General features: G+C 50.5%; 103 protein-coding genes, 5 tRNA genes and 1 pseudogene (2 of these 109 cut by a window edge). 21 read left to right on the forward strand and 88 right to left on the reverse strand.

What is annotated here, in order from left to right:
- On the reverse strand, nucleotides 1–234 hold the 5' end (the start) of the coding sequence (gene eno / locus DUE52_RS12530; protein WP_114406359.1) for a phosphopyruvate hydratase. The gene continues 1,044 nt to the left of window position 1, outside the view; only the first 234 of its 1,278 coding nucleotides appear in the window; its start codon is at nucleotides 232–234; its stop codon lies off the left edge, out of view.
- Nucleotides 235–503: 269 nt separating this feature from the next.
- Here eno and DUE52_RS12535 point away from each other — a divergent pair, with 269 nt between their 5' ends.
- Complete coding sequence (locus DUE52_RS12535) at nucleotides 504–3,407, forward strand: ATP-binding protein (protein ID WP_165840928.1); 2,904 nt, start codon at nucleotides 504–506, stop codon at nucleotides 3,405–3,407.
- Between the two features lie 139 nt (nucleotides 3,408–3,546).
- Nucleotides 3,547–3,747: a hypothetical protein gene (locus DUE52_RS12540; protein ID WP_114406361.1), complete on the forward strand. Its 201-nt coding sequence runs from the start codon at nucleotides 3,547–3,549 to the stop codon at nucleotides 3,745–3,747.
- Here DUE52_RS12540 and DUE52_RS12545 read toward each other — a convergent pair.
- The 34 genes from DUE52_RS12545 to DUE52_RS12710 all read right to left on the reverse strand — a co-directional run bounded on the left by DUE52_RS12545 (nucleotide 3,744) and on the right by DUE52_RS12710 (nucleotide 25,862).
- Nucleotides 3,744–4,940: an acetyltransferase domain-containing protein gene (locus tag DUE52_RS12545; RefSeq protein WP_114406362.1), complete on the reverse strand. Its 1,197-nt coding sequence runs from the start codon at nucleotides 4,938–4,940 to the stop codon at nucleotides 3,744–3,746. The genes DUE52_RS12540 and DUE52_RS12545 overlap by 4 nt on opposite strands.
- Nucleotides 4,941–5,046: 106 nt before the next feature.
- Nucleotides 5,047–6,162 (reverse strand): glutamine-hydrolyzing carbamoyl-phosphate synthase small subunit, encoded by a 1,116-nt coding sequence (gene carA / locus DUE52_RS12550; RefSeq protein ID WP_114406363.1) that lies wholly within the window; start codon nucleotides 6,160–6,162, stop codon nucleotides 5,047–5,049.
- 94 nt (nucleotides 6,163–6,256) lie between these two features.
- Nucleotides 6,257–7,024, reverse strand: coding sequence for a 50S ribosomal protein L17 (rplQ, locus tag DUE52_RS12555; protein ID WP_114406364.1), 768 nt, complete (start codon nucleotides 7,022–7,024; stop codon nucleotides 6,257–6,259).
- Nucleotides 7,025–7,028: 4 nt separating this feature from the next.
- Nucleotides 7,029–8,018: a DNA-directed RNA polymerase subunit alpha gene (locus DUE52_RS12560; protein ID WP_114406365.1), complete on the reverse strand. Its 990-nt coding sequence runs from the start codon at nucleotides 8,016–8,018 to the stop codon at nucleotides 7,029–7,031.
- A 135-nt stretch (nucleotides 8,019–8,153) separates the two neighbouring features.
- Complete coding sequence (gene rpsD, locus DUE52_RS12565) at nucleotides 8,154–8,759, reverse strand: 30S ribosomal protein S4 (protein WP_114406366.1); 606 nt, start codon at nucleotides 8,757–8,759, stop codon at nucleotides 8,154–8,156.
- A gap of 115 nt (nucleotides 8,760–8,874) precedes the next feature.
- Entirely contained in the window at nucleotides 8,875–9,270 is a 396-nt protein-coding gene (gene rpsK, locus DUE52_RS12570) for a 30S ribosomal protein S11 (RefSeq protein ID WP_114406367.1), read from the reverse strand.
- An 87-nt stretch (nucleotides 9,271–9,357) separates the two neighbouring features.
- On the reverse strand, nucleotides 9,358–9,735 hold the full coding sequence (gene rpsM, locus DUE52_RS12575) for a 30S ribosomal protein S13 (RefSeq protein ID WP_114406368.1): 378 nt from the start codon (nucleotides 9,733–9,735) through the stop codon (nucleotides 9,358–9,360).
- Between the two features lie 9 nt (nucleotides 9,736–9,744).
- Nucleotides 9,745–9,861, reverse strand: a complete 117-nt coding sequence (gene rpmJ / locus DUE52_RS12580; RefSeq protein WP_091512700.1) for a 50S ribosomal protein L36 — start codon at nucleotides 9,859–9,861, stop codon at nucleotides 9,745–9,747.
- A 103-nt stretch (nucleotides 9,862–9,964) separates the two neighbouring features.
- Complete coding sequence (gene infA, locus DUE52_RS12585; RefSeq protein WP_114406369.1) at nucleotides 9,965–10,183, reverse strand: translation initiation factor IF-1; 219 nt, start codon at nucleotides 10,181–10,183, stop codon at nucleotides 9,965–9,967.
- A 3-nt stretch (nucleotides 10,184–10,186) separates the two neighbouring features.
- Nucleotides 10,187–10,999: a type I methionyl aminopeptidase gene (gene map / locus DUE52_RS12590; protein WP_114406370.1), complete on the reverse strand. Its 813-nt coding sequence runs from the start codon at nucleotides 10,997–10,999 to the stop codon at nucleotides 10,187–10,189.
- 4 nt (nucleotides 11,000–11,003) lie between these two features.
- Nucleotides 11,004–12,317: a preprotein translocase subunit SecY gene (gene secY, locus DUE52_RS12595; protein ID WP_114406371.1), complete on the reverse strand. Its 1,314-nt coding sequence runs from the start codon at nucleotides 12,315–12,317 to the stop codon at nucleotides 11,004–11,006.
- An 85-nt stretch (nucleotides 12,318–12,402) separates the two neighbouring features.
- Nucleotides 12,403–12,849, reverse strand: coding sequence for a 50S ribosomal protein L15 (gene rplO, locus DUE52_RS12600; protein ID WP_114406372.1), 447 nt, complete (start codon nucleotides 12,847–12,849; stop codon nucleotides 12,403–12,405).
- Between the two features lie 4 nt (nucleotides 12,850–12,853).
- A complete protein-coding gene (gene rpmD / locus DUE52_RS12605; protein ID WP_114406373.1) occupies nucleotides 12,854–13,033 on the reverse strand; it encodes a 50S ribosomal protein L30 in 180 nt (59 codons plus the stop codon).
- A 23-nt stretch (nucleotides 13,034–13,056) separates the two neighbouring features.
- Nucleotides 13,057–13,572 carry a 30S ribosomal protein S5 gene (rpsE, locus tag DUE52_RS12610; protein ID WP_114406374.1) on the reverse strand — a complete coding sequence of 172 codons (516 nt, stop codon included), beginning with the start codon at nucleotides 13,570–13,572 and terminating at the stop codon, nucleotides 13,057–13,059.
- An 8-nt stretch (nucleotides 13,573–13,580) separates the two neighbouring features.
- The gene (gene rplR, locus DUE52_RS12615) at nucleotides 13,581–13,937 is read right to left on the reverse strand and encodes a 50S ribosomal protein L18 (protein WP_114406375.1); all 357 of its coding nucleotides are present in this window, start codon (nucleotides 13,935–13,937) and stop codon (nucleotides 13,581–13,583) included.
- A 31-nt stretch (nucleotides 13,938–13,968) separates the two neighbouring features.
- Complete coding sequence (gene rplF, locus DUE52_RS12620; protein ID WP_114406376.1) at nucleotides 13,969–14,526, reverse strand: 50S ribosomal protein L6; 558 nt, start codon at nucleotides 14,524–14,526, stop codon at nucleotides 13,969–13,971.
- Nucleotides 14,527–14,535: 9 nt separating this feature from the next.
- Entirely contained in the window at nucleotides 14,536–14,934 is a 399-nt protein-coding gene (gene rpsH / locus DUE52_RS12625; RefSeq protein ID WP_114406377.1) for a 30S ribosomal protein S8, read from the reverse strand.
- A gap of 104 nt (nucleotides 14,935–15,038) precedes the next feature.
- Nucleotides 15,039–15,308: a 30S ribosomal protein S14 gene (gene rpsN / locus DUE52_RS12630; protein ID WP_114406378.1), complete on the reverse strand. Its 270-nt coding sequence runs from the start codon at nucleotides 15,306–15,308 to the stop codon at nucleotides 15,039–15,041.
- 20 nt (nucleotides 15,309–15,328) lie between these two features.
- Complete coding sequence (rplE, locus tag DUE52_RS12635; protein ID WP_114406379.1) at nucleotides 15,329–15,883, reverse strand: 50S ribosomal protein L5; 555 nt, start codon at nucleotides 15,881–15,883, stop codon at nucleotides 15,329–15,331.
- 38 nt (nucleotides 15,884–15,921) lie between these two features.
- A complete protein-coding gene (rplX, locus tag DUE52_RS12640) occupies nucleotides 15,922–16,260 on the reverse strand; it encodes a 50S ribosomal protein L24 (RefSeq protein ID WP_114406380.1) in 339 nt (112 codons plus the stop codon).
- A gap of 3 nt (nucleotides 16,261–16,263) precedes the next feature.
- The gene (rplN, locus tag DUE52_RS12645) at nucleotides 16,264–16,632 is read right to left on the reverse strand and encodes a 50S ribosomal protein L14 (RefSeq protein WP_114406381.1); all 369 of its coding nucleotides are present in this window, start codon (nucleotides 16,630–16,632) and stop codon (nucleotides 16,264–16,266) included.
- A gap of 2 nt (nucleotides 16,633–16,634) precedes the next feature.
- Nucleotides 16,635–16,898: a 30S ribosomal protein S17 gene (rpsQ, locus tag DUE52_RS12650; protein ID WP_038119974.1), complete on the reverse strand. Its 264-nt coding sequence runs from the start codon at nucleotides 16,896–16,898 to the stop codon at nucleotides 16,635–16,637.
- Between the two features lie 17 nt (nucleotides 16,899–16,915).
- Nucleotides 16,916–17,110, reverse strand: coding sequence for a 50S ribosomal protein L29 (gene rpmC, locus DUE52_RS12655; RefSeq protein WP_114406382.1), 195 nt, complete (start codon nucleotides 17,108–17,110; stop codon nucleotides 16,916–16,918).
- Nucleotides 17,111–17,116: 6 nt separating this feature from the next.
- A complete protein-coding gene (gene rplP / locus DUE52_RS12660) occupies nucleotides 17,117–17,545 on the reverse strand; it encodes a 50S ribosomal protein L16 (protein WP_114406383.1) in 429 nt (142 codons plus the stop codon).
- Nucleotides 17,546–17,594: 49 nt separating this feature from the next.
- Nucleotides 17,595–18,530, reverse strand: a complete 936-nt coding sequence (gene rpsC / locus DUE52_RS12665) for a 30S ribosomal protein S3 (RefSeq protein WP_114406384.1) — start codon at nucleotides 18,528–18,530, stop codon at nucleotides 17,595–17,597.
- A gap of 12 nt (nucleotides 18,531–18,542) precedes the next feature.
- Nucleotides 18,543–18,932: a 50S ribosomal protein L22 gene (gene rplV, locus DUE52_RS12670; RefSeq protein ID WP_114406385.1), complete on the reverse strand. Its 390-nt coding sequence runs from the start codon at nucleotides 18,930–18,932 to the stop codon at nucleotides 18,543–18,545.
- Nucleotides 18,933–19,006: 74 nt separating this feature from the next.
- Complete coding sequence (gene rpsS, locus DUE52_RS12675; protein ID WP_114406386.1) at nucleotides 19,007–19,285, reverse strand: 30S ribosomal protein S19; 279 nt, start codon at nucleotides 19,283–19,285, stop codon at nucleotides 19,007–19,009.
- 7 nt (nucleotides 19,286–19,292) lie between these two features.
- On the reverse strand, nucleotides 19,293–20,117 hold the full coding sequence (rplB, locus tag DUE52_RS12680; RefSeq protein WP_114406387.1) for a 50S ribosomal protein L2: 825 nt from the start codon (nucleotides 20,115–20,117) through the stop codon (nucleotides 19,293–19,295).
- A gap of 42 nt (nucleotides 20,118–20,159) precedes the next feature.
- Nucleotides 20,160–20,453 (reverse strand): 50S ribosomal protein L23, encoded by a 294-nt coding sequence (rplW, locus tag DUE52_RS12685; RefSeq protein ID WP_114406388.1) that lies wholly within the window; start codon nucleotides 20,451–20,453, stop codon nucleotides 20,160–20,162.
- A gap of 6 nt (nucleotides 20,454–20,459) precedes the next feature.
- Nucleotides 20,460–21,086 carry a 50S ribosomal protein L4 gene (gene rplD / locus DUE52_RS12690; RefSeq protein WP_114406389.1) on the reverse strand — a complete coding sequence of 209 codons (627 nt, stop codon included), beginning with the start codon at nucleotides 21,084–21,086 and terminating at the stop codon, nucleotides 20,460–20,462.
- 3 nt (nucleotides 21,087–21,089) lie between these two features.
- On the reverse strand, nucleotides 21,090–21,710 hold the full coding sequence (gene rplC, locus DUE52_RS12695) for a 50S ribosomal protein L3 (protein ID WP_114406390.1): 621 nt from the start codon (nucleotides 21,708–21,710) through the stop codon (nucleotides 21,090–21,092).
- 338 nt (nucleotides 21,711–22,048) lie between these two features.
- Nucleotides 22,049–22,354 (reverse strand): 30S ribosomal protein S10, encoded by a 306-nt coding sequence (rpsJ, locus tag DUE52_RS12700; protein ID WP_114406391.1) that lies wholly within the window; start codon nucleotides 22,352–22,354, stop codon nucleotides 22,049–22,051.
- Nucleotides 22,355–22,503: 149 nt separating this feature from the next.
- Entirely contained in the window at nucleotides 22,504–24,606 is a 2,103-nt protein-coding gene (fusA, locus tag DUE52_RS12705) for an elongation factor G (RefSeq protein ID WP_114406392.1), read from the reverse strand.
- Nucleotides 24,607–24,803: 197 nt separating this feature from the next.
- Nucleotides 24,804–25,862 (reverse strand): helix-turn-helix transcriptional regulator, encoded by a 1,059-nt coding sequence (locus DUE52_RS12710; RefSeq protein WP_114406393.1) that lies wholly within the window; start codon nucleotides 25,860–25,862, stop codon nucleotides 24,804–24,806.
- A gap of 632 nt (nucleotides 25,863–26,494) precedes the next feature.
- On the opposite strand from DUE52_RS12710, the gene DUE52_RS12720 reads away from it, so the two are divergent.
- Both DUE52_RS12720 and DUE52_RS12725 read left to right on the forward strand, forming a co-directional pair.
- Complete coding sequence (locus tag DUE52_RS12720; RefSeq protein WP_114406395.1) at nucleotides 26,495–27,604, forward strand: slipin family protein; 1,110 nt, start codon at nucleotides 26,495–26,497, stop codon at nucleotides 27,602–27,604.
- Nucleotides 27,605–27,679: 75 nt separating this feature from the next.
- Nucleotides 27,680–29,206, forward strand: coding sequence for an RtcB family protein (locus tag DUE52_RS12725; protein WP_114406396.1), 1,527 nt, complete (start codon nucleotides 27,680–27,682; stop codon nucleotides 29,204–29,206).
- Nucleotides 29,207–29,218: 12 nt separating this feature from the next.
- On the opposite strand, the gene tamL is transcribed toward DUE52_RS12725, so the two are convergent.
- From tamL to DUE52_RS32955, 3 genes are all read right to left on the reverse strand, one after another.
- The gene (gene tamL / locus DUE52_RS12730) at nucleotides 29,219–31,534 is read right to left on the reverse strand and encodes a translocation and assembly module lipoprotein TamL (protein WP_114406397.1); all 2,316 of its coding nucleotides are present in this window, start codon (nucleotides 31,532–31,534) and stop codon (nucleotides 29,219–29,221) included.
- Nucleotides 31,531–36,540 (reverse strand): translocation/assembly module TamB domain-containing protein, encoded by a 5,010-nt coding sequence (locus DUE52_RS12735; protein WP_229312153.1) that lies wholly within the window; start codon nucleotides 36,538–36,540, stop codon nucleotides 31,531–31,533. The genes tamL and DUE52_RS12735 overlap by 4 nt, the downstream gene beginning before the upstream one ends.
- Nucleotides 36,541–36,753: 213 nt before the next feature.
- On the reverse strand, nucleotides 36,754–36,879 hold the full coding sequence (locus tag DUE52_RS32955) for a hypothetical protein (protein WP_262510988.1): 126 nt from the start codon (nucleotides 36,877–36,879) through the stop codon (nucleotides 36,754–36,756).
- A gap of 275 nt (nucleotides 36,880–37,154) precedes the next feature.
- Here DUE52_RS32955 and DUE52_RS12740 point away from each other — a divergent pair, with 275 nt between their 5' ends.
- The 11 genes and pseudogenes from DUE52_RS12740 to DUE52_RS32415 all read left to right on the forward strand — a co-directional run bounded on the left by DUE52_RS12740 (nucleotide 37,155) and on the right by DUE52_RS32415 (nucleotide 53,374).
- The gene (locus DUE52_RS12740; protein WP_229312154.1) at nucleotides 37,155–37,763 is read left to right on the forward strand and encodes an RNA polymerase sigma factor; all 609 of its coding nucleotides are present in this window, start codon (nucleotides 37,155–37,157) and stop codon (nucleotides 37,761–37,763) included.
- Between the two features lie 493 nt (nucleotides 37,764–38,256).
- Entirely contained in the window at nucleotides 38,257–39,366 is a 1,110-nt protein-coding gene (locus tag DUE52_RS12745) for a FecR family protein (protein ID WP_114406399.1), read from the forward strand.
- Between the two features lie 220 nt (nucleotides 39,367–39,586).
- Entirely contained in the window at nucleotides 39,587–43,036 is a 3,450-nt protein-coding gene (locus tag DUE52_RS12750; protein ID WP_114406400.1) for a TonB-dependent receptor, read from the forward strand.
- 42 nt (nucleotides 43,037–43,078) lie between these two features.
- Nucleotides 43,079–43,792, forward strand: a pseudogene (locus tag DUE52_RS33070) (RagB/SusD family nutrient uptake outer membrane protein); the annotation flags it as partial.
- A gap of 531 nt (nucleotides 43,793–44,323) precedes the next feature.
- Nucleotides 44,324–44,812, forward strand: coding sequence for a RagB/SusD family nutrient uptake outer membrane protein (locus DUE52_RS33210; RefSeq protein ID WP_510186371.1), 489 nt, complete (start codon nucleotides 44,324–44,326; stop codon nucleotides 44,810–44,812).
- An 82-nt stretch (nucleotides 44,813–44,894) separates the two neighbouring features.
- Nucleotides 44,895–45,881 carry a hypothetical protein gene (locus DUE52_RS12760; protein ID WP_114406401.1) on the forward strand — a complete coding sequence of 329 codons (987 nt, stop codon included), beginning with the start codon at nucleotides 44,895–44,897 and terminating at the stop codon, nucleotides 45,879–45,881.
- A gap of 24 nt (nucleotides 45,882–45,905) precedes the next feature.
- Complete coding sequence (locus DUE52_RS12765; protein ID WP_114406402.1) at nucleotides 45,906–48,125, forward strand: outer membrane protein assembly factor BamB family protein; 2,220 nt, start codon at nucleotides 45,906–45,908, stop codon at nucleotides 48,123–48,125.
- Between the two features lie 302 nt (nucleotides 48,126–48,427).
- Nucleotides 48,428–49,798 (forward strand): enolase C-terminal domain-like protein, encoded by a 1,371-nt coding sequence (locus tag DUE52_RS12770; RefSeq protein ID WP_225309490.1) that lies wholly within the window; start codon nucleotides 48,428–48,430, stop codon nucleotides 49,796–49,798.
- Nucleotides 49,799–50,066: 268 nt separating this feature from the next.
- Complete coding sequence (locus DUE52_RS12775) at nucleotides 50,067–51,299, forward strand: purple acid phosphatase family protein (RefSeq protein WP_114406403.1); 1,233 nt, start codon at nucleotides 50,067–50,069, stop codon at nucleotides 51,297–51,299.
- Nucleotides 51,300–51,311: 12 nt separating this feature from the next.
- The gene (locus DUE52_RS12780) at nucleotides 51,312–53,216 is read left to right on the forward strand and encodes an SGNH/GDSL hydrolase family protein (protein ID WP_179954870.1); all 1,905 of its coding nucleotides are present in this window, start codon (nucleotides 51,312–51,314) and stop codon (nucleotides 53,214–53,216) included.
- Between the two features lie 8 nt (nucleotides 53,217–53,224).
- Entirely contained in the window at nucleotides 53,225–53,374 is a 150-nt protein-coding gene (locus tag DUE52_RS32415) for a DUF5989 family protein (RefSeq protein WP_165840929.1), read from the forward strand.
- A gap of 40 nt (nucleotides 53,375–53,414) precedes the next feature.
- Here the strand turns inward: DUE52_RS32415 and DUE52_RS12785 are convergent, their stop codons facing one another.
- The 3 genes from DUE52_RS12785 to DUE52_RS12795 all read right to left on the reverse strand — a co-directional run bounded on the left by DUE52_RS12785 (nucleotide 53,415) and on the right by DUE52_RS12795 (nucleotide 59,597).
- Entirely contained in the window at nucleotides 53,415–55,022 is a 1,608-nt protein-coding gene (locus DUE52_RS12785) for a glucoamylase family protein (RefSeq protein ID WP_114406404.1), read from the reverse strand.
- Between the two features lie 104 nt (nucleotides 55,023–55,126).
- Entirely contained in the window at nucleotides 55,127–56,605 is a 1,479-nt protein-coding gene (locus tag DUE52_RS12790; RefSeq protein WP_114406405.1) for a RagB/SusD family nutrient uptake outer membrane protein, read from the reverse strand.
- Nucleotides 56,606–56,624: 19 nt separating this feature from the next.
- Entirely contained in the window at nucleotides 56,625–59,597 is a 2,973-nt protein-coding gene (locus DUE52_RS12795; protein ID WP_114406406.1) for a SusC/RagA family TonB-linked outer membrane protein, read from the reverse strand.
- 282 nt (nucleotides 59,598–59,879) lie between these two features.
- Here DUE52_RS12795 and DUE52_RS12800 point away from each other — a divergent pair, with 282 nt between their 5' ends.
- Nucleotides 59,880–62,588: a triple tyrosine motif-containing protein gene (locus DUE52_RS12800; RefSeq protein ID WP_165840930.1), complete on the forward strand. Its 2,709-nt coding sequence runs from the start codon at nucleotides 59,880–59,882 to the stop codon at nucleotides 62,586–62,588.
- Nucleotides 62,589–62,641: 53 nt separating this feature from the next.
- Here the strand turns inward: DUE52_RS12800 and rpsG are convergent, their stop codons facing one another.
- The 43 genes from rpsG to DUE52_RS13015 all read right to left on the reverse strand — a co-directional run bounded on the left by rpsG (nucleotide 62,642) and on the right by DUE52_RS13015 (nucleotide 105,400).
- Nucleotides 62,642–63,109 (reverse strand): 30S ribosomal protein S7, encoded by a 468-nt coding sequence (gene rpsG / locus DUE52_RS12805; protein WP_114406408.1) that lies wholly within the window; start codon nucleotides 63,107–63,109, stop codon nucleotides 62,642–62,644.
- A 75-nt stretch (nucleotides 63,110–63,184) separates the two neighbouring features.
- The gene (gene rpsL / locus DUE52_RS12810) at nucleotides 63,185–63,607 is read right to left on the reverse strand and encodes a 30S ribosomal protein S12 (protein ID WP_114406409.1); all 423 of its coding nucleotides are present in this window, start codon (nucleotides 63,605–63,607) and stop codon (nucleotides 63,185–63,187) included.
- Nucleotides 63,608–63,729: 122 nt separating this feature from the next.
- Nucleotides 63,730–64,050: a DUF3467 domain-containing protein gene (locus tag DUE52_RS12815; RefSeq protein ID WP_114406410.1), complete on the reverse strand. Its 321-nt coding sequence runs from the start codon at nucleotides 64,048–64,050 to the stop codon at nucleotides 63,730–63,732.
- Nucleotides 64,051–64,265: 215 nt separating this feature from the next.
- Complete coding sequence (rpoC, locus tag DUE52_RS12820; protein ID WP_114406411.1) at nucleotides 64,266–68,594, reverse strand: DNA-directed RNA polymerase subunit beta'; 4,329 nt, start codon at nucleotides 68,592–68,594, stop codon at nucleotides 64,266–64,268.
- A gap of 328 nt (nucleotides 68,595–68,922) precedes the next feature.
- Nucleotides 68,923–72,786, reverse strand: coding sequence for a DNA-directed RNA polymerase subunit beta (rpoB, locus tag DUE52_RS12825; protein ID WP_114406412.1), 3,864 nt, complete (start codon nucleotides 72,784–72,786; stop codon nucleotides 68,923–68,925).
- Between the two features lie 200 nt (nucleotides 72,787–72,986).
- Nucleotides 72,987–73,367 carry a 50S ribosomal protein L7/L12 gene (gene rplL / locus DUE52_RS12830; protein ID WP_114406413.1) on the reverse strand — a complete coding sequence of 127 codons (381 nt, stop codon included), beginning with the start codon at nucleotides 73,365–73,367 and terminating at the stop codon, nucleotides 72,987–72,989.
- A gap of 94 nt (nucleotides 73,368–73,461) precedes the next feature.
- Nucleotides 73,462–73,998: a 50S ribosomal protein L10 gene (gene rplJ / locus DUE52_RS12835; protein WP_114406414.1), complete on the reverse strand. Its 537-nt coding sequence runs from the start codon at nucleotides 73,996–73,998 to the stop codon at nucleotides 73,462–73,464.
- A 1-nt stretch (nucleotide 73,999) separates the two neighbouring features.
- Nucleotides 74,000–74,698, reverse strand: coding sequence for a 50S ribosomal protein L1 (rplA, locus tag DUE52_RS12840; RefSeq protein ID WP_114406415.1), 699 nt, complete (start codon nucleotides 74,696–74,698; stop codon nucleotides 74,000–74,002).
- 27 nt (nucleotides 74,699–74,725) lie between these two features.
- A complete protein-coding gene (gene rplK / locus DUE52_RS12845; protein ID WP_114406416.1) occupies nucleotides 74,726–75,169 on the reverse strand; it encodes a 50S ribosomal protein L11 in 444 nt (147 codons plus the stop codon).
- Between the two features lie 85 nt (nucleotides 75,170–75,254).
- Nucleotides 75,255–75,812, reverse strand: coding sequence for a transcription termination/antitermination protein NusG (gene nusG, locus DUE52_RS12850; RefSeq protein WP_114406417.1), 558 nt, complete (start codon nucleotides 75,810–75,812; stop codon nucleotides 75,255–75,257).
- A 78-nt stretch (nucleotides 75,813–75,890) separates the two neighbouring features.
- Complete coding sequence (gene secE, locus DUE52_RS12855; protein ID WP_114406418.1) at nucleotides 75,891–76,082, reverse strand: preprotein translocase subunit SecE; 192 nt, start codon at nucleotides 76,080–76,082, stop codon at nucleotides 75,891–75,893.
- Between the two features lie 12 nt (nucleotides 76,083–76,094).
- A tRNA-Trp gene (locus tag DUE52_RS12860) sits at nucleotides 76,095–76,168 on the reverse strand.
- Nucleotides 76,169–76,344: 176 nt separating this feature from the next.
- On the reverse strand, nucleotides 76,345–77,532 hold the full coding sequence (tuf, locus tag DUE52_RS12865; RefSeq protein WP_114406419.1) for an elongation factor Tu: 1,188 nt from the start codon (nucleotides 77,530–77,532) through the stop codon (nucleotides 76,345–76,347).
- A 59-nt stretch (nucleotides 77,533–77,591) separates the two neighbouring features.
- Nucleotides 77,592–77,663: transfer RNA gene (locus tag DUE52_RS12870), tRNA-Thr, on the reverse strand.
- A gap of 85 nt (nucleotides 77,664–77,748) precedes the next feature.
- A tRNA-Gly gene (locus DUE52_RS12875) sits at nucleotides 77,749–77,824 on the reverse strand.
- An 82-nt stretch (nucleotides 77,825–77,906) separates the two neighbouring features.
- Nucleotides 77,907–77,992, reverse strand: a tRNA-Tyr gene (locus tag DUE52_RS12880).
- A 188-nt stretch (nucleotides 77,993–78,180) separates the two neighbouring features.
- Nucleotides 78,181–79,197: an outer membrane beta-barrel protein gene (locus DUE52_RS12885; RefSeq protein WP_114406420.1), complete on the reverse strand. Its 1,017-nt coding sequence runs from the start codon at nucleotides 79,195–79,197 to the stop codon at nucleotides 78,181–78,183.
- 4 nt (nucleotides 79,198–79,201) lie between these two features.
- Nucleotides 79,202–80,047, reverse strand: a complete 846-nt coding sequence (locus DUE52_RS12890; RefSeq protein ID WP_133299831.1) for a hypothetical protein — start codon at nucleotides 80,045–80,047, stop codon at nucleotides 79,202–79,204.
- Nucleotides 80,028–80,615 carry an RNA polymerase sigma factor gene (locus DUE52_RS12895; RefSeq protein ID WP_114406422.1) on the reverse strand — a complete coding sequence of 196 codons (588 nt, stop codon included), beginning with the start codon at nucleotides 80,613–80,615 and terminating at the stop codon, nucleotides 80,028–80,030. Before DUE52_RS12895 ends, DUE52_RS12890 begins: the two co-directional genes overlap by 20 nt.
- Nucleotides 80,616–80,729: 114 nt before the next feature.
- The gene (locus DUE52_RS12900; protein ID WP_262510990.1) at nucleotides 80,730–81,011 is read right to left on the reverse strand and encodes a DUF983 domain-containing protein; all 282 of its coding nucleotides are present in this window, start codon (nucleotides 81,009–81,011) and stop codon (nucleotides 80,730–80,732) included.
- Nucleotides 81,012–81,063: 52 nt separating this feature from the next.
- Nucleotides 81,064–81,348: a CAMCR motif-containing small membrane protein gene (locus tag DUE52_RS12905; protein ID WP_114406424.1), complete on the reverse strand. Its 285-nt coding sequence runs from the start codon at nucleotides 81,346–81,348 to the stop codon at nucleotides 81,064–81,066.
- A gap of 11 nt (nucleotides 81,349–81,359) precedes the next feature.
- Complete coding sequence (locus DUE52_RS12910) at nucleotides 81,360–81,902, reverse strand: DUF420 domain-containing protein (RefSeq protein WP_114406425.1); 543 nt, start codon at nucleotides 81,900–81,902, stop codon at nucleotides 81,360–81,362.
- 13 nt (nucleotides 81,903–81,915) lie between these two features.
- A complete protein-coding gene (locus DUE52_RS12915) occupies nucleotides 81,916–82,605 on the reverse strand; it encodes an SCO family protein (protein ID WP_133299832.1) in 690 nt (229 codons plus the stop codon).
- A 1-nt stretch (nucleotide 82,606) separates the two neighbouring features.
- Entirely contained in the window at nucleotides 82,607–82,936 is a 330-nt protein-coding gene (locus DUE52_RS12920; protein ID WP_114406427.1) for a cytochrome C oxidase subunit IV family protein, read from the reverse strand.
- Between the two features lie 18 nt (nucleotides 82,937–82,954).
- A complete protein-coding gene (locus tag DUE52_RS12925) occupies nucleotides 82,955–83,731 on the reverse strand; it encodes a cytochrome c oxidase subunit 3 (RefSeq protein ID WP_114406428.1) in 777 nt (258 codons plus the stop codon).
- A gap of 17 nt (nucleotides 83,732–83,748) precedes the next feature.
- Nucleotides 83,749–84,339 (reverse strand): cytochrome c oxidase subunit 3, encoded by a 591-nt coding sequence (locus DUE52_RS12930; RefSeq protein WP_114406429.1) that lies wholly within the window; start codon nucleotides 84,337–84,339, stop codon nucleotides 83,749–83,751.
- A 6-nt stretch (nucleotides 84,340–84,345) separates the two neighbouring features.
- Entirely contained in the window at nucleotides 84,346–85,233 is an 888-nt protein-coding gene (gene cyoE / locus DUE52_RS12935) for a heme o synthase (RefSeq protein ID WP_114406430.1), read from the reverse strand.
- Nucleotide 85,234: 1 nt separating this feature from the next.
- Nucleotides 85,235–86,257 (reverse strand): COX15/CtaA family protein, encoded by a 1,023-nt coding sequence (locus DUE52_RS12940; protein ID WP_114406431.1) that lies wholly within the window; start codon nucleotides 86,255–86,257, stop codon nucleotides 85,235–85,237.
- On the reverse strand, nucleotides 86,232–88,115 hold the full coding sequence (locus DUE52_RS12945; RefSeq protein WP_114406432.1) for a cytochrome c oxidase subunit I: 1,884 nt from the start codon (nucleotides 88,113–88,115) through the stop codon (nucleotides 86,232–86,234). Before DUE52_RS12945 ends, DUE52_RS12940 begins: the two co-directional genes overlap by 26 nt.
- Nucleotides 88,116–88,150: 35 nt before the next feature.
- Nucleotides 88,151–89,275, reverse strand: coding sequence for a cytochrome c oxidase subunit II (gene coxB / locus DUE52_RS12950; protein WP_114406433.1), 1,125 nt, complete (start codon nucleotides 89,273–89,275; stop codon nucleotides 88,151–88,153).
- A 42-nt stretch (nucleotides 89,276–89,317) separates the two neighbouring features.
- The gene (locus DUE52_RS12955; RefSeq protein ID WP_114406434.1) at nucleotides 89,318–90,649 is read right to left on the reverse strand and encodes a quinol:cytochrome C oxidoreductase; all 1,332 of its coding nucleotides are present in this window, start codon (nucleotides 90,647–90,649) and stop codon (nucleotides 89,318–89,320) included.
- A 36-nt stretch (nucleotides 90,650–90,685) separates the two neighbouring features.
- Nucleotides 90,686–91,294, reverse strand: coding sequence for a c-type cytochrome (locus DUE52_RS12960; RefSeq protein ID WP_114406435.1), 609 nt, complete (start codon nucleotides 91,292–91,294; stop codon nucleotides 90,686–90,688).
- Nucleotides 91,295–91,309: 15 nt separating this feature from the next.
- On the reverse strand, nucleotides 91,310–91,843 hold the full coding sequence (locus DUE52_RS12965; protein ID WP_114406436.1) for a DUF3341 domain-containing protein: 534 nt from the start codon (nucleotides 91,841–91,843) through the stop codon (nucleotides 91,310–91,312).
- Between the two features lie 46 nt (nucleotides 91,844–91,889).
- Nucleotides 91,890–93,317, reverse strand: coding sequence for an NrfD/PsrC family molybdoenzyme membrane anchor subunit (gene nrfD, locus DUE52_RS12970; RefSeq protein WP_114406437.1), 1,428 nt, complete (start codon nucleotides 93,315–93,317; stop codon nucleotides 91,890–91,892).
- A gap of 59 nt (nucleotides 93,318–93,376) precedes the next feature.
- Complete coding sequence (locus DUE52_RS12975; RefSeq protein ID WP_114406438.1) at nucleotides 93,377–96,481, reverse strand: TAT-variant-translocated molybdopterin oxidoreductase; 3,105 nt, start codon at nucleotides 96,479–96,481, stop codon at nucleotides 93,377–93,379.
- Nucleotides 96,482–96,527: 46 nt separating this feature from the next.
- The gene (locus DUE52_RS12980; protein ID WP_229312156.1) at nucleotides 96,528–97,766 is read right to left on the reverse strand and encodes a cytochrome c3 family protein; all 1,239 of its coding nucleotides are present in this window, start codon (nucleotides 97,764–97,766) and stop codon (nucleotides 96,528–96,530) included.
- 295 nt (nucleotides 97,767–98,061) lie between these two features.
- Nucleotides 98,062–98,132, reverse strand: a tRNA-Cys gene (locus DUE52_RS12985).
- Between the two features lie 156 nt (nucleotides 98,133–98,288).
- The gene (rpsA, locus tag DUE52_RS12990) at nucleotides 98,289–100,076 is read right to left on the reverse strand and encodes a 30S ribosomal protein S1 (RefSeq protein WP_114406514.1); all 1,788 of its coding nucleotides are present in this window, start codon (nucleotides 100,074–100,076) and stop codon (nucleotides 98,289–98,291) included.
- A gap of 183 nt (nucleotides 100,077–100,259) precedes the next feature.
- On the reverse strand, nucleotides 100,260–100,772 hold the full coding sequence (locus DUE52_RS12995) for an HNH endonuclease (protein ID WP_114406440.1): 513 nt from the start codon (nucleotides 100,770–100,772) through the stop codon (nucleotides 100,260–100,262).
- Between the two features lie 130 nt (nucleotides 100,773–100,902).
- Nucleotides 100,903–101,364: an SsrA-binding protein SmpB gene (gene smpB, locus DUE52_RS13000; protein WP_114406441.1), complete on the reverse strand. Its 462-nt coding sequence runs from the start codon at nucleotides 101,362–101,364 to the stop codon at nucleotides 100,903–100,905.
- A 562-nt stretch (nucleotides 101,365–101,926) separates the two neighbouring features.
- The gene (locus tag DUE52_RS13005) at nucleotides 101,927–102,523 is read right to left on the reverse strand and encodes an OmpH/Skp family outer membrane protein (RefSeq protein ID WP_114406442.1); all 597 of its coding nucleotides are present in this window, start codon (nucleotides 102,521–102,523) and stop codon (nucleotides 101,927–101,929) included.
- 86 nt (nucleotides 102,524–102,609) lie between these two features.
- A complete protein-coding gene (locus DUE52_RS13010; protein ID WP_114406443.1) occupies nucleotides 102,610–102,960 on the reverse strand; it encodes a hypothetical protein in 351 nt (116 codons plus the stop codon).
- 4 nt (nucleotides 102,961–102,964) lie between these two features.
- The gene (locus tag DUE52_RS13015) at nucleotides 102,965–105,400 is read right to left on the reverse strand and encodes a penicillin acylase family protein (protein WP_114406515.1); all 2,436 of its coding nucleotides are present in this window, start codon (nucleotides 105,398–105,400) and stop codon (nucleotides 102,965–102,967) included.
- Between the two features lie 203 nt (nucleotides 105,401–105,603).
- Between DUE52_RS13015 and DUE52_RS13020 the strand changes: the two genes are divergently transcribed.
- From DUE52_RS13020 to DUE52_RS13030, 3 genes are all read left to right on the forward strand, one after another.
- A complete protein-coding gene (locus DUE52_RS13020) occupies nucleotides 105,604–107,130 on the forward strand; it encodes a GH3 auxin-responsive promoter family protein (protein ID WP_114406444.1) in 1,527 nt (508 codons plus the stop codon).
- A 75-nt stretch (nucleotides 107,131–107,205) separates the two neighbouring features.
- Complete coding sequence (locus DUE52_RS13025; RefSeq protein ID WP_114406445.1) at nucleotides 107,206–108,447, forward strand: 4-hydroxy-3-methylbut-2-enyl diphosphate reductase; 1,242 nt, start codon at nucleotides 107,206–107,208, stop codon at nucleotides 108,445–108,447.
- A gap of 164 nt (nucleotides 108,448–108,611) precedes the next feature.
- Nucleotides 108,612–109,454 carry a sugar phosphate isomerase/epimerase family protein gene (locus DUE52_RS13030; protein ID WP_114406446.1) on the forward strand — a complete coding sequence of 281 codons (843 nt, stop codon included), beginning with the start codon at nucleotides 108,612–108,614 and terminating at the stop codon, nucleotides 109,452–109,454.
- Between the two features lie 122 nt (nucleotides 109,455–109,576).
- Here the strand turns inward: DUE52_RS13030 and DUE52_RS13035 are convergent, their stop codons facing one another.
- Nucleotides 109,577–110,752 carry a ligand-binding sensor domain-containing protein gene (locus DUE52_RS13035; RefSeq protein WP_114406447.1) on the reverse strand — a complete coding sequence of 392 codons (1,176 nt, stop codon included), beginning with the start codon at nucleotides 110,750–110,752 and terminating at the stop codon, nucleotides 109,577–109,579.
- A 98-nt stretch (nucleotides 110,753–110,850) separates the two neighbouring features.
- Complete coding sequence (locus tag DUE52_RS13040) at nucleotides 110,851–112,392, reverse strand: glycoside hydrolase family 10-like protein (RefSeq protein ID WP_114406448.1); 1,542 nt, start codon at nucleotides 112,390–112,392, stop codon at nucleotides 110,851–110,853.
- 418 nt (nucleotides 112,393–112,810) lie between these two features.
- Between DUE52_RS13040 and DUE52_RS13050 the strand changes: the two genes are divergently transcribed.
- Nucleotides 112,811–113,281 (forward strand): Lrp/AsnC family transcriptional regulator, encoded by a 471-nt coding sequence (locus DUE52_RS13050; RefSeq protein ID WP_114406450.1) that lies wholly within the window; start codon nucleotides 112,811–112,813, stop codon nucleotides 113,279–113,281.
- A gap of 80 nt (nucleotides 113,282–113,361) precedes the next feature.
- On the opposite strand, the gene DUE52_RS13055 is transcribed toward DUE52_RS13050, so the two are convergent.
- Nucleotides 113,362–114,579 (reverse strand): tetratricopeptide repeat protein, encoded by a 1,218-nt coding sequence (locus DUE52_RS13055; protein WP_114406451.1) that lies wholly within the window; start codon nucleotides 114,577–114,579, stop codon nucleotides 113,362–113,364.
- 123 nt (nucleotides 114,580–114,702) lie between these two features.
- On the opposite strand from DUE52_RS13055, the gene hpt reads away from it, so the two are divergent.
- Nucleotides 114,703–115,230 carry a hypoxanthine phosphoribosyltransferase gene (gene hpt, locus DUE52_RS13060; protein WP_114406452.1) on the forward strand — a complete coding sequence of 176 codons (528 nt, stop codon included), beginning with the start codon at nucleotides 114,703–114,705 and terminating at the stop codon, nucleotides 115,228–115,230.
- Here the strand turns inward: hpt and DUE52_RS13065 are convergent.
- Nucleotides 115,227–115,343, reverse strand: the 3' end of a protein-coding gene (locus DUE52_RS13065) for an NADH-quinone oxidoreductase subunit D (protein WP_114406453.1). The gene runs 1,119 nt beyond the window's last position; the window shows 117 of its 1,236 coding nt (coding positions 1,120–1,236); its start codon lies off the right edge, out of view; it ends in the stop codon at nucleotides 115,227–115,229. The two genes, hpt and DUE52_RS13065, sit on opposite strands and share 4 nt — an antisense overlap.

Below are 115,343 nucleotides of genomic sequence, written 5' to 3' on the forward strand. Positions count from 1 at the left end.
TTCCGGGAAGATCAGTTCATTAACGTTCTGAACCGCTCTCAATACGCCTTTGCCGACGTACCGCTTCGGATCATCGTCGCGCAATTCGACGGCTTCGTGTGAACCGGTCGAGGCACCCGATGGAACGGCCGCACGGCCCAAAAAACCGTTTTCGGTACGAACATCGACTTCCACAGTCGGATTGCCTCTCGAATCCAGAATCTGTCTGGCATGAATGGACTGAATAATACTCATTGTGTCTGAAAAAGTTAGTTAGTATTCTGTAAAAGAGAGGGAACAAGTGTGCAGAAAATTCCTTGGAGATTCCTGAATGACACTGTTACCATTTGCTAACAATCGGTTATAGCACGATTTTTGCCATACAAAGTAAGTGATTTTTTCGGTTTGTAGGGAATGCCCGATGAATTAAGCCATTCGGCATTACGCAATTATTACCCGACGATTTGACCATCCGGCCCACGTGTTCGTGGTGTCTCAGCGGGAAATGAGGTATGCAGATTTTTATGACGTCCCTACGAAACCCACGGGTCTTGCTGCTGGTGTTTTATTTGAGTAGCCAAACCCTGGTTGGTGTGGCTCAGAAAAACCGTGTCTACACGGCCCAGGCCGGTGTCATGGACCTTTCTTCCTACTCCTATGGCGCTTCGGAACCGGTATCCCTAGTGGGCGACTGGTTTTTTAAATGGCACCAATTTGTCGATTCAGCCCGCGTCGTCACGAACCAAACCCTGATACCAGTACCCGGAAACTGGCATTCGTATACCGGGAGTTCCACCTTATTTTCCCAGGATCTGGGCCACTGCACCTACGGGCTGCGGATTATCCTTCCCGATTCAGGAAAAGTATGGTCGTTGCGGCTTCCGCCAATCCGAACCGCCTATACGCTATATGTCAATGGTCAGGTGGTGACCCGGACCGGCCAGGTGGCAACCGACCGGAGCATGAAACCGGAGATCAGCGCGAAAGTCGTCTCATTTCAGGTTCCGGGCAAAGAAGCGTTTCTGTTGCTCCACGTTTCCAACTACTATTATGCCTATGGCGGCATCTGGAAAAGCCTGGAATTGGGCAATCCGGCGGTTATTTCGCAAAGCAGGGAGCGCAGTCTGCTGATTTCTTCCTTCATCGTTGGCGCTCTTTTGATCATTGGCCTGTATCACTTTGTGCTCTATGCACTTCGCCGAAAAGACCGGGCGCCCTTGCTGTTTGGCATCCTCTGTGTACTGGCCGCATTTCGGGAGAATTTCAATTCGGAGAGTCTGTTTTTTCTGGTTTTTCCCGAAGCGGACTGGGTGCTGGCCAACAAAGCACTCTATGGTGCCTTTCCAATTGGGATCATCGGCATCACGCTCTACCTGCAATGCCTGTTTCCGGGCACCATTTCGGCCCTCGCCCGGAAAAGCATTTTCGCTCTGAACCTGGGTTTTCTGGCCCTGGTGCTTCTCACACCGCCAACAGTCTATGCGGCCTGGGGAACCTTGATCAGCCCCCTCGCTACGGTCGAATGCGGTTATTTCTTCTGGATTGCCTTTCAGGCTTCCCGGCAAAAAAAAGAAGGCAGTTTTATCCTTTTTTGTGACATGATCCTGCTGACGGCCTGTGCGATCAACGACACCCTGTATCAGGCCGGTCTTATTCACACCTATTTTCTGCTTTCCAGTGCCGTCGTCATTTTCACCCTCTGTCAGTCGTTGTTGCTGGCAATCCGTTTTTCTACGGCTTTTAAGCGGACGGAAGCATTGACGGTTGAACTGAAAACGGCGAACCAACTCATCGAGCAAATGGCCCTGAAACGGCAGGAAGCCGACCGGCGCAAGGAAGTCGAAGAAGTGAAAAACCGGTTTTTCTCCAACATTACCCACGAATTCCGGACGCCACTCACGCTGATTATCTCCCCCATCGAGCAACTGTTGCCCCCGCCGGGGAAAGGGTTTTCCGTTGAAAATTCCGTTCTTCAAAATACGCTGACCACCATCCACCGCAATGCGCGTCAGTTGCTTCAACTGATCAACCAATTGCTGGATCTGTCAAAACTGGAATCCGGCAGTCTGACCATTCAGGAATCGCAGGGCGATGTGGTTCACTTCCTGAATGATCTGGTCAACTCATTCCGGATAACCGCCGAAACCAAGCGGATTCAATTGACGTATCAACCCGGCTCCCTGCCAGACCAACTGCTGTTCGATGACGACAAATGGGGAAAAATCAGCTACAATCTGCTTTCGAACGCCTTGAAATATACGCCCGGCGGAGGCTCGGTGGAAGTCAAACTACATGCCGAGCCCATGCAGGCGGCTGGCTACCTCATCTTGCGGCTGTCGGTTTCCGACACAGGAACCGGTATTGCCCCAGACCAGATTCCCCATATTTTTGATCGCTTTTATCAAATCGATGATTCCCGAACCCGCACCTTCGGCGGAACCGGCATCGGGTTGGCGCTGGTGAAAGAATTGACGGATCTGCTCAATGGCACGGTCAGGGTAGAAAGCGAGGTCGGCAAAGGCACCACGGTAACCGTAGAGTGCCCGGTTCGTCTTCCCTACGCCGATCATCCGATTCTGAACGCAACACCGTCTCAGACTCTCTGGCCGGAACTACCGCCCCCGTTTGTCGCTCCATTGCCCGATAAAACCGCTCCCGTCAATGAAACGCTCCCGCTCATTCTGGTCGTGGAAGATAACCCTGCCCTGCGCCACCTGATTGCAGCCGGACTTTCCAATACCTACCGGGTCATTACGGCGGCCAATGGGCAGGAAGGTTGGCAATTCTGCCTGGCGGAATTGCCCGATCTGGTACTGAGCGACATCATGATGCCGGAAATGGACGGGCTTCAACTCTGTCGGCTTATCAAGCAAACAACCCAAACGAGCCACATTGCCGTTATTCTGCTGACCGCCAAAACAGCTTCCGAAAGCAAACTGGAAGGTCTGTCGGTGGGTGCCAACGATTATTTAACCAAACCCTTCGATCAGCGGGAATTGCAGCTCCGGGTGGCGAACCTGCTCCACTACCAGTCGACGTTGCGTAAATTTTACAACCTCCAGTTCAGCAAACCCCAAACGACTGCGCTACCGGCCTACGAAAATGCTTTCCTGAGTCAACTCTATCAGGTCCTGGAAAAGCACATCGACGATGCCAAACTATCCGTCGACGACCTTGCCCTGGAAGTGTCGATGAGTTCCCGAACCCTCAATCGCAAGCTAACGACCATGCTGGGCATGACCGTCAGTGAGTTTATCCGCAATTACCGCCTTCGCAAAGCGGCCGATTTGCTAAAAGCCGGCTATCCGGTTTCGGAAACCGCCTATATGGTTGGTTTTGAGAGCCCTTCCTATTTTGGTCAATGTTTCAAAGATCTCTTCACCTTGTCGCCCTCAGAGTACATTCGGAGTGTATTGTCTGAAAATTGAGTGTAATTGTCCGAAAATTGTGAGTCTCTTTGGGGCAAATTCATGAATATTGCAGCCTACTATTTTCTCTGTTCTGATCATGCATCTGTGTACGAGCCATCCACCAATGGCTCGTACATGCCATTTTTTTTCTTTCTATATGGAGCATTTATTCGCTGAATCGAACACGTGGGATATAGGCATCGATCCATCCCTGGACATCCCTTCCGAGGAAACCTACCAACGTTATCTGGTCAATCTGCATTACCAGACCATCGAATACCAAAATTATTCAGCCCGATTTTCACCCAAGAAAACGGCTAAACTTCAGTGGTTTTCAACCGACATTGCGCTGGCTTAAAGATAGCTCCAGATCGGGCTTCGGCTCTGGTTTTTGATTCGGCCATACCATCTACAAAGCGGGTACATGACGAATACGACCAATATCCAAACACCGTAGGTCAAACCGAGTGACAAACCGTGATTTGGCATCATGCCGGCGGTTTTATTCTGGAAGTTAATGGCCGACCACGGAATACCGTCTAACAACAGAAGAACAATCGCCAGGGCGTGGATAATGAAGAAGTGAACTACGAAGTAGAAGAGGGGAACACGACCATAGACCACAAAAAACGGCATCCAGTTTGCCCGTTTGCCTTCCAGCCAGCTCAGCAGCAAAATGGCCGGGCCCAACGTAATCAGGGTGTAGAGTAATGATGGCGGATACTTGGTGAGGTTGATAAACGAAAAGAACGTAAACAACGGCGTTTTCTGCATAGCCCACGGAGCAGGATCACCGTAACTATTCAGGCTGCGAATCAAAATAAAACCCATTACAGCACCTATCCCGATCCATTTGAGCGTTTGTCGACGCTTCTGAGGCCCAAAATCAGGGCGGAACAATTCCCCCAAACAATATCCCAGGATTATAATTCCGATCCACGGAAGCACCGGGTAACTCGTAAAGGCGATCCGACCCGAACCCAGGGGAATTGCATTGCGCTGGTGCAACATCGACCAGATGAGGTCCATCGTAGTTCCGGGTTGGAAGGAAACGCCGTCCAGCGCATTATGCCCCAACAAAATCAGCAGACCAATTGCTAAAAGGATTCTTTGGGGCAGAAATAGCAATCCACTCAAAACCACCATGCCAAAACCCGTTGCCCAGACAACCTCCAGGGCGGTTACGGAAAACGTGATATCGAACCATATAGTCAGGTTAACAACGGTTATGTCCACAAACATCAGCCATATGCCACGCGTCAGCAAGAAAACGCTCAGTTCCGGTTTTGTCTTTTTACGACTCATGAGATAAGCCGACGTTCCCGCCAGAAAGACAAAGGTTGGCGCACAGAAATGCGTTATCCAGCGCGTCATGTAAAGGATGGGCGTGGTGGTATTAAAATCTGTGGCATCGTAGAAAAACCCGTTGTAGTGAATGAAATCACGGGTATGATCCAGGGCCATAATGACCATCACTATCCCCCGCACCGTATCGATGCTCAGGATGCGGGCTGCTACACGATTCAAAGGCAGGGTGGCCGTAACTGACATTGCATGAGGGGATTAATTTACTCACAAGTTAGCTTTATAGGCAAACCGGAGCAAACTCCGCCAACAGCAGGCATAAAAAAACCGGCCAATGACCGGTTTTTCATTCTTATCGTGCTTCGACTTCGATCAATTTCACAAAGTCATCGAATAAATACCGGGAATCGTGGGGACCCGGCGAAGCTTCCGGGTGGTACTGCACCGAGAAGGCCGGGCGATCCTTCCGACGAATTCCTTCGATCGTTTTATCGTTCAGGTTGATGTGCGTCAGTTCAATATCCCGGTTGTCCATCACTTCATCCGCCCGCACGGCGAAACCGTGGTTCTGTGACGTCACTTCACACAGGCCTGTAATCAGGTTTTTGACCGGATGGTTCAAACCCCGGTGGCCGTTGTGCATTTTATAAGTCGTAATGCCACTGGCCAGCGACAGAATCTGGTGTCCGAGGCAAATGCCAAACAACGGTTTATCGGTTTCCAGCGCCTGCTTTACGGTTTGAACGGCGTAAGGCATGGCGGCCGGGTCACCGGGGCCATTGGAAATAAAATAACCGTCCGGATTCCAGGCATTGATTTCTTCAAAAGGCGTTTTAGCCGGAAAAACCCGGCAGTGTGCCCCCCGGCTTGCCAGGTTGTTCAGAATGCTTTTCTTGATTCCCAGGTCCAACACCGCTACTTTAAAGTCGGCCCGACCGGCATCACCTGCTTCGTATATCTGTTGGGTACTCACTTCCGACGAAAGTTCCAGGCCTTCCATGTCCGGAATCTGGTGCAGACGATCGAGCAGAATGGCCGGGTCCAGAATTTCGGATGAAATAATGCAGTTCATAACGCCTTTGTCGCGAATGTGCCGCACCACCTGCCGGGTATCAATTCCGCTGATCCCGACAATGTTAGCCCGTTCAAAGTATTCCTGCAAGGAGGTATCAGCCGTATGCCGAGAATGAATCTGCGAAAAGAAATTACAGACCATGCCCCGGATTTTTACACTTCCGGACTCCTCTTCATCCCGGTATTGCACCCCGTAATTACCAATGTGAGACGTTGTGTTAACGATCACCTGACCATAGTACGAGGGATCGGTATAAATCTCCTGATAGCCGGTCATGCCCGTGTTGAAGCATATTTCACCACCTGCCGTCCCGATTTTACCGAGGGCCGTTCCCCTAAACACGGAACCATCTTTCAAAACCAGTAAAGCATCTGGTTGCTGAACCTGTTTCATGAATTACTTTGGAGTTATTGAATTAAAAAAAAGGGTTAACCCGTTACGGTTAACCCTCTATCTGGTATTTGAGTTCGCTCTTCACAATGATAAATTAACTGGGTCGACCACCGTTTAGTTCATCCTGCAAGGTCTTCAACTCGTCGAATTTGCCATCGCGGGCCAGAGCGGCCTGTTGTGGCCATGTTTCCGGCGTGTGTGAAGCAAATTGAGATCCGGCGTTGTCAAGAATTTCCTTGATGGCTTCCGGGGTCATGTCGGCAACCTGGGCGAACGTCGTCACACCGGCGTTAACCAGCACTTCAGCGATCTTCGGGCCAACGCCTTCGATCAAAGCCAGATCATCGGCCGCAGCTTCCGGGGCTGCTTCGACGGCGGGAGCGTCTTCGGTTCTCGCTTCAGCTACCGGTGCGGCTGCAACGGTTTCGTCGGCTTTCCGGCCACCCCGACGACCACGACGGGTCCGGGTTGCTTTTTGCTCGTCAACGGCAGTCAACATGGTTTCGTTGAAGTCTACCAGTTCGATGATGCAGGTTTCGGCGTTATCACCCAACCGGTTTCCCAGTTTGATGATCCGGGTGTAGCCACCCGGCCGGTTTGAGATTTTGTCAGATACGACGTTGAACAGTTCTTTCATCGTCTCCTTGTTCTGGAGGTACGAGAAAACAACCCGGCGATTCTGATACGAATCGTCTTTGGCGCGGGTCAGCAGGGGCTCAACATATTTCCGCAATTCTTTCGCTTTGGCAACCGTCGTCTCGATGCGCTTGCTCAGAATCAGCGAGGATGCCATGTTCGACAGCATTGCCGTCCGGTGTGAATGGGTCCTGCTAAGGTGATTATTTTTTTTACCGTGTCTCATGGTATCAGTCCTCGTCTAATCTGTATTTGGTAATGTCCATGCCGAAAGTCAGGTTCTTTTCGGCCACCAACTGTTCCAATTCAGTCAGCGACTTCTTACCGAAGTTTCTAAATTTCATCATATCTGAAATCTCCAGTTTCACCAGGTCGCCCAGTGATTTTACATCGGCAGATTTCAAGCAATTGTAAGCCCGTACGGACAAATCAAGATCAGCCAGCGGAGTTTTCAACAACTTCCGCATGTGCAGCATTTCTTCGTCAACGACGTTATCTTCTTCTGCTTTCGCGGTTTCAAACGTCATCGTTTGATCGGAGAACAGCATAAAGTGTTGAATCAGAATGGTAGCTGCGCCTTTCAGGGCTTCTTCCGGGTGAATGGAACCGTCGGTTTCGATGTCCAGCAACAGCCGTTCGTAGTCGGTCTTTTGCTCAACCCGCGTATTTTCAACGCTGTAACGAACATTCTTGATCGGCGTGTAAATGGCATCGATCGGGATGTGTCCGAAAGGCAGTTCGTTGGCACGTGGTTCGTCGGCGGGCACATACCCCCGGCCTTTCTCCACGTGAATTTCCATTTCCAGTTCACGCGTATCGTCGATGTGACAGATTTCCAGTTCAGGATTCAGTACTTCAAACGACGCGCTAAATTTTGATATGTCGCCGGCTTTTAACACCGACTGATTTTTGATCGTAACGGTAATTTTGTTGTCGACCATGTCCGAAACTTTCTTGAACCGAACCATTTTCAGGTTCAGGATAATTTCGGTAACATCTTCAACGACGCCTTCTATGGATGAGAACTCGTGCAGTACGCCAGGGAATCGTACGCTGGCAATGGCATAGCCTTCCAGCGATGACAGCAGAATTCTCCGCAACGCATTCCCTATGGTCACGCCATAGCCCTTTTCGAGTGGCTTGAACTCAAACAACCCGTGAAAGTCGTCAGCTCGCTCCATGACAACTTTATCGGGCATTTGGAACGCTAATATTGACATACGAATTTGTTTTTAACCGTTCAACTAATGAAATGCAGTGTATGGTTTTCGGAATACGGTTTACACCGGGTAGCGGGTTCGGTTGCTTTGCAATCTAACTGAAAACCGAAATCCGTATACCGAAAACCAAAACTGTTACTTAGAATACAATTCAACAACCAGTTGCTCGTTTACGTTCTCAGGAATCTGATCGCGTTCCGGGTAGGTGGTAAATACCCCCTGCAATTGTTGTTGATCCCATTCCAACCAGTTGTAGCGCTTCGGATTCCGGGCCGACAGGCTGGTTGTCACGGCTTCGAGTGACTTCGATTTCTCACGAATGCTGATCAGTTGACCCGGTTTCAATGAGTAAGAAGCTATATTGACCACTTCGCCGTCAACGGCAATGTGTTTGTGAGAGACTAATTGGCGGGCAGCCCGGCGGGTTGGAGCAATGCCTAGACGGTAAACCGTGTTGTCCAGACGCGCTTCGCAAAGTTTCAGCAGGTTTTCACCGGTGATGCCTTGTTTAACAACGGCCCGGTGGAACAAGCCCCGGAACTGACGTTCCAGAATACCGTAGATGTATTTTACCTTTTGTTTTTCCTGCAACTGAACAGCATATTCCGACTGTTTCCGTTTCCGACCGCGTCCGTGTTGGCCGGGAGCGTAGGCTTTCTTTTGCAGGGCTTTGCTGGGGCCGAGAATCGGCTCACCAAACTTACGGGAAATTTTGGCCTTGGGGCCTGTGTATCTTGCCATTTGTACTGAGAATGAATAACGAAAAACGATGAACAGACACAACCCAATGTCGCCTGCCCGTATTCATTAAGTGAAGCGGGTTGCTTAACGCAATCCGCAGAATTGAAAGTAATGCTTAAACGCGACGGCGTTTCGGAGGGCGGCAGCCGTTGTGGGGCAGTGGCGTAATATCTTTGATGGACATTACTTCGATACCGGTATTCTGGATCGTCCGGATCGCAGATTCACGACCGGAACCCGGACCTTTCACGAACACTTCTGCCTTGCGCATGCCCAGATCATGGGCTACGGTAGCACAGTTCTGAGCGGCAGTCTGAGCAGCATACGGCGTGTTTTTCTTGGAGCCTTTGAAGCCCATTTTACCGGCCGATGCCCACGAGATTACTTGCCCCGAGCTGTTGGTAATTGAAATGATAATGTTATTGAACGAAGCCCGGATGTGTACCTGACCAACGGGTTCAACTACTACTACCCGTTTTTTCGCTTTGTCTTTGCGTTTTGCCTGAGCCATTTCTAGTTGATCGTTTAACGTTTAACGTTTAAGGTTTAAAGCATTTTGCGAAAAACCTTAAACGTTAAACCTCAAACCTTAAACTCATTATTTAGTTGCTTTCTTCTTATTTGCTACCGTCTTACGCTTACCTTTCCGCGTGCGGGAGTTGTTTTTCGTGTGCTGGCCACGAACCGGCAGGCCTTTCCGGTGACGCAGACCCCGGTAGCAACCAATGTCCATCAATCGCTTGATGTTCAACTGGACTTCCGATTTCAGTGCCCCTTCAACCTTGTGTTCTGCGCTGATGATGGTCCGGATGGCATTCGACTCTTCGTCGTTCCACTCGCTCACCTTTTTATCAACAGATACACCTGCTTTATTCAGAATTCTCTGCGCTGAGCTACGGCCAATGCCAAAAATGTAAGTCAACGAAATTTCACCGCGTTTCCGGTCGGGAATATCAACCCCTGCAATACGTGCCATATTCAGTGATTAACCTTGTCTTTGTTTATACCTAGGATTCTTCTTATTGATCACGTAAAGCTTCCCCTTCCGGCGGATCACCTTACAATCAACACTGCGCTTTTTAATCGACGCCTTGACTTTCATGGTTTTACTCTCCGTTTTACGGTTTTCGGTTCCGGTTTTCAGTTTTTGGTTATTGCTGCACTATGTCAGCCCACCGTAAACTATAAACCGTAAGCCTTAAACCTTATTTATACCGATAAACAATTCGTGCTTTGGACAGGTCATACGGCGACATTTCCAATTTTACCCGGTCGCCGGGCAGAATTTTGATGTAATTCATCCGCATTTTCCCGGAAATGTGAGCAACTACTTCATGTTTGTTCTCGAGCTGTACCCGGAACATGGCATTGGAGAGTGCTTCTACAATGGTACCGTCTTGTTCGATGGATGTCTGTTTTGCCATTCGTTACGCTATGGTCACTTCGTTGACTTCAATCATTAAGCTGGTATTGGCCGTTACTTCTTCAATGTACTGAAACGTCGTCAGAATTTCGGCCTGACCTTTCCGAACGGCAACTGAGTGTTCGAAATGCGCAGACGGTTTACGATCAACTGTTCGAATAGTCCAGCCATCCCGTTCCTGAACAATGCTTTTCTTACCGAGGTTCACCATCGGCTCTATGGCCAGAACCATACCTTCTTTCAGTTTGACGCCCTGTCCACGTTTGCCATAGTTCGGAACTTCCGGGCCTTCGTGGAGACTCTTTCCGACTCCATGACCGACCAACTCCCGAACCACCGAATACCCGAATTTCTCCACATGACTCTGCACTGCATACCCAATGTCGCCAATCCGATTTCCTTCCGTTGCTTTTTCAATACCGCAATACAGTGATTGCTTGGTACGGATCAGCAGGTCACGAACCTCCTGGCTAATGTCTCCAATGGGATAGGTATAGGCACTATCACTATGGTATCCGTTCAGTTTTACGCCACAATCGATCGAAATAATATCACCTTCTTTCAGTTCGTACTTACTCGGAAAACCGTGTACGACTGTCTCATTGACCGAGATACACAAAGCTGCCGGGAAGTTGTTAAATCCCTTGAAAGAAGGAATACCACCGTTGTCGCGAATATATTCTTCAGCCACGCGATCCAGTTCTTTCGTAGTCACACCCGGACGAATCCGTTTGGCTACTTCGGCATGTGCTTTGCCAAGAACCTGTCCGCTGATTTTCATCAGCTCTATTTCGGCGTCTGATTTCAGGTAAATCATTTCGTTAAGCTGTTATGCTCTCGGTGCGGCCCGTTACCCGTCCTGACTGCATCAGGCCTTCGTAACGACGCATCAGAAGATAACTTTCAACCTGCTGCAACGTATCCAGCACCACGCCCACCATAATCAGGAGTGACGTTCCGCCGAAAAACTGCGAGAAGTTGCGAGTCATTCCCAGCAAAGACGCAACAGCCGGCAAAATCGCTACAATAGCCAGCATGAGCGCTCCCGGTAACGTAATCCGGTCCAAAACCTGACCGATGTATTCAGAAGTCATAAAACCGGGTTTAACGCCGGGAATAAAACCTCCGCTCCGTTTCATATCGTCCGCAATCTGATTCGGGTTAACCGAAATCGCCGTGTAGAAAAACGTAAAGACGATAATCAGAACGGCGAATAACACGTTATACTGCCACGAGGTATAATCGGCGAAAACCGTTTGTACCGAACCAGCGAAATCACTTTTCTCCGCAAACAACGAAGCAACCAGCGATGGAACGAACATCAGTGCCTGGGCAAAGATGATCGGCATGACACCGGCAGCATTCAACTTCAGGGGAAGATACTGACGTTGACCGCCCACGACCTTGTTCCCAACCACCTGCTTGGCATACTGAATCGGAATCCGGCGAACTGCCTGCGTCAGTACAACCGCACCCATTACCACAAAGAACAGGGCAACGATTTCAAGGACGAACAGTAAAGCTCCTCCTGAGCCGCGGGATAAAGCTTCTCCGTATACGGCACCGGGAAACCGCGACACAATACCGATCATGATCAGCATCGAAATCCCGTTCCCGATTCCCTTATCGGTAATGCGCTCGCCCAGCCACATGCAAAAAATGGTACCGGCCGTCAGAACAACAACGGACACAATGTTAAATGTGGCCTCGTTTATCATAATGGCTTCGCCCGGAATGGTCGTCGTCAAATACGTAATCGCCTGAGCCGCCGTCACGAAAATGGTCAGGATACGGGTAATCTGATTCAACCGCTTCCGACCCGACTCCCCTTCTTTCTGCATTTTCTGAAAGTAAGGCAGGGCCAGGGTCAAAAGCTGAATGGCAATCGATGCCGAGATATACGGCATGATTCCCAAAGCAAAAATGGATGCTTTGCTAAAGGCTCCCCCCGAAAATGTTTCCAGCAACCCCAGGAGTCCCTGCGGATTGAGGTTCAACTTCGTCGGATCAATCCCTGGCAACACAATTTGAGACCCTAGTCTAAAAACCGTCACAAACAACAACGTGTTGAGAATGCGGGTTCTCAGTTCCTCGATCGAAAAGATATTCTGAAGGGTCGTGATGAATCGTTTCATTAGTGTATCAAGCTGCTCGTCCGAAAAAAGTCACCAAATTTACGAAGAAATATTGGCTAAATCTACTCATGAACGAACAAGCCGATTAGAGCTTGATTGCTTTACCGCCTGCTTTCTCAATTGCTTCAATCGCTTTCTGCGAAAAGCCATGTGCTTTCACTTCCACGACTGACGAAATTTCACCCCGGCTCAGAATTTTTATCTTGTCGTTTTTACCGGCCAAACCATGTTGCATCAACACATCGATGTCGATGGACGTAACGCCGGCGCTTTCAATTAACTGCTGAAGTGTGTCTAGGTTAATCGGCTTGTATTCAACCCGATTGATGTTCTTAAAGCCGAATTTCGGCACACGGCGCTGCAAAGGCATCTGACCACCTTCGAAGTTCTTCTTGGCGCTGTAACCGGAACGCGACTGGGCACCTTTGTGGCCACGGGTAGATGTTCCACCCATACCAGAACCCGTACCCCGACCTACTCGCTTGCGCTCCCGGACTGATCCTTCCGCAGGTTTAAGTGTATTCAGACTCATAATTTTAAATTTCTTCTACAGTAACTAAATGTTGAATTTTACGGATAATTCCACCGACGGCGTCATTGTATTCCAATGAAACGCTGCGGTTGATTTTCCCCAGACCAAGCGACTTGATCGCCAGTTTCTGTGTTTTCGGCCGCTTGATAATGCTGCGAACCTGTGTTATTTTAACCCGTGCCATTTTCTTGCCGTTGTTAAGGATTCTTATCCGTTAAAAACTTTGCTCAGTTTCACCCCACGCTGGAAAGCGACCTGATGCGGAGCGCGCATTTTCAGCAGCGCGTCGATGGTTGCCTTCACCACATTGTGCGGATTGGATGAACCCTTCGATTTTGCCAATACGTCGCGGATACCGGCACTTTCCAATACCGCACGCATGGCACCACCGGCGATAACACCCGTACCGGCAGAAGCGGGTTTCAGCAGCACAAAACCACCACTGAATTTCCCTTCCATCGCATGAGGAACCGTATGCTTCAGCAGCGGAACCTGAACGAGGTTTTTCTTTGCATCTTCAATTCCTTTGGCAATCGCATCCGTTACTTCGTTCGCTTTACCGAGGCCGTAGCCAACCACACCGTTGCCGTCACCGACGACGATAATGGCCGCAAAGCTAAAACGCCGACCACCTTTCACCACCTTGGCAACGCGGTTGATAGCAACAACACGTTCTTTCAGTTCAGACTCGTTAACTTTAGCAGGTCTTGTATTGGTTACCATTGTTTTGCTTAGAATTTAAGGCCTCCTTCTCTGGCGCCGTCGGCCAAAGCTTTCACCTTACCATGATATAAATAACCATTCCGATCAAAAACTACCTTGGAAATACCGCTGGTAGTTGCTTTTTCTGCCAAAGCCTGTCCAACCTGTTTTGCCAGTTCGACGTTAACACCTTTCTTATCGTTGCCGGTAATTTCGATCGATGAAGCACTGACCAGGGTGTGGCCTTTCTCATCATCAATGATTTGGGCATAGATACGGGCATTTGACCGGAAGACGGATAGTCTCGGCTGGTCAGCCGTTCCGGAAACTTTATTCCGGATATGATTTTTAATACGCAGTCTTCTGCTTTCTTTCGTGACAGCCATTTTCGCCTGTGCTTATTATATGGTTCACCTATTACTTCTTGGAAGCAGACTTACCAGCTTTCCGACGAATTTTCTCGCCCACAAACCGGATACCCTTCCCTTTGTACGGTTCAACTTTCCGCAACGAACGGATTTTAGCCGCTACATCGCCGATCAGTTGTTTGTCGATTCCTTCCAGAATGACTTTTGGGTTTTGCCCTTTTTCCGTTACGGAAGTTACTTTCAGCTCCGTCGGGATGGCCACATAAATATCATGTGAATACCCCAGCGTCAATTGCAGAATGTTATTCGTTGCAACCGCTTTGTAACCGACCCCGACGATTTCGAGTTCCAACTTGTAACCAGTGCTAACACCCGTTACCATGTTGTTGACCAGCGCACGATACAAACCGTGTAAGGCTTTGAAACGCTTCTGATCATTCGGGCGAATCACTTTCAGTTCTCCGTCGACAATCTCTACTTTGATATCCGGGTTGATGCTCTGCGAGAGTTCCCCTTTCGGGCCTTTCACCGTAACAGTGTTACCGTTCTCGACCGAAACTGACACTTTCTCGGGCAGTGCAATGGATTTATTACCTACGCGTGACATAGTTTCTGATTAATATACGTAACACAACACTTCACCGCCTACGTTCAGCGTCCGGGCTTCCTTGTCAGTCATAACTCCTTTTGAAGTCGAGACGATGGCGACACCTAAGCCATTCAGAATCCGCGGAATGTCCGTAGCTCCTTTGTACTGACGCAGACCCGGGCGGCTCACACGCTGCAAATCAACGATGGCAGGTTGTTTCGTAACCGGATTGTACTTCAGTGCAATTTTAATACTTCCTTGCGGGCCCGTCTCGTCGAACTTGTAGTTCTGGATGAAGCCTTTATCAAAGAGTACCTTAGTGATCTCCTTCTTTATATTGGAAGCAGGAATTTCCACGACCCGGTGCTTGGCGCGGATCGCATTTCTGATGCGAGTCAGATAATCTGCTATGGGATCAGTATTCATTTCCTCCTGATTAGTAACTGCAAACCTCGCTGACGGATTAGCCGTTTTGAACGGGCCTGCAAAATTAGGGAATTGTTTCGATAATCGCTAAGATGGCGTGAAAGTTACCAGCTTGCCTTTGTTACACCCGGAATCTTACCGGCCGATGCCATTTCACGGAACGTCACGCGGGAGATACCAAATTTCCGCATGTACCCGCGAGGGCGGCCCGTTAACTTACACCGATTGTGCAGACGTACCGGCGAAGCATTCTTCGGCAGTTTGTCTAACCCGAGGTAGTCTCCGGCAGCTTTCAGTGCGGCACGCTTGGTAGCGTATTTCGCAACTAAGGCAATCCGCTTACGCTCTCTTGCTTTGATGGATTCTTTTGCCATGTTTTTATTCGCGTTATGCGTTATTTTTTACCGCCGGCGAAGGGCATGCCCAGGGCCTTTAGCAATGCAAAGCTTTCTTCATCCGTGTTCGCCGTGGTGACGAACGTGATATCCATACCTGAAATCCGACTTACTTTATCAATCGTAATTTCCGGGAAGATAATCTGCTCCTGGACACCGAACGTGTAGTTTCCGTTGCCATCGAAGCCTTTGTCGCTAATTCCTTTGAAGTCACGAACGCGCGGCAGAGCGACAGCGGTCAGACGATCCAGAAATTCGTACATCTTCTCTCCGCGCAGGGTCACTTTAGCGCCGATCGGCATGCCTTCGCGCAGCTTAAAGTTAGAGACGGCTTTTTTCGCAATGGTTGCCACTGCTTTCTGGCCTGTAATCATCGTCAGTTCTTCGACACCTACATCGACTAACTTCTTGTCAGCGACGGCGGCCCCAATCCCCTTGTTTACAACAATCTTAGAGAGTTTCGGTACCTGCATAACGCTTTTGTACTGAAACTTTTCTTTCAATTGGGCCACGATCTCGTTTGTATATTTCTCTTTCAGCCTCGGTGTTGCCACTTTCGTATCTGTTTAATACGTTCCTGATTTCTAATCAATTAGATAAAATTACCGGTCTTTTTCGAGTACCGTTGCAACTTATCCTTGTCATTCAGTTTGCGGCCGGTCCGGGTCGGTTCGTTGGTGGCGGGGTCAATCACCATCAGGTTGCTGATGTGGATTGTTCCTTCGCGTTTCTCCAAACTTCCCTGGGGGTTGGCTGCGGAGGGTTTCACATGTTTGGTGATCATGTTCACTCCTTCAACCACGGCGCGTTGCTTATCGACCAAAACGCGCAGGATGGTGCCGGTTTGGCCCTTCGAGTTACCAGAGAGCACTTTCACAGCGTCTCCCTTTTTGATGTGTAACTTCGCAGGCTTGTCTGCTACTTTCTTCATGGGTTACAATACTTCTGGAGCCAAAGAAACGATTTTCATAAACTGCTTCTCGCGCAATTCGCGGGCAACTGGCCCAAAAATGCGGGTACCGCGCGGCTCGTCATTGTTGTTCAGCAGTACGGCTGCATTGTCTTCAAACCGGATATAGGAACCGTCTTTCCGACGAATTTCTTTTTTGGTGCGAACGACTACCGCCTTGGAAACAGTACCCTTCTTCATGCTACTGGAAGAAAGCGCCTGCTTAACCGTCACTACAATTTTATCTCCAACCGTAGCGAAACGCTTGCCGGTTCCACCCAGTACCCGAATACAGAGTACTTCTTTGGCACCGCTATTATCGGCTACGCCCAAACGTGATTCTTGCTGGATCATGATTACTTCGCCTTTTCAATGATTTCGACTAATCGCCAACATTTGTTCTTGCTCAGCGGACGGGTTTCCATGATGCGAACCGTATCACCGATTCCACATTCATTTTTTTCGTCATGGGCCATGAACTTCTTCGTACGGTGCATGAATTTTCCGTAAATGGGATGCTGCACTTTCCGATCGACCGCAACCGTGATGGATTTTTCCATCTTGTTGCTTACTACCTTACCAATTCTCTCTTTTCTTAAATTTCTTTCTTGCTGCTCCATGAGTCGATACCGTTTAATTAGCTGGCGTTTTCTTTAACAGTCAGCTCGGTCAGTAATTGAGCAATCAATTTACGCGTGGTGCGAATCCGCATCGGGTTCTCGATGGGCGAAATAGCGTGCGCAAACTTTAATTTTTGCAAGCGATCCTTCTCAGCCGCTACCTGCTCATTCAATTGTTCAACCGTCAGCGACTTGATCTCGTTCTTTTTCATGACTGATTAGTCTTCTGTTTCCTGATAATCCCGACGAACAACGAATCTTGTTTTGATCGGTAACTTTTGAGCCGCCAAACGCAGAGCCTCATTGGCTACGTCCAGGGGAACACCAGTTGCTTCGAACAGAATGGTGCCCGGTTTTACGGCAGCTACCCAATACTCAGGTGCTCCCTTTCCTTTACCCATCCGTACTTCGGCTGGTTTCTTCGTGATCACCTTGTCTGGAAAAATACGGATCCAAACCTGGCCTTCACGTTTCATGGCACGGGTGACGGAAATACGGGCCGCTTCAATCTGACGGGCTGTAATCCAACCTGGTTCCAGCGACTTGATGGCAAACGATCCGAAAGCGATTTGGTGACCCCGTCCGGCAATGCCTTTCACACGGCCTTTCTGCTGCTTACGAAACTTGGTTCTTTTTGGTTGTAACATCTTTAGTCGTATCTAAAGGACGTGCCTGGTATGACGTCCGATGTTCTTACTATCTTTTGCGTGGGCCACCACCTTGACCTCCGCCACCGCCCGGCCGCGGGCCTCCGCCCTGACCACCACGTTGACCTCCGCCCTGTCCGCCACGTTGACCTCCACCGCCTGGTCCACCCTGACCACGCGGAGCGCCACCACCGGCACCACCACGATTCTGATCATTGCGTCCCCGGCGACGATCACCCCGGTCGCCTTCACCACCGCGTTCTCCGCGACGGTCTCCGCGATCGTTGCGACGATCACCCCGGTCGTTACCACGATCCGATTGAGCTGCGGTAATTTGAGCCGCTGGTGACAAATCACGTTTACCGTAAAGTTCACCTTTGAATACCCAAACTTTGATACCGATTTTTCCGTAGATCGTTTGTGCTTCCGAGATTGCGTAGTCGATGTCGGCACGAAGTGTGTGCAGCGGCACCCGACCTTCTTTGTACTCTTCCGTACGGGCCATTTCAGCACCGCCCAGACGACCTGATACGCGAACTTTGATTCCCTGAGCACCAACCCGAATCGCTGAGCTAATCGCCTGTTTCATCGCCCGGCGGTAGGATATACGCGCCTGCAATTGTTGGGCAATCGTTTCACCGATCAGTTTAGCATCGATTTCCGGACGTTTGATTTCGAAAATGTTGATCTGAACGTCTTTGCCGGTAATTTTCTTTAGCTCTTCCTTGATCTTATCGACTTCGCCACCGCCTTTACCGATCACAATACCCGGACGTGCCGTGTGAATGGTCAATGTAATGCGCTTCAACGTCCGCTCGATAACAACCCGGGCTATCGATCCTTTCGGAATACGTGCCTGAATATATTTTCTAATTCTTTCGTCTTCAACCAGCTTATCAGGAAACTCTTTGCCGCCATACCAGCTTGAATCCCATCCTTTGACTATACCAAGCCGAAAACCAACGGGGTTTACTTTTTGTCCCATTTTATTGTCTTGTTATTCTGCGTTTTCTGTTGAAACTACTGGTGCAACCGTAAGAGATCCGGCGGCACTCTCAATCACGATCGTAACGTGGTTGGAGCGTTTGCGAATCCGGTGACCACGCCCCTGAGGAGCAGGACGCAGACGTTTCAGCATCCGACCGCCATCGACAAAAATCGTCTTTACGTACAGATCAGCGTCTTCGGCGCGTTCATCTTCATTTTTTTGCTGCCAGTTAGCAACCGCCGAGAGCACCAGCTTTTCCAGCAGCGCTGCACCGGCCTGGGGTTGATAACGCAGAATACCCAATGCTTTGCTAACCTTCTGACCCCGGATCATATCGGCTACCAGCCGCATTTTACGAGGAGACGAAGGCACATTTTTTAGCTTTGCTACTGCTTCCATTTTTTCTGGTTTCAGGTCTAAAGTCTAACGTTTAACGAACACCTCAAACCTTAAACTTTAAACATTAAACAATTCTACCGTTTGCCTTTGTCTTTCTTCGCAACGTGCCCCCGGAAGTTACGGGTAGGCGAAAATTCGCCTAATTTATGACCCACCATATTCTCGGTGACATACACGGGAATGAACTTATTGCCATTGTGTACGGCGAACGTATGGCCAACGAAATCCGGAGAGATCATTGAACGGCGGGACCAGGTTTTGATTACAGACTTTCTGCCTGCATCGTTCATGGTGTCCACCTTCTTTTCCAGACGAAAATCTATGTAGGGACCCTTTTTGAGTGAGCGTGCCATCTACCTCTTATTTTTTTCGTTTACTAATGATCAGACGATCTGAATATTTGTTCACCGGGCGGGTCTTCTTGCCTTTTGCATACAGACCGGTACGTGACCGGGGATGACCACCGGAAGCCCGACCTTCACCACCACCCATCGGGTGATCTACTGGGTTCATGGCAACACCACGGACGCGGGGACGAATCCCTAACCAACGGTTCCGACCGGCTTTCCCCATGCTCACGTTCATGTGATCCGGGTTAGACACCGAGCCGACGGTTGCCATGCAGGTTCCCAATACCATCCGCTGCTCACCCGAAGGCATCCGCAGAATCGCGTATTTGTCTTCGCGGGCTACCAACTGGGCGTAGGTTCCGGCGCTGCGAACCATAGCGGCTCCTTTACCGGGCTTCAGCTCCACGTTGTGAACGATGGTACCAATCGGCATGGCCGACAATGGCAGGGCGTTTCCAACTTCGGGCGGAACGGATGGGCCTGAAATGACCTGCTGTCCAACCGTGATGCCTTGAGGGGCAATGATGTAACGCTTTTCCCCATCAACGTAGAACAACAGAGCGATCCGGGCCGAACGGTTAGGATCATACTCAATCGTTTTAACCGTTGCCGGTACATCAGCCTTATCGCGTTTGAAGTCGATAATCCGATACTGTTTCTTGTGACCGCCACCAATGTAGCGCATTGAACGGTGACCCTGGTTGTTCCGGCCACCTGATCTCTTTATCGATACCAGCAGACTCCGTTCCGGTTTGTCCGTCGTAATCTCGGCAAAGTCCGGGGCCACGCGAAAACGTTGACTCGGGGTTGTTGGTTTCAGTTTCTTAACTCCCATGATTCCTAACTACTTCGTTTAGTCGTTCGTGGTTGGGTTGCCTTATGCTTCAGCGTAAATATCGATGATCTCCCCGTCGGCAACCGTAACGATTGCTTTCTTCCAGGTTGACGTCCGGCCTGCCGTAACAGCGCCTTTCTTCGTGCTCTTCGACTTCATGTGTCCGAAGCAACGCATCGTATTGACTTCCTTCACCGTAACGCCATACAATTTCTCGACAGCCTTTTTGATTTCGATTTTATTGGCATTCATCGACACCTCAAAACCGTATTGTCCCTTCTTATTCTGGGCCGTCACTTTTTCGGTAATGATCGGTCTTTTCAGTACGTTTTCCATAATCAATTACTGGAGAAGAGATTCTAGTTTCGACAAAGCCCCTTCAGCAATCAGCAGACGGTCGGCGTGCATCAAATCATACGTGTTCAGGCTGTCAGCCGTCACCACTTTCGCTTTTTGCAGGTTGCGGCTCGACAGAACCACGTTGGTGTCTACCTCAGGCAGAATCAACAACGTTTTCGTGTTCAAAGCTTCAAAACCGGTCAAAAACTCAATGTATGACTTCGTACGGGGGCCTTCCAGGGTGAAGTTTTCCAGGATGGAAACGCTGTTACCCTGTGCTTTGGTGGCAAGCGCTGATTTACGGGCCAGTTGCTTTACCTTCTTGTTCAGTTTGAACGAGTAGTCACGCGGACGGGGACCGAAGATGGTTCCACCGCCAACGAATACCGGCGATTTGATGGAACCGGCACGAGCACCACCCGTACCTTTTTGCTTCTTGATTTTACGGGTCGAGTGAGCATTCTCGGCACGTTCTTTTACCTTGTGCGTTCCCTGACGTTGGTTGGCCAGGTATTGTTTCACGTCTAAGTAGATCGCGTGCTCGCTTGGCTCAATTCCGAAGATCTCATCAGACAAGTTGATTTTCTTGCCTGTGTCTTCGCCTTTCGAGTTATAAATTGCTACCTCCATGATTTACTTATCTAAAATGAGGAACGAATTTTTTGCGCCCGGAACCGAGCCGCTCACTACGATCAGATTTTGCTCTGACAGTATCTTCAAAACACGAAGGTTCTGAACTTTCACCCGGTTGCCACCCATGCGACCGGCCATCCGGATACCTTTGAAAACCCGTGAAGGGAATGAACAGGCACCGATAGAACCCGGGTGACGAGCGCGGTTGTGCTGACCGTGGGTTTGTCCACCGACACCACCGAAACCGTGACGTTTCACAACGCCCTGGAATCCGCGACCTTTAACCGTTCCGACGACATCAACGAAATCGCCCTCGACAAAAACATCCGCGGCTTGCAGGGTTTCTCCCAGGCTCAGCTCTTTTTCGAATGTTTTAAACTCAACTAACTTGCGCTTCGGCGTCGTACCGGCCTTTTTAAAGTGCCCCAGCAATGGCTTGGTTGTACGTTTTTCTTTCTTTTCGCCGTAACCCAACTGAACAGCCTGATAGCCGTCGTTCTCCTGCGTTTTTACGTGTGTAACAACACAGGGACCAGCCTCAATAACTGTACATGCCAGAGCCTGCCCGTCAGCATTGTACAGACTGGTCATCCCAATCTTCTTTCCAATTAAACCAGACATAAATAAGTGGTTGTAAAGCAGGAATTTATAGTTTCAACCCGAAAAAATCGGAGTGCAAAGGTAGGAATTACTAACGCTTATTCCAAACCGTATTTTACTTTATTCCAATGATTCCGAGCAAATTAAAAACAAAAAAGGCCAGGCGTGTTCCACCTGACCTTTTCGCTCGGTTGACACAAATGCATGTGTTACCGTACTAAATAAGTCAGATGTGGTTTCCGTGAAGGACCTTCACCCGAGGTATGTCTTTGTACTTAATTCTAAATTCGGCTTGCAAAGGTACGCTATTTTTCGACTTCAAAAAACTTTTTCAACAAAAGTTGATGAAGATTTTAGCGTTATACTTTGATTTCAACGTCGACCCCACTCGGCAGTTCCAGTTTCATCAAGGCATCGACCGTTTTGGCGCTGGTTGAGTAAATATCGACCAACCGCTTGTAGGTGCAAAGCTGGAATTGCTCGCGTGATTTTTTGTTTACGTGCGGAGACCGCAGAACCGTAAAGATCTCTTTCTCGGTCGGCAGGGGAATCGGGCCGCTCACAATAGCACCCGTTGATTTTACCGCCTTAACAATTTTTTCAGCCGACTTGTCGACCAGCATGTGGTCGAAGGACTTCAGTTTAATCCGAATTTTTTGATTCATGATACGTTGTGGTTCTGATTATAATAGCCGGTAGTTAACCGACACGTGATCCCCTGCCGAAAGAACCATTTACTCCAGCAGCGGTTTTTATTGAATGACCAATGAACAATTCCTTACAGACTGTTCATTGGTCATTTATAATTCAACAATTAAGCTCTAACAGTTCCTTTTGCTTTCGAGATGATGCCTTCCGCCAGGTTGGTCGGCACTTGTTCGTAGTGGGCAAAGGTCAGGTTGGCCGTAGCACGACCGGATGACATCGTCCGCAGATCGGTTACATAGCCAAACAGTTCCGACAGCGGAACATCGGCTTTGATCACCTGAGAACCCGCCCGCGTGTCCATGCCTTTCATGATACCGCGACGACGGTTTAAGTCACCCGTGATCGGACCGGTATACTCTTCCGGCGTCAGTACTTCAACAGCCATGATTGGCTCCAGCAGTTTCGGACCCGCGTTTTTAGCCGCTTCCCGGAAACCGAGACGAGCTGCCAATTCGAACGACAGGGAGTCGGAGTCAACATCGTGGAAAGAACCGTGGAACAACCGAACTTTCATTGAATCCAGCGGATAGCCCGCCAACGGACCCGTCGACATGGCTTCCCGGAATCCTTTTTCGACCGATGGGATAAACTCGCGTGGAATAACCCCACCCACGATACCGTTTACAAATTCCAGACCGGTTTTTCCTTCTTCACCCGGCATGATTTCGAACACGATGTCGGCAAATTTACCACGACCACCCGTTTGCTTCTTGTAAAGCTCGCGGTGTTCGAAGCTCTTCGTCAACGTTTCTTTGTAGGCTACCTGCGGAGCACCCTGGTTAACTTCCACTTTGAATTCACGACGCATCCGGTCGATGATAATTTCAAGGTGCAACTCACCCATACCGCGGATAATCGTCTGACCGGTTTCTTCATCCGTTTCCACTTTCAGGGTCGGATCTTCTTCGATCAGTTTACCAATGGCTTTCGAGAAGTTATCCTGATCAGCCGTTTTCTTCGGTTCGATGGCGTATCCAATCACCGGATCCGGGAAGACCATGGATTCCAGCACGATCGGGTGTTTCTCATCACAAAGCGTATCGCCCGTTTTGATGTCCTTGAACCCAACGACGGCACCAATATCACCAGCCCGCAGTTTGTCGATCTGGTTTTGCTTGTTGGCGTGCATCTGGAAAATCCGCGAAATCCGCTCTTTGTTGCCCGAACGTGTGTTCAGAACGTAAGAACCGGAATCCAGGATACCCGAATAAACCCGCACAAAGCACAGACGACCTACGTAGGGGTCAGTAGCAATTTTAAAACCTAAAGCCGTAAACGGATCGGTTTCGTTCGGATGACGAATTACTTCCTGATCGGTATCGGGGTTGGTTCCTTTGATTTCCGGTTTATCGAGCGGAGAAGGCAGCAACGACATCACGTAGTCGAGCATCGTCTGAACACCTTTGTTCTTGAACGATGAACCACACAACATCGGAACGATTTTCATCTCGATGGTCGCCTGGCGCAAAGCAGTCAGGATTTCATCTTCCGTGATCGACTCCGGATCTTCGAAATATTTCTCCATCAGCGACTCGTCGTAATCAGCGACGGCTTCAAGGAGTTTTTCGCGCCATTCTTTGGCTTCTTCCAGCATGTCGTCCGGAATCGGAACTTCCTGGAACGTCATACCTTTGTCGTGTTCGTTCCACTGAATACCGCGGAAGTTCACCAGATCTACGACACCCTTGAAGTTGTCTTCGGCCCCGATGGGCAATTGCAGCGGCACGGCATTGCTGCCGAGCATATCCTTCACTTGCTGACAAACTGTCAAAAAGTCGGCACCGGCGCGGTCCATCTTATTCACGAAACCCAAACGGGCTACGTTGTAGTTGTTCGCCAAACGCCAGTTGGTTTCCGACTGAGGTTCAACACCATCTACGGCACTAAACAAAAACACCAGACCATCCAGAACCCGTAGCGAACGGTTCACTTCCACCGTAAAGTCAACGTGACCCGGCGTATCGATGATGTTCACGTGGTAATTCTGGTCGCGGTATTTCCAGTTGACGGTAGTGGCTGCCGACGTAATGGTGATTCCTCGTTCCTGTTCCTGCTCCATCCAGTCCATGGTAGCGGCCCCTTCGTGTACTTCGCCGATTTTGTGGCTGACCCCGGAGTAATAAAGAATCCGCTCGGTGGTAGTCGTTTTACCGGCGTCGATGTGGGCAGCGATACCAATGTTTCGCAGGTATCGAAGATCAGTTGCCATAATGAAGTATAATTACAGAAGTTAATGTACAATTGCAGGGATCCGAAAAAGCAACTTGTTGGTATTAAAAAGGCACTTTTCGCGAATCAGAGCGCAAAGATAGGGAATCGGGGACGTAAAAGCAAAAGTAATGTAAAGACTATTGTAAAAGTTAATAGTCAGGAAATGAAAGCAATACCGGTTTTCAAACCGATTGTCTAGGCCGATGCGGGTTCCACCGACTGCGCCGGGCTTTCTGTGGCGGTATAGGCATCCAGACCCGCCTGCAAGCGCTGCCGGATGGCCACACGAAGCCGCTCGGGGGCCAGGACGATCATCCCCTCCCCAAAACCCAGAATCTCTTTCTCCAATTCATAATTGTGCTGCACCCGGAGTTGAATGACAATGCCCTCAGCGCGCTGTTCCAGCACCCGTTGGGAATGATGAAGCGGTTTGGTTTCTACGTAGGGCGCGTGTAGACGGGTAACGAATAATTTTACCGGAATGGCTCTCAAGTTTTCACTGACGGTCACCCCGATCACATCGCGGTAATACCCATCAGCATCCGTCATCTCATTCGGAATATAATCAGTATTGGGGGCGGGGTTGATAGCCACCATGCGGTCCAGTGCCAAGTGCATGATGCCTTGCTTATCTTTTCCTTTCTGCACACCAGCCGCAAACCAGCGGTTCTTAAACTCTTTCAACCACCAGATATGAAAGGTAATCACTTGCGGAGATCGGGCGACAAACGACTGGTACCGGATCTGAAGGGCCTTTTTCTGAATAACCGCCTGATAGAGTTCTTCCAGGAAATGTAGCCCTTTCAGCCCTTCGTTCTTCTCAAAATCAATAACCGGGGCCGACTTCCGGCCCGTCGAATACACATGATCTTCCAGTTTCTGAACCACTTCGTTCAGGGACGAAAAGTGTGAAAACCCTTTGAATTGTTTCAACACCTCAACCGCTTCGTTCATGCGCAGCAAATCGCCATCCGATAGCGGAATGTTGGTGATGCTGTAGGCGGGGTCTTCGTACCTATAATACTTTTTCTCCAGAACGACGATCGGCGCAAAATAACCGAGTTTGTCACTCCGCATGAGTTGCAGGTCGGCCTGAATGGTACGTCGGCTGATTCCCTTGTCAATCCCTTCGTATTCGTAAAGTGCTTCCGAAACCCGCTCAATCAGGTCGTCCAGCGTCCATTTGCGTTGCCGGTTTCGCAGACAGGCATCCAGCGTTTTATAACGAATCAGGGCATTCCGGTTGACGGGCATGGAGCAATCTGAATTTTTTGAGAAAAATCGACAAATATTCTGAACTACGCAAAAACACTGCGCAGAAGGACCCAACCTTTGTAGCGACAGAACAGACCAGTTATCAAACCGGATGCGGGTTTCTGAATAGCCCCATAGTATCGCAGCCCCTGGCTGATTCCGATATGCTGTTGACAATGAAACTTCTGTCGCTGATCTGTGGGTCGGGGGTTCGAATCCTCCTCCTGTTCAACAGGATAGCTCAGTGGGTAGAGCAACAGGAAAACGCAGGTTCGAATCCTGCTATCAACTCGAAAGGTTGATCCATAGGTTGGGAAGCGGCCACTTCTAAAAAGGCCTCCAGATGTTAAAACCCGCAGGAGCTATCCAGTTGCGCCAGGAAGTCAGTCCGGGCGCAACGGTTTAGACCGGGCCAGCAGGTACGTGTCGGGTTTGTCGGGTGTATGCTGGTTTTGAAAAGCATTCGAATGGCCGCGTCTTTGCCAGTCAGTACGACTGCCGGAGCGTTAAGGCATCCGAACCTTTCTCCGAAGCTGCGTACCAGGACAAGCTCAATCGGGCTTCCGCTTCGGCTAAATGGGTAGCTCCGAACGGGTTTGACAGTAGCAACCATTTACTTAGTCCATACAATTATGAAAACTGTACGTATCCTGGCCCGCCAGATCGGGTTGGTGTTGAAACACGGCGGATACAGGAAAATGCTTTCGGAAGGCAGCCACTGGGTTTGGCCAGGCGAAACCGTCTACGTCTATGAACAGGGAGCCTTGTTGCAGAACCCGCCCTGCGACCTGACGGTATTGATGTCTTATCCGGAGATTGCCGATTTGCTCGACGTTGTTGAGGTGAACGACAACGAGATTGCCCTGCAATTTGAGAGCGACCGTTTCCAGACCATTTTGCAAAAAGGTCGCTGGGCGTATTGGAAAGGAATTAAACAGTATACATACATCAAGGCTAATTTAAGTCAACTCGACATTCCAGCCAACATCGACCTGATTTCGCTGATGCCTCAACCGCTCTCGGCTTTTGTGCGAACCTACACGCTTGAAGCCTACGAAAAAGGGGTTCTCTTTATCGACTGGAAATTCGACCGGATTTTGACTGCGGGGACATATTACTGGTGGAAAAACAACATCCCCGTTCACGTGGCGAAGGTCGATACGCGCCAGCAACAGGTCGAAATCGCGGGACAGGAAATCCTGACGAAAGACAAAGCGTCGTTGCGGTTGAGTTTTTTCGTCCAATACATCGTTCAGGATGTGGTTAAAGCACTGGTCGATAACAAGGACTACGAGAAACAGTTGTACGTATTGATCCAATTGGCGTTGCGTGAATACATTGGCGGTTTTACGCTCGACGAATTACTGGATAAGAAAGGCGACGTAGCCCCGTTTATCCTCCAGGCAACAGCGGCACGCGCAGCTCAGTTGGGCGTTGAACTGCGGGGTGGCGGGGTGCGTGACATCATTTTGCCCGGCGATATGCGCGACATCATGAACCAGGTGCTGATGGCCGAAAAGAAAGCACAGGCCAACAGCATCATGCGCCGGGAAGAAACCGCTTCGACCCGAAGCTTGTTGAACACCGCCAAGCTGATGGAAGACAACGAGATGCTCTGGAAATTGAAAGAGATGGAATACGTCGAAAAAATCGCGGACAAGATCAGTTCGATTTCGGTCTCCAACGACGGCTCGATGGTCGACCAGTTGAAGCAACTATTCGTCCGTGGGCGAAACCGTTAAATTTAATTGTGTAAAATTCCCTGCAACGCCCCGAAAGATCAATGCTTTCGGGGCGTTCGGGCAAATCGTAAAATCATGGAAACCCCGGTTTTAATTGAAGATATTCTTACGCTGGGACCCATCCCGGAATCGTTGCATACCCCTTTTCTGCGCGTGGCCAACGGGTTGATACAACGCGCTGATTACTCCAAAGAAAAGGTGATGGGTTTGCTGGCGCAGATGCTCCGGAACCCCAAGAAATTCGCGTATTCCAAAAACAAGGTTACTAATCTGGCTCAGGCGGTTTATGGCCTGAACAAGCAGGGAATTGCGGTTCCGTTGAGTGAAACCGGTATTACCTATTTACCACTCGAACCCGCTCCTTACATGCTGAATACCAGCGCAAAACAGGCGGATAGCGTCTTCGACCTGCGTACCGATTCGTTGCCCTATGCGGTTTTTGGTCGTGAACAGATCGAGGAAGGTGCTCTGAAACAGATGGAAACAGCCGCCAGTCTGCCCATTTCCGTAGCCGGGGCATTGATGCCGGATGCGCACCAGGGTTACGGACTGCCAATCGGGGGCGTTCTGGCGACGGAAGCCCATACGGTTATTCCATTTGCCGTTGGGGTCGATATTGCCTGCCGGATGTGTCTGTCGGTCTTCGATCTGCCCCCGTCTTTCCTGAAACGCCAACCTGATCTCCTGAAAAAATCACTGGTGGAAAAAACCAAATTCGGGATGGGGGGCGAAACCCGCGACAAAATCGACGAAACCGTTATGGATTTGCCGGAATGGAACGCAACGAAGGTCATTCGCGACCTGAAAGACAAGGCGTACCGGCAATTGGGAAGCTCCGGCACCGGAAACCACTTTGTGGAATGGGGCATCGTGGAGGTTTACGAACCGGATGACCAACTAAACCTGCCACCGGGCGAATACCTGTCCTTACTTTCCCATTCCGGCTCACGTGGTTTTGGCGGAAACGTCGCCAATTACTATTCCAAACTGGCGATGCAAAAAACCCGGTTGCCGAAGCAGGCAGCGCATCTGGCCTGGCTGGACCTGAACACGGAGGAAGGGCAGGAATACTGGATTGCCATGAATCTGGCCGGTGCATATGCCTCTGCCAATCACCACGAAATTCACCGCAAACTGGCGAAGGCACTGGGTGAAAAACCGCAGACGATGGTCGAAAACCACCACAATTTTGCGTGGAAAGAACAACTCGCCGACGGTCGTGACGTCATTGTGCATCGGAAAGGAGCCACACCGGCCGGAGCCAATGTACTGGGCATCATTCCGGGGTCGATGACTCAACCCGGTTTTGTGGTTCGCGGACGGGGTCATGCGGAGTCGCTGAATTCGGCTTCGCACGGCGCGGGGCGGTTGATGTCGCGAACGCAGGCCTTCAACACCCTGACGCGCTCCCAATGGAACAAGGCCTTGAAAGAAGCCGATATCCAACTGATTGGTGGCGATCTGGACGAAGCGCCGATGGTGTACAAAAACATTGAAACCGTTATCAATGCCCAACGCGATCTGGTAACGGTTCTGGCGAAATTTACGCCGAAAATTGTTCGGATGGCCGACGCCAACCGCAAGGAGGGGCGGGAAGATTAAGCCCGAATATCTTTAAAACGGATACCCCACGGCGACATTCAGGATCAAATTCTCCCGGCGCCACGCCCGGTTGCCGGGAGCAATTTCGTCAGCAACCCACTGCTGCCCTTCCGGCAGCCACGGTTTGCGCAGCGGAAACGCCAGGTCAAACCGGACAACGAAATACGACACATCCACCCGGAGACCGACGCCCGTGCCGACGGCCAGTTGTTTGTAGAAATCGGATTTAAACTGCGTTCCGGTTCCGTAGAACGTGTTGTCGGAATACATCCAGACGTTGCCAACATCCAGGAACAAGGCCCCCTGGAGGTATTTACTGAATTTGGGACGAAGTTCGGTGCTAAACTCCAGCTTGATATCGCCCCCGCCGTCCTGAAGCTGCACGGTACCTTCCAGATTTCGGGTAAAGATCCCGGGTCCAACCGCCCGGGGGCGGAAAGCCCGCAAACTGTTGGCACCACCCACAAAGTATTGTTTGACAAACGGTAGCTCGTCTGAATTGCCGTAAGGCACACCAAAGCCACCGAAAAACCGGTTGGCCCAGGTCAGATTAGGGGATACTTTAAAGAAGTGACGGCTATCGACATCCATTCGGAAAAACTGTGAATACGGGACATTAAAAATAGCTTCTTTTCCTTCCTCATTAGTCTTACGGGTCAGCCACGAAGCCAGATTACCGGCAGGTTCAACATTGATACTCAACCGCTGCGTATAGGCCGAAGAGGTTCTGGGCGATGAACTCAGATTGAACGTATAGAGCGTACTCAGGATAAGCTGTTCGGAACGCAGAATATTGATATACTGCTGGCGTGTGCTGGGGTCATCTTCCAGCGCAAAGAATTTTTCAGTAAAATTGGAAGGCAGGACGTAGTTGATGCTGATGGGCTGAAAAATGTGCTCTGTTTTCGGATTGCTCCGCCACGAGTAGCCAAACGTCGTCAGAAAAGAGTTCAGGTGGTACAATTCACCCCGAACGATCAGGTCATACCCCAGTGAAACGATGGTTTGGGGCAGGGCCTGTCCACGCTGGTAATATTTAATGGGAATCGGCGTAACCAGCCGGGGAAACGTCAGGCTGGTCTGAATGCCGTAGCGGTAGTTGGCAACGCCCTGCCCACGAGCGCCCACCTGGAATTCAATCCCGGCATTGGCGCTGATGGTGAATAAGTCGGACCGCCCAAATACATTGCGGTTTCGCCAGTTCAGCGAAAGCTGGGAGCCTACGAGGTTGTTGGAGCGGCTGGTGCCGGCAATCTCCAGCCGGGCCGATTTCTTGGGATAGGGCGTCAGGTAATAATGTACATCCAGCACCGCCGAGTCGCCCTGCTGACCCGGTTCAAACCGGTTGCGGACAAACTTGAAAGAACCCACATTGATAAACCGCGATAAGGTTTGATCCTGTGCCCGGCTATTGTAGCGTCGCCCAGGCTGTAAGGCGATAACATCCCGGAATAACTTCGGATTATAGATTTCGTCGGGATCGACAATATTCAGTTTTCCAAATTTGACGGCCTGCGTTTCTGACGTATCCGTTTGAGGAGTGTTTGAAGACAGGCTATAGTTGGGATACACATAAATATCCCGGACTGAATAAGGGAGTAAAGCCGCCGGTGGTGTTTCGGGCTTGATGGCCAGATAGAGACGGGTTCGATGTTTTCCCAGGGCGCTATCAGCCAAAACCGCGAGGTAATCGGGCTGGAAATAGAAAAAACCCTGACGCTGTAAAGCCTGCGTGATTCGTTCCCGTTCCAGCTTGATCAACTCGAAGCGGTAAGGGTTGTCTTTCTTAAGCAAACTGCGTTTTCTGACCTCCACCATTGGCCCCCGCAGCGAAGTCGAATCCATCAGAAAAGCGACCGAGTCAATGTGATACCGGGGCTGCACCTGCACCTGATAAACTCCCGTGGCCTGATAGCCTTCTTCCTTCAAACTACCCGAAACCGTTGAGCGGAAATAGCCTTCATTTTCCAGGAAAGACATCCAGATAGCCGAGTTGGACGATAGCGCATTGGCACTCGCAAAAACCGGTGGTTCTCCGGCCTTCCGCCGAAACCACGCCCGGAATCCTTTCTCTTTTTTGGGTTCACCCATCAGGTAATACAACCCGACTTTATACGGATAGCCAAACAACCGCTTGTTGGGTGCCGGACGCGCCATTTCAGCCAGTGCCGTTTCAATCTGTTCTTTTTCGGTTTTTGACACGGTCGAATCCACCTGAACCTTGATTTCCGTATCGACGTACAATTTCTCGCCGGGCGGAATATGTCTGGCAACATGGCACCCCGTCAGAATCAGAAAAAAAGATATGTATGCTAAACCGTTTCTCATGGGTTCACTTTCTCCTCCGGTTTTTTAAAGATTTCACTCAACTGGTTGTAATCGACAGTGATGACAAAGCCAATGCCGGTTTCGATCACATACCCTTCCAAAACCGCCTGATAATCACTCTTGCGATACCCCCGCATCATGTAACGACCGTCGCGGGAAAGATTATAGTTTAACGACAGATTATCAAAGACTTCGTTTGGATTGCGGGTAATGGTACTGTTGTTTTTTTCCAGCACAAAATTACGCCCCACCGAAACCGTCAGCCGACCATTCAGGAAGCTGCGCGATACATCCACATTGAGGTCGGTTCGGGAACCCACTGTGTTGTTAGCCTGTGCCGACTGGGTCGACGAAAGCAGATCGAAATTAACATCGAACCCTTTTAACAGACTGGAAGCAAACCGCTCCAATTGATCCGACAGAATCTTGCTGACGCTGTTCCGGGCGATTTCTTCGGTATTGATCCCGCCACCGGACGAACTGGATGATGTTTCGGCAATAAAACTACCCAATACCATCAGCCCGAAAACCTGCTTATTCAACTGCGATGGGTCGTTCCGCAACTGCGTCAGCTTGGAATTGACCGCATCGATCACCGCGCGGGAAGCCAGAAAATCTTCCTCCGGCATCTTAATGTCGAAGCTAATGTCGGGGGCTGCCAGACGGCCTTTCATTTTCAGCAGGACGTTGAACGGTACTTTCTGTTTGGAAGCCGTCCGGAGTTGCTCGCTGGTTTCGTTGGCAATCAGGTTCGAGGGAACCGCCGTGGTCTGGTAGATTGCCGTAATGTCGAGTTCAGCCCGCAATGGATCGCCGGTCCAGGTGATGTAGCTGCCTTTCTGAATCGAAAACTTGCGTTTGAGAACCTGATAGGTCAACGAATACTCCCCTTCGGTTACATCATACCGTCCCAGCAGCGAAATCGCCCCGCTCTGGCTCACACCGACGTTCAGGCGGGCATTGCCTTTGATGCGCAGGTTGTCGCCGTTGAGTTCATCGACAATGACGGTTATTTCGGATTTTTCGTTGACTTCCAGGCTCAGATCGACCTGGGCGTTGCTCAACTCCTTGAAAGCCCGGCTGCGCAGGGCCGTGTCGGGTCGGGCCACTACCAGGTATTTCCGCAACGCCAGGGTATCGTTGTGGTCGATGAAGGTGACGATCTCGCGGGCTTCGTTCACCGACGCCGTCTGATCGGGCAGCACCATCGTCACCTTGCTGTCGTCTTCCAGTTTGATCGAGCCGCCGATGGTGGGGCTGGTGCCGCTCCCGCGAATGGTGAGGTCGGCACTGATGGCGGCATTCCCGTACGCCAGATCGTTGTCCTTCCGGGTGGCGTTCAACACCTGAAATTTCGTGGCATTGATGCGCAGGTTATAGGCTACATCGGGCAGTTTCCGGAGCGTTATGGTTCCGTTGGTGGTTAGGCTGCGGTTCAACGCGTCCCGAACGTTAAAATCCTGGAATGTGATCACTTTCTCGTTGAAACGAATGGTTTCCTTGTCGATTTTATATGTCGCATTCAGATAAGCTACGTTGAAAGCCAGTGAATCGAACGACATCGAACCGTTCATCCGGGGCTGGTCTGTCGAACCGGACACATCGACTTGTCCGCGCAACCGGCCCGACGTTTGCCGCAACTGACCAAAGCTGAACGCTTCGATCGTCTGTGCGCTCAACTCTTCCAGATTGATTTTGAAATCCAGGGCATTTGCCGGGTCCGATGACTTATAGAATCCCGTTACCCGCGCACTATTGCCTGAACCTTTCAGGGCAATGTCGGTCGAAATCCGCTGATCCGTCGTGTTTTCAAAACTAGCGGTCAGATTTCCCAGTGGTTTCGCCATCACCTTCAGGCTATCGACGGTTACATTGCCAGTAAACGACAGATTGGTCATCACATTCCGCAGGATCACATCGCCATTCAGCAGTCCGCCCGCCAGCGTGGTGTCCTGATTGGCCAGTTTCGCCATGTTCGTCAGGTCGATGTTCTCCACTTTCACTTCCAGGGGCGCGTTGGGTTGCGGAACGATGCTGTTGACCAAAATCTTCTGCGAGCCGGTTTGAAGCAGAAATTTATCGGCCAGAATACCGTCCTCGCTGTATTGAATATAACCTGTCGTGTCGCTCGTCCAGCGCTGGTAGTTGGTCATCATCCCGTCCGGGTTGAACCGGAACTGATAGGCGCGGTCGGCAACGCCGAGATTTCCGGACAAAGCGTACCAGGCCCGGCCCGTCGAATCTTCGGAAATAATATCGAAATGCAAGCGGTTTTTGATGGCTTCGCCGTTAAATCGCGTCACGTTCAGATCGACCTGAGCCGTGTGAACCGCATTGACCTGGCTCTGGATCAACAACCGGTCATTGACCGCCTGAAGGCCCATCGTTACGGTTTGAAACCGCATGGTGTCGTACTCGATCGTGCCGGTTTTTAGCAAAGCTGACAGGGTGGTGTCTTTTGTATTGTCAATGTATGCTTTCAGGGTAACGGGGTCCATTTTGGTCAATGCGGGCACAAAAGCCGTCAGCAATGGGTGCTGGTTGACCGTCATATCGATGTTGAAACTGTAGGGCGGATTGACCGGATTGTAGGTCAGATCGGGCAGCTTGATGTATTTACTAAATTCGCCAACGACGATATCATACAGGCGGGTGTAGTCAAACTGACCGTCGAGTTTCATCGTCGCAAAGGGCAGCTTGGCCTCCACAATTTTCCGAACACCTTCCGGTGCCGCTTTGACGTAGAACGAATCCAGCGGATATGTTTTGCCATTGAAGCGCACAACCGTTTCCCGGGCCGTCAGCGTACCCACCGGATTAACCGGGTCGGTGGACGCGAAATCAAACCGCATCCGGCCTTCGACGCTGAGCGGCTCTTTATAAAACTTCAGCGCCGTCACATCCAGTTTCTCAATCACCAAACCGCCTTTCACGCTGGGATAGTCTTCCAGCAAACTGACCACTGAATTCAGGGCCAGTTTGGCGTTCGGATCATCCAGTGTGCTTTTAGCCGTCAATATGCCTTTGTCCAGTTCACCTTCGGCCGCAAAATTCTGGTAATTGTACCCGTTCAGTTCGGCTTGCCGAACGTTAAGCCGGAATGTGGTTCGCATGGTTTTGACATCGATTCCCTGCCCATCGACAGTCGCATCAGCCGTAATGCTTCCGAGCATTTCCTGCTGATTCAGCCAGCGTCCGGCTTCAAAATTCGCCAGGGCCAGCGTTCCCCGATACGCCTGATTTTTCCCGGCCACAAACCCCCGCACGTTTCCGTCAAAATCGACATTTCCCCAATCGGTTTGCAGCGCGGAATTGATGTTCAGATTATCAAGTTCGCCCTGAAACCGGCCCGTTAGCCGCAGTTTGGGCGGAATGTTGAACGAATCCGGCAAGGTTCCCTTTGGCACCAACTGTTGAATATCGCGAAGCTGCGTTGAGCCTTCGGTCAGATTGATGTCCATCGCCATCCGGTTGACATCGGTCACGTTGCGCAGCCGACCGCTGGCCCGCAGCCGCGTTCCCGACAGCATATCGAGTTCAAACGTCGGAATGCTCAGATTAGCCAGCGTTCCCCGCATCAAAGTGTTGACCCGAATAACCGCCTGACGGTTTCCGGCAAAGGGCGCGGTGGTCGCCAGAAAAGGCGCCAGTTGCAAAATGTCTGCCACCGCCAGCCGACTTTGTTTCAGGTTGACCCGAATCCCCACGCGCCCGGCTTCCTGCGGACGGCTGAGTTGCCCGATGGAATCATATCGCAGAATGAGTTGATCACGGATGAGTGTCTGGGGCGTTTGAACCAGAAGCCGGTTGATCGACGTCAGCGTATCGCTGTAAACCACGTCGGCATCGAGCCGCTGGAGCGCAAAACCGCTTTGATCCCGGAAGCGACCTCCGCGAAACTTGCCGGAAATAACCTGCGGGCTGTATTGCAGCGTCTGCGCCGTCAGCGATAAATCCTGTAGATCGAGGTGGCCATAATCCAGACCGGTTTTCTGTTTAGGCTGGGTTTGATCGTCGAACCGGATGCGGTTTTTAGCCAGCGCAACCCGCCCGATGCTGGCCCGCCAGCCGCCCGCATCGTCGGTGGTGGCCGTGGTAGTGGTGGGCGGAGTTGCTTTTTTAGTGGGTTTAGTCAGAATAGCCGAAATATCCGAATTTTCAAGTTCCAAAGATTTGATGCCGATGCGCTGCCCGTCCAGATACAGATAATCGGCGTTCATCGCCAGCCGCCCGACCGATCCTTTGGTTTGAAAATCAGCCTCTTCCACTTTAACATCCCACCGCGCCCGGGTCAGTTTCCAATTGCCCAATTTGAGATCCATCGTATCGCCCGGTGCTGATGTGTCGGGCGTTTCCGGGGTAGGAATTGCCGGATAAAGCCGTGTGTTAGCCACTAAACCGTCTATACTGACATCACGAAGATGGTATTGGGATTTGTCAACGTTGGTTTTGTCGAAATTCGCCCGCAGCGTATCGACGTAGGCCCCGACCTCCGCACCCACCACGTCATCTTTATAGCGAATCCGAACGTCTTTCAGCGTGATACCGGACAAACTGATGTCCAGTGGGGCGGCCGTGGTGTCGACCGGCTGTGGTGGCCCGCCCGTGTCGAAGGCGTCGATGATGTATTGAAAATTAAAAACGGTATCGGGCAATGTGCGGTTCAGGTTCACGCTAACCTTTTCCAGTTCGATCTGGTTGAGCGCAATCCGGTTTTTCAGCAGGCCCATCATGTCGAGGTCAACCCGGAGTTTCTGGCCAGCCAGGAGGGTGTCACCTTTGGGGGTAATAAACAGCACATCTTCCAGCGCAACGTAATCCGGAATTTCGTAGGTAATCCGGCCAATCCGAAAAGGGCTTTTGATTTTTCCGGCCAGGTAGTTGTTGACCTGACGCGTCACAAACTCCTGGCCCCAGGTTGTCGTACCGATCACACCGAGGAACCCGATTACCAGAAAAATCAGTGCCAGTACGGCAAGAGAAAAAAACGTCAGAAATTTTTTCACATTCCTTGAATCAGTCACCGGATAACCAACCGCCTACCCTGTTTTCTGCCTTTGCTTCCTATTCAATACGTACTTTAGACGCCGAATGTTGAACGTGGGGTCATATTTGTACAAAAAAAATAATAGAGACGATGTCAATAATCCGGCCAATTTCCTTCAATAAACCGCGCAGAAAGTGATTATGTTATAGTGATGTTCTTTGCTGGTTCTGTTTTACTTTGAAAAAACACCTTTTGCAATTAAATAAGGGATTATCAGCCAGAGCAGGCCTTTAATGAGAAAGAAAAGAAAGCCCAGCCAGCCGACGCGCTTGAGCCATATTTTGAAACGGTTATTCATGGTGTGGCTATTCGTTTGATCAATACCGTTGTCGAAACCGGGAGTCCTGAAAGCAATATTCCATCAAAGTTAGCGAACTGTCGATTTATTGAAAGCCGACGCTCCATTTTTGGTTCTTTTTCCGAATGCCAGCCCTTGTCCCGCGCTTTATCTGCTCCATTGACCGCCATATTTTAAATTCTTTTAATTATAGATTTCATCCACAAAATACCATCTGTGTTAAAATAACACTACATTTGGTACAATTAAAGTTAGTCCTTGACGGTCATCATCCATTGGAACGCTTTACAGCCGCTGCGTATAAACATCTTGCCCCCCAGGAGCTATGGCAACGCTTCAAAGCCGGTGACGAACTGGCTTTCGGCGAACTGGCTCAGGGGCATTACCGTAGCTTGTATAACTACGGTTCACGGCTGACTGCGGATTCGGAACTGGTTTGGGATACCATTCAGGATTTGCTGCTGGAATTGTGGGACCGGCGGGCTACGGTCAGCGATGCGGTTTTTGTCAAAACGTATTTGCTGAAAGCCCTTCGCTATAAATTGCTAAAAGCCCTTCCCCAACAGCCGGCGGTTCAGTTTGACGAATCAGAGCCTGCCCAGACACTATTTGCCGATTCCATCGAACAAAAAATCATCGATGACGAAAGCCAGACCGAGCAAACCCGCCTGTTACACCAGCTCATGGCTTCCCTCTCCAAACGCCAGCAGGAAGTACTCTACCTGCGGTTTTACCAGAATCTGGAAAACCACGAAATTGCCCTGATCATGGGGCTGGAGCGCCAGAGCGTCGCCAACCTGCTTCACCGAACCTTCAAGGAACTCCGCCATCAATGGTCATCCAGCCTGCTTGTGGTTTTGCTGGGAATGATACGGTTATCGTAACGAAAGACTATTCTACGGGGCCGGGATTTGGGGTCTTCTACGGACGCGGTTGCTACAAAATGGAGCATCCCTACGGGATTGTTTTTGATTCTCTGCGGACGCGGTTGCTACAAAATGGAGCATCCCTACGGGATTGTTTTTGATTCTCTGCGGATGCGGTTGCTACAAAATGGGGCATCCCGATGGGATTGTTTTTGATTCTCCTGCCGGGGTTCGGTTTTGCCATCCTGTAGGGATGGGTCATTTTGTAGCAACCGTGTCCAATGTATAGCGCGGATGAGTCCCGGAGGGATGGGTCATTTCATAACCAAACGATGGGCCATCCCGACGGGATTGTTTTGATTTTCTGCGTAAGAACCATTACCACTTCACGACTAAAAGTTCAGCCAATCAATTATTGAACTCTTCCCAAAAATAATTTTACTTTTTTTTGAGTATTGCCCCTCCCTCTCCGGCACTATGGAAGTAGAAGCCCTAGAATACTATTTTCTCAATGATTAATTACAGAACGTACGAAGCTGAAGACTTCCTGTTCGATGCGTCCTTCCGGCAGTGGACGGCGGAGTCTTCTCCGCAAGCCGCCCTTTTCTGGAACCGGTGGCTGGCCCAGAATCCCGACCGCGCCGACGTGGTTCGGCAGGCTCAGGAACTGGTTCGCGCGCTGGATGATCACTACCGCGACGATGCCACCGAAAACCGGCTGGCGGACGAGCTGAACCGTCTGGTCGGCAAGGCCGTCGAACACCGGGATGCGGAGCTGGACGTGCCGGTTCGGCCGCTGGGGCAGCGGTCGTGGTGGCGCTGGGCGGTGGCGGCTTCCGTTTTACTAATCAGCACCTGGCTTTATGTAAATCGAGCCCCCAAACCGGCGGCCGACCCCTATGAATACCTGACCAAAACCGTTACGATACCGCTCCAGGAAAAGGTCAATTCCGGCCCCAAAGCGATCAATATTCTGCTAAGCGATGGCAGCGTCGTAACGCTGAATCCCAACAGTCGCCTGAGCTATCCCGAGCGGTTTGACAACACAACCCGTACGGTGTACCTCAGCGGTGAAGCCTTCTTCGACGTAATGAAAAATCCGGCCAAACCGTTTTTGATTTACGCCAACCAAACGGTTACCAAAGTACTGGGAACCAGCTTCCTGGTTCGGGCATACACGAGCGAAAAAGACGTAACCGTGATGGTAAAAACCGGTCGGGTTTCGGTCTATTCGCAGAAAGATTACGAACAGGCGCAGCAATCCGGTCTCCGGCGCGTCGAAGGCGTGGTGCTGACGCCGAATCAACAGATGACGTATAATCTGGAAGATAACAAGTTGGTGAAAGCCCTGGTGGCAAAACCGGCCGCATTGATCGCCAACCGGCCCAGCCGCGAGCAGGTGTTTGAAGATGCACCGGTGGATAAAGTGTTTTCCAGCATCGAGCGTACGTATGGCATCAAACTGCTTTTCGATGAGGAAGCACTGGCCAACTGTCTCGTGAACCTGACGTTTAACGAAGAAAATTTACTGGAACGGCTGGATGTCATCTGCCAGACCATCGGTGCGTCGTATGAAGTGCTCGACGGCCAGATTGTGATCACCAGCAAAGGATGCCATTGAAGTACCTATTCCTAAACCCTATACATTTTACGCGTACACCATCTCTATCCCTAATCCCATTCGCCTATGATTGAGTAAACCGCCCTTCACAAAAAAAGGTCAATGATGGTTCCAGCATCATTGACCCTAACAGACCCCTTTTTAAGCAACCTCATCCAGGATGAAGAAGGGTATTTTTTGTCTATTCGAAACCCCAAACAGCCAAAAAACAAGCAAAAGTATGAAAAAACTTCGACAACCGCTTAGCCTGTTGCGTAGCTTTATGAAATTGACTTTCTATCAGTTACTCCTGGCCGCGATCTTCACCGGGCTCGCTTTGGCCCGCCCCGTGGAAGCCCAGCGAATCATGGATCAGCGTGTCACGATCCAGGCCACCAACCTCCCGATGAAGGCGGTTTTGAACCAGTTGGGTAAACAGGCCGACGTTCGTTTTGCCTACCGCTCGGCCCTGGTTCAGTTGAATCAGCGCGTGTCGTTCAACGCCAGCAACCAACCGCTGAGCGAAATTCTGGACAAGTTGTTAAAACCGCTGAGCCTGACCTACTACGTAAAAGGGCGGCAGATCATTCTGAACCTGGAACCCCTGCCGGTTCCGTCGGCCGATGAGCTGTTGCGCAACCACGATGCCGCAGCGGTCGATCAGAACGTATCCGGAACGGTTTCGGATGAAGCTGGTGTGCGGCTACCGGGCGTTAGCGTGGTAGTAAAAGGCACCACCCGCGGAACCACAACGGACGGCAACGGACAATACCGCCTGACCATGCAGACGGGCGATGCGGTTCTGGTGTTCAGTTTTGTGGGCTATACCTCCCAGGAAATTGCCGTTGGAAACCGTACCGAGGTAAACGTCAGCCTGTTAACCGACACCAAGAACCTCAGCGAAGTTGTCGTGGTCGGTTACGGTACCCAAAAACGGTCGGATCTGACCGGGTCGGTCTCGTCGGTCAAGGCGGAGGAAATCAAAAACCTGCCCGTCCGGAGCGTCAACGAAGCTTTGCAGGGCCGGGCTGCCGGGGTGCAGGTAACGCGTCCGGATGGCACGCCGGGCGGTAGTTCCGACATTGTCATCCGCGGCATTGGCTCCATTGGTGGTATGGCTCCTCTGTATATCGTGGATGGGATTCGGATGGGTGCGGGCAATAACTTCAACCTCCAGGATGTCGAATCCATCGAAGTGCTGAAAGACGCTAGCGCGGCTGCCATCTATGGAGCGCAGGCTGCGGGGGGCGTGGTGCTGGTGACGACCAAGCGCGGCACCAAGATGGACAAAATGAGCATCAACTTCAATGCGTATTACGGCGTTCGGCAACCCCGGAATCTCTACCAGATGCTGAACACGGCGGATTACATCAAAGCCAAACAGGCCTTCGGCGTCAACACGAGCGGGTATGGTGATCCGGCCACCTTACCCAATACCGACTGGGCCGACGAAATTTATCAAAACGGGAAAGAGCAGAGTTACTCGCTTTCGATGGCGGGAGCTTCCGCCAAAGCCAATTACTACCTCTCGGCCAACTACCAGCGCGAAGACGGCACGATCATCGATAACTCGTTTCAACGCTGGGGGATTCGGTCGAATGCCGATTTTAAAATCAACAAACGCCTGAAAATCGGCGAAACGCTGTTTGCCTGGCGGACGAGCACCAATCCGGCGCAAAGCACGACCTACCCGTTTCGCTCGGCTCCGCTGGTTGCCGTCCGCGACGAAACCAATCCGTTCGGCGGCTGGGCCAAAACCGGTTCGTTTTTCACGGGTCCCAACCTGGTCGGCTGGGAAGCGATCCATCACCGGCTCAGCGATCAATATGCCCTTGAAGGCAATGTGTACCTTGATTGGGAAATCGTCAACGGGTTGAATTTTCGCTCGACTTTCGGGGCCTCCATTTTTAGTGGCCGTGACTACACGTTTCGCGAAGCCCACGACTTTGGTGTGGTTCGGAACGCGCTGGCTTACCTGAGCCGAACGCAAACGAACCAACGCAACCTGACGGGAAACTTCGTGTTAACCTACGACAAAACAATCGGTCAGCACGAGTTTAAAGCCATGGCGGGTTACGAAGCGTATCAGCAGGACCTGAGCAATTTATCAGGCGAAGCGCAGGGTTTTCAAATCGTTACGTATAACCTGGGACTCAGCACCGACCCCAGCACCTACCGCGCCAGCGGTGGCGAATACCCTCAAACCCGGCTTTTGTCGCAGTTTGGCCGGATCAACTACACCTACGCCGGGAAATACCTGCTAACGGCCAACGTCCGCCGAGATGGTTCCGACCGGTTTGGTCCCGCCAACCGCTGGGGGGTGTTCCCCTCGTTTTCGGTAGGCTGGAAAGTGACCGAAGAAGCGTTTATGCGAAATATTCCGGCCATCTCGAACCTCAAGCTCCGCGCCAGCTACGGCAAATTGGGCAGCACCAGCAACATTCCGCAGTTTACCTATCAGGCGTCCTACGGCGGAACGGGTGGAACGAACATCCACGGTTTGCCGGACGGCAGCCGTTCCAAAGGTTACGCGCTAACTGCCCAGTTACCCAACGAGAACATCAAGTGGGAAGAAGTCAAACAGACGGACATCGGCGCTGACATCGGGCTGTTCAACAACCGCCTGAACGTAACCATCGACTGGTATAGCCGCCAGACCCAGGACATGATTTACCAGGTGCCGGTTCCCCGGTCGGCGGGTTTTGCGGCCTCTACGGTGTATACCAACATCGGCCAGATGAGCAACAAAGGGCTTGAACTCGCCATCGACTACCGGGGCAAAGTGGGAGCCTTTACCTACAGCGTTGCCGCCAATGCCGCTTTCAACAAAAACCTCGTCAAGCAACTGAGCGGGACGAACAACAACCCGATCAACGACGGTGCCGGGGGTGATTACCTCGAAAGCACCATTGCCCGGACGCAGGCCGGTTACGCCATGAGCCAGTATTTCGGGTATATCACGGAAGGTATTTTCCAGAGCGATGCGGAAGTGGCGACGCTGAACCAGCAAGCCCGGGAAAAAGCCGCTGCCGCTGGCCGGCCCACAACGGGCGTGGTGTATCAGGCTGCCGGAACCGGTGCCGGTGACCTGAAATTCCGAGACGTAAACGGCGACGGACGGATCACCATCGACGATAAAACCTACATTGGCAACCCCTGGCCCAAAATGACCTACGGTTTGACGCTGAATCTGGGCTGGAAAGGGTTCGACGTTTCGGCTTTGTTTCAGGGTGTGCAGGGACTGGACATTTACAATGCCAACCGCTACTACACGCAGTTTTTTGTGGGGGACTACAACACCACGGGCGACATTTTCCAGACCTCTTTTTTCAACGGAAATGGCCTGACCGACCGGCCGCGCGTAGGCTACCAGGATGCTTCCGGCAACTATGTTCGTGACCCGAATTCCAATTACACCCGCATCTCGGACTATTACGTGGAAAACGGAGCCTATCTGAAATTGCGCAATCTCCAGGTTGGTTATACGCTGCCGTCGCTGATTACCAACAAGATCAAAATGGGTAGCATCCGCATCTACATGCAGGGGCAAAACCTGATGACGCTGACGAAGTATTCGGGCCTGGACCCCGAGGTGATGGGACGCAACGGAACAACCGGACGCGGAATCGATGCGATCTACTCCTACCCGCGCACCACGCTCCTGTCGATGGGCATCGATGCCAGTTTCTAATTCTCCAGACCTTACTCAGTTGATACAACTATGTTTCATACGATGAAGCCATTTCTGAAACTCACCCTCTTTGCGGCCCTGCTCGGTTTGGCCGGCTGTAAAGAAGATTTTATCGATGTGACCAATCCCGGTGCGCTTTCCACCGACAATTACCCCGGTTCGGTAACGGATCTGGAACAATTGCTGACCGGTGTTTACGGGACACAGCACACCGCGGGCCTGTTCGGCCATAATATTTATGGAAAAGCCTATTACATGTGGGACCATACTGCCGACCTAAGCTGGCAGGGAACACCAACCTGGATTCAGCTCGGGCAGAACAACTCACAGCCCAACGACGGTTTTCTGTCGGAAACCTGGCGGGACACCTGGAAAGGCGTTCAACGCGCCAATACGCTGCTGGTCAACATTGAAAAATACCGCCCCAAGGCGATTTCGCAAACCGATAAAGCGGCTATTGACCTCATGAAAGGGCAGGCCCTTTTCCTCCGCGCCTGGTATTATCAGTACCTGATTACAATCTGGGGGGAAGCCATGATCATCGACGGCCAGGGTGGCGACAAACTGGGCGTTCCCATCATCACGGAAGCGTCTACCAGCCTGGATCAGACACAGGTCGAACGGGCCACGGTGAAGCAGGTCTGGGATTTTATCATTAGCGATCTGAAAGCTGCGGAGACGCTGCTGGCCGGCAAAACCTGGACGGGTGCCAATGACAAACACAAAATCAGCGGCTGGGCGGTCAAAGCAGCCCTCGGCAAAGCCTACGTCTACACCCAGGACTGGACCAACGCAAAAACCTCGCTGGCGGATGTGATTACCAACAGTGGCAAGTCGCTGGTTTCGTTCGATGTCTACAAAACCATGTTCAACGGCAAAAACGAATTCAACTCCGAATCGTTGCTGGAAATGAACCTGAACGTGGATATGACCGCCCGAGGAAACACGGAACTCTCAATGGGATCAAGCATTGGAATGGTTTTGGCACCCACCTATGTGAACGACAACAACCTGCCCGCGGCTTCGGCCTGGTCGAACGTGTTTCCGCACGCCAAAAACCTCGCCCGGTTTGGCTTCAATGAAGGCCATTACTTCAAAGCCGGTACCACGCAACCCCTGGCCACCAACGTCGATCCGGCATACATTACCCGCTCGGTGCTCGCGCGTCAGAACAAAACCGTGGACCCGCGCCTGTGGGTGGCCTGCTGGCAGCCTTACGTGGATAGCATGACCGTAGGCGGCAGAAAACGGCCGATTTCGCACTTTCTCGACATCAGTGAAATGGACATGGAAGCCTGGAGTTTCCGGAAATACCTGACGGTCGACGCTTCCGAAACCGAAGTCAACATGGCCAATGGCAACAACATCCTGCTGTTGCGGTTGGCCGACGTGTATCTTCTGTATGCCGAAACGCTCATGCGTACCGGTGACAATGCCACGGCGCTGGAATACGTCAACAAGGTAAAACGGCGGGCTTACGGCTATCCGGTCAATACCGCGTCGCCGGTCGATTACAAGAGCCTAACCGATGCCACGAAAGCCACCGATGCGGTTCTTAAATCCGATCCGCTCAAGTACGAACGCTGGGCGGAATTGTTCGGCGAAGGGCACTGGTGGATCGATGTTCGTCGCTGGCAGTTGGGAGCACAGGAAGCGGCTTATTACCAGCGCATTCGGGGCGGAACCATTCAGTGGGAAGCCACCGATTACGCCCAGCCTATTCCCATCGACGAGATTAACTCGAATATCAATATGAAGCAAAATCCGGGTTATTAAGAACTTTCCCCCCCCACCCCCTAAAGGGGGCTTTTGCCGCCAGATGCGAAAAGCCCCCTTTAGGGGGTGGGGGGCTATTTTTATGAAGCAAATCGTCTTTTTCCTAGGCCTTTTCCTTATTCTGGTCAGCGCCACCCTCCTGCCCCCGTTTCCGCAAGCAGAAATTTCCAACGGTCTCATCCGGGCGAAACTGTATCTGCCCGATTCGGTAAGCGGTTATTACCAGGGTGTGCGGTTCGACGGGTCGGGCGTGATTGCCAGCCTGGACTATAACGACCATTCGTATTTCGGCCAGTGGTTTGAGAAATACGACCCGAAACTGCACGACGCCATCAGCGGCCCGGTCGAAGAGTTTACGCCCATCGGCTACGACGGAGCCAAACCGGGAGACGATTTTCTGAAGATTGGCGTCGGTTCACTGCGCAAAACGAAGGACGCACCCTATCGGTTTGCGACGCCGTACGCCATTGTCAATCCCGGAAAATGGGCCGTCAAAACCGGTCGCGATGAAGTCGTTTTCACCCACGAACTGATCGATGCCGCCGGGTATTCGTATCGCTACCAGAAAACCGTGAAGCTTTTAAAAGGCAAACCGGTGCTGGTTCTGGAACACAGCCTGAAAAATACCGGAAAGAAAACCATCGAAACGACGGTGTATGACCACAACTTTTTCATGCTCGACAACCAGCAAACTGGTCCTGATATTTCCGTTACGTTTCCGTTTGCCTTGCAGGTAAAACCCACGCGGGGCATCGGCACCTTCGCCGATGTGCAGGAAAACCGGTTTGTTTACTTGAAAGAATTGCCGAAAGGCGAAAGTACGCATTGCTACCTGACCGGTTTTGGCGACACGGCCAAAGACTATGATTTCCGGATTGAAAACACCAAAACCGGGGCTGGCGTCCGCGTGGTCGGCGATCAGCCCATCGTGCAACTGGCCTTCTGGTCGATTCACACTACGGTTTGCCCCGAGCCTTACATCAAAATCAAAGCCGAACCGGGCCAGACATTCAGGTGGAAAATTTCGTATGACTTTTACACACTGCCAAAAACCGCATCAACCCGTTAATCCACCTTTTTTCTGGATACCATCATGAAGTATGCGCTACAGTTTTTAGGGCTGGGGTTGCTGATTTTGAGTAGTACAGCCCTGGTTCCCAATTGGGACGAAGGCGGCACCAACCCGCCCCGTAATCAGGACTGGCCAACCTATGGCGGCAACAAAGCCGGAAACCGCTATTCAACCCTGAACCAGATCAATCTCCAAAACGTAAAAAACCTGAAAGTAGCGTGGACTTTTGACGCGGCTGGTGCCGATGGAAAAGCCGGAAGACCGCTCGAAATTCAATGCCAGCCCATTGTCATTAACGGGATTCTCTACGGCCTGACGCCCATGCTCAAGGTCTTTGCGGTCGATGCCGCAACGGGCAAACAACGCTGGCTTTTCGATCCGTTTAAAAACAAATCACCCCGCTTTAACCAGAGCCGGGGTGTGATGTACTGGGAAAGCCGCGACGGCGGACCGGGCACCGACAGACGCATTCTGTATTCCGCCGGGTCAACGCTTTACGCACTCAATGCCCTGACGGGCGAACCGGTTGTCGATTTTGGTACCAACGGCGAAGTCGATTTGCGGGAAGGCCTGCAAGACGAATCGAAACGGGATCTGAGCAAACTGTCGGTGACCTCCACGACGCCGGGCGTTATTTACAAGGATATTCTGGTACTGGGTTCGGCGGTTTCGGAACAGGGTGATGCCGCACCGGGCCACGTTCGGGGCTTCGACATCCGGACCGGAAAAGTGCGGTGGGTTTTTCACACCATTCCGCAACCGGGCGAAAAAGGATACGAAACCTGGCCCAAAGACGCCTACAAACGCATCGGCGGGGCTAATAACTGGGCTGGCATGGTGCTCGACGAAAAGCGCGGGACGGTTTATTTCGGAACGGGTTCGCCTTCCGTCGATTTCTACGGCGGTATTCGCGCCGGGCAAAATCTGTATTCCGACTGCATTCTGGCGCTGAATGCCGAAACCGGCAACATGCAGTGGTTTTACCAGACGATTCACCACGACCTGTGGGATCGCGATCTGCCCTGTCCGCCCAACCTGATGACGGTGAAGCACAACGGAAAAACCGTCGATGCCGTTGCCCAAACCACCAAAGACGGTTTGGTGTATGTGTTGAACCGCGATACCGGCGAGTCGCTTTTCCCGGTAGAAGAACGGAAGGTCCCGACCTCACCCGCGCTGCCCGGCGAGGTTCCGTGGCCAACGCAGAAATTTCCGACGAAACCCGCCCCCTTCGCCCGCCAGGTTTTCACCGAAGCCGACATCACCACACGCACGCCCGAAGCACACGCCTTCGTCAAAGAGAAGTTTCTGAAAACCCGTTCCGGTGATAAATTCATGCCGCCCAGTCTGGAAGGAACGCTGTTTTTTGGCATTGGGGGTGGCGCCGAATGGGGTGGAAACGCCAGCGATCCACAGGGTATTCTGTACCAGAATTCGAACGAAATGGTCTGGGATTTACGAATGTCGGATCTGGCGGCCCGAAATGCCGAAATTGCCTCAAAAGGGAAAACGCTGTATCAGGCCAATTGCATGGCTTGCCACGGTCCCGACCGGAAAGGCAGCGGACAGGAATACCCGAGTCTGGTCGATCTGGGCAAGCGGCTTTCGGGTCAGGAAATCAACGCGGTTTTGCGATCGGGACGGGGTCGGATGCCGTCGTTCCAGCACATTTCCGACCAGGACCGGTTTACGCTCGTCCGGTATTTGCTCAATGCCGACACCAAAACCGCCGAACCCAAACCGGCCGAAAGCCAGGATCAGCACAACGCACCGGTTTTGACCGGAACGGATGAAAAAGTAGATTTCCCCTACATCCCGCCTTACATCAACAATGGCTATACCCGTTTTTTTGATCCAGACGGTTATCCGGCTGTCAAACCGCCCTGGGGAACGCTGAACGCCATCGATTTGAACACCGGTGAATACCTCTGGCGGGTTCCGCTGGGCGAATTCCCGGAGTTATCGAAAAAAGGCGTTCCGATTACGGGTACCGAAAATTACGGCGGCCCCATCGTGACGGCGGGAGGACTGGTTTTTATTGCCGGCACCAAAGACGAGCGAATCCGGGCTTTTGATAAAAAAACCGGCAAAGTTGTCTGGGAATACCAGCTTCCGGCGGGCGGTTTTGCCACACCGATCACGTACCAGGTCGGCGGCAAACAATACGTGGTCATTGCCGCCGGCGGTGTCAAAAACGGTCATAAACCGGGTGGTTCATACATGGCCTTTGCCTTGCCGTAAACCTTTGCCGCCCCTAAATCCCCTAAAGGGCAGGGCTGTTAAGTTCTGGAAATCATGAGCGTTAAAGTTGGCAATTTCGAGCCGCTTTTCGCCCCCAACCCCCTAAAGGGGGCTAAAAGATCCGGATTTCGAAGCCCCCTTTAGGGGGTTGGGGGCGAAAAGCGGAAGAACTTAACAGCCCTACCCTAAAGGGGACTTTTAAAATCCGGTTAAGCTGTGTCCAAGTCCCCTTTAGGGGGGTTAGGGTCGGCAAGCGAAAGTTATACTCATTCACATTTGCATCTAAACCCTTATCTGTAACCATGGAAAAAAACGAAAACTTCGCCGAAATGAACAGCCGTCGCGAGACGCTAAAAAAAATAGGTTTTGGCTCCTCAGCCGGTTTGCTGGGCTTGTTTGGGGGGATGTCGACCGCCGAAGCCCGCGAACGGCAAGGCACACCCTCCTACGCCAAAGCGATGGCACCGGTCAAAATTAAATCGGTGAAAGCCATCGCCACAGCCCCGCAAGGCTCCAACCTCATCGTCGTCAAAGTCGAGACGACCGAACCGGGTTTATACGGTTTGGGCTGCGCGACGTTCACCCAACGGGCCGCCGTGGTAATCGTCGCCATCAATACCTACCTGAATGAATTTTGTGTGGGAAAAGATGTGGATAACATCGAAGACATGTGGCAGGCGGCTTACGTCAGCTCTTACTGGCGCAACGGCCCGGTTCTCAACAACGCCCTTTCGGGACTCGATCAGGCATTGTGGGACATCAAAGGCAAACGCGCCAACATGCCGGTGTATCAGTTGCTGGGCGGAAAAGCCCGGTTTGCCATTCCGTGTTACACCCACGCGGGCGGAAACACGCCCGAAGCCGCAGCCGATAGCGTGAAGAAATTCATGGAGCAGGGCTTCCAATACATCCGGATTCAGCAGGGTGGCTATGGGGCTGTGGGTGCCAATTCAGCAACGCCCGACTTCAAAGCCGCCGGTTTTGGGGGTGCTACCGACAATTACATGAACGAGCGGATGTACCTAAAATCCGTTCCAAAAATGTTCGAGGTCGTTCGGAAACAGTGCGGTGACGAGATCGAATTATTGCACGACATTCACGAGCGGGTACAACCCATCGACGCCATCAACATGATCAAGCAGGTGGAAGAATACCGCCCGTTCTTCATCGAAGATCCGTTTTCGCCCGAAAACATGAAGTGGTTTGCACAACTGCGACAGGCCACATCGGTGCCGATTGCGATGGGTGAGCTGTTCAACAACATCAACGAATTCAAAGAGCCGATGGTGAACCAGTGGTTCGATTTCATCCGGATTCACGTTTCGCAGATCGGCGGTATTACGCCTGCCATGAAAGTGGCGCGGCTAGGCGAGTGGTTCAACATCCGCACCGCCTGGCACGGTCCGGGCGACGTGTCGCCGGTGGGTCACGCGGCTCATGCGCACATCGACCTGGCGGTCTGGAACTTCGGAATTCAGGAAGCCGTACAGTTTTCGGACAAAATGAAGGAAGTGTTCAGCGGTTGTCCTACGATGAACAAAGGCTACATGTCGGTCAACGAAGTGCCGGGTCTGGGCGTCGACATCAACGAGAAGGAAGCGGCTAAATACCCCATCGGCACGAAATCGAACTGGCAGGTTCGGAAAATCGACGGAACCATCATCCGGCCGTAAAAAGAGTAAGTTGGCAGGAAAAATTTCTTTTTGAAAAGACAACTATTTTGACCGCATTCCGTAAGCTACTCCGGAGGGGTTTACTGTTAATAGTCAAAAATCCTGAATAGTATTTGATCTCCGGAGGAGCGTTCTAAATCCCAAAACAGGCATTAGGACGCCCCTACCGGGGCTCAAAACGATTAACTAACTTGGTTGGACTATTAACAGTAAACCCCTCCGGGGTAGCTCACGGAATGCTGTCAAACTAGTGTCTCTTCCCTTTATTATGAACAATTCCAAGCACTTCTCCAACCGCCGGACTTTCCTGAAATCGGCGGCCGGTATAGGCGCACTCGGTACGGTTTTGCCCGAAGCGGTTCTGGCGAACAACCCACAACTGGTGTCGCCCGATCCGGCCAAAGGGCACGTTTTTCTGAGTGAGCCGTATCTGCAATACGCGGGGCCGGGTTCGATGACGGTGCGGTGGATTGCCAATTTGCCTTCGTACAGTTGGGTTGAATACGGCGAAACCGACTCGTTGGGCCAAAAAGCGCACAGCGTGACGGAAGGATTGGTCGATGCCTATAACCGGATCAACGGCATTACACTCCGTGACTTAAAACCGGGAACGACGTACCAATACCGGGTGTATTCCAAAGAAATTACGGATTTCAAATCGTATAAACTCACATACGGCAAGACGATTGAAAGCGGCCTGTTGCGTTTTAAAACGCCTGACGAACAATCCGATGCGGTCAGTTGCCTGGTGCTGAACGACGTCCACGACCGGCCCGAAACCATCACGCACCTGCTGAGTCTGAAGGGCAATGATCCGTTCGATTTTGTGTTCCTGAACGGCGATCTGTTCGATTACCAGACCGACGAGCAACAGCTTATCGACCACCTGCTGACGCCCTGTTCGGCCGGTTTTGCCAAAGAAATTCCGTTTCTGTTTGTGCGGGGCAACCACGAAACGAGGGGCAAATACCGCAGTGAATTACCGCAGTATTTTTCCAATCCGAGCGGCAAGTCCTACTACAGTTATACCTGGGGACCGGTTCATTTTAACGTGATCGACACCGGCGAAGACAAACCGGATAGCGAACCGGTTTACGCGGGCATCGTCGATTTTGACGCCTACCGGGAGGAACAGGGGCGTTGGGTCGAGCAGGTGATGCAGAGTCCGGCGTTCAAAAAAGCCAAATTTCGGGTGGTTTTCATGCACATCCCGACGTTTCACCACAACAACTGGCACGGCCCGATGCACTGCCAGAAAGTGTTCACGCCCTTATTCAACAAGCACAAGATCGATCTTTGCATCAGCGGTCATACCCACAAATACGGGGTTCACGAGCCGGTGGCCAACCAACACAACTATCCAATCATCATCGGCGGTGGCTCGAAAGATGGCACCCGAACAATCATGAAACTGAAAGCTGACCGGAAAACCCTGCGTCTGAGCATGTTGCTGGATGATGGCAAAGAAGTTGGAACCTATCAGGTAACGGCCAAGCGATAACCGATTTGATTCATGAAAAAACGGTTGTGGCTGTTTAAAGGACTTGCGGTGCTGCTGCCTATGCTGTTGCTGGCAGTGGTCGAAGGCTTCCTCCGGTTGTTCGGGTATGGCCAGGATTATCGCTTGTTCGTAGAAGACCCGCAACACAACGGTTTTTTGATCATGAATCAACACGCGTCGGAGCGGTATTTTACCGAAACCGCCAACGCGACCGTTGGGAATTTCGAACCTTTCCGGAAACGAAAAGCGGATGGCACGTTCCGGATTTTTGTCCTGGGCGAATCGACCACCATTGGCTATCCCTATTTTCACAACGGCTCGTTCCACCGCTGGCTGCACTACCGGCTGATGCACACTTTCCCGAACCGTAATTTCGAAATCATCAACCTTGCGCTGACGGCCGTCAATTCCTATACGGTTTTCGGATTTGGTAAACAATTAATTGATTATGAACCGGATGCAGTTTTGATTTATACTGGCCACAATGAATATTACGGTGCCATGGGCGTCGGCTCAACCAGTTCGCTGGGCGGTCATCCTGCTCTCGTGCGTCTGGTGTTGAAACTCCGGGAATTCCGGCTGATGCAACTCCTGAACCGAATGCTCGGCGGTATTCGAAAAACCGTTTCGGGCGAAAACGTGGATTTGCGCGAAAACCTGATGAAACGCATGGCCGCCGACCAGCAAATTCCGTACGGATCGGAAGCGTATCACCAGGGTATTGAACAATTTAAAACCAACCTGAACGAGCTCTGTCAGCTCTTCTCAGAACATCATATTCCGGTATTGATCAGCAATCTGGTCAGTAATGAAAAGGATCTAAAACCGTTCATCAGCGCGCCGGGAAATACCGCCCAATCGGCACAGGAGCAATTTAAACAGGCACAACAAGCCTACGCAAAAGGCGACTTTAAGGCCGCAAAACACCGTTTTGTTAAGGCGAAAGAACTGGATTTGCTGCGGTTTCGGGGGCCGGAAGCTATCAATCAGGTTATTCAGGAGCTGACGGCTCAATACCCAAACGTGACGGAAGTGGACACCCGGGCGGTTTTTGAACGATATTCGCCGAACGGCATTCTGGGACACGAGACCTTGCTGGAGCACGTTCACCCCAATTTGTACGGCTATGCGTTGCTGTCCGATGCGTTTTACGAAGCCCTGAAAAAAAGGCGGCTCATTGCGACCGATTGGAAAAACGAAATGTCGTTGGCCCAACTCCGCCAACAAATGCCGATTACGTCCGTCGATTCACTGAAAGGCGTTTTTGAAATGCTGATTCTGAAAGAAGGCTGGCCTTTTAATGAACCGATGCCGCCCGACGAAAAGCGCGCCAAAACCGTGGAGGAACAACTGGCGGGAGCCCTGGTGGTGAAGCAACTTTCCTGGCGCAACGCGATGGATCAACTGCTGGCGCATTATCAGAAAGGGAATAACCCACAGGGAGCTTTGCAGGTCACTGAAGCCTTGTCGCTGGAACATCCGTATGATCCCGGTTTTTATGCGCAGGCCGGGAAATTATCCCTGAGTCTGAACCAGCCTGAACAGGCGGTTTGGCATCTGAAAAAGGCGTTTGACCTGGAACCAACCTTTCCCACGGCGCAGAGCCTGTTCATTACCCTGCTGAAACTGGATCGGCCCGACGAAGCCCTCATTTACCTCCGCTACGCAGCCGCCCACAACGAAACCCAATTCAGCCTGAACGAATTGCAAACGTTTGTTGAACAACTGGTGGCCGTCAAAAACCGGTATTTAACCGACACGACGAACGTGGCACTGAGCAATCAGCTAGCCGCCGGTTATCTAAAGTTTGCCAATGCCGACGGAGCCGCCAAATACGTAGAAAAATCCCTGCTCACCGATCCCCGGAATGCTGTAGCCCTGCAATTAAAAGCCCAACTTCAGGCGATCAAAAACTAACCCGACCCATGGAATTTCTACATGAATTCTGGCTTTTCATGCGCACCCGCAAGCGGTACTGGCTCTATCCGCTGCTGATTCTGTTGCTGCTCCTGAGTGCTTTGACGGTTTTAACGACGGGCTCGGCCCTGGCTCCTTTTATTTATTCGCTTTTCTAACCCTGTCAGCGGTTTCTTCAATCCTGACAGGGTTACCGTCCTATTGATTATCAACACTTTGATGAAGTGAAATCTTAACACGCTGCTTGTCCGCGCCCTGCACCAACTCAAATTCATACTTCCCATCCGGAAACTGGAAGGCTAATTGCTGCATTCCTTCCGGATAGGTTTTAGTATCGATCAGTTTCCGCACCTCCCGACCAGCTTCGTCAAGAATCGCCAGGGTGATGGCTCCGGTACCTTTCACCGCAAAATCGAGCACATAAGCGCCCCGGTCGGGATGTTTCCAGAGATCAATGAAACCGGTGCGAAAATCGGGGGCGTAGGCATAGAACCCCGTCGGATAAACCGGCTTTTTGATTCCCATTTTTGTCAATCCCGCCCAGAGTTCCGGCGTTTTCTCACCCAGTTTCCAGAGCAACCCCGAGCGGTAATTTTCCATCATGACCACAATTGGCCCCTGATCAATCGCCAGATACTGGTTGGAATACCAGTTCAAGCCTTTGTTGTAGGCGTCGTAAAAACCGTATGGGCCGAAAAACCGGTTTCCTTCCCGCAGATACAGATTCCGCAACACCTGCATTGAATAATACGGCGTGTAGGGAAACGACGACAAAGCCGCCGTCGGGCTAATCGTTCCGTTGTCGTTCGTTGGCGAATGAGCATCGTAGAAATTGTAGTCGTCGCTGGCGGTCAGTCCCCAGTTGCCCGGCCCGTAGCCAAACATCGCCTGACGTGGTTGCAAGCAGTGCGCCCGGTTGACGAGCGTGTGATTGCGGTTCTGTTCCCAGTAATTCGTCTGCTCATCCTGCATCAGGCGCGGGTCGAGGCTCAGGAAAGAATAATGGGTGAAGAACAGCGGCCCACCCATCGGAAAACCGAGCGGCAGTTTATAGCCAAAATAGGTTTGCCCGTTGGTATAATGGTCACTATGCTTGTAGGTGTTCTGGTAGACTTCCGGTTTAATGGCGTGGGTCGGCGAACCGAGTGCCAGCACATACGTAATCAGGGTTTCATCATGGCCGCGAAGGGGATGATTCATTTTCCATTCGTGGTTGGGCGACCAATGCCAGAGCAGTTTCCCGTCGCGAACATACCAGTCCCACTCGACCTCGCGCCAGAGTTTATCGATCCGTTGCCGGAGGTCTTTTTCAGCAGCGGCATTCCCATCGAAATACGCCCGTGCGCTCAACAAACCGTTCACCAGAAAAGCCGTTTCGACCAAGTCTCCGCCGTTGTCATGCTCCGAAAAGGGAATCACTTTTCCCGAATTGCCATCGAGCCAGTGCGGCCAGGCGCCGTGAAACCGGTCGGCTTTTTCCAGAAAACCGGTCATCTTTTGCAATTGCTGCACGGCTTCGGCACGGGTTACCCAACGGCGGTCGGCGGCTACGATGATGGCCATGATCCCAAAACCGGTTCCGCCGGTCGTGACGATGTTGGGCGTAGCCGTTCGTTCGGGAGCCAGGCCGGAAACCGGGTGCGCAAAATCCCAGAAATACCGGAACGTGGCTTTTTGAGCGGTTTCGAGGTACTCGCTGTATTCGTTGGCAACGGGAGGAATGGCTTCGTTCGCAGACTGCGCCGAGCAGGTGGTCAGCCAGCCCAGAATAGGGGAAAAGAAAAGGAGTAATTTTAATAGTCTCATGCCTACAGAATTGGATGGGAACGCGGGTTGAACGGATCAAAATGGATTTACACAGATAAAAATCCGTTTTGACCCGTTCAATCCGCGTTCCCACCATCAACAAATTAATAACCGGGATTTTGCGTTAATACGCCCCCGCTGGCGTCGATTTGCGGCTGTGGAATGGGCATCAATTCGCTCTTGCCATCGACAAATTGCTTGTTGAGCGCCCGCAGAACCGCGCCAGCCCGGCCCTGCCGCACCAGATCCCAGAAGCGGTCGTGTTCCATGGCCAGTTCCACCCGGCGTTCCTTCCAGATCGCGGTTTTCAGTTGTTCCTTGCTGGCGAAAACGACATTGGGCAACAGGGCGGCATTGCTGCCCCGAGCCCGCGCCCGAACCGCATTCAGCGATGTTACGGCCTGGGGTGATTGTCCCAGTTCGTTGGCGGCTTCGGCGTTCATCAGCACAATGTCGGCATACCGCAACAGGCGAATGTTCTTGTTGGAATCCCCCATACCGTTGGGCGATTTGGTTTCGTTCTGCGCCACGTATGCCTTTTGATTGTAGTACGGATTCGTCGCATTCTGGATGATAACGACCCCATCGGGCATCGTTTCGCCCCGCTCGATAATCGTAGCCGCTTTTCGCGGATCACCGGTTTCGTAGGCTTTCACCAGATCTTCGGATGGCACATTGAAACCCCAGCCAAACTGCCCCCGGACGCTCTGCACCTCGGCATACTGCGACCCTCCACCGCCCTGGGGTAAGGCCGCATTTTGTACTTCGAACAGCGACTCGGACGTGTTCTCCCCGGCTTCGGTGAAGATCACTTCGTAAGGCGTTTTGAGGTCATACTGTCCCGATTGCATGATTTCATTCGTCAGCCGGAGTACTTCACTCCACTTTCCCTGATACATCGACACCTTCGCCAGCCAGCCTTTCGCGGCTCCTTTGGTGGCCCGACCCAGTTCAGTGGCTGCGTATTCCGATTTTTCCGGTAAAACCGTGATTGCGTCATTCAAATCCTTTTCAATCTGCTGGTAAATCTCCTGCCGGCTGGCACGCGGCACGGCTGGTGCATCGTCGTCCTGCAACTGCGTAATCAGCGGAACACCGCCAAAGGCCCGTGCCAGATTAAAGTAGAAGTAAGCCCGTAACATTTTGGCTTCCGCAATCAGCCGCGCCTTGAGCGTTTCATCCATTTCGATGGCCGGTACCCGCTCGATAACCTGATTGGCCTTGGCAATGCCCAGGTATTGTCCACTCCAGAAATCGTTCAAACCGCCGTTAGTCGACGTAACGGTAAACAGATCGAACTCGCTCAGGAAACTCGCGTCGCCCGGTTCGCTCCCTTTGTCGGCGTCATCCGAAGTCATGCTGGAAATAGCGATAAACGCAAAAACGTGGGTTGGCCACTGGCGAAGTTGCCAGTAAATGGCGTTGGTAGCCTGGACGGCACCTTCCTGACTGTTGAAAAAATCCTCGGTAATTAGCTCACCCTGCGGTTTTTTGTCCAGAAATTCTTCACTACACGCCTGTCCCGTCAGCATGAGGGAACCCGCCAGCGCAATTCTCAAAAATTGTTTCGATATGGAAATCATGATGGTTGCCCGTTAAAGATTAAAATCCAATTTGTAAACCAACCGTCGTGGTGCGGTAGACCGGCACAACGTCCAGATCGACCCCACGGCTCAGGGTGCTGGCATCGTTACCACCTACTTCCGGAGAGAAACCCGAGTAGTTGGTGAACGTAACCGGGTTCAGGGCATTGACATATGCCCGGATGGAGCGCACACCCAGCGTGCGCAGCAAGGTCGAGGGCAGGGTGTAGCCAATCTGAATGTTCCGAATCCGAACGAAGGAGCCGCTTTCAATGAAGTAATTCGACACATCGTAGTTAGGTCCGCCGTTGGTCAGACGCGGCTGGGTCGTCGATGGATTTTGGGCCGTCCAGCGTTCCAGGGCAATCCGTTCATAGTTTTCGTTGCCGAAACGCACCGCCCGCCGACCATTGTAAATTTTATTGCCGTGCGTACCCTGCAAATCAACCCCCAGATCAATGCCTTTGAAGGCAAAGTTGGTATTGAAGCCCCAGAACATTTTCGGAATCGGTGTTCCCAGATAAACGCGGTCATCGCCATTGATTACGCCATCCCCGTTAATGTCCTCATACCGCAGGTCACCCGGCTTGGCATTGGGTTGAGCACTGCCCCGTACTTCGTCCGCTGTCTGGAAAACGCCTACCATGTTATAGCCGAAGAAAGCACCGATGGGTCGGCCGACATCCGTCAGCGTAGCCGTCCGGCCGTTGCCCAGGCTACCGCCAATGATCGGAATCCCGCCATTGCCCAGGTTGGTTACTTCGTTCTGCACCGTTGTGAGGTTGGCATTTAGGCTGTATTTCAAGTCTCCGGCGGTATCGTTCCAACCCGTCGTGAATTCAAAACCCCGGTTGTAGGCACTGGCGGCATTGGACTGTACCTGACGGCCATTCCCGATGTTGACATTCAGGATCATGTCGGAGGTGTTGCGGTTGTAGTAATCGATTTCTGCCGTCAGACGGTTATTGAGGAAGCCCATTTCCAGGCCAATATCCGTCTGGGTAACGGTTTCCCAGAGCAGGTTCGATGTGTTGGTACTTTGGAGCGTGGCTCCCTGTTGCAGCGTTTGCCCGGATCCAAAGATGGCGTTCAGACCACTGCTGATCCGGGAATAATACAGATAGTTGGGAATGTTGGTGTTTCCCAGCTTTCCGTAGCTGACCCGCAATTTCAGGTTGCTGAACAACTGCTGGTCCATCATGAAGGGTTCGTCGATGATACGCCAGCCCAGGCCAACGGCCGGAAAAGTGGCCCACCGGCTTTCGGTCGGAAAGCGCGACGAACCATCCCGCCGGAGACTTACCGTCAGTAAATACCGGTCCAGCAAACTGTAGTTGACCCGAAACAGGTACGATGCGTAGGTAAATTCATAGCTGCGGTTGTCGGGATTGTCGGTCGTTTGGGCGCCGACGGTGCTACCCAGCGACAGGAATTTTACGTTGTTGTTATACCCCGGTACGTTGAAGCGGATACCTTGTAGTACGTCGGCGCGGCTATTCTGCGCCGTCGCGCCCACCAGCACGTTTACATTGTGAATCTTGTTGAATGTCCGATTGAATGTCAGCGTGTTTTCCCACAACCAGGTCGTATTGAGTCCATACTCACGCGTCAATTTGCTCTGGTCATTCCGCTGGCTGGCCGACACTAGATATTGGGGCAGGTAAACGCTGCTGTTGTTCAGCCCCAGATCCACCCCGAAGCTGGAGCGCACGGTAAACGATTTCAGGAAGTCGAGTTCGCCATAAATATTCCCAACCAACTGGCCGCTTTTAGCAATGTCGTCGGTTTGATACGCCAAAACCGCTGCCGGATTCGCTACGGTGCTCACGCTCGAAAACCCGTAGGTTCCATCGGCATTGACCGGCATGATGGTCGGGTCGGCGTTGTAAGCCGTTTGAACAATACCCCCCGGGATGTTATTGGACTGAGACCGTGAGAACGCCAGGTTGTTCCCAAGCCGGAAATTTCCCGTCAATTTGTAAGTGTTATTTAACCGGAAAGTCAGGCGGTTATACGCCGACTTGTCAACAATTCCTTTTTCGTCGTAATAACTGCCACTGACGTTGAAGGTAACCCGCTCGTTGCCGCCCGAAGCCGTAATCTGGTGACTCTGGACACTCCCGTTGCGGAAAATATAATCGAACCAGTCCGTTCCGGCACCAAACGAGTTCGGATTCGGAAACTTAATGGCTCCGCCTTCACTGACGGCCACTTCGTTCACCAGCGTGGCAAACTCGCTGGCATTGGTCATATCAAGCTTTTTACTAAGCTGGGTAACCCCACCGAAGCCTTCGTAATTGAACACAGTACGACCGGATTTACCGCTTTTCGTCGTTACCAACACCACGCCATTCGCTCCCCGAACCCCGTAGATGGCCAGCGAGGAGGCATCTTTCAGCACATCGATGGTTTGAATGTCGGAGGGGTTCAAAAACCGGATGTCATCGACAAACATACCATCGACCACATACAGCGGGTTGCTGTTTCCCACCGTGCCAACCCCCCGAATCCGGACGTTTGGTGCCGCGCCTGGCAAGCCCTGGTTGGTGGTAATCAAAACGCCAGCCGCTTTGCCCTGCAAGGCCTGCGTCGCATTCGCAACCGGACGGCTGGCAATGTCCTGGGCTTTCACGGTAGAAATAGACCCGGTCACATCCGCCTTTCGCTGCACGCCGTATCCGACTGCCACCACTTCTGTCAACGTAGTCACATCTTCTTCCAACTGTGCGTCCACTGTCGAACCGTTCACTGGGCGTTCTGTTGGCTTCATACCAATAAAACTGAAAACCAGGACATCTCCCTGATTAGCCTCAATGCTGTACTGACCATTGGCGTCGGTGTTTGCACCTCTTGTTGTATTCTTAACCTGCACACTGACACCCGGTAATACTGAACCGTCGATCGCTGTCACTTTCCCATTGACTCGTTGCTGCGCCCAGGCCGTGGCGGTAAACAGCAGGAGTATAATTAAACCGAGTAAACCCCTCTCCATAATTTTTCTGATAAATTGTTTGCTTATTCTTAGCTCAAAGGTAAACGAACTGTGACCAGATTATGTTAGAAAAGAGTACATCACTACTACATCATTTTAACTATATATATAGTTAAAAACTCAAAACAACCCTATTATGATGCAGTAAAATACTGATAATGAATAGATTACATTTTGGATAACTTTTTACGTTACTCTTGCGTACCCATCATGATTAGGCGTTTTCAACGAATAAAGAGGTTTATCTACTTTCCAATATGGTTACTTCTAGTATCCGATTTGATGGCGGCTCCTACTTCCCGGAATTTGTTTCTTGCCCCTTACATCCGAAATTTCACAAAACAGGATTATCAGGCCTACAATCAGAACTGGTCGCTTTGTCAGGATAAGGTTACCGGTTTCTTGTATGCCGCTAACTCCAAGGGCTTGCTGGAATACGACGGAACGCGCTGGCAAACCTATCGATTGCCCAAACGGCAGATTGTTCGGTCGATTGCTATCGATTCAAAAGGTCGAATTTATACGGGCGGTTTGGGTGAAATTGGCTATTGGCAGGCTAGTGATACCGGCGTGCTTCAGTATCGTTCACTCACCGGGCTGATCCGCAATAAGCTTTTTCCCAAAGAGGAAATCTGGAATATTGTTACCGGATCCGACTTTGTATTTTTCCAGTCTTTTTCGACCGGTTTTTTGTATCGTAATGGGCGGGTTTCTGAAGTTCCTTTACCGGGCAATGTCCTTTTTTTGTACGAAGTTCACGATCGCTATTATCTTCAATCCATCGGAAAAGGAATATATGAATTGGTGAATGGGAAATTTGTTTCCCTTCCCAATACGGATCAGTTAGGTTCCACGGCGGTTCATGCGATCCTCCCGTACGGGAACAAAGGGCTGCTGATCGGCACCCGCGATCACGGTTTGTTTCTTTACGAGAATAGACGACTTTCCCGGTTGAATCACCCTGCCAGCCAGTTTTTGCAGCGGTACCAATGCAATAAAGGACTGGCGTTGTCGGATGGCCGGTATGCTTTCGGTACAATTCTCAATGGGATAATTGTTACCGATACCACCGGCACTATTTTGTATTCCGTCAATCAGCGGGAGGGCTTACAGAATAATACTGTTCTTTCGTTGACCCTCGACCTCAAAGGAAACGTCTGGGCCGGGCTCGATGACGGCATCGATGCCCTTGCATTCAGTTATCCACTGAAATATTTCACGGATCCAAACGGTCAGTTGGGAACGCCTTACGATGCGGTTCTTTACAATAAAAAGTTATACTTAGGCACCAATCATGGCGTTTACTGGTGCGATTTCCCCACGCTCGGTTTACCGGTTTATCATCTGGTGGATGGCTCGCAGGGGCAGGTCTGGGATTTGACCGTACTTGATGGTCAGTTGCTCTGTGGCCACAACGCCGGCACGTTTCGAATAACGCCTGCCGATGGGTGGGAGTCCCTTTTCACGCAAACCGGTGGCTGGAGTTTACGAGCCTTGTCTTCACGACCCGGTTTTGCTCTACAGGGAACGTACACCGGCTTGTGTGTTTATCGCCGTGACCAGGACGGTAAATGGCAATTCAGCCACTTGATCGCAGGATTTAGCGAACCCATTCGGGAGGTTTGGGAAGATTCGGAGGGAAAAATCTGGCTGCGTCACGCCCACAATGGGGTGTATTCGATCCAGTTATCAGCGGATTTACGAAAAATAAGTCACCTCAACTGGGTGGCGTCCTATTCCAAAGAGGCCGGTTTGAAAGAGCAGTTTGGGGTTTCAGGAACGATTCGGCGAATTTTCGGTGGCTGGAAAGATGAACAGCTCTTCTTACGGCAGGATGGCAGTCTCCTGGTTGCCAAACCGGATGGCTTAAAAGCGGAATTTTCCATCAGCCATTTTGCCTGGATGGACGATTATGAGAACATTGTCCCACTGGATTCTAATTATTACCTGCTGTGTTTTGAGAAAGGTTATGCACTTTTGCCCCGGCAGGAGTTGTCAACGGTAAGCAATCAACAACTGACCAGTAAACCCTTGATCCGGCAGTTGGCCGTTCTGAATGGAAACGACAGCCGATATTTTACCTTTCGCAGTGTCTCATTGCCTTCATTTTCACCGGTTCTGAAAGCCAAAGAAAACCACCTGGTCTTTCAGTTTAGCCAACCCGAATCCATTCAGGAACCTTTGTTCAGCTATCGTCTGGCCGGATTGGACGAGGACTGGTCAGATTTCAGCCCAGTGGCCGAAAAAGAGTATGCCAGTCTGCGGCCAGGCATATACGAATTTCAGGTGCGTTCTACTTCGGATGGTTCCGTTACCTCGTTTCCGTTTGAGATTTTGCCGCCCTGGTACCAGCGCTTCTGGGCCTATGTTGCCTACTTTCTGATTGGATGCGGTTTGATTGGTGGAAGCTTTTACGTTCACCGGCGGCAGGTAGCGGCTCATCAGACCAAAGTTCGGCAGCAAATGGAGGAGAAACTGACTCGTGAGCAGGAAAAGCACCGGCAGCAACTGATGCAGGTTCAGAAAGAAAAACTGGAGCAGGACGTCATCGGTAAATCGGAGGAGTTAGCCAACACCACCATGAATCTGATTCACAAAAATGACCTGCTGCTCAAACTAAAAGGAGAAGTTGAGAAATTAAAAGATGAGGTTCAACAACGGCAAACCATCGATCAGGCAACGGGACATATCAATCAACTTGTCAAACTGATCGATTCCAATATTTCAAGCCGACACGACTGGAAGGTCTTTGAGAAGAACTTCAACAAAGTTCACGAACAGTTTTTCAAGCGGTTATTGAGCCAGTATGACGGTTTGACGCCCGACGACATGCGGCTGGCGGCTTATCTGCGGATGAATCTTTCAAGCAAAGAAGTAGCGAAATTGCTTAACATTACCGTCCGGAGTGTCGAACTGAAACGGTATCGATTGCGCAAACGATTGAATCTCCCACAGGAAGCGAACCTGAACGAGTTTATGATGGCATTTTAAACAAAAAAAGACCTCCTGTTCGGGAGGTCTTTTCAGTACTGACTTGGTTCGGATTAGAACCGGAAGTGGGAGAATGCCTTGTTGGCTTCGGCCATCCGGTGGGTGTCATCCTTTTTCTTGACGGCAGCGCCTTCACCTTTTGCTGCTGCTACGATTTCCGCTGCCAAACGATCGACCATGGTTTTTTCACCACGTGAACGGGCATACTTGATCAGCCATTTCATGCCTACTGATACTTTACGATCAGGACGTACTTCCGTCGGAACCTGGAATGTGGCACCACCTACCCGGCGGCTTTTCACCTCAACTGAAGGCATTACGTTGTTCAATGCCTTTTTCCAAACGTCTAAGCCGTTGTCGTTGGTTTTTTTCTCAACCAGCGCCAGTGCGTCGTAGAAAATGGAGTACGAAAGGCTCTTTTTACCTTCGTACATGAGGTTATTAACAAATTTCGTTACCAGCGTCTCCTTGTATTTAGGATCGGGTAAAACGTATCTTTTCTTTGGTTTTGCTTTTCTCATGATCTTCAGATGATAAATCTTACTCTAAACGTTGTGCATCTTTGGCAACGCTCAGTCAATTAAATCCGGGAGCTATTATTTTTTCTTTTTAGCTGGAGCTCCCTTCGTCGGTGCAGCTACCTGACCCGGTTTCGGACGTTTCGTACCGTATTTCGAGCGGGCTTGTTTCCGACCGCTTACGCCAGCCGTATCAAGTGCTCCACGAACGATGTGATAACGCACACCCGGAAGGTCTTTCACCCGACCACCCCGTACCAGAACAATCGAGTGCTCCTGCAGGTTGTGGCCTTCGCCCGGAATATAGGCGTTAACTTCTTTGCCATGTGACAGACGCACACGGGCTACTTTACGCAAAGCCGAGTTTGGCTTTTTGGGGGTGGTTGTGTACACACGCGTACACACACCACGGCGTTGTGGGCAAGAGTCCAATGCCGGCGACTTTGATTTAAAAGTCAGCTTTTCACGGCCCTTGCGTACTAATTGTTGTATCGTAGGCATTGTATCAGAATTGGTATTACTACAGTCCTCTGGAAAAATAGGAGTGCAAAATTAGCTAAATCGGCTGGAAAACCAAAGTGACGGGCGAATTAATTTTCAGTAATTTCTTGTCCATTACCGGATTAGGCTTCGCCGATCGGTCCGCCAAACTGGGTCGGAAACCGAAACGCATCTTCAGCGCCGTTGATATCGCCATACGTATCTTCAAATTTCCGGATGTTATCTTTCAAGGCCGTCAACAACCGCTTAGCATGTTCGGGCGTCAGAATGATGCGGGATTTTACCTTGGCTTTGGGAATACCGGGCATCAGACGAATGAAATCGATGATGAACTCACTGTTGGAGTGAGCAATCATGGCCAGATTGGCGTAGATTCCTTCCGCAATTTCTTCCGTTAATTCGATGTTGATCTGTGCGTCCTGATCAGGTAACTGGTTTTCCATAGTCATTCGGTGTAAGAATCAAAGATAAAGAACTCTCTGCGGTTTTTCGTAGTTCAAAAAAACTGTGGGCATTTTTTATCCACCTGACAAACAACTTATTGACTATGCGGTGTCAGATCGCTGGTGGATTCTGGATTGAGTCGGCATTTATCTATACAAAAACAGGGCCAGACCGAATGGCCTGACCCTGTTTACCTTTCAAGTATGGATCGAAACTAAACCGTCTCGCGTTTTTTGCTGCGCGTAAATTTCTCACGCGTTTCAACGAACGTTTCGTATTCTTCTTTCGAATTGACAATGATGTTGGCGTACCGGCGCGTTCCCGTACCAGCCGGGATCAGGTGGCCCACCAACACGTTTTCTTTCAAGCCTTCGAGGTAATCGGCTTTTCCACGGATCGACGCTTCGCTCAACACCTTGGTCGTTTCCTGGAACGAAGCTGCCGACAGGAAGCTTTCCGTACCCAGGGACGCCTGTGTGATCCCCTGCAAGGTCGGTTGAGAAACCGCCGGCATCGCGTCGCGAACATCGACCAGTTTCAAATCCCGACGTTTTAGGCTCGAATTTTCATCGCGCAGACGACGTACGGAAATGATCTGACCGGCTTTCAGGGTTTCAGAATCACCCGGATCCATGACAACTTTCATGTTCATGATTTTGTCGTTTTCGGTCCGGAAGCTCCATTTGTCTACCGATTGCATATCCAGGAAGATCGTGTCACCAGCGTCCATGATTTCCACTTTCTGCATCATCTGACGAACGATAGCCTCGATGTGCTTGTCGTTGATCTTCACCCCTTGCAAACGGTATACTTCCTGAATTTCATTCACCAGGTATTCCTGAACCGCGGTTGGGCCTTTGATCGATAGAATATCCGACGGCGTAATGGCACCATCCGACAGCGGATCACCCGCCCGAACGAAGTCATTGTCCTGTACCAGAATGTGTTTCGACAACGGCACCAGGTATTTTTTCTTCGTTCCGTCTTTCGACTCGATATAGATTTCGCGGTTACCGCGTTTGATCGTACCGTAGGTAACAACACCGTCGATTTCGCTCACAACCGCCGGGTTCGACGGGTTACGCGCTTCGAACAATTCCGTTACCCGGGGCAGACCACCCGTGATGTCGCGGGTTTTACCGACGTTACGCGGAATTTTCGCCACCGGCTGACCAGCTTTGATCGACTGCCCGTTTTTCACAACCAGACGGGCACTTACCGGCAGGTTATAGCTTTTCTCGGTCGTGTCTTCCAGCAAAATACTGGTTCCTTTCACCATAATCGCCGGGTTTTTAGTCTTATCCCGACTTTCGATGATCACCATTTCCTGGAAGCCAGTTTGTTCGTCAAACTCTTCGCGATAGGTAATGGCTTCTTCGATGGCTTCGAATTCCAGTTTACCGGTTATTTCGGACAAGATAACGGCGTTGTAGGGATCCCAGGCGCAAAGTTCGTCTCCCTTCTTCACCAGTTGGTTTTCTTCAACCCGCATGAAAGCACCGTAAGGCACGTTATTGCTGATCAACACCAGATTCGGATTAGCCGGATCGACAATTTTAACTTCACCGGAACGACCCATCACGACCGTAATCGGGTTGCCTTCGTTATCAACTGATTCAACGGTCCGCATTTCTTCAAACTGAACCATCCCGTCAAATTTCGCCCGGATGGACGCATCGACTGCGATGTTTGAAGCCGTACCCCCAACGTGGAAGGTCCGAAGTGTCAACTGCGTACCCGGTTCACCGATGGACTGCGAAGCAATTACGCCCACCGCTTCACCGATGTCGACCATGCGACCCGTTGCCAGGTTCCGGCCGTAGCATTTCGCACAAACGCCTTTCTTGGCTTCGCACGTCAACACCGACCGGATTTCGACGGTTTCGATACTGGTTTCGTCAATAGCAGCCGCGATTTCTTCGTTGATTTCGCTACCACCCGCCACAATCAGTTCTTTCGTCAACGGATTGTAGACATCGTGTACCGTAACCCGGCCCAGAATCCGCTCCGACAGTGGTTCAACAACGTCCTCGTTGTCTTTCAAAGCCGAGATCTGGAGACCGCGCAGCGTTCCGCAATCGTCTTCCGTGATAATCACATCCTGCGCAACGTCGTGCAAACGACGGGTCAGGTAACCGGCATCCGCCGTTTTCAAAGCGGTATCTGCCAAACCTTTCCGCGCACCGTGCGTCGAGATAAAGTATTCCAATACGTCAAGGCCTTCTTTGAAGTTCGACAGGATCGGGTTCTCGATGATTTCACCGACTGAACCTTGCAGGTTCTTCTGTGGCTTGGCCATCAACCCCCGCATACCGCCCAACTGACGAATCTGTTCGCGTGAACCCCGGGCTCCGGAGTGCATCATCATAAAGATCGAGTTGAATCCTTGCTGATCGGCTTCCAACTGCTTCATCAGGGTTTCGGTGATCCGGCTGTTGACGCGCGTCCAGATGTCGATCACCTGGTTGTACCGTTCGTTTTCCGTAATCAGACCCATCAGGTAGTTGTTCCAGACCGACTCAACCTCCTGTTTGGCCTCACCAATCAGTTTTTCCTTCGCATCAGGAACCTTCACGTCACTCAAACCGATCGACAAACCGCCTTTGAAGGCCATCTGGAAACCGAGTTCTTTGATATCGTCCAGGAACTGAGCGGTTTTCGAACCACCCGAAATCTTGAAGATATACGAAATGATCTGCTGCAGTTTTTTCTTCGTCAGCAGTTCATTGATGTAACCCACTTCTTCCGGCACAGACTGGTTGAACAGCACCCGACCGGCTACGGTTTCTATGATTTTGGTTTCCAGTTCGCCTTTTTCATTCCGAACTTTCGTCCGGACATTCACATTCGCGTGCTTCGAGACTTTGCCTTCGTTGATGGCAATAATCACCTCTTCCGCCCCGTAGAACGTCATGCCTTCGCCGATAATCGGATACTCGGGCGTGCTCTTGCGGCCTTTCGTCACGTAGTACAAGCCCAAAACCATGTCCTGCGACGGTACCGTAATGGGTGCGCCGTTGGCCGGGTTCAGAATGTTGTGCGACGCCAGCATCAGCATCGAGGCTTCCAGAATGGCTTCCTGTCCCAGCGGAACGTGAACGGCCATTTGGTCACCGTCAAAGTCAGCGTTGAATGCCGTACAGACGAGTGGGTGCAACTGGATTGCTTTTCCTTCAATCAGTTTCGGCTGGAAAGCCTGAATACCCAAACGGTGCAGCGTTGGAGCCCGGTTCAACAGAACGGGGTGTCCTTTCAGTACGTTTTCCAGAATGTCCCAGATAATCGGGTCTTTCCGGTCAACGATTTTCTTCGCTGATTTTACGGTTTTTACAATACCGCGTTCGATCAGTTTCCGAATAATGAACGGCTTGAAGAGTTCAGCCGCCATGTCTTTCGGCAGACCGCATTCGTGCAGTTTCAGTTCTGGTCCAACGACGATAACCGAACGACCCGAATAATCGACCCGCTTACCCAACAAGTTCTGACGGAAACGTCCCTGCTTTCCTTTCAGCATGTCCGACAGCGACTTCAGTGCCCGGTTTCCTTCTGAACGAACCGCGTTGACTTTCCGGGAGTTGTCGAACAAGGAGTCGACCGCTTCCTGCAACATCCGCTTTTCGTTCCGCAGAATCACCTCCGGCGCCTTGATTTCGATCAGACGTTTCAGACGGTTGTTCCGGATAATCACCCGGCGGTATAAGTCGTTCAAGTCAGACGTAGCAAAACGACCACCGTCCAAAGGCACCAGCGGGCGCAATTCCGGCGGAATAACCGGCACCATGCGAATCACCATCCACTCGGGGCGGTTTTCAACACGGGTGTTGGCATCCCGGAAGGCTTCAACAACTTTCAGTCGCTTCAGGGCTTCTGCTTTCCGTTGTTGCGACGTATCGGTTGCCGCAGCGTGGCGCAGGTTGTATGACAGTTCGTCCAACTTCACCCGTGACAGCAGCATTTCGAGGGCTTCAGCCCCCATTTTGGCAATAAACTTCTGCGGATCAGAATCCGGCAAAAGCTGGTTACCACTCGGCAGTTTATCAACAATGTCCAGGTATTCGTCTTCCGTCAGGAAGTCCAGTTCCTGAATACCGTCTTCCCCTTTGATACCGGTTTGAACGACAACGTACCGTTCGTAATAGATAATCTGATCGAGTTTCTTGGTCGAAAGGCCGAGCAGGTATCCAATTTTATTCGGAAGACTCCGGAAATACCAGATGTGAGCCACCGGAACCACCAATTCGATGTGTCCCATCCGTTCCCGGCGCACCTTTTTCTCCGTTACTTCCACCCCACAGCGATCGCAAATAATGCCCTTGTAGCGAATCCGTTTGTACTTCCCGCAATGGCATTCCCAGTCTTTGACCGGCCCGAAGATCCGCTCACAGAACAAACCGCCCATCTCAGGCTTGTAAGTCCGGTAGTTGATCGTTTCAGGTTGGGTCACTTCCCCGTACGAACTCTCCAGAATGGACTCAGGCGAAGCCAGGCTTATCAGCACCCTGGAAAAGTCGCTGTTGAGTTTTTTGTTCTTCTTAAAGGACATACTTGTATGGATTTTTTAAAAGCTAACCACCACTAGATTAAACAACTTCTACGCAACTATCATTCACCGGTGTGATTGCCCGCACACACTGTACACGTTATGTAGCTGATCGTAAAGCATCCTGCGCTTTTTAGGAAGAGAAAGAAAACCGGTTTTGGCAATGTAAAAGCGCATATGCATAAAAAACAAGCACGTAGATTGATGATGTTCAACCGTGTACTTGTAGCTTTTTCAGGGATTTATGAGTTTTGGTGTCACACATGCAAATCCGTTCAGCGAACTAGTAATACCGGTCGGTTCAGTTGAACCGACCGGTAAACCATTTTTATTAATCCATCGTCACCTCAAGGGCCAGACCGCGCAGCTCGTGTACCAACACGTTGAACGATTCCGGAATATTGGGTTTCGGCAGATTTTCGCCTTTCACGATTGCTTCGTATGCTTTAGCCCGGCCCACGACATCATCGGATTTGACGGTCAGGATTTCCTGGAGAATGTGCGATGCCCCGAATGCTTCGAGCGCCCAAACTTCCATTTCACCAAACCGCTGACCTCCAAACTGTGCCTTACCACCCAACGGCTGTTGCGTAATGAGTGAGTACGGCCCAATCGAACGGGCGTGCATTTTATCATCCACTAAGTGACCCAGTTTCAGCATGTAAATAACACCCACGGTAACCTTCTGATCGAAACGTTCGCCCGACAACCCGTCGTGGAGATACGTACGGCCAAACGAAGGCAGCCCGGCATCATTCAATTCCGAAACAACCTGGTCTTCCGTTGCTCCATCGAAAATGGGCGTAGCATATTTGCGACCCAATTTCAAACCGGCCCAACCGAGTACGGTTTCGTAAATCTGACCCAGGTTCATCCGGGAAGGTACACCCAAGGGGTTCAGAACAATGTCGACCGGCGATCCGTCAGCCAGGAACGGCATGTCTTCATCCCGAACGATCCGGGCTACAACCCCTTTGTTCCCGTGACGACCGGCCATCTTGTCACCCACTTTCAGCTTACGCTTCTTGGCAACATAGACTTTCGCCAGCTTCACAATACCGGCCGGCAGTTCGTCACCCACTTCGAGCGTAAAGCGTTCACGCTTGAAACGGCCGGTGATTTCGTTCCGACGGTTGTTGTAATTTTTAACCATCTGGGTCAGCAACTTGTTCGTATGCGGATCATCTGTCCATCCTTCGATCAACAAGTCACCCAACAGGTTCACTTCTTCCGGAACGGAATAGCTGCTTTCGTCACGATACGGATTTTTGTCCGGGAACAGGTTATCCGTGATGTTCTTCCGGGTAAACTTAACGCCCTTGCTCGTGATGTTATCGCCAAATTTGTGGTTGATTCCCTGCGAAGTCTTCCCTTCCAGCAACGTCGACATCTTGTTGATCATGCGCTCGCGCACACCGACCAACTCCCGGCTATACCGTTTCATCAACGCCTTGATCTCATCCTTGTGCTTCGAGCGTTCGTCTTTGTTCGGACGCGAGAACAGCTTCGTATCAATGACAACACCTTTCAGCGACGGCGGTGCTTTTTTGGAAGCATCCTTCACGTCGCCGGCTTTGTCACCAAAAATGGCACGGAGCAGTTTTTCTTCCGGCGTCGGATCGCTTTCTCCTTTTGGCGTAATTTTACCAATCAGAATATCGCCTTCCTTCACTTCCGTACCGACGCGAACAATCCCGTTTTCGTCGAGGTTCTTCACGGTTTCTTCCGAAACGTTCGGAATTTCCGCCGTCAGTTCTTCTTCGCCACGTTTGGTATCCCGTACTTCGAGTTCAAACTCTTCAATGTGGATCGACGTAAAGATGTCTTCGCGAACAACGCGCTCCGAAATCACAATCGCATCCTCAAAGTTATAGCCCTGCCACGGCATGAAGGCCACCTTCATGTTTCGGCCCAGCGCCAGTTCACCGCCTTCGGTTGCGTATCCTTCGCAAAGCGGTTCGCCTTTTTTCACTTTCTGACCTTTCAGAACCATCGGCCGCAGGTTGATACAGGTATCCTGGTTCGTCCGGCGGAATTTAATCAGGTTGTAGGTCTTCAGATCGTCGTCAAAGCTGATCAACCGCTGATCGTCGGCCAAATCGTAGCGAACCACAATTTTGGTCGAATCCACAAACTCGATCACGCCGTTTTCTTCGGCGATAACCAGAGCGCGGGAGTCAATCGCAACGCGTCCTTCCAGACCGGTTCCAACAATCGGAGCCTGCGGGCGGAGCAGCGGAACGGCCTGCCGTTGCATGTTCGATCCCATCAGGGCCCGGTTGGCATCATCATGTTCCAGGAACGGAATCATCGAAGCGGCCACCGAAACAATCTGGTTCGGCGCAATATCCATATAGGTAATGCTCGACGGTTCCGAGATTGGGAAGTCACCTTCAAAACGTGACTTGATCCGGTCGCCCGTCAGCACCCCTTTCGGATCGACCTGCGTATTCGCCTGGGCGATATAATGCGTATCTTCTTCTTCGGCAGTCAGGTATTTCACCGGAATATCGGGCACGACTTTACCGCTATCAATGATCCGGTAAGGCGTTTCGATGAAGCCCATGCTGTTCACCTTCGCGTAGACACAAAGCGACGAAATCAAACCGATGTTCGGTCCTTCCGGCGTTTCGATCGTACACAGACGACCATAGTGGGTGTAGTGAACGTCACGTACTTCAAAACCGGCCCGCTCGCGCGACAGACCACCGGGTCCGAGTGCCGACATCCGACGCTTGTGCGTCACTTCGGCCAGCGGGTTAGTCTGGTCCATGAACTGCGACAACTGGTTCGTACCGAAGAACGAGTTGATGACCGAGGACAAGGTCCGGGCATTGATCAAATCGACCGGTTTGAAATCTTCGTTGTCCCGAACGTTCATCCGTTCTTTGATCGTCCGCGCCATCCGCGCCAGACCGACGCCAAACTGCGCGTACAATTGCTCACCGACCGTCCGGACGCGCCGGTTGCTCAAGTGGTCAATATCATCGACAACGGCTTTCGAGTTGATCAGACCGATCAGGTATTTCACGATGGAAACAATATCTTCCGTCGTCAATACCTTCGTATCAGGCGCTACATCAAGACCCAGTTTTTTATTGATCCGGTAGCGGCCAACATCGCCCAAATCATAGCGTTTATCCGAGAAGAACAAACTCTGAATAATTTCACGGGCGGTTTGCTCATCCGGAGCCTCGGTGTTCCGAAGCTGACGGTAGATTTGCTCAACCGCTTCTTTCTCCGAGTTGGAGCTATCTTTTTGCAGGGTGTTGTAGATGATGTTGTAATCAGCGACGTTCATATCCTCCTTGTGCAGGATGATCGACTTCTGCCCTGAATCGGTAATGGTGTCGATGTGATCAGCCGCAATGACCGAATCACGCTCCATCAATACCTCATTCCGGCTGATTGACACCACTTCACCCGTATCTTCATCCACAAAATCTTCCGTCCACGTCCGCAAAACCCGGGCAGCCAGCCGACGGCCCACTACTTTTTTCAGGTTTGCCGGCGTTGCCGGTATCTCTTCAGACAATCCGAACAGGTCCAGGATTTCCTTATCTGAACCAAAGCCAATGGCACGCAGCAGCGTCGTTACCGGAAATTTCTTCTTCCGGTCGATGTAAGCATACATGACGTTGTTGACGTCGGTTGAGAATTCAATCCACGATCCTTTGAACGGAATGATCCGTGCTGAATACAATTTCGTTCCGTTGGTGTGCTTGCTCATGGAGAAGAACACGCCCGGTGACCGGTGCAATTGGGAAACAATTACCCGTTCGGCTCCGTTGATGACAAACGAACCTTTCGCCGTCATGTACGGAATATTTCCTAAAAATACTTCCTGCTCAATGGTCTCGAAGTCTTCGTTGTCCGCATCGTTACAGGAAAGCCGTAATTTAGCTTTCAACGGCACCGAATACGTCAGACCCCGGTCGATACACTCATCGACCGAATATTTCGGGGGATCCACCGAATAATCGATAAACTCCAGCACGAAATTTTCGCGGGAGTCAGAAATCGGAAAATTTTCTTGAAAAACTTTAAACAAACCTTCTTTCGAACGATTATCAGAAGGGGTGTCTAACTGAAAAAAATCTTGGAAAGATTGTATCTGAACATCCAAAAAATCCGGATATTCGATCACTGGTTTGATTTTCGCAAAGCTTATACGCGTGGTTGTTTTCGTAGCCAAGACTTCGTTGCGTTTAGTGATAGTGATCGAGATTGACTCGTCCGCTTACTTTTGGTACACAAAAGGGCGTAAACGGACAACGTAATATACAGGAAAATAGTTTGCTTTCCCGTGTGTACAGCGCAAAACTCCCCAAACAGGAAAAGACCTGACAGATGCCAGGCCTATTCCCGGGGGAGAATGTGATGCCCCAAGCAGGGTTATTTCACTTCAACTTCTGCTCCGGCTTCTTCCAGTTGCTTGCGCAGCGCTTCGGCTTCGTCTTTCGCAACACCTTCTTTCACTGGTTTTGGAGCTGTATCAACCAATTCCTTGGCTTCTTTCAGGCCCAGACCGGTCAGGTCTTTCACCAATTTCACAACGGCCAGTTTGCTGGCGCCTGCTGCTTTCAGGATCACGTCAAAAGACGTTTTCTCAGGAGCGGCTGCAACTTCTTCACCGCCACCACCACCGGCTACCATCACGGGAGCTGCTGCTGCTGGTTCGATGCCGTATTCGTCTTTCAGAATAGCAGCCAGTTCGTTAACTTCTTTTACCGTCAGGTTGACAAGCTGCTCCGCGAACGCTTTCAAATCTGCCATTTTCGTATTCTTGATTAGATTGTTACAAAATTGATTTAAAACTGTACCCAGGGACCGGGGTTATTAGCCATTAGTCCGTGAGCATTGTATTGCGTCAGGCGGCTTCCCGCTCCGACAGTGTTTTGAGGATACCGGCCAGTTTGTTGCCACCACTCTGCAGACCAGAAATAACATTCTTGGCAGGTGATTGCAGCAAGGCGATAACGTCGCCGATGAGTTCGTTCTTGGTTTTCAGTGTCAACAGCGTCTCCAATTGGTCGTGACCAATAAACAGGCTGTAATCTACCGATGCGCCTTTCAGCTTCAGCTTATCATTACCGGCTTCTTTGCGGTATTGCTTGATCAGTTTGGCTGGAACTTTACCCGATTCCGCGTGGAACATCACGCCGGAGAATCCCGTCAATACAGCCTCATCGAAGGAAGCATAATCGGTTTCCAGCGTTTCCAGTGCTTTCCGGATCAGTGTGTTTTTGATAACCCGGTATTCGATACCCTGGTCGAAACACATCCGACGCAGTTTGTTTACTTCGGCAACCGACATGCCACTGGCATCGGTGATATAGAAGTAGGGAACCGTCTTGAACTTCTCGCTCAGTTCCTCAATAATCGCTCCTTTTTCTTCCCGTGTCATGTTACAGTCCTGATACCGTCGTTTTATCAATTACTACACTCGGACTCATCGTGCTTGACAAATGAATCGTTCTTACATACGTACCTTTTGAGGACGAAGGTTTCAGGCGCAGCAGGGTTGCAATAATTTCCTGTGCGTTTTCGGCCAGTTTGTCCGGGTCGAACGACACTTTACCAATACCGGCGTGGATGATTCCGAATTTATCGACTTTGAAGTCGATTTTACCGGCTTTCACTTCACGAACTGCCTTGCCTACTTCCGGCGTTACCGTACCCGATTTCGGGTTTGGCATCAATCCGCGCGGCCCCAGAACCCGGCCCAGTTTACCAACTTTAGCCATGACGTTCGGCATCGTGATGATCACGTCTACGTCCGTCCAGCCTTGTTCGATTTTGGTAATGTATTCGTCCAGCCCAACGAAATCAGCACCCGCTTCTTTCGCTTCAGCTTCTTTATCCGGTGTGCACAGTACCAATACACGAACGGTTTTACCCGTACCGTGTGGCAGTGTAGCCACACCCCGTACCATTTGATCCGCTTTCCGGGGATCAACGCCCAAACGAACGTCAATGTCCACCGAAGCGTCAAACTTCGTATACGAGATTGTCTTTAAAATCTCGGCAGCCTGCGCCAATGAGTACTCTTTCGCAACTTCGTATTTGCTCAGAGCATCCTTTTGTTTTTTAGTCAATTTTCCCATTATCTTCTCTGAATTTGACTGCTGAAATTAATTGTCCCAGGGAGCTTTCCCCGATACCGTGATGCCCATACTCCGGGCGGTACCGGCAATCATCTTCATCGCTGATTCGATGGTAAAGGCGTTCAGATCCGGCATTTTCGTTTCAGCAATCTGCCGAACTTGATCCCAGGTTACTGAGCCAACTTTGTTCCGGTTCGGCTGAGCCGACGCGGTTTTGACTTTGGCGGCCTCCATCAACAGGATGGGTGCAGGCGGTGTTTTGATGACAAATTCAAACGATTTGTCTTTGTAGTACGTGATCAGTACCGGAAGGACCATGCCTGCCTTATCCTGCGTCCGTCCGTTGAACTGCTTGCAGAATTCCATGATGTTCAAACCCTTGGAACCCAACGCTGGTCCGATCGGAGGAGAGGGATTGGCAGCACCACCCTTCACCTGCAATTTCACGTAGCCAACTACTTCTTTTGCCATTGCTTCTGGTTTGTTACGCTAAGCCCTGCGAATGACTGTCCGTCCAGTGGGAAGCATACGACGGCATGGTCTCGGGCATAGCCAGTTAATTTTCCTTTTCTACTTGTGCGTAACTCAGCTCTACAGGGGTATTTCTACCGAAAATCTTGACTACCACATTCAGCTTCTTCCGTTCGTCGAACACTTCCTCGACGGTTCCGATGAAACCACTGAATGGGCCATCAACCACTTTTACTGATTCTCCTTTCAGGAAAGACACTGTGGGCGTCGTCACTTCCTGCGTAATTTCATCGACTTTCCCCAGAATACGGTTCACCTCAGCCTGCCGCAATGGAACCGGAATTTTGGTCGGACCGTTGGCGTTTCCCAGAAAGCCCAGAACACCGGGCATGCTGGTAATCAAGTGGGAAACTTCGCCGTTGGAAAGGTCGGCTGAAATTAAAATATAGCCCGGAAAGAACGTTTTCTCACGAACCCGCTTTTTTCCGTTCCGCATTTCGTATACTTTTTCAGACGGAATCAGAATCTGAGGAACAAAGTCACCCAACCCTTGTCTGGTAATTTCATTTTCCAGATAAGACTTGACTTTCTTTTCCTGGCCAGAAATAGCCCGGACAACATACCATTTGATTCCGCTTTCCATCGTGAATTCGTTACGAATTGTAATTGTTGCTGAATGATTACCAACTCCGAATCACACAGAGACAATTATGACCTGGCATCAAAACGACTGATAAAAAAGATTCAGCGCGTTTTCAAACAAAAAATCGATGCCTCCTACCAGCAGTGCAAAAATCAGCGATGCAATCAAGACCAATGTTGAGCTGGCTTGCAAATCGCCAAACTTTGGCCATGTAACATTGTGCTGAACCTCCTCCAGGGAGTCTTTCAGAAATGAGGTAACCTTGTCCATCTGTGATGTGATTGGCACGGGTGGAGAGATTCGAACTCCCATCAACGGTTTTGGAGACCGCTATTCTACCCTTGAACTACACCCGTGTTTAGTTAGAAGAAAGAGAAAAGAAATAAGACAAAAGATGCAAATCTAGCCTTTTATCTTAGCTCTTTTCTCTTTGTTCCGGTTTGCCCGCCGAAACGGACTGCAAAGTTACTAAATATTCAGAAAAAACAAGTGCATCCCCCGAAAGAAATGCACTTGTTTCAATAGCCTTGTATTAGTCGAGGATTTCCGTTACCTGACCTGCACCAACCGTCCGGCCACCTTCGCGAATAGCGAAACGAAGACCTTTCTCCATGGCGATTTTGTTGATCAGAACCACTTCAATCGTGATGTTATCACCGGGCATAACCATCTCAACGTTAGCAGGCAGAGAGATCTCACCCGTTACATCCGTGGTACGGAAGTAGAACTGTGGACGGTATTTGTTAAAGAATGGCGTGTGACGGCCACCTTCTTCTTTCGACAGAACGTAAACCTCTGCTTTGAATTTAGCGTGTGGTTTTACAGAGCCTGGCTTGCAAATAACCATACCACGACGGATATCGGTTTTTTCAATACCACGCAACAGCAAACCTACGTTGTCACCGGCTTCGCCACGATCCAGAATTTTCCGGAACATTTCAACCCCTGTAACGACTGATTTCATGTTTTCGGCACCCATACCCAGAATCTCAACCTGCTCGCCAGAGTTGATGATTCCGCGTTCGATCCGACCCGTAGCAACCGTACCACGACCCGTGATGGAGAACACGTCTTCCACCGGCATCAGGAATGGAAGTTCGGTCTGACGTGGAGGCAGCGGAATGTAGCTGTCAACGTTAGACATCAGATCTTCGATAGTAGCAACCCATTTGGCATCACCATTCAGACCACCCAAAGCAGAACCCTGGATCACCGGAATGTTGTCACCATCGTATTCGTAGAAGCTCAGCAGTTCGCGGATTTCCATTTCAACGAGTTCCAGAAGTTCCGGATCGTCAACCATGTCCACCTTGTTCATGAAAACAACCAACTGAGGTACACCTACCTGACGAGCCAGCAGGATGTGCTCGCGGGTCTGGGGCATTGGGCCGTCAGTGGCAGCCACAACAAGAATGGCACCGTCCATCTGAGCAGCACCCGTAACCATGTTTTTAACATAGTCAGCGTGGCCTGGGCAGTCAACGTGTGCATAGTGACGATTTGCCGTCGAATATTCTACGTGCGAGGTATTGATCGTAATACCACGCTCTCTTTCTTCCGGTGCGTTGTCGATGGACGAGAAGTCGCGTTTTTCGGCCAAACCTTTTTCTGACAACACTTTCGTGATGGCAGCGGTCAGGGTTGTTTTACCGTGGTCAACGTGACCAATCGTACCAATATTGACGTGCGGCTTGGAACGGTCAAAATTTTCTTTAGCCATTGTTGGAAAAGCTTAAATTGAACTGGTTATTTTAAATTGATTGAAATTTGCCGTTTCTGAGCCGTTGAGGGGATTTGAACCCCTGACCTCTTCCTTACCAAGGAAGTGCTCTACCACTGAGCTACAACGGCTTTTGTATACGCAAAACTAAGAAAAATGAATAATGCAGAATGAAAATGATTGACTCGTCACGTTCATTATACACTATTCATTATCTGGAGCGGGAGACCGGGCTCGAACCGGCCACCTGAAGCTTGGAAGGCTACCGCTCTACCAAATGAGCTACTCCCGCTTTTTTTCGTTTCTAATTTTAGTGCCCGCCGTTTCAACCGGAAACGATAAACTCAAAACTATAAACTAACTTCACTTTTACTTGGTGGGGAGTGGAGGATTCGAACCTCCGAAGGCGTACGCCAGCAGATTTACAGTCTGATCCATTTGGCCACTCTGGAAACTCCCCTTTCAGTCCTTAAAAAGCACTTTTTGATGTCACTCAACCAGCACTTCTGCCAACGGAGTTGCAAAATTACATGCTTTTTTTGCTAAGTCAACTATTCGCTTAAAATAAATTTAGCTGAACCAATTTAGTAACAAACAAAAACCACCACTGGCCTGCGCCAACGGCGGTTTTTTGCCCCTCAGAAATTCTTATAAACCAATTCCGAAACTCAACGCCCGAACGTTCGGCCCTTTGTTGTCCTGGAACATCGGATTCAGATCATACTTGATAAAGAAATTCGTACGGGCAATGCCGATGTGGGCAATGAGACCATAGCGAAAATCATTCAGGTAAAAGTTCGAGTGCTGCCGTTCTTTGTTGTTATCCTGCTCTTTGATTTTCGTATAGCTATCGACCCGGTAGCCCGCGTAACCGCCGAAACCCAGATGCCCCATCTTACGGCCGCTGCTGTTGTAAAAACTGAGCCGCGGCACCACCGGTAAATTGACGGAACAAACCGTCAGTTTGCTTTTCTTTAAATCCCGTCCGGCATCCGAAAACACAATACCGTCGGCACCTTTCTGCGCAATGACATCGTTTTCAAACATGTAGTTATTCCAGGACACTTCTATTCCGTAATAGAGTTTGAAACCTACGTGCTGACTCCGGGCAATGGTTGGCATCTGGCTCAGTGCCAGGCTGATGTAACGGGAACCCAACGGCTTTAATCGGTAGCTTTCGGCGGGATAATTCGGATTGGTGCTCTTCTCAACCAGGCTGTTCAATCCAATACCGCCCCCCTCGGCTCCCAGTTCCCAATTGTCTTTTTTCCGACGGCGGTTGTGGTTCCGGCTCGACCAGTCCGAGTCACTATCGGAACGTTCATAACGCCGATCGTCCGATTCTTTGATCGTCACGCTCACCTCGCCATCCCGCTGGGTCACAATCAAAACCGTGTCCTGCAAATACCGCTGCACCCGGTTTTCGTCAATCACAATGAACGTCTCCCCCGCTTTGGCAGAATCGAGCTTCATGCCCATATCGCGGATAATTTTATTGATGTCGTAATTGGACAACTGCCGGATTCCTTCTTTGTCGTTGGAGTGGATAACCAGTCGGGTTTTGTTACCGAATAAAATAACCAGTGAGTCGGCTTTCAGACTTTCGGGAGCGGCCCACGCCAGGCTACCGAACAGCATTAAGAGGGTGGTGAATACGGATTTCATGGTTCTATTTGTTGTTTGGATTTTTCTTGAATGCACTGTAGCGCAGGTTCTCATACGAATTGGAAATCTTCTCTTTTCCTTCCTGAACCCGCTCCGACGCCCGGGCTAGCAACGCACCCGGCTGAACGCCCACGTCTTCCCATTCGACGGGTTCACCGGATTTTATCTTGTTGAACTGGCGCAGCACCCGGCCCAAACGGAAGCGTTTTTTCTTCGGCTGATCTTCATCCGTACGTTCCGTAAACGCAGTGTTTTCGGATTCCATTGACGCAACCAGAGCGGTTGGTTTGATTTCGGGAGCCGCCATCTGAACCACCAGTGTTCGCTCAGCCGGTTTGGGAGCTTCTTCGGCAGCTAGCAACGCTTCCGGCTTCCGAACCTCTTCCAGCGGAACTGAAACGGACGGTTTTTCAGTCATCACCAGTTCCTGTGCAACTCGCGAAGCCCGTTGTACAACCTGATGGCTGTCTTCTAGTTGACTATTGCTCCGGGGAGTCGCAGGTTTTTCAAACGCGATGACCGGTTTTTCCTCTTCTTCAATTGCTGATGGCAGGTCGGTTTTCGATGGTACATGTTTCTGGCCCGGTGCTGCCTTTTTCGGTGTCTGCTGTGCTACCCGGGTGGTTGCCGGACCGGTTTTGACGGTTTCATCACCCGACCACAACCACCACGACGCCAACAGCAGTACGCCTACGCTGGCGGCCGACGCATACCACCAGACAAACGGTGCTTTGCGTTCTTCCTTCGCGTTCATTCGGCGTTGTAGTTCTTCCCACGAAGCCCGTTCCGGTTTTACCCTGTGGTCCCTTAACTGGCTGGAAAACAGATCGTCAATAGGATGCTGGCTCATAACTTATTGATTTTTTTTTTACATCCAACTGCGTCAGCAACCGTTGCAGGAGAGCCCGTGCGCGGTGCAGTTGCGATTTGGAGGTACTTTCGGTGATTCCCAATGATTCGGCTATTTCGGCATGGCTGTACCCTTCGATGGCGTAGAGATTGAATACGGTTTTGTAGCCGGCTGGCAATTGTTCGAGCAGATTCATCAGGTCTTCGGCCATCAAATCCTGATCGGCAAACGTGGTGTCGGCTTCGGGTGCGGCATCTTCCAGCGCAATTTCGGCCCGCCATTGTTTGTTCTTTCGCAGATACATCAGGGATTCATTCACCATGATCCGTCGAATCCAGCCTTCAAAACTACCTTCGCTTTTATACTGCCCGATTTTTTCAAAAACCCGCATGAAACCGTCCATCAGTATCTCCTCTGCTTCGTAACGGTTGGAGACGTAGCGGACGCAGATCGTCAGCATTTTCGACGAATACCGCTCAAACAACGCCTTCTGCGCCCGGCTGTCCGCCCGTTGCAGTGCCGTTATGAGCTGCATTTCCGTTGAATAGCCGAGTAATCGTCGAATCATGCCGGTTAAAAATCGTTTTCAGGAACAAGATGCAAACCGGGTTGGTCGAGGTTGCATGGTGGGTTGAAATTATTCAAAAAAGAAGCCCGGTCGACTGACCGGGCTTGAGGAAGTTTAAAATTCAGACGTTTTGCCGGGTTCGTAATAGATCCCCGATACAAAATGAAGCCAGACGATTCGGGAAATGCGGAAGTTGATGGGAGTAATCAGAACCAGTGCCGGACAAATGATCAGCACGTAGGTCCAGCCGCCCGGGTCGTTGAGTCCGTAGAAAATCAAAAAGCCAAGTACGAGGGCAACACCAGCCGACAAAACGTAACTGACAAACATGGCCCCCCAGAAATAACCGGGTTCAATTTCGTAACGCAAACCGCAGTGCGGACAATGCTCATACATTTCATCAAACCGCCGTACGTTGTAAACCGGGTATTTGAAAACTTTTCCCTGTCTACATCTGGGACATAGCCCCCCGGACACGGCTTGCAATTGCGAGACGTTTGCCATGTTCTTTTTTGCTGGTTCTTATCCAAAGAAAGATGATGATCGCTACCAGCAGATACGGCGTTACCAACAAATAGAGAATACCGGTATTCAAGCCCACTGCAACCTGGTTACGACCGTTGCTCATCGTGCTTTCCACTGTTCCCCGACACATCGCACATTGGGCAAAGGTGTTGGTGAGGGTCAGCATATACAGTACGCCAAGTGCCAAAAAGCTTTTCCAGATTTTCATAGCCCAATGGATTAATGATTGTAATAAGGAGCAATCAGTAAATAAACGACAACGCCGGTGATGCTGACATACAACCAGATGGGAAATGCCCACTTCACAACGGCCTTGTGTTTGGCAATCTGCCCGCTCAACGCAAAATAAACCGCCCGAAGCACAAACCACACCACGACAATGGACAAACTAATGTGGCTGATTAGCAGAAAGTAATAAACCGGCCGAATCCAGCCTTCTCCACCGAAAGGCGTTGACTCGTTCGACAGGTGGTATAAGACGTAACTCAGCAGAAAAAGAAAGCCCAGCGTAAAAGCGGCCAGCATGGTCGCCCGGTGGGCTGCGATGTTTTTCTGTTTGATGAAATAAAAGCCCGCCAGCAACAAAACCGCTGTGGCTGAATTGATGACGGCATTGATATGTGGCAGGTAGGTAGTCCAATTGCCCAGATCCACTTTTTGGCGAATTCCTAACAGAACTGCCACCACTACCGGAATCACAATCGCCAGAATGTTGATCAGGCGGCTGTATTTTTTACTTTGTTCAATTTGCAAGGTTACCATACGATGCAGGAGCCTATTGATTGGAATAAATATCTTGTAGCACTCTGATTTCCAGAACCAACCGGTCTACATCCGCTTTATCGGTTCCGTTGTAGAAGCCTCGGATGTGGCCTTCGTGGTCTACTAATACCAACCCCTCGTAGAGCGTAAAAGTTTCGTTTTTCCGGCCGGTCATGGGGCGCTGTTTAATCCGGTAATATTGTTCTCCCAGGAAGGTGGTTTCCAGCGTATCGGGCTTGGCAATGAGCCATTTTTCAGGCTCTACATCATTTGACGCCATGACCTGCCTGGCTACCGAATTGGCATCGACAAATGACACCAGCCTGACGTCCGGTTTCTGGGAAAAGATGTCCTGCACCCGATTGAGCTGGCTGGCCACCTTCGCACAGGTGCTGTCACACGTCAGACCCAAAAACGAAGCAACGTAAAGTTTGCCTTTGAGAGCGGTCGTGGAGAACGGTTTTTGATCGGGTAAAGTCCCGACAATTGGGGGTAGGGTATAGAAAACCGTATCCTGTGCTTCTTTCCCCCAACCGGGTTTGTCGGCGGGACGGGTTTCAATCTTGCCGGTTTTGGCATCGATTACCGGAAAAAAGGTCTGGAGGGTAAACTGATTGTGTCCGAATACCTTGAGGAAAATAAAAACAAAAGCCGGAACCACCAACAAGAACAGGAGGATTCCGGCCTTTATAAGACGCGCCATTTTATCGTGCCACGAAGATGAAGCCACCCTCCATCAACAGAGCCAACAGCAACCAAACCACGAAGATACAAGGCAAAATGATTGCCCAGATGAGTGATTTAACTTCGTGTTTTAAGTGCATAAATTCACCGACAATGTAAAAGGCTTTTACGATGGTCATCAAAACGAAAATTGACGTTTTCAGAAAACCGGCATTTATCGTAAAAGCGATCAGGAATTCAAAAGCCGTTAGAACCGACAGGATAATAAAGGTTTTCCAAATGGCCTTGGTTTGCGGTTCCGCAATAACGCCGGGTTCCGTATCGTGATGATGTGAGCTATGATCTGCCATGATTGTATCTCAGAAAGTTTATACCAGGTAAAAGAAGGTAAAGACAAATACCCAAACCAGGTCGACAAAGTGCCAGTACAGACCTACTTTCTCAACCATTTCGTAGTGTCCACGACGCTGATACAAGCCGAATGCCGTCCGGTAGAAGATCAGAATATTCAGTACGACGCCACTCAACACGTGGGTTCCGTGGAAACCGGTGATGAAAAAGAACAGATCCGCAAAAGCCGGCGGGCCGTATTGGTTCTCGGTGAGGTTAGCCCCAAAAATGGTGCGTTCGACCCACTGCCCGTTCACGATCTCCCGAATAACCGTTCCTTCGTCGGTTCCGTGAATAAAGTGAGCCCATTCCCACGCCTGGCTACCCAGGAAAGTCAAACCGCCCAAAATGGTCCACAGCATATATTTCTCTACGGCCGCTTTGTCCATCCGGTGACCCGCTTCTACGGCCAATACCATCGTGACCGATGAGAAAATGAGAATGAAAGTCATGATACCGACAAAAACCAGCGGCAACTCGATGCCGTGGAGAAACGGTACGGCTTCGTAAACCTTCTCCGGAATGGGCCAGTAAAGGTTTGAGAAATGAAACTCTCCGTGGATGGCCGGATCGTATGCCTGGAAACTGAAGCGGATTAACCCGTAGGTTACCAGCAAGGCAGAAAAGGTGAAGGTATCGGAAATCAGGAAGAACCACATCATGAGCTTACCGTAGCTCACTTTCATCGGTTCTACACCGCCCATCCAGGTTTTCTTGTCGAACACCGGTGCTTCGGTTGTTGCAGTAGCAGCCATGCTTTACGGAAATTGAATCAATTAAAATACAATAAAAAACCAAACAGATAGACCCACAAGATATCTAAAAAATGCCAGTAGGTCATACAAACTTCAAGTTGGGTCAGATTTTTAGCGTGAATCTTCAACTGAAAAGAAGCCCGCAGCGCATATAGAAGCACGATCAAACCGCTAACCAGGTGAAACGCGTGAAGTCCGGTGAAAACGTACATGAACGAGCCGGATGGATTGCCGACAAAATACACATTTTGAGCCACCAGATCTTTCCAGCCTATGAACTGCATCACCAAAAACGCCAGCCCGAACGCAAAAGTAATAGAAATTGCTGTTCTCAGGGTCCCAAAATCATCTTTTTTTGCGGCCCGGTACGCCCAATGCATGGAAAAGCTGCTAATGAGCAACACCACTGTGCTGTACATAAAAATAGCCGGCATTTTGAACTCCAGCCAGTTTCCTTCTGCCCGACGAACCAGGTAGGCACTCGTCATAGCCGCAAACAACATCACAATACTGACCACGAACATCCAGACGATGAACTTTTTTGGGTTCATCGATAAGGTTTCTTCGGGCTCTTCCGCCACTGGCAAAACTTTAACTAGTTCGCTCATAGTTTGTTACAATTTGTCTAACAAGAAGGCAATTTGAACAATCGGCAAATACAGGAATGATCCGAACATAATCTGTAAAGCCGCCTTGTCCGTCCGTTTTCTCATTAAGTAAAACGTCTGAGTCAGAAATAGAATTCCGCAAACCATCGCAACAATCGCCGAGTTGATCCCCGTCATACCCAATTCGTAGGGCAACCAGCCAACCGGCAACAGAAACAGGGTATAAATCATGATTTGCAAAGCCGTTTTTTCGTCCTTGCCACCCGTTGAAGGCAACAGTTTGAAACCGGCTTTTTTATAGTCGTTATCGGCCACCCAGGCAATGGCCCAGAAGTGCGGAAACTGCCAGAAAAACTGAATGGCAAACAAAATGCCGGGTTCCAGACCGTAGTGATTCGTCGCAGCAACCCAGCCAATCATGGGTGGAAATGCGCCCGGCAAAGCACCCACGAAAACCGCAATGGGGCCGACCCGCTTCAGAGGGGTATAGACAAACCCGTACAGCAACAAAGAAAGCACCGAGAGCGCACACGCCCGCAGGTTAAAAACGACAATGAACAAATAGCAAGCAACGACGAAGAGGACAAACGCAAAAATGGCGGCTTCCTGAACCGTTAGCCGACCGGTTGGCAAAGGCCGACCCGCCGTCCGTTTCATCAATTTATCGTATTCTTTCTCAATAATCTGGTTGATGATGTTTGCCGAACCGGTCATTGCCAGCGAGGCAACGAACAATAATCCCAGCTTTAGCCAGTCAATCCGGGTGACGGCGAGGCTGTAGCCAAACATGCCGGATAAAGCGATAAAAGCTGACAACCGAAATTTCAGCAAATCGAAGTACGCTTTTCCTTTTAATGCAAACGCACTGATACCAATGGTTTTGGTTTGTTGCATTCTATAATTTTGAATAAGTAGGCTGTTGAACAGCCCGATTTTTTAATAGTTGGTCGGCGTTCAGCACCAGAAGTGCGATAAATTGCAAACCCAGTATCACAATGGCCAACGTAAGGTGAATAGGCTGAGCCGCTGCCGGAACCGCGAAATACGCCAACACGATACCCGTCAGAATCTCAACCACAACCATAGCCATCAAAGCCGTAATCAGTTGAGAAAGAAGCCCTTTGGTAGTTGTGTGTTTGCGCAACTGGTAAATAACCGCCAGGTGAAACACCAGTATGACCAACGAGAAAGACCGGTGAATGTAAAAACGAAAATCCAGGTTATCAATCCACCGATACCGCTCACTATACCCCAATCGCTGAATGACTTCGTCAATGGATTCGCGCACCTGGGTTCCAATCAACACCTGAACCACGGAAAAGACCATAGCCCAGAGCAAAATCTGATTCACTACCCGTTTGTTTCGGTTAACCGGTTCAACGTTGACCCGCCCGGTATATGAAATTGCCATAACATAGAGCAGGGCAAACACCACCAGAATGGCCAGCAACATGTGCAGGGTCACCAAATAGGGTGCCAATTCTGTTGCGACGACGCGGGAACCCAGCCAGCCGTTCAGACCAATCAGCACGAACGAGACGAGGCTCCAGTAAAAAACACGTTTATCGTTCTTCAGGTAAGGAATCGAAACCAGGAGCAGGGCAAAAACCAGCAAACCGGCAAAGGCACCCAGCAAGCGGTTGACGTATTCGATCCAGGTTTTAACCGGATTAAACTCCACTTCTCCTTTCAGTTTGGCTCCGTAGATTTCCTGATAGTTGAGAGGGAGTTGGGATACATCAGTGGGAGGAACCCATCGTCCGAAACACCGGGGCCAATCTGGACAACCCATTCCGGAACCGGTACTTCTAACAATCCCCCCCGCCAGAATGAGCAGGTAAATGGTGATGACGGTCAGAAGGGCCAGGCGCCGGAACAGGTGCTCACGTTGATTAGTGAGGCTGCTTGAACTGGTCATTGTAGTTCTGTGCCTCAATCTCTTTCTCCAGGGCAATCAGTGCATTTTCGTGGGGCAGATTCGATTCCGGAGTTTGGGAATAAGGAACATTCTGCGGAATGAAATCGCTGGTTGCACCCGGTTTGCTGTAGTCATAAGGCCAGCGATAAACCGCCGGAATTTCGCCCGGCCAGTTACCATGTCCCGGATGCAGCGGAGTCGTCCATTCCAAAGTGTTCGAATTCCATGGATTGAGTGCAGCTTTCTTCCCCTTGAAAATGCTGTAGAAGAAGTTCCAGAGGAAAATAAACTGTGCCGTAAAGGTGAAAATGGCCGCGATACTCACAAACATATTCAGATCTCCGAACGTACGGAAGGCTTCATAGGTGGTGAATGAATAATAGCGACGCGGGAAACCGGCAATACCGATGTAATGTAACGGGAAGAACACCAGATAGATGCCGACAAACGTGAGCCAGAAGTGGATGTGACCCAGTGTCGGGTTCATCATCCGGCCGAAGAATTTCGGGAACCAGTGGTACACCCCCGCAAGGAACCCAAAGGCCGAAGCCGCTCCCATTACCAGGTGAAAGTGAGCGACTACGAAATAGGTATCGTGCAACTGGATATCCAGGGCACTGTTTCCCAGAATAATACCGGTCAAACCACCCGAGATAAAGAAAGATACCAGACCGATTGAGAACAACATGGCCGGGGTAAAGACGATGTTACCACGCCACAGCGTCGTGATGTAGTTGAACGCTTTTACCGCCGATGGAACCGCAATGATCAGCGTCAGGAACATGAAAATCGATCCCAGAAATGGATTCATCCCGGTTACGAACATGTGGTGAGCCCATACGATAAACGCCAGGAAGGCAATCCCGATCATGGACGCAATCATGGCCCGGTAGCCAAAGATCGGTTTGCGGGCATTGGTAGCGATAATTTCGGAGGTGATTCCCAATGCCGGGAGCAATACGATGTATACTTCGGGATGACCCAGGAACCAGAACAAGTGCTGGAACAGAATCGGGCTGCCACCAATGTTTGGCAGCGCTTCTCCGCCAATGTAAATTTCAGACAGGTAGAAGCTCGTTCCCATGCTCCGGTCGAAAATCAGCAGAAGTGCTGCCGATAACAGTACGGGGAATGAAATCAAGCCCAGAATAGCCGTTAATAAGAATGCCCAGATGGTCAGCGGCATTTTGCTGAACGACATCCCGCGGGTCCGCAGGTTAATTACCGTGGTGATATAGTTGATCCCACCCAACAATTGCGAGACTATAAAAATCGCCATACTCATCAACCAGAGCGTCATACCCAGACCGGAACCGGACATCGCCTGTGGTAAGGCACTCAGCGGGGGATAGATTACCCAGCCACCGGATGCCGGTCCTGTTTCAATGAACAATGACGAGAACATCAAAACGCTGGACAGGAAGAAAAACCAGTAGGAAAGCATGTTCAGGAAACCGGACGCCATGTCGCGGGCACCTACCTGCAACGGAATCAGGAAGTTACTGAACGTACCACTCAACCCGGCGGTCAACACGAAGAACACCATGATGGTGCCGTGCATGGTTACCAGGGCCAAATAAAATTCTTTATCAAGCTTACCGGATTCATCGATCCAGCCACCCAGAATAGGCCGAAGCCACTCCAGCGTCATGTTCGGAAATCCCAATTGCAACCGGAACAGAACGGAAAGCGATGCGCCAATGATCGCCCAGAAAATGCCCGAAAACATGTATTGTTTTGCAATCGTTTTGTGGTCTTCCGAGAACACATATTTCCTCAGGAAACTTAGCTCTTCGTGGTGGTCATGTTCTTCAACATGAACCGCCGATGATGCTGCGTTCGTTTCAACGGTTGCCATAGTGTATGGTTTTATAGAATCTTTAGGTTAATTGGTTATCGCAACGATGCACTGGTTGTTGCCCCCACTCCCTCTTCAACGGGTGCTGCGGTGCTGTCGGCAGGTGCTGCAGCATCGGCCGGTGCGTATTTGGCGGCCTTCGCTTTCAGTTTCTCCGGAACACGAGCCAGATATTCCGGGTTTTTGGTCAACCACGGTTTCTGTTCAGCCATCCATTTGTTATAGGAATCTTCGTCTTCAACAATCAAGGTGGTTCTCATGGAGAAGTGTCCCTGACCGCAAACTTCCGTACAGGCAATTTCGTATTTGAAATTCTGGTTGCCTGTTTCGTTCCGCATCTGCTCGGTAGTTTTGTCCGCAACGAACCAGAACCGTGTCGGCATTCCCGGTACAGCATCCATTTTCACCCGCATGTGTGGAATAAAAACGCTGTGCAGTACGTCTTTGGCGCGGATTTTCAACAGAACCGGGCGATTCACCGGAATGTGCATTTCGTTGGATACTGTTACGTCGTCGAACGAAGATTCATCTTCCAGGTCGATTCCCAGGCTATTGGCCGCATCGATGAGTTTGTAATTGTAGTTACCCAACTTGTCGTTGTCGACACCCGGATACCGCATTTCCCAGTTAAACTGCTTCCCAACGATTTCGATAGCCAGCGCGTTTTCCGGGGCTTCTTTGGTAATGTCCCGCCAGGCACGCCAGCCGGTAAATACCAGCAAAGCCATCACTACAGCCGGAATAACCGTCCAGATCAACTCCAGCTTGTGGTTTTCCGGATAATAGGTAGCCTTGTGATTTTTCCGGTACTGGTATTTAAAGGCAAAGTAAAACAACAGTGCATTGGTCACCACGAAAGCAATGGTGATCACCGACATCGTTAACCAAAACAGGTTATCTGTATGCCGACCGTGTGGAGAGGACGCTTCGGGCAGAAAAAATTGTGAAGCATGAATAAACGACCAGGCGGCTGCGCCTGCCCCCACTACAAAAAAGACAAGAAATAGAAGCCCGTTAACCCGGTTGCTTACACTTGCACCTTCGCTTTCCTGGGTTGGGGTATCACCATTGACGCCTTTTAAAACAGAGGTCAATCGCGTCAGTACCAGAATAGCCAGTACAAGAAATACTAACGACAACAGTCCTACAAGGTAAACCATAGCAATCTGTGAATGAATTTGAATACGAAAAGGTACCGATTCTTAAATATCGTGGTGCAAAGATTCTTCCAGCATCGGGTGATTTTTGGGAATCAGGTTTGCCTTCGCCAACTGTGCAGATACCGACCATATAAAGGCACAGGCAAAAATCAGGATCATTCCGAATTCGATTGGCCCAAATCCGCCGTGCTCTCCCACCGTTCCGGGCATAATATTCGTGTAGAAGTCAAAATAGTGACCAACAAGAATTCCCCAGCAAGCAACTTTCAAAATGATAGGCGTCCGCTTGGCATCCCGTGTCATTAATACCAGGAATGGAAAGACAAAACAAAGGAAGATATTGATGAAAAACGGGGCCTTATAGATACCGCCATACCCACTAAACCGTTCCCGGTAATAAATGGTTTCCTCCGGTAAGTTAGCGTAATAAATCAGCATGAATTGGGCAAACCAGACATAGGCCCAGAAGATGCTGAAGGCAAACATAAACTTACCCAAGTCATGTAAATGGCTTTCGTTAACGGCCTTGAGATAGCCTTTTTCACGCAGACTGACAACCACCAGGGTGATGATGGCCAGACCCGTTACGTGCCAGCTTGCGAGGGTATACCAACCGAACATCGTACTGAACCAGTGCGTATCGATGGACATGATCAAATCCCAGGCTGAGGTCGATGACGTAACCGCAAAAACAACCAGGAAAGCGGTCGAATACTTAATGCTTTTTTCGTAATACTCCGTTCCGCCTTCCAGATCTTCGTCCAGAGAGAATTTACGGACAATCCGCCACAAAGCATACCAGGCCACAAAGTAAAAGATCATACGGCCTACGAAAAACGGCGTATTGAGGAAGCCTTTTTTTCCGGCAATGATCGGATCGTACTCCGGCCCACCTACTTCATACAGTCCTTCGTGCGTCCAGTGGAACAAATCGTGGCCGGCGACAAAGAAGGTAATCAACATGATGACACCCGTAATCGGCAAGAAGGCCGGTAAGGCTTCCGGAACGCGTTTGAAAACCGCCGACCAGCCTGCTTGTGCCAGGTAGTTGTAGGCGATAAAAAACATACCGATGACGGCTGCTCCGGTGAAATAAACACTGTTTACCCAGACGTTGGCCCACAGACGGGTCGTCCACTTGTATTCATGATGTCCGCCAGCCGCAGCATGGGCTGCTTCACCATGTGCAGCGTGTCCGGCAGCACCGTGAGCCGCTTCGACGTGTTCGTGTCCGCCACCCCCTTTTGCCGCCAGATAGGCACCAATGCCAACCAGTACAACCCCAGCAATGATCCCGATGGTTAACCGGCGTTTGCTTTCGGCTGTAAATTCAAATTGTTCGTCAAGAGACGGGATTGAATGTGTATGAGCCATTCCTTTGTAAACTATAATGAGTCTTCTATGTACAACTTAACCCCCATTTTGTAATTTCTGGACATAATGCACGATTTTCCAGCGGTCTTCGGGCGTTATCTGAGAACCGTGCGGCCACATCCGGTTTCTACCGTGGGTAATCACGTGAAAGATGTGTCCTTCTTTCATACCCGACATGGAGGCATAATTCGGAACCCCTTTGTATTGGGCAGCCACCAGACCATCGCCTTTGCCGGCTTCACCGTGGCAATGCTGACAGAAACGGGTGTAATATTCTTTCCCTTCGGCCAGCGTCTTCTCGTTCAGCGGAATGGGGTTAACCAGCGTCCGTTCGGCAATCTCGATGCTATCGGCAGGAATGTTATAAATCATCAGGTCGCTCGTCGTACTGTCACCATCCCCAAACGCCGTATTGTAATTACGCCGGGATACGGTTCCTTTTACGGGCAGCCACAAAGCCGTACCAGTTTTACTATAAGGAGTTTTGAAACCATCTACTTGCTTGTATGGCTCATAACCGACCGGTTCGTACATGTTGGGGGCAAATTGGCTGCCCGGATTGTCGTGACCCCGCTTGCAGGCGGTTATCGTTAGCATGGCGGCTGCCATCACCAGAAGAGAGCGGTTTAGTCGCGTAAACTTCATGTGTCGTCAGTCGGATTAAAATTGTTTTACATTTACTTCTGCCGCACCCGATGCCCGCAAAACTGAGGCAATCTCTACTTCCGATTGCCTGTTTTTGCTTAGATCGATTGCCATCACAAACTTGTTATCCGTACTGCGCAGATCAAACATCAGTGGTTTCACTGTGGGACCTAAACCGTTGGATACCAGAAACGTACCTACCATGCCAAGCGCCGTAAACAGAACGGTCAACTCAAACATCACCGGTATATAAGCCGGATAGGCGTAGTTATCTTTACCACCGATAATCATGGGCCAATCGTAGCCCATCGTATAATACGTCAACGACACCATCGTCAGAAAGCCCGTCAGACCAAACAGGAATGCAGCAATCCCGATGCGGGTACGGGGGTGACCTAATGCGACATCAAGCCCGTGAATAGGAAAAGGAGTATAGACTTCGTGAATCCGGACACCCGCGCTTTTGACTTCGGTAACGGCTTTCAGAACGACTTCATCGTCGTCGTAAACGCCTACCAGAAATTTTGCGCTATCGTTATGATGAGACATTGCTATAATAAAATTTGAACCAGTTCTTCAGTTAATGTACTCCCAGTTACTCGACGTTTTTATTGAAGGTCGGGCTTGTTACGCTTTCGCCTTTGGCAACGCCCGATACCGACTTCGGCAACTTTTCAGACGCCGACCGGATGATGGCCTTCACTTCGAACATGTTGATTACCGGCAGGAATTTGGCAAACAGCAGGAACAGCGTAAAGAACAATCCGAAGGAGAAAATATAATCACCAATGTCGAACATGGTGGGTGAGAACATCGCCCAGCTTGATGGCAGGTAATCGCGGTGCAGTGACGTTACGATAATTACAAACCGTTCGAACCACATCCCGATGTTTACGATGACCGATAATACGAACGTCCACGTCACACTCCGGCGGATTTTCCGTGACCAGAACAACTGCGGAGAAATTACGTTACAGGTCATCATGGCCCAGTAAGCCCACCAGTACGGACCTAACATCCGGTTCAGGAACGCATACCGTTCGTATTCAACACCTGAATACCAGGCAATAAAGAACTCCGTAATGTAGGCAACCCCTACAATCGAACCGGTCAGCGTGATGATTTTATTCATCGACTCGATGTGTTCGAAGGTAATATAATCTTCCAGTTTGAAAACGACCCGCGTGATTAGCATCAGGTTCTGCACCATGGCAAAACCGGAGAAGATAGCGCCCGCAACAAAGTAAGGAGGGAAGATGGTCGTGTGCCAGCCCGGAATAACCGAGGTAGCAAAGTCCATACTTACAATGGTGTGAACCGAGAGTACGAGTGGCGTTGAGATACCGGCCAGAATCAAGCTGATGTATTCGTAGCGAGCCCAGGTTTTAGCCCCGCCATTCCAGCCCAATGAAAAAGCACCGTAAATATAGCGGGACACCTTGCTCGTTGCCCGGTCGCGGATGGTCGCCAAATCCGGCACCAGACCCATGTACCAGAAAACCAGTGATACGGTGAAATACGTACTGATGGCGAAAACGTCCCACACCAGCGGTGAATTGAAGTTTACCCACAACGAACCAAAAGCGTTCGGCAGCGGTAATGCCCAATAGGCCAGCCAGGGGCGGCCCATGTGCATCAGAATAAAGCTGGCCGCACAAAGAACGGCGAAGATGGTCATGGCTTCAGCCGCCCGGTTGATCGAGGTCCGGTATTTCATCCGGAACAACAACAGAATGGCAGAGATCAGCGTACCCGCGTGACCGATGCCGACCCACCACACAAAGTTGGTAATGTCCCAGGCCCAGCCTACGGTTTTGTTCAAGCCCCAGACGCCCAGACCTTCCCACCAGGTCCAGAATACGCAACAGGTGCCGTAAATCAATACGACAAACGAAATGACAAAAGCGATTGTCCACTCGCGGGTCGGTTTCCCTTCAACCTGCTTGCAGATATCTTCCGTCACGTCGGCATATGTCTTGCCCCCGGTTACCAGTGGGGTTCTCACGGGTGATGTAACGTGCATGGTAGTTAATTTTGAATGCTACTAGTTAACAAACTGGAAATACACAATCAGGGGTGACGTTATTCAGCGTGACCGGCTGCGGCTGCAACGGGTTTGGCTTCTTCATCCTTGTTCCGAATCTTGGTCAGGTACGAAATCTGTGGTCTTACGTTGATTTCTTCCAGAACCTGAAAAGCCCGGGCTTCATTCTCCTCTTTCAACAGTTTCGAAATCGTGCTTTCCGGATCATTCATATCGCCAAAGATAATGCCACCGGTTGGGCAGGCTTGCGCACAGGCTACCTGAATCTCATCCGGTTTGGGTCTTCTGCGCTCTTTTTTAGCCGTCAGTTTCCCCTCCTGAATGCGTTGCACGCAGAATGAACACTTCTCGATAACGCCCCGCGAACGAACGGTCACATCCGGATTGATGACCATCTTTCCGAGATCGTTGTTGTAGTGGTAGTCGAAATTGTCGTTGTCGAAATATTTGAACCAGTTAAACCGGCGAACTTTATAGGGGCAGTTGTTGGCGCAATACCGGGTCCCCACGCAACGGTTGTAGGTCATCTGGTTTAGCCCTTCCGCGCTGTGCGTCGTTGCCAATACCGGACATACCGTTTCACAGGGGGCATTGGAGCAATGCTGACACAGCATGGGCTGGAAGACGACTTCCGGATTGTTGGAAGCAATTTCCAAGCCTTTCCGGTCTTCGGCTTCGGCATCGCTGCTGTAATACCGGTCGATCCGAATCCAGTGCATTTCACGGCGGTTGATGACTTCCTGCCGCCCCACAACCGGGATGTTATTTTCAGCCTGGCAACCCACGACGCACGCGGCACAACCGGTGCAGGAGTTGAGGTCGATGATCATACCCCAGGAGTGGTTCGTTTTTTCGTACCCTTTCCAGAGCGAAATGTCTGTAGGAGAAACGGGTCCTTCTGACGTGACCACTTTCGGAAAATACCGACCGGCTTTCGGATCTTTTTTGTAAGCCGCTAAGATCGTTTCCTGAATAACCGCCCGGCGACCCATCACGGTATCGTGGGTTTGGGTCTGCGCGATCGTACGGCTTCCGCTGGCTTTGGTAATTTTTACGTCCATTGCGGAAAACAGCAACGAATTTGCCGAAACGGATGCCAAAGGGTAAGCATTCTTACCAACGCCATCAGCCGATTTACCGGCTTTCTCGCGTCCGTATCCGATGGCAATCGAAACCGTACCGTCGGCCTGCCCGGGCTGAACCAGAACCGGCAACTCAACGGCGGGTTTGCCCGTTACTTCAACCGAAACCAGGTCGAACTGCTCGACACCGAGTTCGGTAGCGGTTTTCTGCGACAGACACGCGTAATTGTCCCAACAGGCTTTTGAAACCGGATCGGGCAATTCCTGTAACCAGGGATTGTTTGCCATGGCACCGGTTCCAATGCTCACTTTTTCGTAAAGTGACAATTCGAATCCTGTTGCGTTTGGCTTGTATTTTTGGGCAACCCCAGCGGCTGCGGCTGCAACCGTTTCGGGTTTGAAAGCCCCGGCAGCACCCGCTACCGCTGCATTCACTTCCAGAACACCATTGTGCAGCGACTGAATCCAGAACTGGTCGAATGGCAATCCGCTACCGGCCTGTGGATAAATGGATGTCCGCCAGTAGTTTTTGATAAAGTTTTCGTAATTCGGACTCAAACCGGCCCAGGTCAGCAGCGAAACCTGCGGCTGACGGGTTTTAAAGATCGTATTGATCGTCGGTTGGGTCAGGCTATAGAAACCGGCTTTGGGTGACGCATCATCCCACGATTCGAGGTAATGTGAAGCCGGGCAGGTGTATTTACAGAGGGAAGCGGTTTCGTCGGAACGATCGGCAAAGGAAACCGACAAGCCGATTTTTGGCAAGGCTTCTTTCAACTCCGCACCGCGTGGGTGATCGTAAACCGGGTTGGCTGCGTAGAAAATAGCGCCCTGAATCCGTCCGGCCTTGGCATCGGTGATGAAGGCATTCATGGCCGCATCGTTACCCTGGCGGTAATTGACCGGCCGACTCAGATCGATCGTAACGCCGTAGCTACCCAACAGGTTATTCAGCGCATTGACCAGCACCTGAACATTGGGATCGTTTGAACCGGAAACAACCAGAGCAGCACCCCGGGCAGATGCCAGATCGGCAGCGGCTTTGTCCAGGTATGGAACATCTACAGCGGCCGTGCTAACCGGCGCACCACCCAATTTAGCCGCTACTTTATTGTAGAGCGCAGCAACCACCAGGCCTTCCTGCGAAGGTTTGATGGGACTCCGGTAATCGGCATTCGAACCCGTCATCGACAAACCGGTTTCAAATTGGTAATGCCGTGACATTTCCTTTTTGTTACCAGCGTTTGCGCCGACTTTACGGGTTGAAATATATTGATCTGTGTATTCTAATGGAGCGATCCAGCTACCCAGAAAGTCGGCACCAACGCTGACAATCGTTTTGGCTTTGCTGAAATCGTAGGAAGGAATCACCGCCTGACCAAACGACGTCTGATTGGCCTGCACCAATCCGGAGACGGAATTGGCATCGTACTGAATGTGCGTAGCCGTTGGGTATTTGGCAATGAAAGCCGCAATCACCGATTTGGTCGACGGACTCAGCAGGGTTGACGAAACGATGCGGATGGCTCCACCCCGTTGCAACTGACCCAGAATTTCCTTGTCAATCGTCGCCCAGTCGCTGTCGGCGTCTCCGCGTTTCGGGCCTTTCAGCTTGTCGTTATCATACAGCGACAAAACGGAAGCCTGAACCCGTGCTGACGTTCCCCCTTTGGTGATGGTCGATGACGTATTTCCTTCAATTTTGATGGGCCGACCTTCGCGGGTCTTCACCAAAACCGGAATATAGTCACCCCCTTCACTGTAGGTCGATGCATAATAATCGGCAATGCCCGGAAAGGTGCTTTCCGGTTTATTAATGTAAGGTATAGCACGGTGAACCGGCGTATCGCAGGCCGCCAGTGTCACGGCGGCCATGCCGAATCCCAATACTTTTAAGAAATCCCGACGGTCACTACCAATACCGTCGACAATACTTCCTGATTCGGTAGATGATTTATCACTATTGGCTTCTGGAAACTCCTTATACGCGTTTTTTACAAAAGATTCGTCGTTTCGTAGCTCTTCCAGTCCCCTCCAATACCGTTTATTTGTACTTTCCATACAGTCCTATTGATTCAGTTCAACTGTTTAATGGGATTCGGTGTGATTAATAATGGCATTTTGAACACTCGAGGCCACCAATATTAGCCACTCGCAACGGTTCTTTGCTTCCCTTTTTGTGGAGGGCAACTAATTTATCGTAGTAGGCATTATCCTTCGTAGCAACTTCGGTTTTCCGGTGACAATCGATACACCAGCCCATCGTCAGGGACGACCGCTGCTCGACCACTTCCATTTTTTCGATCTCGCCGTGGCAAGTCTGGCATTGCACCTGACCTACATTCGTATGCTGGGCGTGATTGAAATAGGCCAAATCCGGGAGGTTGTGAACGCGTACCCATTCCACAGGGCGATCTTCTTCGATGGCCTTGTAGATTTTCTGGATTTCCGGTGATTCGCGTTTGATTTCACCGTGGCAGTTCATACAGATGTTAGCCGACGGAATGGTGGCTATCTTGCCTTTGTAAACACTGGTGTGACAGTAGTTACAATTGATCTGGTATTGACCGGCGTGCAGTTTGTGCGAAAACGCGATGGGTTGTTTGGGAGCGTACCCCTGCGAAACACCGACGCTATAAAGACCGTCGAAGGTTTGCTTGGTTACCACAAACACAAACAGCCACAGAACAATGGAGCGAAGGGTGCTGTTGCTGGCAGCCGCCGACAGGTTGCTTTTCAGTCGTTGAAAGAATGGCGTCGATTGTGTCCCTTCCGTACCGGTGGTTGGCGCTACGGCTTTTGACAGAACCGATACCAGAACCAGCAAAACGCCCAGAACCAGCATCATCACGACAAGCAGCGCAACCAGTACGGCTGTAAATAAACCGGATGGGCTTTCGCTGGCCGGTGCGGTAGTCGCTGGCCCGGCAGTTCCTCCCGATGCTGTTCCATCAGTCGGTGCCGGCTTTCCAGCCGCTTCTACGTGCGCCAGAATGTTCTTGATGTCGTCGTCGGACAAATCCGGGAAGCTCTGCATCACCAGCGGCTGATACTTGGCGTACAATGCCGTGGCATAAGCATCGCCACTGGAAATGACGGCTTGTGGATTCTTGATCCACTTGATCAGCCACGCTTCATCCCGGCGGCTTTTGATCCCTTTTAAACCGGGACCGATCACTTTTTCGTCCGTTACGGCGTGGCATTGCTGGCATAAAGTCGAGAATAATTCCTTTCCTTTTGCCGCATCACCACCGGCAGCAGCGGCTTCCTGAGCCACTGACTGATAGCTGCTGAACAGTGCTATCAGTACAATTACTAAAGTACTTATTACACTTCGTGAGTACATTTTAATCAATGAGAAACCGATAAAATCAGTATGCATACCTACTAATTATTTTCCATTAACGCACAAAAGTAGCACAGGAACGGTTTTAATCAAACATCTGTGGTTTGATATTTTACCAGGGGATTTTATTTATACTTTGTCTAAGTAACTGGCTTTTCTGCGCGAATTAATCACTTTGAACGCCCCTCCCAGACCTAAATTAATTCTAAAAAAAATGCCATCCAGTAGGCTTTGAACCTTCCCGGATGGCAATTCGTATTAAAATAGTACTTGTATCTGTTCGATACAAAGGAAGAGGTCCCGAGCGGATTCGAACCGCTGTAAAAGGTTTTGCAGACCTCTGCCTAGCCACTCGGCCACAGGACCCTTTTTGGTTTTGGAGTTCAGGAATTTAAGGGGCGGGGAGTTCTCTTTCAAGCCCTCCTGAATTCTTAAATTCCCAAACTCCTCAACTGCTTTTCGTGCCGCAAACTTACTACAATATTCATTCCAGACAGCGCGGCACTTCAAATATTTCAGAACTTATTCTCCTTTCGAAGAACGACCTTCCATTTGCTCTTTCAAGGCAGCCAGGGCATCGAGGTCTCCGAGCGTAGCACGCTCCGGTTCTTTGCTGCTGGTGGTTGGTGCTTTGGCAACGGCCTGTCTTTTCTCCGGTTTCCGATCGTCACCTTTTTCCTGCCACGTTTTTGAGTGTGACAGCATGATGCGTTTTTCGTCCTTCGAAAATTCAATCACTTTGAAGTCAACCGTTTCGCCGACATCTGCCCACGAACCGTCTTCTTTCTGCAAGTTTTTCAGTGCCGAGAAGCCTTCGATACCGTAGGGCAGTTCCAGGGTGGCAACTTTGTCGTTTTTCGACAGGATCGTACACCGGTGAACTGAACCCGGAGTGAAAACGCTTTCGAACGTATCCCACGGATTTTCTTCCAGTTGTTTGTGACCCAACGCCAGACGACGGTTGTCAACATCCAGTTCCAGAACGATTACTTCCAGCTCTTCGCCAACTTTGATAAAGTCGGACGGGTGTTTGATTTTCTTCGTCCACGACAGATCCGATACGTGTACCAGACCGTCGATGCCTTCTTCCAGTTCCAGGAACAAACCGAAGTTGGTCAGGTTCCGAACAACCCCTTTGTGCTTGGTACCAATGGCGTATTTCTCCACCAGTTCCGGACGTGACCAGGGATCAGCCGTCAGTTGCTTGATACCGAGGGACATCTTGCGATCGTTGCGATCCAGCGTCAGCACAACGGCTTCCACTTCATCGCCCACTTTCAGGAAGTCCTGTGGATTGCGAAGATGCTGCGACCACGACATTTCAGATACGTGGATCAGACCTTCAACACCCGGCATGATTTCCAGGAACGCGCCGTAGTCGGCCACGTTGACAATCCGGCCTTTCACCTTCGAGCCAATCTGCATGCCTTCCTGCAGCGAATCCCATGGATGCGCCTGGAGTTGCTTCATACCCAGCGAAATCCGTTTTTTGTCTTCGTCGAAATCCAGTACAACAACGTTGACTTTCTGATCGAGGTGCAACAGTTCGGACGGATGGCTGATGCGACCCCACGAAATGTCCGTGATGTGCAGCAGACCATCGACACCACCGAGGTCGATGAATACCCCGAAGTTGGTCATGTTCTTGATTACCCCTTCCAGCACCTGACCTTTTTGCAGGTTGTTCAGGATTTGCTGGCGTTGTGCTTCAAGATCTTTTTCGATCAGTACTTTGTGTGAAACCACTACGTTATCGTTGGCGTAATTGATTTTCACCACTTTCACTTCCATTTTCTTGCCGACGAACACGTCGAAATCACGAATCGGCTTCACGTCGATCTGCGACCCTGGCAAGAAAGCTTCAATGCTATAAATATCGACAATCAGACCACCTTTGGTCCGGCGCTTCACGAATCCTTCGATGACCAGGTCTTCGTCCAGTGCGCGCTGAATTTTCTGCCAGGCCGTAATGACTTTGGCTTTCTTGCGCGACAACACCAGTTGACCATTGGGGTCTTCCTGATTTTCTACGTAAACTTCTACTTCATCACCAATTTTCATATCGGGCAGATCACGGAATTCCGAAGCCGGAACCAGACCATCCGATTTAAAACCAATGTTAAGAATTACTTCCCGGTCAGTTATACCGACAACGGTCCCGATCACTACCTCTTTCTCGTTTACTTGCGCCAGGGTGTTATCGTACAGCTCAGACAGACGATTACGTTCTTCGTCTGAATAACCGCTACCAAAACCCCGGTTGTCTGCCTTATCCCAATCAAAATCAGGCAGTGTTTGCGTTTTGCTCATAAAAGTTTGGTTGTGGCCCATCGATACATCAGCCCCCGGGCCTTCCTGGCTGACTTTTAGTTGATACATGGAGACACTGCCCCAAAAAAGGAGGTGCAAAACTAGTGAAGTTTTCTGGAAAAACATCCAGGGAAGACAAAAAAATGTCATTTCCCGTCAACGGGGCGCTGATGAGCGGGTTGCTCAGTACATTTTTTCGCGTTTGGCCAGGAAAGGCACCCACGTTTCTTCGAGCGAGCCGGAGAAGTCGCGCAGAAAGACGAGGAAAGACGGTTTGAAGGGTTTCTGATACAATTTCATGCCGGCTTCCTCGGGCGTGAGATCGCCTTTCTGGGAGTTGCAGCGTTTACAGGCCGTGATGAGGTTGTCCCAGTTGGTTTTGCCACCCCTCGATTTGGGCAGAACATGATCGAGGGTCAGGTCTTCGTGTTTGCCGCAGTACTGGCACCGGTTTCCGTCGCGTTTAAAAATATTCTGACGGTTGAGCATGACCCCCTTGTAGGGGAGGTGAATGTAGCGGTGCAGGCGGATGACGGTGGGAGACGGGTACTCAACGTCCACCGTTCGCAGGACAAACCCCTGAGATTTGGCAACCAGTTCCGCTTTGTTCAGGTAGACCAACAAGAACGCTTTCGGTACAGAACAGATGCCTAATGCGCTATAGTCTTGATTAAGTACCAGGACTTTCCTACCCATAAACAATGTATCTGACTCCTACTTTTTCAAGCAAGTTAATGATATTTCATTATAAATGACAGGTTATTCCCGGAATCGCACGTATTTTTTTAACTACTCGCGATGACCTTGACCATCAGGCAAATAGGCATCAAAAGTGTTCCCGGCTCATCTCCCGCGAAACATCCCGTTCCTTGATTGAGTCGCGTTTGTCGTATAATTTTTTCCCTTTGGCCAATGCAATCTCCAGTTTGGCAAACCCCCGGTCATTGATAAAAAGCTTCGTTGGAATGATGGTTAACCCTTGATCGGTCAGTTTATTGACCAACCGTTTCAATTCCCGCTTCTGCAGAAGCAGTTTCCGGTCGCGCAGCGGTTCGTGGTTATTATAGGTTCCTTCAGTATACTGCGAAATATGCATTTGACGGACATACAACTCTTCTTTGGAAAACAAACAGTAGGCGTCTCCCAGGTTTACTTTTCCTTGCCGAACAGATTTAATTTCGGTGCCCGTAAGCATGATACCGGCGGTAAAAGTCTCCAGAAAAAAGTATTCGAAGGAAGCCCGGCGATTCCGGATTTCGATGTGTTTGGCCAGGGTTTTATCAGACATAACTATAGTGTGGTCAATGTAGTAATCGGATGGTAGTCCATTCCTGTTTTCCGGAACATTCGGGTGCTGGAAAACGGATTGACAAACCGACTTTTAAATAGTAATTCAAAAGTACCGATTTGTAAACAAAAAATACCCCGAAGTAATCTCCGGGGTACCAAATGATTCCTGCATTGTAAACGTTTTCCTGGCGAAGCCGGTGTTTTAACCGCATCCAAAAAGATACGGCGTACAGCCGAATCACAGCCTCAAGACCCTTCTGTACACACCGGCATTCTCCAGGATATCTTCATTTATACACACCCTGCGCGTGTACCAATCTTTAAAATTATAACCCTGTCTTTCCAGGCTAATTGCCGTTATTTAGAAAGATTATTGCATTGAATGAATCGTAATGGCTTGTCGATACATACAACATCACCCTACGTTTAACAAATTTTATGCCGTTGTGCTGCCAACCTTCTAAAAACCCGGCATGAATCTTTATTTTGTTGGAAAAAGAACATAAAAAAGCTCCACTACGAACCAGTAGTGGAGCTTCGTTTACCGTAGATGACGGGTTTTATTTTTTGGTCTGTTTTTGCTGATATTCTTTGTTTAGGCCGCCAATGATCGATTTGGTCGCATCCAGCGTGGTGTCCGCAAAGAGAATGCCGCCCCCTCTGGAGTAGCCCATGACAAAATCATACTGATTTTGCTTGTTGACTTTCTTCAGATAATCGTGAATCTGATTGTACAGTTCTTCATTCTTTTTTTGCTCTTCTTCCGCCAGTTGCTGAACCACCCGGTCACGATAGGCCACCAAATCCTGTTGTTTCTTTTGCAAAGCCGCTTCTGTAGCCCGGCCCTGTTCCATCGTCATCGTTTGGGCCCGTTGCTGAAAGAAAGCCACTTCATTTTGCAGTGAACGTCCCTTGTTGTTCAATTCGTTGTCAAGCTGAAACCGTTTGCTTTCCAGCACTTTCCGGGTGTCTTTAAAATATTCATAATTGGTCAGCAAAGAGTCGACGTTGACATAAACCGTCTTGCGAACCGGCGCCGATTTCGTTGTACCGGCAGAAACAGGTTCTGTAGTGGTTTTATCAGAGAAGTGCAGGTAGTATAAAACTGCTACAGCAACCGCCAGTACGGCGTTCAAAACAAGGGATGCGTTTTTCACAAGAAACAGTTAATTAATGGATTAATGATTTTACAAAGGTACGATTTACTCGTTACGTAGCAATCTGGTGAAGCTCTGCGGAGCATTCATTCCGGTTTGGCTGTAAAAACCGCACGCACTTGACGACCCGCCAAGCCCGCGAATCCGCCGACGAAACCGCCTATCAATGGCGTAATCAGGAGCAGGAAAATCGGCGTTTTCGTCTTGAAAAAAAGCTCAGCCATTCGACCCGTCAGAATACCGTCCGTTTGCACATGAATCAGAAACGCGTAGACAAGCCAGACCACTGCAATTCCTAAAAAACCGGCACTAAAGGCCAGCCAGCCAGTTTTGCTGCGCCAGAAACAGACCCCAAAAGCCACCAGAGCAATGCTCCACCACGGCAAGAACAACTGCGCGACGGCACTTAACAACACGATTAACAAAAAGGGCAGCATGGTTTTAACGGGTCAGTTGAAGAGTCGATTGAATCCGCGGACTTTTTTCGGTTACCGATTTTAAATAAAGCAGTTCGTACAAGTCTCCTTTCCGCCAGGTTTCGAGCATGTTCAGGTAGTAGGGGCTACCGGGATTGCCGGATTGGCCACCCGGAAACACACCGTAGGCCCGCACATTGGGTCCCGTCTGGACAATCATCCGCCACGACGGCCCGGCCCGGCGGCCGGCGGCATTGACGATGCCACGTCCTCCGCCAATTTGCACATTCAACGCACTGAAGGCATCCAGACCGGGAATCAGGTGCCGAACGGACGTTCCTTTGTGATCGGCCCAGGCCCAGGTTTTCCCCAACGGCCCATGCTGTTTTACCAGTGAATCAACCGTAGCCCGAAAGCTGTTGGTGACGACTTCCTGAATCGTTTCTTGGCGGTTTGGTGTCTGCACGTTGTCAAACCAGCGGGAAGTGGGCTCTTCGGTGACAAGTTGCAGTGTGCGGTCGGTATTCGGATACCGCAGGGGCCGATTGGCGTCATCCGGAAAATCGTCGGCCCAGATCCCGTCTTCCAGACGGCTGATCCAATCCACGAAAATGGTGCCGGCAACCGATGCCGTATCCTGCTGGTAATTCCACTGGCGGACGGTTTTCAATGCCTGTTTTTGCGGATCGGAGAGATCTTTTTCCTGAATATATGGCAGGAGAACCGGCAGAAATTTGGAAGCCTGATGGTTATACACATCATTTTGTAGATGGCGCAGGCTGTCCACCGTCACGTTTTGCATTTCTGTCAGCCGTTGGTTGATCCGCATGCCCCGGTCGGTCGTTTCAAACTCCCAATTGATATAATAGGGATAGGTCGGATCGGTCGACGATTGGTTGGCTGAACTGACAAATCCCCTCGGCGGATTTTTTACGCGGGGATTCTGAGCCGCCGGAATCCAGCCCTGCCAGTCGTTTGCGGCCTTGGTACCGTCCAAAAGAAATTTACCCTGATCGCGCCATTTTAACGGAAACCGCCCATTGGGAGAAATTGCAATGTCTTTGGCCGCATTGGCAAAAACGAAATTCTGCGCGGGAGCCACATAATACGACAAGGCCGTCACATAATCGTCGTAGGTTTTGGCCCGGTTCAGCAAATAGAAGGTCTTGATACCATTGTCGACCTCGTGGGCAATCCAGCGAGCGGCATAGCCCGTGGGAATGTTGTTTCGAAACGGTTTGTCTTCGGGCAAATAAACCACCGGGCCGTGGTGGGTATATAATATGGTGTCGACAACCGCCGGTTTTCCTTTTACCCGAATGGTTTCAATCCGCCGACGTACCGGTTTCCACTTCCCGTCGTGCCAGTATTCCTGCCGCCGGTTGTCCCGAAAACGAATCTTGTAAAAATCCAGCACATCGGCTCCGACATTCGTAACGCCCCAGGCCACGTCCTTGTTAAAACCGATGATGACGCCGGGCGCGCCGGGCAATGACACGCCGTAGACGTTCATCGTGGGCGTAACCAACTGAACCTGATACCAGATAGAAGGCAAACTCAGCGTCAGGTGCGGGTCATTCGCCAGAATCGGGTAGCCCATGGCGGTTTTCTCCGGACCAACGGCCCAGTTGTTACTACCAATGCCGGGGTCGTGCGGCTGCCAGTTCAGCACGACGCTGCTATCGGTTTCGATATTCGGGGGCGGAGCAGGCAGTTTGACCGGCGTAAAGTCCCAGCGCGTGCCGACCGGGATGATTGGGTCTTCTTTAAAAGGATAATCCGGAAACAAATTGGCCGTCAGGGCCGGGCCGAGTTGTTGACGGACGTTGGTCATCATTAGATCGTCGGCCCCTGCCGCCAGCGTCTGGGTCATCTGCTTGAGGAGAAAGGCCACTTTGATGGGCGTCCACGGTTCGGGAGCGTATCCCAGCAATTTGTATTCAATCGGATAATCAGCCGGTTTCAATTGGTCGATGTACGCGTTGATGCCCGCCGTATAAGCATCCAGCACCGATTTGGAAACCGGGTCATTCGACATGCCTTCCAGCGATTTTTCGGCACCGTAGGCCATGCCCAGCCGCCGGTTGTAGCGGTCGAGTTCGACCGCACGATCACCGATTAGCTCCGAAATCCGTCCGGCAGCCGCGTGGGTTTGAAACTCCATCTGCCACAAGCGATCGCGGGCCGTTGCGTAGCCCTGGGCAAAATAAGCGTCAAAGTCATTTTTGGCAAAAATGTGCGGAACATGGAGGTCATCAAACAAAATGGTGACCTCCTCCCTCGCACCTTTGACGGATATTTTTTGTTCTGAAGATTGACCAACGGTTTCGGCGTTCTGCCAAAATCCTTCAAATGGGCTCAGCAAACGCCCTAAAGCCGGAACACTGCCCCAGGGTTGGTTGAGTGCAACCGTTACTCCAATGGAAATAAATAGACTCAGCAGGGCTTTCAAAACTTTCATACAGGGAACGGCATGTGCCGGATCGTTCACAAAGAAAATTTATTCTTGCTTTTATACCAATAAAAGAGCCTGAACTCCCGGTTTTTTCAACGGTGGCAGTTTACGAATTCCAACGAACAATATCCACCGAATCAGGTTATGAAGCAAAGTTCTTCTAAATGCAACATTTTTAGTAAGTTTGAATCAGAATTACCACTCCACGTATGACCCTGCTGAATACGACATTGAAATGGCTGCTGCTCCGGCGAGTGCCGCGCATCAAGGCTATGATGGCGCACCCCGGCGAGGTTCAACAGGCGGTTTTTCAGCAGCTTATCAGCAAAGGCCGACATACGCAATGGGGCCGCCAACACCACTACGATTCCATTCGCACCGTCCGTGAGTACCAGGAACGGGTGCCGGTTTCCTCCTACGAAGACCTGTTTCCGTATATTGAGCGGACGATGAAAGGTGAGCAAAAACTGCTGTGGCCCTCCCGCATTCACTGGTTTTCCAAATCGTCGGGTACGACCAACGCCCGCAGCAAATTCATTCCGGTTTCGCAGGAGTCGCTGGACGAAAGCCATTTTCGGGGCGGTAAAGACATGATGGCGCTCTACATCGCCAACAATCCGGAAAGCAAAGCCTTCGAGGGGAAAGGGCTGTCGATTGGTGGTAGTCTACACGAAAATCCGTATGGTCAGCACGGCTACGCGGGCGATGTGTCGGCGGTGGTCATGAAAAACCTGCCGCCCTGGGCGCAGTACATCCGTACCCCGCCCATCGAAGTGGCGCTGATGGACAAGTGGGAGGAAAAAATCGACCGGATGGCCGAAATTGCTGCCCGCGAAAACGTGACGAGTATTCTGGGCGTTCCGACCTGGGCGCTGGTTTTGCTGGAAAAAGTGTTGACCATAACCGGCAAGCAGAATATTCTGGAAGTATGGCCCAATTTTGAGGTGTTTATCCACGGTGCCGTGGCTTTTCAACCCTATCGGGAGTTGTTTTCCAACGAAGTTTTTCCTTCCAACGACACCCGCTACCTCGAAATCTACAACGCTTCGGAAGGTTTTTTTGCGATTCAGGACGATCTGAAGCGGATCGGCGAAATGCTGATCATGCTGGACTACGGCATTTTCTACGAGTTTGTGCCGATGGAAGACGCCGACAAGCCTTTCCCGAAAGCCCTGACCATCGAGGAAGTTGAACTGAATAAGAATTACGCGCTGGTGATTACCACCAACGGCGGACTCTGGCGCTACCGCGTCGGCGATACCGTGCGGTTTACCTCAAAATATCCCTTCCGGCTAAAAGTCAGTGGTCGGACCAAGCATTTTATCAATGCCTTCGGAGAGGAAGTGATCATTGAAAACGCCGAAAATGCCATTACGCAAGCCTGCGCAGCAACGGGGGCTACGGTGAGTGATTATACCGCCGGGCCGGTTTACATGGGCAGTGGTACCAACGGCCGGCACGAATGGATCATCGAGTTTTCGAGCGAACCCAACCACTTCGATACGTTCCGCAAGGTTCTCGACCAAACACTTCGGCAGGTCAACTCCGACTACGACGCCAAGCGGTATAACGACATGGTGTTGCATCCGCCCATCGTCCACGCCGTTCCGCGGGGGACGTTCTACGAATGGATGAAAACCCGGGGTAAGCTGGGTGGTCAGCATAAAGTGCCGCGCCTGAGCAACAGCCGGGAGTATCTGGACGATATTCTGGGCCGTTTGACAACGCTCTCCTGATCAGCCCGTCTTTTTAGCTGAACGAAGCATTTCCGGCCGTTGTTCTTCCGATGAAGTCTGTCTAATTTTGCCCGAATGAAATCCTTCAACATCCCGGAGTATTACCGCAGTACCATCATCAGCCCGCTGAAAGAACTTCGGCGGAAACGCGATAAGCTCAAGCGCGATTTTACGCCCACGGTTCTTGATTTTGGTCCCGTTCGCTTTCTCATTGCCCGGCATTTTGGGTTCTGCTACGGCGTCGAAAACGCCATTGAAATTGCCTACAAAGCCATCGCTGAAAATACCGGCAAACGCATTTTTCTGCTCAGTGAAATGATTCACAATCCGGATGTGAACCGGGATTTACAGGAACGCGGGGTGCAGTTTATCATGGAAACTTCCGGGAAACAGATCATTCCGTGGGAGGAATTGCAGAAAGACGACGTAGTAGTGATTCCGGCGTTTGGTACGACCATCGAAATTCAGCAGAAACTGACCGACATCGGCCTCAACGTCGAGCAGTACGATACGACTTGTCCGTTTGTCGAAAAAGTGTGGAACAAAGCCACGCAAATCGGGCAGAAAGACTATACCGTGGTGGTTCACGGAAAACCGTCGCATGAGGAAACCCGCGCTACGTTTTCGCACAGCAAGGCATCGGCACCAACCGTCGTGGTGAAAGACATGGCGCAGGCGCAGCGGCTGGCGACATATCTCACCGGCGAGTCGACCAAAGATGCGTTCTATGCCGAATTCAGCGGCCAGTTTTCACCTGGTTTTGATCCCGAGCGGGATTTGCAACGCATCGGCGTTGTCAATCAAACCACCATGCTGGCGTCGGACACACAGCAGATTGCCGATTTTCTGAAAACCGTCATGATCCGCCATTACCGGCTGCTGCCGGACGAGGTCGATAGCCGCTTTGCCAACACCCGCGACACGCTTTGTTACGCGACCAACGACAACCAGGATTCGACCTACGCCCTGCTGACGCATCCCGCCGATTTCACGATTGTTGCGGGTGGTTACAACAGTTCCAATACGTTGCACATCGTGGAGTTGTGCGAAGAAAAACTGCCGACGTATTTCATTGAAACCGAACAGAAAATTCTGTCGCGGGAGTTGATCCGGCATTTTAACCTGCATACGAAGCAGGAAGTGGTCACCGAAAACTTTCTGCCGGAACAAAAACCGGTCACCGTTTTACTGACCTGCGGAGCGTCCTGCCCTGACGCCGTGGTGGAAGGTATTCTCCTCAGGATCGTCTCCTTTTTTGCCGATGCCCGCCCGATTGACGCCGTCATGGCGGAAGTCGAACAGCAGTTTGCTTCCTGAAATCCGGCAGGAAATCGCCATAAATGTCCTGCAATGACAGTAAAAAGCACACTAACCATCCTTTGCATTGCCTAAAAGGTGATTACCGAATATACCCGTTTTAGAGGGCCGCTGAGGCAAGACCGCAGAAACAAGACCAGATAGATCATAACCAATCAACCCCTATGTACACCATTGGCATCAACACGTTTTTATTTACATCGCCTTTCACGAACGAAAGCGTGAAGTGGTTTTCAAAATTTGCGGAATGGGGCTTCGATACCGTCGAAATCGGTTTGGAAGAACCCTGGAACGTCGATCCTCAGTTGGTAAAACAGGCGTTGGCTGATGCCGGGTTAGGTTGCAAAACGGTTTGCGCGGCCATGGGGCCGGACCGGGATTTTCGCGGTGACGAAGAGCAGCAGCAAACGTCGATGACGTATCTGAAAGCGTTGCTGGATTTCATGGAAATCATCGGCGCCGAAATGCTGGTTGGGCCGTTGTATTCGAGTGTTGGACGCGCCGAAGCCACGCCGAAGGAGGTCTATAAGGAACAGGAAAAAACCGTGGTCGGGCATTTGAAAGAACTGGCGGCCTATGCTGCGGACAAAGGGTTGAAAATTGCCCTCGAACCACTCAATCGCTTCGAAACAGACTTCATCAACACCTGCGATCAGGCCATCCATCTGGCGGATTTAGTTGATAATGACGCCGTTCGGCTGCACCTGGATACGTTCCACATGAACATCGAGGAGAAATTCCAGGCCGATGCCATTCGCAAAGCCGGTTCGCGGCTGGAATTGCTGCACAGTTGCGGTTGCGACCGGGGTATTCCGGGCAACGACCACATCGACTGGATCTCTATTGGTCAGGCGCTGAAAGACATTGATTTCAAAGGCCAACTGGTCATCGAGTCGTTTACGCCCGAGGTAAAAGCCATTGCCAAAGCCGCAGCCATCTGGCGCGACATCGAAGCCTCCGGCGAAGACATTGCCGTGAAGGGGCTGGCGTTTTTGAAGACAGTGTAAGTTAAAAAAAAGAAGAAAGACCAGAAAATAAAGCCTTTCGGCTAAAACCGATAAAGCAATCTTTATTCTCTGGTCTTTTTAGAATACCCAGGCAATTAACCGGGGATCAGGAAAATAACAAGTTATTGCCTGGCTTCATTCTCCGAAAAGATAGTGAAGGTTTTTCCGTTATACCGGCACAAACCAAACGATCTGGTACCAAACCATAGATTACCGGCTTTGTCTTCTAAAATACTCCGAACCGAATTATTGATAAGTCCGTCTTTCGTAGTAAAATTTTTAAATGTTTTACCGTCGTAACGAAACACGCCATTTTTATCCGTAGCGAGCCAAATATTGCCTTTTTTATCCTCCAAAATTGAGGTTATGCCATAACTTACAAAGCCCTCTTTCTCGCGGAAACTGGTAAAAGATTTACCATCGTAACGACAGGCTCCGTGTCTTCTGCTAGAAAACCACAAATTACCGACCTTATCTTCTGCAATCGAAAAAATCATATCATCAGTAAGAAACTCCCGGGACAGCGGATTAATAACTTTTGGCAAGTAGCTGGTAACTGGCAAGTAGCTGGTAACGGACCTCCCGTCTTCGTTCGAACGGTAATAATCAGCAGAGGGCAAAAAGTTTTTAAATGATTTTCCATCATACCGCCAAACACCCCCACCGTTCCACGAACTGAACCATAAGTTGCCGTTTTTATCCTGTAAAATATCCATTATAAGTTGATAATGGGCCCCAAGGTTAAACGGATGATCATCATTATTCAGAAAATTAGTAAGGCTTTTTCCGTCGTAACGATAAATACCAGTCCCCATCGTTCCAAACCAAAGGTTTTCGTCCCTATCTTCTAAAAGGCAAGTAATATGGGCATTGCTTAAGGACCCCATCTTCAAGTAGTTAGTAAAGGATTTGCCATCATACTTACAGAGGCCGCTTTTCGTGCCGAAGACAATATTGCCTGATTTATCTTCTATAATAGCACTCACATCGTTATCATTCAAACCATCTTTGGTTGTAAAATTGGTAAATGACTTTCCATCGTAACGGTAAACGCCCTCCCCCCCGGTACTAAACCAAACGTTTCCTGCTTTATCCTGTAAATCGCAACCAACATTACCAGACAATACTCCTTGTGTCCGTATCATTTTTGGCTGTCCCTCCAAGGTTGTTTTTGGCTTGCTTTTGCTGTCCTTTGGCAAGTTCGTAGTGCCTTGTCCGTGGCAGGAGATGGTAAAAATCAACAAGAAAAGCAGCAGTTGGCCGTATTGAGCGACAGAGTAAAATGAACCTTTATGCATGGGGCTTACTATTGGAGTCTGCGGCAAATTAGCGCATGCACAAAACCTGCCAAGGAAAGCCTGTAAAAGTAGATTAACGAAATGTAAAAGTCTGCAATTCACTCCTCCGGAACCCGCACATTGACCTGACTTGGCACGCTTTCGTTGTGCAACCGATCCAGCGACGTGATCAGGTACACATACCGTCCATCGGCTTCGGCGGTTCGGTCGATAAACCGGGTGGTTCGCTCGCCCACACAGATCGCCAGAATGTGAGTCGGATCTTCCGTATTCACTTTGTCTTTCCGGTCAAAACGATACACCACATAATACCGGGCCTTGTCGCCGTCCGGTGCCGGGCCGGGCTCCTGCCAAAGCAGTTCGACCCCCTCGGACGTAGGCCGGGCTTTCAGGTCTTTGGGCGAAAGGGGCGGTTCAGGATCTTTCCAGGGCATCGGCGGGATCAGCGCCGGATACCGGTAAAAATTCGTCAGCAACGTATCACGAACGCCATTCAAGTTATCCGTCAGGGATTTGGAGCTAAAGAAGATGCTGCCATGAATCTGGCTGAACTGCCGGTTGTAGTTCAGTTGGGTCGTCATCTCGTTCGGATCGTTCCAGGCCCGGTCGCGCGGGGTGGAGCGGTTGATCCGAAACGCGCCCTGGCCAATGTAGAGGTGTCGGTTGAAACCGTTTTTGATCCACCAGTCGACCAAAAGCCGGTACGGAACCTTCTGAAAATCCGTGCTAAAATACACTTGTGGTGCAATGTAGTCGATCCAGCCTTCCCGAATCCATTTGCGGGTATCGGCATACAGATCGAAATAGGATGTCAAACCGCCCGTCGTGAGCGAACCTTCGGGGTCCTGGCTGCTGTTCTTCCAGACGCCAAATGGACTGACGCCAAACTTCACATACGGTTTCAGGGCCTGAATCGAATCCCGAAGCTGGTGAATCAACTGGTTGATGTTTTCCCGACGCCAATTCGCCAGGTTCATGCCATTGAAATACGTTTTATAGGTCACTTCGTCGTGAATAACCTGTCCGGCAACTCCGTACGGATAAAAATAATCGTCAAAATGAATGCCGTCGACATCATAATTCCGAACGATGTTGGTCACAATACCGGTCACATAATTACGGACTTCAGGCAAACCCAGATTGAATAGTTTCCGGCCACCGTATTGCAGCATCCATTCTGGTCGGCGGAAACTGATGTGATCGGGCGTAACACTGGAGTTTTTACTGAATGTGGCCCGGTCGAGGTTAAACCAGGCGTGAAATTCCATCCCACGGTCGTGGGTTTCCCGAATCATGAATTCCAGCGGATCGTAGAATGGCACCGGGGCGCGGCCCTGTTGGCCCGTCAACCAGAACGACCACGGTTCCGTACTTTTGGCGTAAAAAGCATCCGCAGCCGCCCGGATCTGCACCACCACGGCGTTGATGCCCGCCCGCTGGTGCTGGTCGAGCAGGGCAATAAATTCGGCCTGCTGGTTTTCGGCCGGCAGCCCCCGCACACTTGGCCAGTCGATGTTGTCTACCGTGGCAATCCAAACCGCCCGAAACTCCCGCTTGGGTGGAAGCTGGGCAATCACGTCAGGCATTTCCCAAAAAATGCAGATGAAAAAGACGAAGAAAGCCCGGTAGTGAAAGCGCATGCGCACGAGATTGGTCAGAAAAGATGATGCTCAAAGATACGGAAGAACCCTCTCCCCTTTCAAACTTTGTTACCAATCGGTTTATTGCGTTGCTCCTGTTGAAGCCCCTGAAATTGAGTTACTGCTTTTTGGATTTTAAGAAGACGATTCCTTTTTTTTCAGAAGCCTTTCCAGAAAACCGCCCCTGTATCCACAAAATATTATTTGGAAAAAATTTAGGAACGGTTAATTTTAATGTTGAACAGTATTTGGTATAACTATTGTATACAGTAATTTTGTAGCTAAAATTGGGCCGCAAAACCAATCATTATTTTACATTTTAGTAAATAATCCATATTTTTTTATAAAAATAAAAGGATTGTGTTTAGTTTTGCGTGATCTCATATTGGTTGGATAAAGTTTTAAGGTCATCACTATCATGTCAGGAATCAAACTCGATCAGATTGATCGGAAAGTATTAGAAATTCTACAGACAAACGCTAAAATCACCAATGCCCAACTGTCGAAGGAAATTGGTTTGTCCCCCGCACCTACCCTTGAGCGCGTCAAAAAACTGGAAACTTCGGGCATCATTCAGAGCTACCACGCTCAACTGAATCGGGACCGGGTTGGCCTGGGCGTTACGACGTTTGTACAGGTGTCGCTGGTCGGTCACAAGAAGCAGGTGACCGAATCGTTTGTCAATGCGGTAAAGGGAATTCCGGAAATTATTGAGTGCCACCACATCACGGGTTCCGGCGATTTTCTGCTGAAAGTCATCGCCAAAGACATTGCCTCGTATCAGGTTCTGATGCTGGAAAAAATCAACGAAATCGAAGAAGTCGCCAGCACCCAAACCATGGTAATTTTGTCGACTTTCAAAGAAAGTAAAGTTCTTCCGATTCCCTGAAAATAATGATGAGTTATGAATGATGAACGATGAATGGGCTGATGCGTAACATCCATCGTTCATCATTCATAACTCATCATTTACTTCCGCGCTTTCCTCCGCTCCTCTCTCCGCAATTTTTTCAGGCTATCCAGCCCGTCTTTGGCTTCTTTATGCTGACTGGATTTGCGGTCGGCTTTGTCAATGACTTCCTTGTAGTAGGTCTGCGCCTGATCGTAGTTTTTTTCCGCAGCCGCAATTTTCCCCAGACTCAACACCGACGCCCAGTAATAGGCCGCATCATAGGAATTGGTCTGTTTGGCAAACTCGATGGTTTTCAGGTAATACTGTTTAGCTTTGGCCAAATCGCGGGTATAATGCTGATTATTGTACGCCAGAATATACGCTGCCGTTCGACCGCCAACGCCTTCGTACCCATCCATCCCCCGTTCGATTTTGCTCAAAATACTGTTGGAAGCCGACGTCGCTTCGTTGCTGTACCCGCGCACAAAAGCCGTCCGGGCATAATACCGCTCGAAATAAGGATTATCGGGATACTGCTGCCACATGTATTTGGCCAGATCATACGCCTTTTCATACTGGTTCTCCATGCTATAAATCTGGAGTAGGAAATACCGGGCCTCGGTTCGGGTATAAAAAGCGTTGTTGGCGGTTTTTTCCAACTGCCGAATGCCTTCCGCCTTGTTGCCTTTCGGGAAAAACATCAGAATCGGCTTCAAAGCCGGGTAGTTTTTCGGAATCCACTGGGCGTAATAGTTGAACAAACCGTCGCCAAACAGCAGTTCTGGCGTTAGATCACCATTGCCTTTGCATTTATCAAAATATTTCAACGCATTTTTTCCGGCCCAGGTGGCCTTTGCCCATTTCTTGCGCTCCGAATACAACCGCCCTTTGAAACCGTAGCCAGCCGCCAGAAAAAACGCGGGTTCTACTTTGTTTTCTTTATCGTCATACAACTTTTCGGCTTTTGTAATCGTCGTATCCAGGTAGGCCAGACACTTGTCATCGAAGTCGGTATTTTCCGTATTCGGGACAATTTTCCACCATTCGGCGAGAGCCATCAGAAAGTACGGCATCGGGTGATCGGGATACCGCATTTTTAGCCAGCGAAACTCTTTGTCGGCTTCGTAAAATTTGTAATTATACAAGTTATTGATAGCCTCTGCCGACTCGATCTGAACGTCGGGACGCTTCATCAGCATATCGTATTTTTTGTCAAATTCAGCCAGTGAATAGACCTGAGCGCGAGCCGTTAAGGTCAGAAACAAGCCGATTAGAACAAGAAGGTTTTTTTTCATTTTTTAAGGACACGGATATCGTCTTCTATCAACGAAGTTTTTGAATTTCCAGTTTACGCCACCAAAAGTTTTTACGAACCCTTTCGATGCCTTACCTTTGAGTTTCGCGCCAACGGGTATACCATGCTGACTATCAAAGACAAAAGTTTCGTTCCGTTTATTGATCAAAACACGCTGAAAAACCGCATTGTTCAGTTGGCCAAACAGATTAATGAGGACTACCGGGACAAGGAGCCCATGCTGGTGGTGGTGCTGAACGGCGCTTTTATCTTCGCGGCCGAACTAATGACGCACCTGACCATTCCGTGCCGGGTCACCTTTATTCGGGTCAGTTCCTACCAGCAGACCGCTTCGACGGGCGTTGTCAAACACATCCTGGGTCTGAGCGAATCGCTGGCGGGTCAGGATCTTATTCTGATTGAGGACATTATCGATACCGGCCTCACCATTCAGCAAGTATCTCAGCAATTGATGGAGCAGCAACCCGCATCGCTGGAAATTGCCACGATGCTGTTCAAACCGGAATCCTTGCAGATTGACGTCGCCATCAAATACGTCGGTTTTGAGATTCAAAACCAGTTTGTCGTCGGCTACGGGCTGGATTACGACGGTTTTGGCCGCAATACGCAGGAAATCTTCATGTTAGCCTAACGGTCTACTTCACCCATTACGACATCGATCGAGCCGATAATGGCCACTAAATCGGCCATCATGGCGCCTTTGGAAATTTCGCTGATCATTGACAGATTGTGATACGAACACGA

This window comes from Larkinella punicea, from assembly GCF_003334855.1.
GTDB classification, from domain to species: domain Bacteria; phylum Bacteroidota; class Bacteroidia; order Cytophagales; family Spirosomataceae; genus Larkinella; species Larkinella punicea.

Bases quoted from the DNA above. Each gene is read 5' to 3' on its own strand.
- DUE52_RS12535 (WP_165840928.1), top strand. From the start codon at position 504: ATGACGTCCCTACGAAACCCACGGGTCTTGCTGCTGGTGTTTTATTTG.
- DUE52_RS12540 (WP_114406361.1), top strand. From the start codon at position 3,547: ATGGAGCATTTATTCGCTGAATCGAACACGTGGGATATAGGCATCGAT.
- DUE52_RS12545 (WP_114406362.1), bottom strand. From the start codon at position 4,940: ATGTCAGTTACGGCCACCCTGCCTTTGAATCGTGTAGCAGCCCGCATC.
- carA (WP_114406363.1), bottom strand. From the start codon at position 6,162: ATGAAACAGGTTCAGCAACCAGATGCTTTACTGGTTTTGAAAGATGGT.
- rplQ (WP_114406364.1), bottom strand. From the start codon at position 7,024: ATGAGACACGGTAAAAAAAATAATCACCTTAGCAGGACCCATTCACAC.
- DUE52_RS12560 (WP_114406365.1), bottom strand. From the start codon at position 8,018: ATGTCAATATTAGCGTTCCAAATGCCCGATAAAGTTGTCATGGAGCGA.
- rpsD (WP_114406366.1), bottom strand. From the start codon at position 8,759: ATGGCAAGATACACAGGCCCCAAGGCCAAAATTTCCCGTAAGTTTGGT.
- rpsK (WP_114406367.1), bottom strand. From the start codon at position 9,270: ATGGCTCAGGCAAAACGCAAAGACAAAGCGAAAAAACGGGTAGTAGTA.
- rpsM (WP_114406368.1), bottom strand. From the start codon at position 9,735: ATGGCACGTATTGCAGGGGTTGATATTCCCGACCGGAAACGCGGTGAA.
- rpmJ (WP_091512700.1), bottom strand. From the start codon at position 9,861: ATGAAAGTCAAGGCGTCGATTAAAAAGCGCAGTGTTGATTGTAAGGTG.
- infA (WP_114406369.1), bottom strand. From the start codon at position 10,183: ATGGCAAAACAGACATCCATCGAACAAGACGGTACCATTGTAGAAGCA.
- map (WP_114406370.1), bottom strand. From the start codon at position 10,999: ATGATTTACCTGAAATCAGACGCCGAAATAGAGCTGATGAAAATCAGC.
- secY (WP_114406371.1), bottom strand. From the start codon at position 12,317: ATGAAACGATTCATCACGACCCTTCAGAATATCTTTTCGATCGAGGAA.
- rplO (WP_114406372.1), bottom strand. From the start codon at position 12,849: ATGAGTCTGAATACACTTAAACCTGCGGAAGGATCAGTCCGGGAGCGC.
- rpmD (WP_114406373.1), bottom strand. From the start codon at position 13,033: ATGGCACGGGTTAAAATAACACAGGTTCGCAGCATTATCAAGCGGCCG.
- rpsE (WP_114406374.1), bottom strand. From the start codon at position 13,572: ATGGTAACCAATACAAGACCTGCTAAAGTTAACGAGTCTGAACTGAAA.
- rplR (WP_114406375.1), bottom strand. From the start codon at position 13,937: ATGGCTGTCACGAAAGAAAGCAGAAGACTGCGTATTAAAAATCATATC.
- rplF (WP_114406376.1), bottom strand. From the start codon at position 14,526: ATGTCACGCGTAGGTAATAAATCCATTGCACTGCCCGAGAAAGTGTCA.
- rpsH (WP_114406377.1), bottom strand. From the start codon at position 14,934: ATGAATACTGATCCCATAGCAGATTATCTGACTCGCATCAGAAATGCG.
- rpsN (WP_114406378.1), bottom strand. From the start codon at position 15,308: ATGGCAAAAGAATCCATCAAAGCAAGAGAGCGTAAGCGGATTGCCTTA.
- rplX (WP_114406380.1), bottom strand. From the start codon at position 16,260: ATGAAGAAAGTAGCAGACAAGCCTGCGAAGTTACACATCAAAAAGGGA.
- rplN (WP_114406381.1), bottom strand. From the start codon at position 16,632: ATGATCCAGCAAGAATCACGTTTGGGCGTAGCCGATAATAGCGGTGCC.
- rpsQ (WP_038119974.1), bottom strand. From the start codon at position 16,898: ATGGAGCAGCAAGAAAGAAATTTAAGAAAAGAGAGAATTGGTAAGGTA.
- rpmC (WP_114406382.1), bottom strand. From the start codon at position 17,110: ATGAAAAAGAACGAGATCAAGTCGCTGACGGTTGAACAATTGAATGAG.
- rplP (WP_114406383.1), bottom strand. From the start codon at position 17,545: ATGTTACAACCAAAAAGAACCAAGTTTCGTAAGCAGCAGAAAGGCCGT.
- rpsC (WP_114406384.1), bottom strand. From the start codon at position 18,530: ATGGGACAAAAAGTAAACCCCGTTGGTTTTCGGCTTGGTATAGTCAAA.
- rplV (WP_114406385.1), bottom strand. From the start codon at position 18,932: ATGGAAGCAGTAGCAAAGCTAAAAAATGTGCCTTCGTCTCCTCGTAAA.
- rpsS (WP_114406386.1), bottom strand. From the start codon at position 19,285: ATGGCACGCTCACTCAAAAAGGGTCCCTACATAGATTTTCGTCTGGAA.
- rplB (WP_114406387.1), bottom strand. From the start codon at position 20,117: ATGGGAGTTAAGAAACTGAAACCAACAACCCCGAGTCAACGTTTTCGC.
- rplW (WP_114406388.1), bottom strand. From the start codon at position 20,453: ATGGAAAACGTACTGAAAAGACCGATCATTACCGAAAAAGTGACGGCC.
- rplD (WP_114406389.1), bottom strand. From the start codon at position 21,086: ATGGAGGTAGCAATTTATAACTCGAAAGGCGAAGACACAGGCAAGAAA.
- rplC (WP_114406390.1), bottom strand. From the start codon at position 21,710: ATGTCTGGTTTAATTGGAAAGAAGATTGGGATGACCAGTCTGTACAAT.
- rpsJ (WP_114406391.1), bottom strand. From the start codon at position 22,354: ATGAATCAAAAAATTCGGATTAAACTGAAGTCCTTCGACCACATGCTG.
- fusA (WP_114406392.1), bottom strand. From the start codon at position 24,606: ATGGCAACTGATCTTCGATACCTGCGAAACATTGGTATCGCTGCCCAC.
- DUE52_RS12710 (WP_114406393.1), bottom strand. From the start codon at position 25,862: ATGCCCGTCAACCGGAATGCCCTGATTCGTTATAAAACGCTGGATGCC.
- DUE52_RS12720 (WP_114406395.1), top strand. From the start codon at position 26,495: ATGAAAACTGTACGTATCCTGGCCCGCCAGATCGGGTTGGTGTTGAAA.
- DUE52_RS12725 (WP_114406396.1), top strand. From the start codon at position 27,680: ATGGAAACCCCGGTTTTAATTGAAGATATTCTTACGCTGGGACCCATC.
- tamL (WP_114406397.1), bottom strand. From the start codon at position 31,534: ATGAGAAACGGTTTAGCATACATATCTTTTTTTCTGATTCTGACGGGG.
- DUE52_RS32955 (WP_262510988.1), bottom strand. From the start codon at position 36,879: ATGAATAACCGTTTCAAAATATGGCTCAAGCGCGTCGGCTGGCTGGGC.
- DUE52_RS12745 (WP_114406399.1), top strand. From the start codon at position 38,257: ATGATTAATTACAGAACGTACGAAGCTGAAGACTTCCTGTTCGATGCG.
- DUE52_RS12750 (WP_114406400.1), top strand. From the start codon at position 39,587: ATGAAAAAACTTCGACAACCGCTTAGCCTGTTGCGTAGCTTTATGAAA.
- DUE52_RS33210 (WP_510186371.1), top strand. From the start codon at position 44,324: ATGGAAGCCTGGAGTTTCCGGAAATACCTGACGGTCGACGCTTCCGAA.
- DUE52_RS12760 (WP_114406401.1), top strand. From the start codon at position 44,895: ATGAAGCAAATCGTCTTTTTCCTAGGCCTTTTCCTTATTCTGGTCAGC.
- DUE52_RS12765 (WP_114406402.1), top strand. From the start codon at position 45,906: ATGAAGTATGCGCTACAGTTTTTAGGGCTGGGGTTGCTGATTTTGAGT.
- DUE52_RS12770 (WP_225309490.1), top strand. From the start codon at position 48,428: ATGGAAAAAAACGAAAACTTCGCCGAAATGAACAGCCGTCGCGAGACG.
- DUE52_RS12775 (WP_114406403.1), top strand. From the start codon at position 50,067: ATGAACAATTCCAAGCACTTCTCCAACCGCCGGACTTTCCTGAAATCG.
- DUE52_RS12780 (WP_179954870.1), top strand. From the start codon at position 51,312: ATGAAAAAACGGTTGTGGCTGTTTAAAGGACTTGCGGTGCTGCTGCCT.
- DUE52_RS32415 (WP_165840929.1), top strand. From the start codon at position 53,225: ATGGAATTTCTACATGAATTCTGGCTTTTCATGCGCACCCGCAAGCGG.
- DUE52_RS12785 (WP_114406404.1), bottom strand. From the start codon at position 55,022: ATGAGACTATTAAAATTACTCCTTTTCTTTTCCCCTATTCTGGGCTGG.
- DUE52_RS12790 (WP_114406405.1), bottom strand. From the start codon at position 56,605: ATGATTTCCATATCGAAACAATTTTTGAGAATTGCGCTGGCGGGTTCC.
- DUE52_RS12795 (WP_114406406.1), bottom strand. From the start codon at position 59,597: ATGGAGAGGGGTTTACTCGGTTTAATTATACTCCTGCTGTTTACCGCC.
- DUE52_RS12800 (WP_165840930.1), top strand. From the start codon at position 59,880: ATGGCGGCTCCTACTTCCCGGAATTTGTTTCTTGCCCCTTACATCCGA.
- rpsG (WP_114406408.1), bottom strand. From the start codon at position 63,109: ATGAGAAAAGCAAAACCAAAGAAAAGATACGTTTTACCCGATCCTAAA.
- rpsL (WP_114406409.1), bottom strand. From the start codon at position 63,607: ATGCCTACGATACAACAATTAGTACGCAAGGGCCGTGAAAAGCTGACT.
- DUE52_RS12815 (WP_114406410.1), bottom strand. From the start codon at position 64,050: ATGGAAAACCAGTTACCTGATCAGGACGCACAGATCAACATCGAATTA.
- rpoC (WP_114406411.1), bottom strand. From the start codon at position 68,594: ATGTCCTTTAAGAAGAACAAAAAACTCAACAGCGACTTTTCCAGGGTG.
- rplL (WP_114406413.1), bottom strand. From the start codon at position 73,367: ATGGCAGATTTGAAAGCGTTCGCGGAGCAGCTTGTCAACCTGACGGTA.
- rplJ (WP_114406414.1), bottom strand. From the start codon at position 73,998: ATGACACGGGAAGAAAAAGGAGCGATTATTGAGGAACTGAGCGAGAAG.
- rplA (WP_114406415.1), bottom strand. From the start codon at position 74,698: ATGGGAAAATTGACTAAAAAACAAAAGGATGCTCTGAGCAAATACGAA.
- rplK (WP_114406416.1), bottom strand. From the start codon at position 75,169: ATGGCAAAAGAAGTAGTTGGCTACGTGAAATTGCAGGTGAAGGGTGGT.
- nusG (WP_114406417.1), bottom strand. From the start codon at position 75,812: ATGGAAAGCGGAATCAAATGGTATGTTGTCCGGGCTATTTCTGGCCAG.
- secE (WP_114406418.1), bottom strand. From the start codon at position 76,082: ATGGACAAGGTTACCTCATTTCTGAAAGACTCCCTGGAGGAGGTTCAG.
- tuf (WP_114406419.1), bottom strand. From the start codon at position 77,532: ATGGCTAAAGAAAATTTTGACCGTTCCAAGCCGCACGTCAATATTGGT.
- DUE52_RS12885 (WP_114406420.1), bottom strand. From the start codon at position 79,197: ATGAAATCCGTATTCACCACCCTCTTAATGCTGTTCGGTAGCCTGGCG.
- DUE52_RS12890 (WP_133299831.1), bottom strand. From the start codon at position 80,047: ATGAGCCAGCATCCTATTGACGATCTGTTTTCCAGCCAGTTAAGGGAC.
- DUE52_RS12895 (WP_114406422.1), bottom strand. From the start codon at position 80,615: ATGATTCGACGATTACTCGGCTATTCAACGGAAATGCAGCTCATAACG.
- DUE52_RS12900 (WP_262510990.1), bottom strand. From the start codon at position 81,011: ATGTATGAGCATTGTCCGCACTGCGGTTTGCGTTACGAAATTGAACCC.
- DUE52_RS12905 (WP_114406424.1), bottom strand. From the start codon at position 81,348: ATGAAAATCTGGAAAAGCTTTTTGGCACTTGGCGTACTGTATATGCTG.
- DUE52_RS12910 (WP_114406425.1), bottom strand. From the start codon at position 81,902: ATGGTAACCTTGCAAATTGAACAAAGTAAAAAATACAGCCGCCTGATC.
- DUE52_RS12915 (WP_133299832.1), bottom strand. From the start codon at position 82,605: ATGGCGCGTCTTATAAAGGCCGGAATCCTCCTGTTCTTGTTGGTGGTT.
- DUE52_RS12920 (WP_114406427.1), bottom strand. From the start codon at position 82,936: ATGGCAGATCATAGCTCACATCATCACGATACGGAACCCGGCGTTATT.
- DUE52_RS12925 (WP_114406428.1), bottom strand. From the start codon at position 83,731: ATGGCTGCTACTGCAACAACCGAAGCACCGGTGTTCGACAAGAAAACC.
- DUE52_RS12930 (WP_114406429.1), bottom strand. From the start codon at position 84,339: ATGAGCGAACTAGTTAAAGTTTTGCCAGTGGCGGAAGAGCCCGAAGAA.
- cyoE (WP_114406430.1), bottom strand. From the start codon at position 85,233: ATGCAACAAACCAAAACCATTGGTATCAGTGCGTTTGCATTAAAAGGA.
- DUE52_RS12940 (WP_114406431.1), bottom strand. From the start codon at position 86,257: ATGACCAGTTCAAGCAGCCTCACTAATCAACGTGAGCACCTGTTCCGG.
- DUE52_RS12945 (WP_114406432.1), bottom strand. From the start codon at position 88,115: ATGGCAACCGTTGAAACGAACGCAGCATCATCGGCGGTTCATGTTGAA.
- coxB (WP_114406433.1), bottom strand. From the start codon at position 89,275: ATGGTTTACCTTGTAGGACTGTTGTCGTTAGTATTTCTTGTACTGGCT.
- DUE52_RS12955 (WP_114406434.1), bottom strand. From the start codon at position 90,649: ATGGCTCATACACATTCAATCCCGTCTCTTGACGAACAATTTGAATTT.
- DUE52_RS12960 (WP_114406435.1), bottom strand. From the start codon at position 91,294: ATGAAGTTTACGCGACTAAACCGCTCTCTTCTGGTGATGGCAGCCGCC.
- DUE52_RS12965 (WP_114406436.1), bottom strand. From the start codon at position 91,843: ATGTCTCATCATAACGATAGCGCAAAATTTCTGGTAGGCGTTTACGAC.
- nrfD (WP_114406437.1), bottom strand. From the start codon at position 93,317: ATGCACGTTACATCACCCGTGAGAACCCCACTGGTAACCGGGGGCAAG.
- DUE52_RS12975 (WP_114406438.1), bottom strand. From the start codon at position 96,481: ATGGAAAGTACAAATAAACGGTATTGGAGGGGACTGGAAGAGCTACGA.
- DUE52_RS12980 (WP_229312156.1), bottom strand. From the start codon at position 97,766: ATGTACTCACGAAGTGTAATAAGTACTTTAGTAATTGTACTGATAGCA.
- rpsA (WP_114406514.1), bottom strand. From the start codon at position 100,076: ATGAGCAAAACGCAAACACTGCCTGATTTTGATTGGGATAAGGCAGAC.
- DUE52_RS12995 (WP_114406440.1), bottom strand. From the start codon at position 100,772: ATGGGTAGGAAAGTCCTGGTACTTAATCAAGACTATAGCGCATTAGGC.
- smpB (WP_114406441.1), bottom strand. From the start codon at position 101,364: ATGTCTGATAAAACCCTGGCCAAACACATCGAAATCCGGAATCGCCGG.
- DUE52_RS13010 (WP_114406443.1), bottom strand. From the start codon at position 102,960: ATGCTGCCCTTTTTGTTAATCGTGTTGTTAAGTGCCGTCGCGCAGTTG.
- DUE52_RS13015 (WP_114406515.1), bottom strand. From the start codon at position 105,400: ATGAAAGTTTTGAAAGCCCTGCTGAGTCTATTTATTTCCATTGGAGTA.
- DUE52_RS13020 (WP_114406444.1), top strand. From the start codon at position 105,604: ATGACCCTGCTGAATACGACATTGAAATGGCTGCTGCTCCGGCGAGTG.
- DUE52_RS13025 (WP_114406445.1), top strand. From the start codon at position 107,206: ATGAAATCCTTCAACATCCCGGAGTATTACCGCAGTACCATCATCAGC.
- DUE52_RS13030 (WP_114406446.1), top strand. From the start codon at position 108,612: ATGTACACCATTGGCATCAACACGTTTTTATTTACATCGCCTTTCACG.
- DUE52_RS13035 (WP_114406447.1), bottom strand. From the start codon at position 110,752: ATGCATAAAGGTTCATTTTACTCTGTCGCTCAATACGGCCAACTGCTG.
- DUE52_RS13040 (WP_114406448.1), bottom strand. From the start codon at position 112,392: ATGCGCTTTCACTACCGGGCTTTCTTCGTCTTTTTCATCTGCATTTTT.
- DUE52_RS13050 (WP_114406450.1), top strand. From the start codon at position 112,811: ATGTCAGGAATCAAACTCGATCAGATTGATCGGAAAGTATTAGAAATT.
- DUE52_RS13055 (WP_114406451.1), bottom strand. From the start codon at position 114,579: ATGAAAAAAAACCTTCTTGTTCTAATCGGCTTGTTTCTGACCTTAACG.
- hpt (WP_114406452.1), top strand. From the start codon at position 114,703: ATGCTGACTATCAAAGACAAAAGTTTCGTTCCGTTTATTGATCAAAAC.